Annotated in this window: 98 protein-coding genes, 4 tRNA genes and 1 riboswitch (2 of these 103 cut by a window edge); of the genes, 44 read left to right on the forward strand and 58 right to left on the reverse strand. The window is 57.9% G+C overall.

Annotated features, from left to right (window positions below; translation table 11 throughout):
- The 3 genes in view from AC13DD_RS17880 to AC13DD_RS17890 are tightly spaced (at most 26 nt apart) and all read left to right on the forward strand, a layout consistent with a single transcriptional unit that may run on beyond the window.
- Positions 1-1,257 carry the 3' portion of an FAD-binding oxidoreductase gene (locus AC13DD_RS17880; RefSeq protein ID WP_092032677.1) on the forward strand. The gene continues 348 nt to the left of window position 1, outside the view, so only the last 1,257 of its 1,605 coding nucleotides appear in the window; the start codon falls outside the window, past its left edge; the stop codon is at positions 1,255-1,257.
- 26 nt (positions 1,258-1,283) lie between these two features.
- Complete coding sequence (locus AC13DD_RS17885; protein WP_008171201.1) at positions 1,284-2,882, forward strand: glycerol-3-phosphate dehydrogenase/oxidase; 1,599 nt, start codon at positions 1,284-1,286, stop codon at positions 2,880-2,882.
- Positions 2,872-4,431, forward strand: a complete 1,560-nt coding sequence (locus AC13DD_RS17890; RefSeq protein ID WP_008171202.1) for an FGGY-family carbohydrate kinase — start codon at positions 2,872-2,874, stop codon at positions 4,429-4,431. Before AC13DD_RS17885 ends, AC13DD_RS17890 begins: the two co-directional genes overlap by 11 nt.
- Here AC13DD_RS17890 and AC13DD_RS17895 read toward each other — a convergent pair.
- Positions 4,412-5,632: a D-amino acid dehydrogenase gene (locus AC13DD_RS17895; protein ID WP_008171203.1), complete on the reverse strand. Its 1,221-nt coding sequence runs from the start codon at positions 5,630-5,632 to the stop codon at positions 4,412-4,414. The genes AC13DD_RS17890 and AC13DD_RS17895 overlap by 20 nt on opposite strands.
- Before the next feature lie 163 nt (positions 5,633-5,795).
- Positions 5,796-5,888: riboswitch (glycine riboswitch) on the reverse strand.
- Positions 5,889-5,993: 105 nt separating this feature from the next.
- Here AC13DD_RS17895 and AC13DD_RS17900 point away from each other — a divergent pair.
- Together AC13DD_RS17900 and AC13DD_RS17905 are read left to right on the forward strand one after the other, a co-directional pair.
- Complete coding sequence (locus tag AC13DD_RS17900; protein ID WP_482931546.1) at positions 5,994-7,091, forward strand: DUF3336 domain-containing protein; 1,098 nt, start codon at positions 5,994-5,996, stop codon at positions 7,089-7,091.
- 124 nt (positions 7,092-7,215) lie between these two features.
- Positions 7,216-8,922, forward strand: coding sequence for a putative bifunctional diguanylate cyclase/phosphodiesterase (locus tag AC13DD_RS17905; RefSeq protein WP_482931547.1), 1,707 nt, complete (start codon positions 7,216-7,218; stop codon positions 8,920-8,922).
- 11 nt (positions 8,923-8,933) lie between these two features.
- On the opposite strand, the gene AC13DD_RS17910 is transcribed toward AC13DD_RS17905, so the two are convergent.
- The 4 genes from AC13DD_RS17910 to AC13DD_RS17925 are packed head-to-tail and all read right to left on the reverse strand — an operon-like array spanning position 8,934 to position 14,603.
- Positions 8,934-9,503, reverse strand: a complete 570-nt coding sequence (locus AC13DD_RS17910; protein ID WP_273082263.1) for a condensin complex protein MksE — start codon at positions 9,501-9,503, stop codon at positions 8,934-8,936.
- On the reverse strand, positions 9,496-10,896 hold the full coding sequence (locus AC13DD_RS17915) for a hypothetical protein (protein ID WP_273082260.1): 1,401 nt from the start codon (positions 10,894-10,896) through the stop codon (positions 9,496-9,498). Before AC13DD_RS17915 ends, AC13DD_RS17910 begins: the two co-directional genes overlap by 8 nt.
- Positions 10,889-13,828 (reverse strand): hypothetical protein, encoded by a 2,940-nt coding sequence (locus tag AC13DD_RS17920; RefSeq protein ID WP_273082258.1) that lies wholly within the window; start codon positions 13,826-13,828, stop codon positions 10,889-10,891. Before AC13DD_RS17920 ends, AC13DD_RS17915 begins: the two co-directional genes overlap by 8 nt.
- Positions 13,821-14,603: a hypothetical protein gene (locus tag AC13DD_RS17925; RefSeq protein ID WP_104271080.1), complete on the reverse strand. Its 783-nt coding sequence runs from the start codon at positions 14,601-14,603 to the stop codon at positions 13,821-13,823. Before AC13DD_RS17925 ends, AC13DD_RS17920 begins: the two co-directional genes overlap by 8 nt.
- Positions 14,604-14,715: 112 nt before the next feature.
- Between AC13DD_RS17925 and AC13DD_RS17930 the strand changes: the two genes are divergently transcribed.
- The 5 genes from AC13DD_RS17930 (at position 14,716) to AC13DD_RS17950 (ending at position 17,007) form a co-directional block, all read left to right on the forward strand.
- Positions 14,716-14,940, forward strand: coding sequence for an addiction module protein (locus AC13DD_RS17930; RefSeq protein WP_008171217.1), 225 nt, complete (start codon positions 14,716-14,718; stop codon positions 14,938-14,940).
- Positions 14,940-15,230 (forward strand): type II toxin-antitoxin system RelE/ParE family toxin, encoded by a 291-nt coding sequence (locus AC13DD_RS17935; RefSeq protein ID WP_008171220.1) that lies wholly within the window; start codon positions 14,940-14,942, stop codon positions 15,228-15,230. The genes AC13DD_RS17930 and AC13DD_RS17935 overlap by 1 nt, the downstream gene beginning before the upstream one ends.
- 85 nt (positions 15,231-15,315) lie before the next feature.
- Positions 15,316-15,576 carry a ZIP family metal transporter gene (locus tag AC13DD_RS17940; RefSeq protein ID WP_199185513.1) on the forward strand — a complete coding sequence of 87 codons (261 nt, stop codon included), beginning with the start codon at positions 15,316-15,318 and terminating at the stop codon, positions 15,574-15,576.
- 79 nt (positions 15,577-15,655) lie between these two features.
- Positions 15,656-16,192, forward strand: a complete 537-nt coding sequence (locus AC13DD_RS17945) for a CIA30 family protein (RefSeq protein ID WP_008171223.1) — start codon at positions 15,656-15,658, stop codon at positions 16,190-16,192.
- On the forward strand, positions 16,189-17,007 hold the full coding sequence (locus tag AC13DD_RS17950) for an SDR family NAD(P)-dependent oxidoreductase (RefSeq protein WP_008171225.1): 819 nt from the start codon (positions 16,189-16,191) through the stop codon (positions 17,005-17,007). Before AC13DD_RS17945 ends, AC13DD_RS17950 begins: the two co-directional genes overlap by 4 nt.
- Here AC13DD_RS17950 and AC13DD_RS17955 read toward each other — a convergent pair.
- The 7 genes from AC13DD_RS17955 to AC13DD_RS17985 all read right to left on the reverse strand — a co-directional run bounded on the left by AC13DD_RS17955 (position 17,000) and on the right by AC13DD_RS17985 (position 31,950).
- Positions 17,000-18,322: an NADH:flavin oxidoreductase/NADH oxidase family protein gene (locus AC13DD_RS17955; protein WP_482931548.1), complete on the reverse strand. Its 1,323-nt coding sequence runs from the start codon at positions 18,320-18,322 to the stop codon at positions 17,000-17,002. The genes AC13DD_RS17950 and AC13DD_RS17955 overlap by 8 nt on opposite strands.
- 28 nt (positions 18,323-18,350) lie before the next feature.
- Complete coding sequence (locus AC13DD_RS17960) at positions 18,351-20,033, reverse strand: class I SAM-dependent methyltransferase (RefSeq protein WP_482931549.1); 1,683 nt, start codon at positions 20,031-20,033, stop codon at positions 18,351-18,353.
- Positions 20,030-23,158 carry a DEAD/DEAH box helicase gene (locus tag AC13DD_RS17965; RefSeq protein ID WP_482931550.1) on the reverse strand — a complete coding sequence of 1,043 codons (3,129 nt, stop codon included), beginning with the start codon at positions 23,156-23,158 and terminating at the stop codon, positions 20,030-20,032. Before AC13DD_RS17965 ends, AC13DD_RS17960 begins: the two co-directional genes overlap by 4 nt.
- 312 nt (positions 23,159-23,470) lie before the next feature.
- Positions 23,471-26,119, reverse strand: coding sequence for an AAA family ATPase (locus AC13DD_RS17970; protein ID WP_482931551.1), 2,649 nt, complete (start codon positions 26,117-26,119; stop codon positions 23,471-23,473).
- The gene (locus tag AC13DD_RS17975) at positions 26,116-27,237 is read right to left on the reverse strand and encodes a metallophosphoesterase family protein (RefSeq protein ID WP_482931552.1); all 1,122 of its coding nucleotides are present in this window, start codon (positions 27,235-27,237) and stop codon (positions 26,116-26,118) included. The genes AC13DD_RS17970 and AC13DD_RS17975 overlap by 4 nt, the downstream gene beginning before the upstream one ends.
- 115 nt (positions 27,238-27,352) lie before the next feature.
- Positions 27,353-30,223, reverse strand: coding sequence for a formate dehydrogenase subunit alpha (gene fdhF, locus AC13DD_RS17980; RefSeq protein ID WP_482931553.1), 2,871 nt, complete (start codon positions 30,221-30,223; stop codon positions 27,353-27,355).
- Positions 30,224-30,234: 11 nt separating this feature from the next.
- On the reverse strand, positions 30,235-31,950 hold the full coding sequence (locus AC13DD_RS17985; protein WP_273069361.1) for an NADH-ubiquinone oxidoreductase-F iron-sulfur binding region domain-containing protein: 1,716 nt from the start codon (positions 31,948-31,950) through the stop codon (positions 30,235-30,237).
- Between the two features lie 212 nt (positions 31,951-32,162).
- Between AC13DD_RS17985 and AC13DD_RS17990 the strand changes: the two genes are divergently transcribed.
- Complete coding sequence (locus AC13DD_RS17990) at positions 32,163-33,146, forward strand: ribose-phosphate diphosphokinase (protein WP_008174496.1); 984 nt, start codon at positions 32,163-32,165, stop codon at positions 33,144-33,146.
- Between the two features lie 64 nt (positions 33,147-33,210).
- On the opposite strand, the gene AC13DD_RS17995 is transcribed toward AC13DD_RS17990, so the two are convergent.
- Positions 33,211-33,717: a hypothetical protein gene (locus tag AC13DD_RS17995; protein WP_008174494.1), complete on the reverse strand. Its 507-nt coding sequence runs from the start codon at positions 33,715-33,717 to the stop codon at positions 33,211-33,213.
- Positions 33,718-33,962: 245 nt separating this feature from the next.
- Between AC13DD_RS17995 and AC13DD_RS18000 the strand changes: the two genes are divergently transcribed.
- The 6 genes from AC13DD_RS18000 (at position 33,963) to AC13DD_RS18025 (ending at position 41,477) form a co-directional block, all read left to right on the forward strand.
- Positions 33,963-35,459: a DUF3375 domain-containing protein gene (locus tag AC13DD_RS18000; RefSeq protein ID WP_482931554.1), complete on the forward strand. Its 1,497-nt coding sequence runs from the start codon at positions 33,963-33,965 to the stop codon at positions 35,457-35,459.
- 6 nt (positions 35,460-35,465) lie between these two features.
- Complete coding sequence (locus AC13DD_RS18005) at positions 35,466-36,209, forward strand: DUF4194 domain-containing protein (protein ID WP_008174489.1); 744 nt, start codon at positions 35,466-35,468, stop codon at positions 36,207-36,209.
- Entirely contained in the window at positions 36,206-39,529 is a 3,324-nt protein-coding gene (locus AC13DD_RS18010; protein WP_273082230.1) for an SbcC/MukB-like Walker B domain-containing protein, read from the forward strand. The genes AC13DD_RS18005 and AC13DD_RS18010 overlap by 4 nt, the downstream gene beginning before the upstream one ends.
- Positions 39,513-40,667: a Wadjet anti-phage system protein JetD domain-containing protein gene (locus AC13DD_RS18015; RefSeq protein WP_053115273.1), complete on the forward strand. Its 1,155-nt coding sequence runs from the start codon at positions 39,513-39,515 to the stop codon at positions 40,665-40,667. The genes AC13DD_RS18010 and AC13DD_RS18015 overlap by 17 nt, the downstream gene beginning before the upstream one ends.
- Before the next feature lie 139 nt (positions 40,668-40,806).
- Positions 40,807-41,043 carry a type II toxin-antitoxin system Phd/YefM family antitoxin gene (locus tag AC13DD_RS18020; RefSeq protein ID WP_008174483.1) on the forward strand — a complete coding sequence of 79 codons (237 nt, stop codon included), beginning with the start codon at positions 40,807-40,809 and terminating at the stop codon, positions 41,041-41,043.
- Positions 41,043-41,477 carry a type II toxin-antitoxin system VapC family toxin gene (locus AC13DD_RS18025; RefSeq protein WP_092032612.1) on the forward strand — a complete coding sequence of 145 codons (435 nt, stop codon included), beginning with the start codon at positions 41,043-41,045 and terminating at the stop codon, positions 41,475-41,477. Before AC13DD_RS18020 ends, AC13DD_RS18025 begins: the two co-directional genes overlap by 1 nt.
- Before the next feature lie 57 nt (positions 41,478-41,534).
- Here the strand turns inward: AC13DD_RS18025 and AC13DD_RS18030 are convergent.
- A tRNA-Cys gene (locus AC13DD_RS18030) sits at positions 41,535-41,608 on the reverse strand.
- A gap of 60 nt (positions 41,609-41,668) precedes the next feature.
- Positions 41,669-41,744, reverse strand: a tRNA-Gly gene (locus AC13DD_RS18035).
- A gap of 224 nt (positions 41,745-41,968) precedes the next feature.
- Between AC13DD_RS18035 and AC13DD_RS18040 the strand changes: the two genes are divergently transcribed.
- The 4 genes from AC13DD_RS18040 to AC13DD_RS18055 are packed head-to-tail and all read left to right on the forward strand — an operon-like array spanning position 41,969 to position 45,562.
- Positions 41,969-43,135, forward strand: a complete 1,167-nt coding sequence (locus AC13DD_RS18040; protein WP_175497400.1) for an MlaE family ABC transporter permease — start codon at positions 41,969-41,971, stop codon at positions 43,133-43,135.
- 2 nt (positions 43,136-43,137) lie between these two features.
- On the forward strand, positions 43,138-43,971 hold the full coding sequence (locus AC13DD_RS18045) for an ABC transporter ATP-binding protein (protein WP_441295079.1): 834 nt from the start codon (positions 43,138-43,140) through the stop codon (positions 43,969-43,971).
- 2 nt (positions 43,972-43,973) lie between these two features.
- Entirely contained in the window at positions 43,974-44,912 is a 939-nt protein-coding gene (locus AC13DD_RS18050; protein WP_092032603.1) for an MlaD family protein, read from the forward strand.
- Positions 44,909-45,562, forward strand: a complete 654-nt coding sequence (locus AC13DD_RS18055; protein WP_139216048.1) for an ABC-type transport auxiliary lipoprotein family protein — start codon at positions 44,909-44,911, stop codon at positions 45,560-45,562. Before AC13DD_RS18050 ends, AC13DD_RS18055 begins: the two co-directional genes overlap by 4 nt.
- On the opposite strand, the gene pgsA is transcribed toward AC13DD_RS18055, so the two are convergent.
- From pgsA to AC13DD_RS18080, 5 genes are all read right to left on the reverse strand, one after another.
- Entirely contained in the window at positions 45,495-46,073 is a 579-nt protein-coding gene (gene pgsA / locus AC13DD_RS18060) for a CDP-diacylglycerol--glycerol-3-phosphate 3-phosphatidyltransferase (protein ID WP_482931555.1), read from the reverse strand. The genes AC13DD_RS18055 and pgsA overlap by 68 nt on opposite strands.
- A gap of 7 nt (positions 46,074-46,080) precedes the next feature.
- Complete coding sequence (gene uvrC / locus AC13DD_RS18065; RefSeq protein ID WP_273018064.1) at positions 46,081-47,943, reverse strand: excinuclease ABC subunit UvrC; 1,863 nt, start codon at positions 47,941-47,943, stop codon at positions 46,081-46,083.
- The gene (uvrY, locus tag AC13DD_RS18070) at positions 47,927-48,589 is read right to left on the reverse strand and encodes a UvrY/SirA/GacA family response regulator transcription factor (RefSeq protein ID WP_008174467.1); all 663 of its coding nucleotides are present in this window, start codon (positions 48,587-48,589) and stop codon (positions 47,927-47,929) included. The genes uvrC and uvrY overlap by 17 nt, the downstream gene beginning before the upstream one ends.
- Before the next feature lie 99 nt (positions 48,590-48,688).
- Positions 48,689-48,940 carry a hypothetical protein gene (locus AC13DD_RS18075; RefSeq protein ID WP_008174466.1) on the reverse strand — a complete coding sequence of 84 codons (252 nt, stop codon included), beginning with the start codon at positions 48,938-48,940 and terminating at the stop codon, positions 48,689-48,691.
- Positions 48,941-49,024: 84 nt separating this feature from the next.
- The gene (locus tag AC13DD_RS18080; RefSeq protein WP_273018065.1) at positions 49,025-50,644 is read right to left on the reverse strand and encodes a methyl-accepting chemotaxis protein; all 1,620 of its coding nucleotides are present in this window, start codon (positions 50,642-50,644) and stop codon (positions 49,025-49,027) included.
- 168 nt (positions 50,645-50,812) lie between these two features.
- Here AC13DD_RS18080 and AC13DD_RS18085 point away from each other — a divergent pair, with 168 nt between their 5' ends.
- Together AC13DD_RS18085 and AC13DD_RS18090 are read left to right on the forward strand one after the other, a co-directional pair.
- Positions 50,813-51,517 (forward strand): AzlC family ABC transporter permease, encoded by a 705-nt coding sequence (locus tag AC13DD_RS18085; protein WP_273018066.1) that lies wholly within the window; start codon positions 50,813-50,815, stop codon positions 51,515-51,517.
- Entirely contained in the window at positions 51,510-51,839 is a 330-nt protein-coding gene (locus tag AC13DD_RS18090; RefSeq protein WP_008174462.1) for a branched-chain amino acid transporter permease, read from the forward strand. Before AC13DD_RS18085 ends, AC13DD_RS18090 begins: the two co-directional genes overlap by 8 nt.
- Positions 51,840-51,850: 11 nt before the next feature.
- Here the strand turns inward: AC13DD_RS18090 and AC13DD_RS18095 are convergent, their stop codons facing one another.
- Entirely contained in the window at positions 51,851-52,255 is a 405-nt protein-coding gene (locus AC13DD_RS18095; RefSeq protein WP_014576954.1) for a DUF1330 domain-containing protein, read from the reverse strand.
- 161 nt (positions 52,256-52,416) lie between these two features.
- Between AC13DD_RS18095 and AC13DD_RS18100 the strand changes: the two genes are divergently transcribed.
- The 3 genes from AC13DD_RS18100 (at position 52,417) to AC13DD_RS18110 (ending at position 56,308) form a co-directional block, all read left to right on the forward strand.
- Positions 52,417-52,878, forward strand: coding sequence for a (2Fe-2S)-binding protein (locus AC13DD_RS18100; protein ID WP_273157321.1), 462 nt, complete (start codon positions 52,417-52,419; stop codon positions 52,876-52,878).
- Entirely contained in the window at positions 52,875-55,208 is a 2,334-nt protein-coding gene (locus AC13DD_RS18105; RefSeq protein ID WP_482931556.1) for a xanthine dehydrogenase family protein molybdopterin-binding subunit, read from the forward strand. Before AC13DD_RS18100 ends, AC13DD_RS18105 begins: the two co-directional genes overlap by 4 nt.
- Positions 55,209-55,360: 152 nt before the next feature.
- Positions 55,361-56,308: an AEC family transporter gene (locus AC13DD_RS18110; RefSeq protein WP_482931557.1), complete on the forward strand. Its 948-nt coding sequence runs from the start codon at positions 55,361-55,363 to the stop codon at positions 56,306-56,308.
- Here the strand turns inward: AC13DD_RS18110 and AC13DD_RS18115 are convergent.
- Entirely contained in the window at positions 56,305-57,078 is a 774-nt protein-coding gene (locus AC13DD_RS18115) for a fructosamine kinase family protein (RefSeq protein ID WP_273082215.1), read from the reverse strand. The two genes, AC13DD_RS18110 and AC13DD_RS18115, sit on opposite strands and share 4 nt — an antisense overlap.
- A gap of 85 nt (positions 57,079-57,163) precedes the next feature.
- Here AC13DD_RS18115 and AC13DD_RS18120 point away from each other — a divergent pair, with 85 nt between their 5' ends.
- A complete protein-coding gene (locus AC13DD_RS18120) occupies positions 57,164-57,439 on the forward strand; it encodes an acylphosphatase (RefSeq protein ID WP_421863158.1) in 276 nt (91 codons plus the stop codon).
- Here AC13DD_RS18120 and AC13DD_RS18125 read toward each other — a convergent pair.
- Entirely contained in the window at positions 57,436-58,029 is a 594-nt protein-coding gene (locus AC13DD_RS18125; protein WP_482931558.1) for a GNAT family N-acetyltransferase, read from the reverse strand. The two genes, AC13DD_RS18120 and AC13DD_RS18125, sit on opposite strands and share 4 nt — an antisense overlap.
- Positions 58,030-58,057: 28 nt before the next feature.
- On the opposite strand from AC13DD_RS18125, the gene AC13DD_RS18130 reads away from it, so the two are divergent.
- A complete protein-coding gene (locus tag AC13DD_RS18130; RefSeq protein ID WP_014576950.1) occupies positions 58,058-58,660 on the forward strand; it encodes a DUF938 domain-containing protein in 603 nt (200 codons plus the stop codon).
- Between the two features lie 77 nt (positions 58,661-58,737).
- Here AC13DD_RS18130 and AC13DD_RS18135 read toward each other — a convergent pair.
- Positions 58,738-58,828, reverse strand: a tRNA-Ser gene (locus AC13DD_RS18135).
- A gap of 205 nt (positions 58,829-59,033) precedes the next feature.
- Between AC13DD_RS18135 and AC13DD_RS18140 the strand changes: the two genes are divergently transcribed.
- Both AC13DD_RS18140 and AC13DD_RS18145 read left to right on the forward strand, forming a co-directional pair.
- Positions 59,034-59,564, forward strand: a complete 531-nt coding sequence (locus tag AC13DD_RS18140; protein WP_273069332.1) for an isochorismatase family protein — start codon at positions 59,034-59,036, stop codon at positions 59,562-59,564.
- 66 nt (positions 59,565-59,630) lie between these two features.
- The gene (locus AC13DD_RS18145; protein WP_482931559.1) at positions 59,631-60,290 is read left to right on the forward strand and encodes a cupin domain-containing protein; all 660 of its coding nucleotides are present in this window, start codon (positions 59,631-59,633) and stop codon (positions 60,288-60,290) included.
- Between the two features lie 28 nt (positions 60,291-60,318).
- Here the strand turns inward: AC13DD_RS18145 and AC13DD_RS18150 are convergent, their stop codons facing one another.
- From AC13DD_RS18150 to AC13DD_RS18175, 6 genes are all read right to left on the reverse strand, one after another.
- Positions 60,319-60,684, reverse strand: coding sequence for a DUF7352 domain-containing protein (locus AC13DD_RS18150; protein WP_014576948.1), 366 nt, complete (start codon positions 60,682-60,684; stop codon positions 60,319-60,321).
- 110 nt (positions 60,685-60,794) lie between these two features.
- Entirely contained in the window at positions 60,795-61,694 is a 900-nt protein-coding gene (locus AC13DD_RS18155) for a LysR family transcriptional regulator (protein WP_014576947.1), read from the reverse strand.
- 20 nt (positions 61,695-61,714) lie between these two features.
- Positions 61,715-62,332 (reverse strand): flavin reductase family protein, encoded by a 618-nt coding sequence (locus AC13DD_RS18160; RefSeq protein ID WP_273069330.1) that lies wholly within the window; start codon positions 62,330-62,332, stop codon positions 61,715-61,717.
- The gene (locus AC13DD_RS18165; RefSeq protein WP_482931560.1) at positions 62,332-63,528 is read right to left on the reverse strand and encodes an MFS transporter; all 1,197 of its coding nucleotides are present in this window, start codon (positions 63,526-63,528) and stop codon (positions 62,332-62,334) included. The genes AC13DD_RS18160 and AC13DD_RS18165 overlap by 1 nt, the downstream gene beginning before the upstream one ends.
- A 3-nt stretch (positions 63,529-63,531) precedes the next feature.
- The gene (locus tag AC13DD_RS18170) at positions 63,532-64,359 is read right to left on the reverse strand and encodes a CheR family methyltransferase (protein WP_482931561.1); all 828 of its coding nucleotides are present in this window, start codon (positions 64,357-64,359) and stop codon (positions 63,532-63,534) included.
- A 37-nt stretch (positions 64,360-64,396) separates the two neighbouring features.
- Positions 64,397-65,326 (reverse strand): chemotaxis protein CheV, encoded by a 930-nt coding sequence (locus AC13DD_RS18175; RefSeq protein ID WP_008174434.1) that lies wholly within the window; start codon positions 65,324-65,326, stop codon positions 64,397-64,399.
- Positions 65,327-65,514: 188 nt separating this feature from the next.
- Between AC13DD_RS18175 and flgA the strand changes: the two genes are divergently transcribed.
- The 3 genes from flgA (at position 65,515) to AC13DD_RS18190 (ending at position 67,194) form a co-directional block, all read left to right on the forward strand.
- Positions 65,515-66,216: a flagellar basal body P-ring formation chaperone FlgA gene (gene flgA, locus AC13DD_RS18180; RefSeq protein WP_008174432.1), complete on the forward strand. Its 702-nt coding sequence runs from the start codon at positions 65,515-65,517 to the stop codon at positions 66,214-66,216.
- A 173-nt stretch (positions 66,217-66,389) separates the two neighbouring features.
- Entirely contained in the window at positions 66,390-66,716 is a 327-nt protein-coding gene (gene flgM, locus AC13DD_RS18185; RefSeq protein WP_008174429.1) for a flagellar biosynthesis anti-sigma factor FlgM, read from the forward strand.
- 7 nt (positions 66,717-66,723) lie between these two features.
- Entirely contained in the window at positions 66,724-67,194 is a 471-nt protein-coding gene (locus AC13DD_RS18190) for a flagella synthesis protein FlgN (protein ID WP_008174427.1), read from the forward strand.
- A 38-nt stretch (positions 67,195-67,232) separates the two neighbouring features.
- Here the strand turns inward: AC13DD_RS18190 and AC13DD_RS18195 are convergent, their stop codons facing one another.
- A complete protein-coding gene (locus AC13DD_RS18195) occupies positions 67,233-67,982 on the reverse strand; it encodes a cyclic di-GMP-binding domain-containing protein, MshE-related (protein ID WP_053115040.1) in 750 nt (249 codons plus the stop codon).
- Between the two features lie 227 nt (positions 67,983-68,209).
- Here AC13DD_RS18195 and AC13DD_RS18200 point away from each other — a divergent pair, with 227 nt between their 5' ends.
- From AC13DD_RS18200 to AC13DD_RS18210, 3 genes are all read left to right on the forward strand, one after another.
- Positions 68,210-68,821: a peptidylprolyl isomerase gene (locus tag AC13DD_RS18200; protein WP_413540230.1), complete on the forward strand. Its 612-nt coding sequence runs from the start codon at positions 68,210-68,212 to the stop codon at positions 68,819-68,821.
- 4 nt (positions 68,822-68,825) lie between these two features.
- A complete protein-coding gene (gene mnmC / locus AC13DD_RS18205; protein ID WP_008174420.1) occupies positions 68,826-70,724 on the forward strand; it encodes a bifunctional tRNA (5-methylaminomethyl-2-thiouridine)(34)-methyltransferase MnmC2/FAD-dependent 5-carboxymethylaminomethyl-2-thiouridine(34) oxidoreductase MnmC1 in 1,899 nt (632 codons plus the stop codon).
- A 73-nt stretch (positions 70,725-70,797) separates the two neighbouring features.
- Entirely contained in the window at positions 70,798-71,430 is a 633-nt protein-coding gene (locus AC13DD_RS18210; protein ID WP_008174418.1) for a CBS domain-containing protein, read from the forward strand.
- A gap of 12 nt (positions 71,431-71,442) precedes the next feature.
- Here the strand turns inward: AC13DD_RS18210 and AC13DD_RS18215 are convergent, their stop codons facing one another.
- From AC13DD_RS18215 to AC13DD_RS18235, 5 genes are all read right to left on the reverse strand, one after another.
- Positions 71,443-74,193: a hypothetical protein gene (locus AC13DD_RS18215; protein WP_273069323.1), complete on the reverse strand. Its 2,751-nt coding sequence runs from the start codon at positions 74,191-74,193 to the stop codon at positions 71,443-71,445.
- A gap of 144 nt (positions 74,194-74,337) precedes the next feature.
- Complete coding sequence (gene ligA, locus AC13DD_RS18220) at positions 74,338-76,374, reverse strand: NAD-dependent DNA ligase LigA (protein ID WP_273069321.1); 2,037 nt, start codon at positions 76,372-76,374, stop codon at positions 74,338-74,340.
- Between the two features lie 73 nt (positions 76,375-76,447).
- Positions 76,448-77,461 carry a cell division protein ZipA gene (gene zipA, locus AC13DD_RS18225; RefSeq protein ID WP_092032889.1) on the reverse strand — a complete coding sequence of 338 codons (1,014 nt, stop codon included), beginning with the start codon at positions 77,459-77,461 and terminating at the stop codon, positions 76,448-76,450.
- A gap of 122 nt (positions 77,462-77,583) precedes the next feature.
- A complete protein-coding gene (gene smc, locus AC13DD_RS18230; RefSeq protein ID WP_482931562.1) occupies positions 77,584-81,078 on the reverse strand; it encodes a chromosome segregation protein SMC in 3,495 nt (1,164 codons plus the stop codon).
- Position 81,079: 1 nt separating this feature from the next.
- A complete protein-coding gene (locus AC13DD_RS18235) occupies positions 81,080-81,763 on the reverse strand; it encodes a GntR family transcriptional regulator (protein WP_092032883.1) in 684 nt (227 codons plus the stop codon).
- Positions 81,764-82,047: 284 nt separating this feature from the next.
- Between AC13DD_RS18235 and AC13DD_RS18240 the strand changes: the two genes are divergently transcribed.
- Positions 82,048-82,974: a GGDEF domain-containing protein gene (locus tag AC13DD_RS18240; protein WP_092032880.1), complete on the forward strand. Its 927-nt coding sequence runs from the start codon at positions 82,048-82,050 to the stop codon at positions 82,972-82,974.
- Between the two features lie 3 nt (positions 82,975-82,977).
- On the opposite strand, the gene rluB is transcribed toward AC13DD_RS18240, so the two are convergent.
- The 13 genes from rluB to sdhC form a co-directional block, all read right to left on the reverse strand.
- On the reverse strand, positions 82,978-83,961 hold the full coding sequence (rluB, locus tag AC13DD_RS18245; RefSeq protein WP_008174404.1) for a 23S rRNA pseudouridine(2605) synthase RluB: 984 nt from the start codon (positions 83,959-83,961) through the stop codon (positions 82,978-82,980).
- Between the two features lie 39 nt (positions 83,962-84,000).
- Positions 84,001-84,639, reverse strand: a complete 639-nt coding sequence (scpB, locus tag AC13DD_RS18250) for an SMC-Scp complex subunit ScpB (protein ID WP_008174401.1) — start codon at positions 84,637-84,639, stop codon at positions 84,001-84,003.
- 42 nt (positions 84,640-84,681) lie between these two features.
- Positions 84,682-85,515: a segregation and condensation protein A gene (locus AC13DD_RS18255; protein ID WP_092032874.1), complete on the reverse strand. Its 834-nt coding sequence runs from the start codon at positions 85,513-85,515 to the stop codon at positions 84,682-84,684.
- A 59-nt stretch (positions 85,516-85,574) separates the two neighbouring features.
- Positions 85,575-86,789, reverse strand: coding sequence for a tryptophan--tRNA ligase (locus tag AC13DD_RS18260; protein WP_075267709.1), 1,215 nt, complete (start codon positions 86,787-86,789; stop codon positions 85,575-85,577).
- Between the two features lie 120 nt (positions 86,790-86,909).
- The gene (gene sucD, locus AC13DD_RS18265; RefSeq protein WP_008174394.1) at positions 86,910-87,782 is read right to left on the reverse strand and encodes a succinate--CoA ligase subunit alpha; all 873 of its coding nucleotides are present in this window, start codon (positions 87,780-87,782) and stop codon (positions 86,910-86,912) included.
- Positions 87,782-88,948, reverse strand: a complete 1,167-nt coding sequence (gene sucC, locus AC13DD_RS18270; RefSeq protein ID WP_008174392.1) for an ADP-forming succinate--CoA ligase subunit beta — start codon at positions 88,946-88,948, stop codon at positions 87,782-87,784. Before sucC ends, sucD begins: the two co-directional genes overlap by 1 nt.
- Positions 88,949-88,984: 36 nt before the next feature.
- Positions 88,985-90,427, reverse strand: a complete 1,443-nt coding sequence (gene lpdA / locus AC13DD_RS18275) for a dihydrolipoyl dehydrogenase (protein WP_008174390.1) — start codon at positions 90,425-90,427, stop codon at positions 88,985-88,987.
- Between the two features lie 35 nt (positions 90,428-90,462).
- Complete coding sequence (gene odhB / locus AC13DD_RS18280; protein ID WP_014576927.1) at positions 90,463-91,692, reverse strand: 2-oxoglutarate dehydrogenase complex dihydrolipoyllysine-residue succinyltransferase; 1,230 nt, start codon at positions 91,690-91,692, stop codon at positions 90,463-90,465.
- 25 nt (positions 91,693-91,717) lie between these two features.
- Positions 91,718-94,555, reverse strand: a complete 2,838-nt coding sequence (locus AC13DD_RS18285; protein ID WP_008174385.1) for a 2-oxoglutarate dehydrogenase E1 component — start codon at positions 94,553-94,555, stop codon at positions 91,718-91,720.
- A 312-nt stretch (positions 94,556-94,867) separates the two neighbouring features.
- The gene (locus AC13DD_RS18290) at positions 94,868-95,572 is read right to left on the reverse strand and encodes a succinate dehydrogenase iron-sulfur subunit (RefSeq protein ID WP_008174383.1); all 705 of its coding nucleotides are present in this window, start codon (positions 95,570-95,572) and stop codon (positions 94,868-94,870) included.
- A gap of 14 nt (positions 95,573-95,586) precedes the next feature.
- A complete protein-coding gene (gene sdhA, locus AC13DD_RS18295) occupies positions 95,587-97,359 on the reverse strand; it encodes a succinate dehydrogenase flavoprotein subunit (protein ID WP_008174382.1) in 1,773 nt (590 codons plus the stop codon).
- Positions 97,360-97,362: 3 nt separating this feature from the next.
- Entirely contained in the window at positions 97,363-97,707 is a 345-nt protein-coding gene (sdhD, locus tag AC13DD_RS18300) for a succinate dehydrogenase, hydrophobic membrane anchor protein (protein WP_008174380.1), read from the reverse strand.
- Positions 97,701-98,075 carry a succinate dehydrogenase, cytochrome b556 subunit gene (gene sdhC / locus AC13DD_RS18305; RefSeq protein ID WP_008174377.1) on the reverse strand — a complete coding sequence of 125 codons (375 nt, stop codon included), beginning with the start codon at positions 98,073-98,075 and terminating at the stop codon, positions 97,701-97,703. The genes sdhD and sdhC overlap by 7 nt, the downstream gene beginning before the upstream one ends.
- 477 nt (positions 98,076-98,552) lie before the next feature.
- On the opposite strand from sdhC, the gene gltA reads away from it, so the two are divergent.
- Both gltA and AC13DD_RS18315 read left to right on the forward strand, forming a co-directional pair.
- Positions 98,553-99,827: a citrate synthase gene (gene gltA / locus AC13DD_RS18310; RefSeq protein WP_008174375.1), complete on the forward strand. Its 1,275-nt coding sequence runs from the start codon at positions 98,553-98,555 to the stop codon at positions 99,825-99,827.
- A gap of 116 nt (positions 99,828-99,943) precedes the next feature.
- Entirely contained in the window at positions 99,944-100,816 is an 873-nt protein-coding gene (locus AC13DD_RS18315) for an NAD(P)-dependent oxidoreductase (protein ID WP_008174372.1), read from the forward strand.
- 60 nt (positions 100,817-100,876) lie between these two features.
- Here AC13DD_RS18315 and topA read toward each other — a convergent pair whose 3' ends face one another.
- From topA to fadB, 3 genes are all read right to left on the reverse strand, one after another.
- Positions 100,877-103,519, reverse strand: a complete 2,643-nt coding sequence (gene topA, locus AC13DD_RS18320) for a type I DNA topoisomerase (RefSeq protein WP_008174370.1) — start codon at positions 103,517-103,519, stop codon at positions 100,877-100,879.
- A 272-nt stretch (positions 103,520-103,791) separates the two neighbouring features.
- A complete protein-coding gene (fadA, locus tag AC13DD_RS18325; protein WP_062784509.1) occupies positions 103,792-104,967 on the reverse strand; it encodes an acetyl-CoA C-acyltransferase FadA in 1,176 nt (391 codons plus the stop codon).
- A 33-nt stretch (positions 104,968-105,000) separates the two neighbouring features.
- Positions 105,001-107,148, reverse strand: a complete 2,148-nt coding sequence (fadB, locus tag AC13DD_RS18330; protein WP_482931563.1) for a fatty acid oxidation complex subunit alpha FadB — start codon at positions 107,146-107,148, stop codon at positions 105,001-105,003.
- A 150-nt stretch (positions 107,149-107,298) separates the two neighbouring features.
- Here fadB and AC13DD_RS18335 point away from each other — a divergent pair, with 150 nt between their 5' ends.
- From AC13DD_RS18335 to AC13DD_RS18345, 3 genes are all read left to right on the forward strand, one after another.
- A complete protein-coding gene (locus AC13DD_RS18335) occupies positions 107,299-107,514 on the forward strand; it encodes a hypothetical protein (RefSeq protein ID WP_008174365.1) in 216 nt (71 codons plus the stop codon).
- Positions 107,515-107,584: 70 nt separating this feature from the next.
- Positions 107,585-108,403 carry a hypothetical protein gene (locus AC13DD_RS18340; RefSeq protein WP_092032843.1) on the forward strand — a complete coding sequence of 273 codons (819 nt, stop codon included), beginning with the start codon at positions 107,585-107,587 and terminating at the stop codon, positions 108,401-108,403.
- 152 nt (positions 108,404-108,555) lie between these two features.
- Positions 108,556-108,987 carry a universal stress protein gene (locus AC13DD_RS18345; RefSeq protein WP_008174363.1) on the forward strand — a complete coding sequence of 144 codons (432 nt, stop codon included), beginning with the start codon at positions 108,556-108,558 and terminating at the stop codon, positions 108,985-108,987.
- A gap of 61 nt (positions 108,988-109,048) precedes the next feature.
- Here AC13DD_RS18345 and AC13DD_RS18350 read toward each other — a convergent pair whose 3' ends face one another.
- The 6 genes from AC13DD_RS18350 to AC13DD_RS18375 all read right to left on the reverse strand — a co-directional run bounded on the left by AC13DD_RS18350 (position 109,049) and on the right by AC13DD_RS18375 (position 114,212).
- Positions 109,049-109,717 carry a DUF6901 family protein gene (locus AC13DD_RS18350; RefSeq protein WP_092032840.1) on the reverse strand — a complete coding sequence of 223 codons (669 nt, stop codon included), beginning with the start codon at positions 109,715-109,717 and terminating at the stop codon, positions 109,049-109,051.
- Positions 109,714-111,666: an ATP-binding cassette domain-containing protein gene (locus AC13DD_RS18355; RefSeq protein ID WP_104271064.1), complete on the reverse strand. Its 1,953-nt coding sequence runs from the start codon at positions 111,664-111,666 to the stop codon at positions 109,714-109,716. The genes AC13DD_RS18350 and AC13DD_RS18355 overlap by 4 nt, the downstream gene beginning before the upstream one ends.
- Positions 111,667-111,674: 8 nt before the next feature.
- Complete coding sequence (locus AC13DD_RS18360) at positions 111,675-112,469, reverse strand: MOSC domain-containing protein (RefSeq protein WP_053115027.1); 795 nt, start codon at positions 112,467-112,469, stop codon at positions 111,675-111,677.
- A gap of 134 nt (positions 112,470-112,603) precedes the next feature.
- A tRNA-Gly gene (locus AC13DD_RS18365) sits at positions 112,604-112,679 on the reverse strand.
- Between the two features lie 58 nt (positions 112,680-112,737).
- On the reverse strand, positions 112,738-113,454 hold the full coding sequence (locus tag AC13DD_RS18370; protein WP_053115026.1) for a murein L,D-transpeptidase catalytic domain family protein: 717 nt from the start codon (positions 113,452-113,454) through the stop codon (positions 112,738-112,740).
- Between the two features lie 155 nt (positions 113,455-113,609).
- Positions 113,610-114,212, reverse strand: coding sequence for a DUF924 family protein (locus tag AC13DD_RS18375; RefSeq protein WP_053115025.1), 603 nt, complete (start codon positions 114,210-114,212; stop codon positions 113,610-113,612).
- A 100-nt stretch (positions 114,213-114,312) separates the two neighbouring features.
- Here AC13DD_RS18375 and AC13DD_RS18380 point away from each other — a divergent pair, with 100 nt between their 5' ends.
- Positions 114,313-114,687, forward strand: a complete 375-nt coding sequence (locus tag AC13DD_RS18380; protein ID WP_053115024.1) for a sirohydrochlorin chelatase — start codon at positions 114,313-114,315, stop codon at positions 114,685-114,687.
- Between the two features lie 54 nt (positions 114,688-114,741).
- A protein-coding gene (locus AC13DD_RS18385; RefSeq protein WP_053115023.1) for a TIGR01777 family oxidoreductase crosses the window boundary here: on the forward strand, positions 114,742-115,343 show its 5' portion. It continues 316 nt past the right edge of the window; 602 of the gene's 918 nt are visible here — the first part of the coding sequence; it begins with the start codon at positions 114,742-114,744; the stop codon falls past the right edge of the window.

Raw genomic sequence — 115,343 nt, forward strand, 5'->3', positions numbered from 1 at the left:
CACCTGATTCCCTACGGTGGCGGCACCAGTGTGGCCGGGCACATAAATCCGGTGGATAAAGGCCAGCCAGTACTGACTGTGGACATGAGCCGGATGAATCGCCTGATCGACCTGGACACGGACAGCCAGATCGCGACGTTTGGTGCGGGAACACCCGGGCCACTCGTTGAGTCCCAACTCCGGGCCCATGGCTACACACTGGGGCATTTCCCTCAGTCTTTCGAGCTTTCCACCGTCGGCGGCTGGGTGGCCTCCCGATCCAGTGGCCAGCAATCCCTGCGCTATGGCCGCATTGAACAACTCTTTGCCGGGGGCCGGGTCGAAACCCTGAAAGGCACCCTTAACCTGCCCACCATACCGGCCTCCAGCGCCGGTCCGGATATCCGGGAAATGATTCTGGGTTCGGAAGGCCATATCGGGCTGATTACCGAGGTGAAGGTGCGGGTTACTCCGCTGCCCGAACACGAGAGCTTTCATGTGGTCTTTTTTCCGGATTGGGAGAGCGCCCGCACGGCCAGCCGCCTGCTGGTGCAGAACCGAACCCAGTTATCCATGCTCAGGCTCAGCAATGCCGTAGAGACCGAGACCCAGCTCGCGCTGGCCGGCCACCCCCGGCTTATCGGCATGCTCGAGCGTTTCCTTTCGCTGAGGGGCGCTGGTGAGGGCAAATGCATGATGACCTTCGGGATCACCGGCTCCCGACTGCAGACCCGAAACGCCCTGAAAGAGGCCCGAAGCATCTGCAAGGCCCAAAATGGCGTCTATACCGGCACGCGGCTCGGCGACAAATGGGCGGCCAAGCGTTTTACCATGCCCTATCTGAGAGAGGCCCTCTGGCAGATGGGCTATGCGGTCGACACTCTGGAAACGGCCACTGACTGGGACAACGTCCACAATCTGCTGGGTCTGATCGAGACCAGCCTGCGTGACGGGCTGAAAGACCAGAACGAGAACACCCATGTGTTCACCCACCTCTCCCATTTCTATAGCCAGGGCTGCAGCATTTACACCACCTATGTGTTCCGGGTGGGCGACAGCTACGAGGAAACACTCGCGCGCTGGCAAACGCTCAAAACCAGCACCTCCGAACTGATCGTGAACAACCGCGGCACCATCAGCCATCAACACGGTGTCGGTAAGGATCACGCCCCTTACCTGCCGGTGGAAAAAGGCGAACTGGGCATGTTGGCGATACGCTCCCTGTGCAGCACCTTTGACCCGGACGCGATCCTGAACCCGGAAACACTGGTCAAATGAGCGCAACGCCCAAAGGGAGCCCCAATATGAACCGGACTGACATTCTCAATGCGCTGCGCTCAGGGACCAACAAATTTGATGTGGTGGTGGTCGGCGGCGGAATTACCGGCGCCGGCGTGGCCCGGGAAGCAGCAGGCAGCGGGCTGCGCACGCTTCTGGTGGAACAGAAGGACTTTTCCTGGGGTACCTCCAGCCGGTCCTCAAAGATGGTGCATGGTGGCCTTCGGTACCTGGGCAGCGGGCATTACGGTCTTACCCGGGACGCCGTGCGCGAGCGGGAACGGTTAATGGCGGAAGCACCGGGGTTAATTGAGCCCCTGCGCTTCATCATGCCGCACTTTAAAGGCCAGTTCCCCGGACCGCGCCTGTTCCAGACACTGCTTCGGGTTTACGACTTTATTGCCCGCAACCGAAGCCGCCACTTTCTGACCCCGGCCGAATCCATGCTCTGGGTGCCGGGCCTGACGGGCGAAAAACTCGCCGGCGCCAGCGGTTTTACCGATGCAGTCACCGACGACTCGCGCCTGGTCCTGCGCCTGATTGCCGAAGCCCGGCGGGACGGAGCCATGTGCCTGAATTACACAAGAGCCGGTGAAATAAAGCGCAGCAACGGCGATGTATCCGGCTTGCTGATTCAAGCAGAGGAAAACGATACGCCCATTGAGGTCTTCGCGCCCCTGGTCATCAACGCCACCGGTGCCTGGGCAGATCGGCTGCAGTCCAGCGAGACCTCTGAAGACACCATGCACATCCGGCCCCTGCGTGGCAGCCACCTGGTGCTGCCCTGGTCCAGTCTGCCGGTGTCCTGTTCGGTTTCCCTGTTTCATCCGGAAGATGGCCGCCCGGTGTTTGCCTTCCCATGGCTGGGCACCACCGTTCTCGGCACCACCGATATCGACCATGAGGGAAACCTGGATCAGGAGCCGGTGATTTCTGAATCCGAGACCGCCTACCTGCTTGAAATCGCCTCACGATTGTTTCCGGGCAGCCCCATTACCCGAAGCGACATCCTTTCAACCTGGGCCGGTGTAAGGCCGGTGGTAACCGATGGTACGGGTAAGGCGCCGTCCAAGGAAAACCGGGAACACGCACTTCGGGTGAATCGGGGGCTGGTCAGCATTGCCGGCGGCAAGCTCACCACCTTCCGGGTCATCGCCCGCGAGGCACTCGTCCAGGGGCTTGGAGAAGACGCCAGCAAGGTTCTGCGGCCCGCATCCAAACCGGTGTTTCAGGGCACAGATCACCCCTCAAGGCCAGCCACCATTAGCCACCAGTGCTGGCAGCGACTGCAGGGGTTCTATGGCCCCGAGCTTGATCAACTGCTTGCTTCGGGCCCACTGGAGCCTGTCACTCCAAATCGGGCTTCCAACCTGCTCTGGGCGGAGCTTTGCTGGGCGTGCCGGAGAGAAGATGTGCAGCATCTGGATGACCTGCTTCTGCGACGAACGCGGTTAGGCATGGTACTACCGAATGCCGGCGAAGCCCTTCTCCCGCAGATTCGTAACCACTGCCAGCCGCTGCTTGGTTGGGCTGACCAGCGTTGGGAGGAGGAACAGGCCCGCTATCTGTCGATCTATCACAACGCCTATTCGCTGCCACCGCAGGAGGCCTCCGATGCCAGCTGAGCCGCTCATCCTGGCCATCGACAATGGCACCCAGAGCGTTCGGGCGCTGCTCTTCGATACCAGTGGCAATCTGGTGGGCAAAGGCAAGCAGGAAATAGAGCCCTATTTTTCGAGAGAGCCCGGCTGGGCCGAGCAGCACCCGGACTACTTCTGGGAGCAGCTCGCGGAAGCCTGCCAATTGCTCTGGAGCTCCACAGACGCGACACCGGATCAGGTTGCCGGCGTTACCGTGACCACCCAGCGCGGCACCGTCATAAATCTGGATGAAAATGGACAGCCTCTACGTCCGGCAATCATCTGGCTCGACCAGCGCCATGCAAGGGTAGAAGGCCCCGTCAAAGGGCCCTGGGGATGGCTGTTCAAAGTTGCACGTCTGGCAGACACTATCAACCGGTTCCGGGAAAAAACCCAGGCCAACTGGATCGCTCAGAATGAACCCGAGATCTGGGCCAAAACCCGGCATTTCCTGTTGCTGTCCGGCTATCTCAACTACCGACTCACTGGAGAATTCCGGGACTCGACCGGCAGCCAGGTGGGATACCTGCCATTCGACTATAAAAAGCATCGCTGGGCCGGCCGGCGGGATTTCAAATGGCAGACGATGCCAGTCGAGCCTTCCATGCTGCCTGAGCTGGTTGCACCCGGCGAAACACTGGGCCATTTGACCGACGAAGCCTGCAAGCACCTGGGCCTGGCAAAAAGCCTCCCAGTAATCGCCGCAGCTTCCGACAAGGCCTGCGAAATTCTCGGCTCCGGCGGGCTGACACCCGATATCGGCTGTATGAGCTATGGCACCACTGCCACCATCAACACCACCAGCCAGCGTTACGTCGAACCGATCCGGCTGATGCCGCCCTATCCGTCTGCGTTGCCCGGCCATTACTCGACGGAGGTCATGATCTACCGGGGTTTCTGGATGGTGAGCTGGTTCAAGCGGGAGTTCGGGCTGAGAGAACAGAAACTGGCCGAGGAACGAGGTATCGAGCCGGAAGCGCTGTTCGATGAACTGGTCAAGGCAGTGCCACCAGGATCCATGGGCCTGATGCTTCAGCCCTACTGGTCACCCGGCGTGCGCCAGCCGGGGCCGGAAGCGAAAGGCTCGATCATCGGGTTCGGGGACGTTCACACCCGTTCCCACATTTATCGCGCCATCCTCGAAGGTCTGGCCTACGCGCTCAGGGAAGGAAAGGAAAAAATCGAGAAGCGAAGCGGCGTGAAGATCAGGAAATTGCGAGTGGCCGGCGGTGGCTCACAGAGCGATGCGGCGATGCAACTCACCGCCGATGTGCTCGGGCTGCCGGCCGAGAGGCCTCACACCTATGAGACCTCCGGGCTCGGCGCCGCCATTGATGCCGCTGTCGGGCTAGGGCTGCATCCGGATTTCGACACCGCCGTGGCGAAGATGACCCGGGTTGGCGACGTTTTTCATCCCAACGAAGAAACCCGGGCTCTTTACCAGCGGCTGTATTCCGAGGTTTATCTGAAGATGTACCCTCAGCTTCAACCCCTGTACCGGAAAATCCGCGAGATTACCGGCTATCCCCGGTAACGCTCTCAGCGACCAACTCAGCGGTAATCGCAGAGAGCGTCCAGCCCAGGTGACCGTGACCGGTGTTGTAGAACACGGTCGGCAGGCGACCTGGCCCAACCCTTGGCATCATGTTCGGCAGCATTGGCCGCAAGCCTGCCCAGGGCACTACCTTGCGAGTACAGACACCTGGGAAGCACTGCTCAACCCAACGGGTGAGCGGGCGGATGCGGTCGTCCTTGATATCGCGGTTGTAACCGCTGAACTCGGCGGTACCGGCAACCCGGAAACGACCATCGCCCAGGCGACTGGTGACGATCTTGGTAGCATCGTCCAGCAAGCTGACGGTTGGTGCCGCCTTTTGCGAGGCTTCGTCGTCCAGCTCCACGGTAATTGAGTACCCCTTAACCGGATAGATATTCACCCGGTCACCCAGCTTTTTCGCGAGCCCGCGGCTGCCGACGCCGGCACAGATCACCACGCCGTCAAATGTGTCCCGGGACTGTTCGGTGCCATCGTGGGCGGTCACCCAGGCATTACGCTCATCGGCGCTCAGCTCGGTCACCGTGTGGCCATAACAGGTTTTAACGCCCAGCCGCTTGATGGCATCCGCCAGTCCATTGGTGAACTTGTGAATATCACCGGTGGAGTCACTCTCTGTGAAAAACCCGCCGTAATAGTTGCCGGCCAGGGTCGGCTCGATGGATTTCATTTCCTCCGGGGTCACCGAACGGCGCTCAAGGCCACCAGCCGCCAGCAGGCGCGATACCTTTTCAGCGTGGTCAAACCCGGCCTTGTCCCGGTAGATGTGCAGGATACCCTGCTTCTTCAGATCGAAATCGATGCCTTCTTCCTGCGCCCAGGCAAACAGGTGATCGCGGGCGGCAATAGCCAGGCGAGCGGTTTCCGTGGTGTTTTTCTCGTACTGGGGAATAGCGGCAATGAACTCGGCGAACCAGCTCAGCTTGTGCCAGGACGGCTTGGGATTGACCAGCAGTGGCGCATCCCGGCGGGACATCCACTTTATGCCCTTCATCACGGTCTGCCAGTTGTTCCAGACCTCTGCGTTGGAAGCAGAGAGCTGTCCACCGTTGGCGAAGGAGGTTTCCATCGCCGCATAGCGATGCTTCTCGTAAACCGTAACGTCAAGCCCGCGCTTGGCAAGGGTGTAGGCCGTGGTAATACCAGTGATACCACCGCCAATTACTGCGATTCGCTTCATTCCAATCTCCGTGAGCGCCAAGGGTTTCCTCCCTGCTCGAAATGGCAGAAAGCACCCCTTCCGTCACGGGACCTGAGAGATTCACGAGCCGTTTTAACGAAAACGGTCGTTTGCTCCTTCGGTGTGCCGACTGACGCGATTGTCGACAGCTCTTCGGAAAGTATTCATGCCAGCGGTCCTTTTGCCTGAGAGTTTCCGGGGCAGTTGCTCCTTCGGCGCTGATCGCAAGGGATTCAGTCTCTCCCGCAGACATGTCTGATTGGTAATAAAACCCAACCCACGGGCCTAAACATAGCAAATAACCCGGAGCCAGGAAACCAGCCTCTGCACAGCTTGGGCCGTATGGGTTAAGGTAAAAAGCATGAAACACGCCTTGAAGACCCGAAAACAGCTCCAGCAGCAACTGGAACAGGCCCACGACTACGAGCACTGGTGCGAGGCCGCTACCGCGCTCGATGACATGGACGGGCTGCTGGACTGGCGCGAGCAGGAAGAGACCGGGATGCTGAATGAAAGCCTGATGCGCAAGCACATGGGCCTCATGGACCATTGCCGGCAGAATGGCGACACGCGGCGACTGATCCGGATCCTTCAGGAGAGCCTCTACCGTCACCTGGGCGAATTATCCTATCCCGATCTTTACACCGTGGCGCGCAGCGGCACCAATCGGTTGGTGGGTGAATTCCTGGATGCCGTCGAGACGTCCATGGAATTCATTTGCGACCACCCTATTCCGGAAGTGACAACCGCCCGAAAACTGAAAATGTTTCAGGACGCCGAGCGGGTCTATGGCCGGCCAGCCCTGATGCTCAGCGGGGGTGCGGCCTTTGGTATTTACCACATCGGTGTCACCCGGGCGCTCTGGCGACAGGATCTGCTGCCGGATGTCATGGCCGGTTCCAGCATGGGTGCCATCGTGGCGGGTGCCATCTGCACACGGAACGACAAGGAACTGGCAGAGTTCTTTAACCATCCGGAACGGATTCACCTGAATGCCTTCCGCTGGCTCGGCGTCACGGAAGGCTTGAGGGCCGGCCATGCCATGGATCCACGCCAACTTCAGGAGCATCTCCAGCACAATCTGGGCAGCGTCAGTTTCAAGGAAGCCTATGAGCACAGTGGCCGAACACTGAATATCTCCGTCTCCCCCACCCGCACCCAGCAGAAACCACGGCCACTCATCGAGCAGGCCTACGCCATGACCAGTCAGCAATACCTCGGGGACATCAACATCCATTTCCCGCCCAAGGCGTCCCTTTACCGAAAGGTCCTCTCCAACCCGAGCCCTGAAGATCTCGAGATGTATATCAATCTCGGTGAACAGGCCACATGGCCACGGCTGGACATGATCAAGGACCAGACCAGGATCAGCCGGGCATTCGATCGCTGTATCGCCAGGCTGGAGCAAGAGCTGGAGCAGGAGCAGGAAACCGCAGAGCAGACTGCAACGCCGCTCTAGAGACAGCACCGCCCTACCAATCAGTAAACCAACTAGATAACCCTGGGATCCCGAACTATTCTCATTCTATTGCATCATCGCTTCGCGAAACGTTTATCGCTAATCATGAGGATGCTGACCCGCAATGGATATTGGACAAGGAAGTCGCTCGGCTACCGAGGACAGTGAAAACAGGTTTTACGAGCTGATCGAGAGTCTGCCCATGGTGGCTGTTCAGGGATACGACAGACACCGCCGGGTAATTTATTGGAACGAAGCAAGCGCGCGCATTTATGGCTATTCCCGGGATGAAGCGCTGGGAGAGCTATTGGAAGACCTGATCATTCCCGATCACATGCGCACCGGTGTGATCGAAGCGCACCGCAATTGGCTTGAGAAAAACATCAGCATTCCCTCCGACGAACTCGAATTGAAGCACAAAGAAGGGCACCTGGTCCCCGTCTACTCCAGCCATGTAATGATCAAACAGGACAGCGGCGAATGTGAGATGTTCTGCATCGACATCAGCCTGGAGGAGCAGAAACAAGCCAGAGACGAGCTTTACCGGCGCGCGAGTTTTGACGACCTGACCGGATTACCCAACCGGCATTTCATGGAAGCCGAGTTGTCGAGCCGACTGGATGAGGCTGATCGCCTGCAACAGGAATTAGCGGTCGTTTTTATCGATCTGGACAATTTCAAAATCATCAACGATACCCGTGGCCACCATCATGGTGACAGTCTCCTGAAAGCGGTGGCCGAAACCTTGAGGGCCGAACTTCGAGGCGGAGACCTGTTGAGCCGCTTTGGCGGGGACGAGTTTGTCTTGCTGATCTTCGATTTCGAAGGCCCTGAAGGTATTCATGAACTTGTTTGTCGGTTGATAGACGCTCTGGAACACAGAGTTCATCTGGAAGGCGACTGCTACCAGGTTACCGCCAGCTTTGGCGTGAGCCTTTTTCCGCACAACGGAACCACCGTGGCTGAGCTGATGGGCAATGCAGACGCCGCCATGTATCAGGCCAAAGAAACCGGCAAGAACGGCGTGTGCTTCTACACCCCGGATATCAATGACAGGCTGGTCAGTTATCAGGAAATCACCAACCTGCTCAGAGACGCCTTGAATAACGATGGCCTCGAATTGTTTTTCCAGCCCCAGATCAGCCTCGCGGATCGCACATGCGACTCCTGCGAGGCGCTTCTTCGTTGTTTTCACGGTCAATCCCGGGCAGTTTCACCAGCCATTTTCATTCCCGTGGCTGAAAAGTCTGGCCTCATCAACCGGATAGGCGAATGGGTAATCGAAGCAGCCTGCAAACAGCTCAGCGCATGGAAGAAAACCCCTTTGGAAAACCTGCGGGTTGATATCAATCTCTCGGGACGACAGCTCACCAATCCACACCTTGCGAGCCATATTCTCGAAACGGTGGAACGTTACAATCTTCAGCCTCACCAGCTTGGGGTGGAGCTGACTGAAAACGAGGTTTTCGGCAGCGATGAAAGCCAAACCAAACAGTTGGAAAAACTGAAACAGGCAGGCGTGCACATTTCGATCGATGACTTCGGTACCGGACACTCCTCGCTCGTCTATCTCAGAAAGCTCCCGGTTTGCGGAATAAAAATCGACAGGAGCTTTCTTCAACATGCCATGCAGAACAGCGCCGACATGGCCATCATGGAGGCAATGGTTACCGTCGGCCACAGTCTGGGCCTCAGCGTGCTGGTCGAGGGTGTTGAAACGGATGAACAGGCCCAGATGGTAACGGACCTTGGTTGCGACCTCGCTCAGGGTTTCCTCTATGCCAAGCCCATGCCGGCAAACAAAGTTGAAGAATTCCTGGCCAGCTTCTGACCAGGAAAGCACTACCCCTGTTCAAACTCCCGAACCAACTCCTGCAGGAAATACAGCCCGGCGGAACTCAGGAAACAGCGGCCTGCACCGGCTCGAAACAGGAGGTGGCGTTTATCGAGGTAGTCCAGGGCTTCCGGCAGGCCTTTCTCAAACCGTGCGGCCCTCAGGATTTCCTGGTATTCCTCATCGCTCGCCAGGGCCAATAGGTCTTGCTCGTTCAGCCCGGCGTCGGGCCGGCCAAGGTATTCAAGATCCCGACCGCTGCGTGCGAAATAACGCCCTATCAGCAGCAGGATCACCTGCACGCGGAAGGCGTTCTCGTCGTGCTCTTCATTCTCGTCGTCACTGCTTTCCTTGAGGAAGAAAAACGCGCCGGTTTCGTTGAACACCAGCTCGCTGCCCAGGTGCTCGTATAAGGTCCGGAAGTGGGACAGATGGTTATACAGCAGATTGTAGAGCGGATTGGCACGCAACTCCGAGCGGTTGCTGTCCCACACATCACGCACAATCACCCGGCCGGCCTGGAATTCCCGGTAGATCGCGGCGCTGTGGGCCGGGAGGATTTCTTCAAATTCAGACATTCTGTTGCTCCAGGCGACGCTTTCGGTAGACAAACTGTTCACTGTCGGATGACTGATCGAGGATTCGGAAGCGATTGGTAGTCACCACCTGCAAGCCCTCGGGGGGCGAGTTTACCAGCCGGTTCAACGCCGCCAGCAGGTCCGGGAAGCGATAGCCGGGGATAAACCCGTCCAGGCGCCCGTGAAGCTCACGTACCAGATCGGTTGTTGGCCGCAGCTCCAGAGTCTCCAGCCATTGATACAGCTGGTTGATGCGCTGGACATCAATCCGGGTGTGCCGGCCGCTGCCATCCACTTGCTGCAGAACCGGCACTTCAGCCTTGCGTCGGAGGTCGTTCAGGCGCAGCTCCAGTTCGCTGAACAACAGCTGGTAGTAGCTGGACGATTCACCGAAGGCGTAGTGTTTCGGGCGTTGCTGGGCCCGCAGGCCGATCAGGAAGCCGGTGCTGCGGGCAAAGTCTCCACCTTCCAGCCATTTTCGTTTCAGGCTGAGGGTCTCGGTTTCCCCCTTGAGTTCCTGCAGCTTGCCGTAGAAATGCTCCATGGCGTTGTACTGGACCATGCCCTGGCGCGTCTTGCGCAGGAAGTGCTCCACCTCCTGGGCCACCGCCTGAATGGGTTTGTACAGGGCGTTCAAACTAATGGAGGAACGGAACAACTGATCTGCCAGGCTGTGATCGCCGTGATTTTCCAGCAACCGCACCATCGCTTCCAGGGTTTCGAACAGGTTGCTGCCATCCGGCAGCCGCGTATCCGGGTTCAAAAACACCAGGGTCGGCTTGATGTGGCGCTCGTACAGGGTAACGATCTGCTCAAACAGGTTCTGGCGGAACTCAAGGAATTTCTGGGGCGCCCGGCTGGCGTCGCCGGAGAGATCCGCAAGCTGCGCACTGATGGTCTGCATGCGCAGGACATTCTGGCGCAGCAAACCGATGAGCTGGCTCACCCGCTCGTTCAGATCATCCCTCAGTTCGGTGTAGTCCGGATCGGCGTCGCTGAAAGAGCTGGTCTCGAGCCGATTGCGCACGTCCCGAAGGGTTACAAGATGGCCGCGAAGCCGAGCATCCGTCAGTTCCTGGTACAGCGACGCGTTGCAGGCACGCATCAGGTTGATCAGGGCATCCTGAAACACCAGCCGCCGCTCACCTTCGGCCTTGATGATGTCGATCACCAGGCCGCTGCGGAACATGTTGTCGGTATTCAAAGCCAGCCGCACCCGATCCCGGTCGGCATTGCCAAGGCTGCGGGTATAGTCCATCACCTCGGCCACCAGATCGCTTTCGCGGATATACCGGGCTTCGTTACGGTCCATCCGCTCAATCGTCCGGAACAGGATCTTCGGGTGCTCGAACAGCAGCCGGGTGGTATCCAGGGTGCTGAAGCGTTTACTCATCCGCCGGCTCCAGCAGGCTGTTCTGGGTCTGATCGGCCCATTGGCTCAGGGATTCGCCGTTGGTAAAGCCCTCGGCCCCGCCCCAGAACACCAGGGTGCGCTGCGGGCTGTAGGGGCGTGCGGTGCGCATCTGCCCCACTTCCAGGTGCCGGCCGATCAGGTAGATCACTTCAGCACTGGCACTGTGAGTGGCGGCAGAGAACAGGTTGAAGCCCTGCTTGCGTAACCGCTCCAGCAGCGAGGGCATCTGGCTGATGTCCACGCTGGCCAGCTCATCCAGCACCATGGGGAACGACAATTGAACGCCCGGGTACAACACCCGTTTCAGCAGCCGGTACACCAGTTCCAGATTGATCAGGGCCGTGGTGGAGGTGGACTGGCCCTTCTTGTCGAGGCTTGTGGCGTTTTCCTTCCGGGTTCTGTAGGAAATGCCGGTGATCACCTTGTCCATGGTCAGGCGCTTGCTGCCGCCCTCCCCGAAAAAGTCCGCCACGAACACCCGCAAACGGTCATAAAACGCGTCCGACTGCAGCTGGTTGCCATAGGGGTCGATGTTGTTCGCTTCTTCCACCAGATTGCGGAATTTCGGATCGGTATGAATATCCACGCGGATTTCCACCAGATCGTTGATGCGCACCCCTTCGAGCTCACGGTTCAGTTGCGCCTCGAAACGGGCAATGTGCTCGTGGTTGGATTTCAGGGCCTGCCGGTAGCTGGCCACGGTTTCATTGTGGATGCCCACCTGCTGCTCAAGCACATTCCAGCGCTCTGCCATGCCGGCAAACAGATCTGAGAGACCTTTGAACGTTTCCCGGATAGCCGATGACGCGGGGCTGTCTTTCTGCAATTCGCCTTCGGTGTCGTCGTGGATGCCCAGATACACGAACTGACGAAGGTGGTCGAGGATACTGCGACGGCGCTCCTCCAGGTCGTCCAGCTGGGTTTGAAGGTCATCAAACGCCGCCACAGACACCTGCTCAATGTCCAAAGGCTGTTCCGCTTCCACCGCTTTCAGATGCGGGAACCGGTGCTCTACCGTGCCAACACTCCGGCTGAGGCCCGCCAGTTCCCGTTCCCGCTCCTCGATCCGCTCTTTTTCAGCCCTGGCTTTGGCCGCCTTCTGCTGCACCGCATCCTGCTTTTCCTGCTCCAGCCGGGCCTGCTCTTCCAGTTTGGCCAGCTGTTCCTCTGCTGCCTGCTTTTCGTCGGTGGCGTCCCGAAGAGTGGTCGCGGCGGCCGGGAAACGCTGCAGCGTTTCCAGATCTTTCTCAATGGCACGGATTTCTTTCTCGGTGCGCTCGATCAACCGTGGCCGGTCATGTTCCTGGTTGGCAGTGTCCGCCAGCTCGGCCCGCTCCTTCTCCAGCCCATGAAGCTCACCTTCAATATGCCGGCGCTGCTCTGCAAAGTCGGTCTGCCGCGCTGGCTGGGCCTGATATTCGGTATCGAACCAGTCAAAGCCTTTATCGGTGGGTACAAACAGCCGGGCGAATGCCTCGATGGCCGCCTTACTGTCGGCGTCCAGGTCCTGGCCGGGGCTCGCCATCACCAACCGGGGGTCCACCGCCCGCAGCGGCGCGGCAGTGGCCTCGTCCAGCTGGTTCTGAAGCTGCCAATGTTGCTTGCTTTCCCGTTCCTTCAGGGATTCCAGCTTGCGCTCAAGCTCCTGCTTCTTTTTCTGGATCTGTTCCAGACGGATCTCGGCCTGGGCGGCACTCTTGAGAGCAGCCAGGTGCCCTTTCTTGCTATCGAGTTCCTCTTTCTGGATGTCCTCGATTTCCTGAAGGGTCATCTCCCCGTACTGGGATACCAGCAGATCGCCATCTTTCTGGTTCTGCTCGGCCTGCTTGATGCGACGGTCGGCGGAACGGATCTCGCCCTTCAGGCCACTGGCGTCCTGCTCCAGTTTTTTCAGAGCCTGGAGCACATGGCGCAGGGTCTCGTTCTGTTCATTGAACGCCTCTACTGCGGCTTTACGCCTGGCGCCAATATCCTGCAAGGCATGGGTGACGCCATCCCGGAAAGCCGCAAAATCGTGCTGGCTGCGAAGCAGGGTTTGGTAGGCCTGATAATCCCTTTGCAGCTTCTCGAACCGTGAACGCTCTTTTTCAATCTGATTAAGCTGGATTTGCTGTTGCTTCAGTTGATCGTGCCGGTTGAGAAACTCATCGATATTGAAATCGAAGGCATCGTCGGCAAACTTCTTGTCCGCCTCGATAATGCTGGCCACCGCGTTGGACATGGCCTGATCGTCTGCCTTCATTTCAAACAGCAACAGGATCAGCGTGCGCAGCGACTGCACCCGGCGCTCGTCGGACTCACCCAGGGGCAGCACCGAATAGCGTACGGCATCGGCGTTCATTAGCTCGCTGCTGTACAACATCTGTTTAAGCTTGGCCGGTTCATTGACCAGTCGGGTATCTTTGGAGAACTTTTTCAGCGCCTCGGACAAACGGCTGAACGACAGCTCCGGCACCGCCTGGCCGATTCCGTCCTCACCATCGCCATTCCAGAACAGCGGCCGCAGCTGGTCGTAACCAACCGGCACGAAAGCGCGGGCATAACTGAGCTGGCTGGCGCTGTCCCGGTACAAAATCTGGCAATGCACCCCCGCCGGGTTCTCCGCTTCCATGATCAGGAAGCTGAACTGACTGGGGAAATAATGCTGGTAGCTTTCCTCGTTAGAGTAGAAGCTGCCGGCACTGGCATTGCGGAACGCGAATTTCTTGCGACTGTTCTTGAAGTTGTTTTCCGGCAGCAGAAACAGACGCAGGGAATTCAGCAGACTGGACTTGCCCAGATTGCCCGGGCCCAGGATCAGGCCGTGGTTATCCACCGGAATTTCCACGTAACAGAAGCCGGCGGAATCCACCAACACCAGACGGCGAATACCAAAATTGAAATTGCCTGGGCTCCCCTGGGAGTCACTCATCCAGAATCATCTCCTGTTCCATAAATTTGCCGGTAGCTCGAAACGCCTCTGCCAGGGGTACAAAACCAAGCCCCTCTGCCAACGAAATCGCCCTTGTGAATCGTTCGGTGGTGTCCGGTAGTTTGCGGAACCGGCCCAGCCATGGCTGCCAGTCGGGCGGCTGAACAAAGGTGGCTTTGTCACCGAGCGAGGCTGCGATCGTCGAGAACATTTGCAGACCACCCGCATCATAATCGAATGCGCAGAATACTTCTTCATAGCCCTGCAACCAGTCGAGAATCGCGCGCCGGGTCACCCGGTTACCACTGCCCAATACCACATCGCAGTCCGCCAGATGCAAGGCCCAGCCAAGAGCCTCACCGGTAAACTTCAGCATCTGCTGATATTGGTAGAAGTTACGCTCGTTTTCTATTACCAGCACGGAGCCGGCGCGCTGAAAACCGATGTCAACAGAATCGCTCTTGATAACAACCACATCCGGACGGCTGGATGCCAATACCCCATGGTAAACCAGAAGAAAACTTACCTCAGTACCATGGCGATGAGAGTCACCTTTTCTAGCGGCGTCTACTCTGTTTAAGGGAGCCTCCGCGACGTTCTGCAGCTCCGCGAAAGCGGTTTCATCCCGGACCGTGACCAGCCATCGGTTGGACTGGACCTTTTCTGTGGCAAACATGTCCCGATGGCGCCGGCGAAACTGCTCCGGAAGCTTTTTCAGGAAGGCTTCATAATTAATCGGTTGGCCACGCAGGATTTTGTCGAGATAGTCGTTCAAGGGCGTACCACGGTTATTCTTGGATTTGCGTATGGGCTGGGAAGCAAAATAACTCATAAAGCGTTAATATGGATACCGTACTTGGCCCCTCACCACTCTTGGAGCAAAAAATATGCGCCTTCAGGATTTAATTGACGAGGCTAGCGCTCTTCCCGTCGACGAACGAGCGCTGGTTATAGAGTCATTATTGAAAAGCCTAAACCCAAACGAAGCCAGTATTGACGAAAAATGGGTAGAAGTTGCCAAGTGCCGCCTGGACGACCTGGATTCCGGCAGGGTGAATCCTGTGCCCGGCGATGAGGTTTTCAGAAAGATTCGGAGCAGGCTGCAGAAATAATGGATTATTCCTTTCACCCCGCAGCGGAAGCGGAATTGAATGATGCAATCGATTACTACGAATCAATTCAAACTGGCCTCGGAGTAGATCTCGCCGAGCAAGTCGAGCAAGCAGTAGCCAGAGCTGTCAAATTCCCCCAGGCCTGGAGCTTCATTCGAAAGCCTGTTCGTCGCTCACTCGTCAAACGATTTCCCTATGGCGTTCTTTACGTTGAAAAGAAGAACAGCATTTTCATTCTTGCTGTTATGAATCTTCATCGCGAGCCAGATTATTGGGAAAACAGGCAATAACCGAGGATTCCTCGGTAGTTACCGATAATTCCCGGAACACAGAAACAGCTGCACACCCATTGCACTTATCCTGGTGCCAAGAGGCATGTCCGTCACCAAGGCCGCCGGCTGGAGTATTTTCAGCAGCTTGCCGCAACCATTGATGGCCATTCCCGCTTACCTGTTCGTAAGTACCTTCAAACCCATGCTTCCCTTCGGCCTTGGTTTGGCTGCGGGTGCTATGATCTGGATGGTGTTTGCCGAGCTTCTGCCGGATGCTAATAAAAAGCTGGAGCCGGCTTCAGTTGGTGTTGTGATTGTACTGGCCTTTCTGGGCATGATGGTTTTCCAGCTCGCCATCCACTGACCGCGGAAGTACTGGATAGCCAGTAAGCTATTGCGGCGAACGACACTTAATACGTTTTTGAACTATCGAAGGTAACTCTATGCAGAACCGGGATATTTCCGGGAACGCCACGCAAAACCCGATACTTGTCTCGTTCCATTCAGAGGCAAGCCAGTTAACCTGGCAGCCCCTCGGTGACCGCGTGATGGGCGGGCAGTCTAACGGCACCGTTGATCTTGCAGAGGGCGGCGTTGGCGTCTTTCACGGCACTGTGCGACTGGACAACGGCGGCGGATTTTCGTCTGTGAAAGCTGACCTGCCGGAACCTTTCGATGCAGCTGACTACACCGGTATCGAGCTTCTTGCTCGGGGCGACGGAAAAACCTACAAGATCGGCCTTCGCAACAGCACCAACCGGCGCAGCATTGTGTACCAACATGCATTCACACCAGGTACAGAAGAATGGAGCCGCATCCGACTCCCCTTCAGTGATTTCATCCCTACCTGGCGCGGCAAAACATTGACCGATGAGGCAGCACTGAATCTTTCGCACCTGGCTTCGGTCAGCCTTTTTGTTTCCGGACGACAGGCTGGTGAATTTCAGCTGCGGATGCAGGATTGGAGGTTGATCCGATGACCAAACTCGCTCTGATAACCGGTGCCAGCGCCGGCATTGGCCGTGAAGCCTGCGCCCTCTTTGCCCGGAAAGGCTACAGGGTGATCGCCCTGTCCCGACAGCCAGCTGGTGTCGAGTCTGCCGATCTGGAGCTGGCGCTGGATCTAGAGTCCTTTGACCAGATCGAAGGGCTTGCGGGCGCTCTGGACACGGAAATTGCAGCAGCCGAGCGGGTGATTCTGGTCAACAACTCCGGTTACGGGCAATTCGGCGCGCTTCGCGATCTCTCCGAACCCATGTGGCAAAAGCAGTTCAGTACCCACGTATTCGGCCCCATCAAGCTGGCTGCTGTCTGCCTGGGGCTCTGCGAACAGCACGGTAAACCCTTGCGGGTCATCGCGGTTAGCTCCGTTCTCTCCATCGCGCCCCAGAAAATGAAAGGCGCCTACTGTGCCGCCAAATCCGCGATGAACACGGCCCATGAGAGTTTCTGGTTTGATGAACAGGGCAGCAACAGCCTGGAAAGTATCTCGCTGGTGCTCCCGGGCCCCGTGGTGACCCGGTTCAGAGAGCATGCCCTGGCCGCGTTGCAGCCCGTGCTTGGCCAGGCCAGCGCCGTGCACCGGGAAAAGTACAAGGCAATGGAAGCAGCGCTCGCGCCAGGCGCCAGAATCAAGCCCTTTACAGCCAGTGCGTCGGACGTCGCGAAAAAGATTGTCAGGGCAGCAGAGGCGACACGACCCAAGCCTCGATACCTGGTTACACCCCAGACCTACGCTGCCGAATTTATCACCCGGTTTATTCCCCGGTCGATCCAGAGAATCATCTTTAGGTAAGGCGGGCCTTCTTCACCCGCCGGGACCGGCTCAATTCATCCTTAACAAAAGCCCCGACGGCCTTGAGGATACCCAGGTCCGGATCAGCCTCTTCGCCATCCGCCAGCCGGAAAATCTGCTGGTAGTACCACGCCTGGCCGCCCAACACGTTAATGACTTTGATTGGCATCAGCGGACTCGCTGGTGAGAAAAACCCTCGTTGAGCAAGTTTGACGTAATCTTCGTAGCAAACCGTCTTATCGATGCGGCCATCAAGCAGATCTTTGGGCGTATCGGGATCAGTGCAGAGCGGCCGGCCAAGGCCAATCACGTCGGTTTCGCCATTGGCGACTGCCTCTTCCATAAACGCGCGCGTTCGGAATCCACCGGTGACCATCAGCGGGCAATCGCACACCTCGCGAATCGTCTGGGCGTAATCCAGGAAGTAAGCCTCCCGCTTGCGCGTGCTCTCTCGCATGGCCGGCCCGTCGCTCGCCGTGTCGGCATCACCACTGTACCCGAGCAGCCGTGGCTGCTCATATGTGCCGCCAGACACCTCCAGCAAATCAATACCCTCCTCATTGAGCCAGCGCACCACCTTCACGGACTCATCGAGCGTAAAACCGCCCTTGCGGAAATCGTCGGAATTCAGCTTTACCGCCACCGGAAACTCCGGCCCCACAGCGGCGCGAGTCGCCCGCACCACCTCCAGCAGGAAACGGGCGCGATTCTCCAGTGAGCCACCCCAGCGATCGGTACGCTGATTGGTGACCGGCGACAGAAAAGACGACAGCAGATACCCATGGGCCCCGTGCACCTGAACGCCGGTGAAGCCCGCCTCCTTGGCGATCCGGGCCACGTTGGCGAAGCGCTGGATAAAATCGAGGATCTCCGGCTCCGTGAGTGCTCGTGGGCGGGCATAGTTGCCCATCAGCGATAGCTGGACTTCCGACGGCCCCATTGGGCGCGTGGTCACATAACGCGGCGACTGGCGACCGGCATGGGAGATCTGCATCCACAAATGGTTGCCGTTGCGCGTGCCCGCTTCGGCCCAGGCGCGCAGCTGGGCCATACCCTCCGGCTCGCCTTCAGCCGGCGCAGGATCAATCGCCACGTTACCCGGCCGCTCCAGCACCCGGTGATCAATCATCACGTTGCCGGTAATCAGCAGCCCTGCTCCGCCATCGGACCAGCAACCGTAAAGGGTTTCATGGCGGTGGGTGGCGTGGAGCTGATCGTCTGCCAGTCCTTCGGTCATGGCGGCCTTGGCAAGTCGGTTAGGCAGTACGGCTCCGCAGGGGAGTTTCAGAGGTTGGGCAAGCGGTGATTCGGTCATGGATAATTCCTGCTGTTCAAGCATAAGTTTACAGCCCCAACCACTCTGCCAGCTGAAGATTGGTTTTCAGCCTCAGTCGCTGCTGAAGCATCCCCTCAAAGACGCCTTCCACGGTTCGTTCCTGCCCCAGCAATGGCAGTGAGGCCTCAGCCTCTGAGAAAAACTGCTCCTCACGAGACGTGCCCACAATCGCTTGCTCCCACCAGTTCACTACTCGAGGGTGCGCCTCTTTGAGCAGCAAGTCCCCGGGAAGCTTTTCGGACTTCGAAGCATTAGCCGTGTGGCTTGATGGCATCAGATTCCAGAGATCGTTGTTGTTCCATCGCGACCACGGAAAACAGTGGTCAACGTCAAACCGCTTCGCTTTGAGATTTTGGGCTGTCCATACGCACTCGACCCGACCAGTCTCGAGCTGCTGGTTAATCATGTGACGGACAGCTGACGTATCGCGCCGACCTTCCACCCACTGTAAACCACGATGATAGTCATCCATGCGGTAACGCAGATCCCAGCTACCCATCAGATCAATCCATTCATTAACAATCGCAGGCTCAATCCAGCACGCATAGCGACTGAACGCATCCCAGAGAAATGAAGGAACACGGAAGGTACCGAACCGGGAAAGCGTTGCTTTGTCCAAACGCACCGACTCCTTCCTGATGGTAATCCTGGCCGAACCACCCTCGAAGATGGGACGGTTACTCCCGGGCCAGGTCGTGAAATGGGCGGGGTTCTTGAGAATGGTCGAGCAAGCATCCCGGATAGCGCGCAGGACTACTGGAGCAACATCCGCCGACAGCGACATACCCACTCTGAAATCAAGCGGCGTGAAACTCTGCAGTTTGAAGAAATCCTCCGTGGCAAAAGCATAGCCACGGCTACCTGGCGCTTGCCGCAGCTGATGCCGGAGCACCAGAGGGTGATAAAGCATAATCCAGAACAGCCCGACCGCTCCGAGCGGAATATCCACCCAGTCATCAGTCCGCTTAAGCGCCAGACCGGGCGCACCGTCGGCGATCCGGACAAGGGTTCGCAGCAAACCCAACTTGTAAGTCGAGGACTTGTTATCGTTAACGATGATGTGGCGGACTGTCGGCAATGCGCCGGTGCCGTCGTCCGCCAACCGGAAAGCCAGTGTCTCCCAGGATACTTCGTCCCTCTGGAGCTCATCCTTCTTGCGCCCGACCGGCACCGGAAGCGGGATCAGTGCCCGGCGCTTGGCGAAGCCCTCCAGCTCTTCCCTGCTAACATTATAGAAAACGCGTTCGCCGTCACCAGGCCCATGCCGAAGCGTGATCACCAACATGCCACCGGGTGCCAAAAGCTCAGTCAGGATTCGAAAAGCACGTTCACGATCGGATGGCGTGATATGCATCCAGACAGCGGATACAAGAATAAGATCGAAGCGATAGCTCAGCTTCCGGATCTTACCTAGATCGGGCAATTGATCGTCTAACCAGTGAATGCTCTGATTGTGAGTGGCGGCCTGCCCCAACTCTCGCAACCCAGCTGCAGGCTCTACTGCGACAACATCCCAGCCCTGCGCTGCAAGGGCACTGGAATCGCGACCGCTGCCTGCGCCGACATCGAGAGCAAGGCCTGCTTTATCGCCCAGGAAGGAGAGCCAGTCTTGGTGAACCTGTTCGAAGGTCAGGGACTGGTATTGGGTGAAGAAGTTTTGGGCGTTTTTGTTGTAGGGACGGTAACTCATGCCGCCGCCAGCTTCGCTGCCTGCTGCCACATAAAGTTTGGCATCGGCGTTCGGAGTTTCCAGGTCATACTCATCGGCTGGGAACCGGTGTGAGACACGTAATCCACCTCACCATAATTCACAAACCCCATCGTGCGACCATATTCGTCTTTCGCCTGCTCTCTTACAAACAAGAACAACCGCTTGTTGATGGCTTGGTGTTGAATATAGTCCTTCCCTTTACCACGGTCAGGCCGGGAACTGTTTTGCGACTGCCAGTGGAATAACTGCTCATTGATGGCGTAGTCATGGTACATGGTGGTTGGGGAGAACTGCTTTTCGTTTTTGTCCAAGGTGACAAACATCAGCTCAATATTTTGATCCTGAATGACATATACACCTTCCCTCGATGGTGGGTTATGCTCGAACGTCATCGCACCAAAGCCAACCAGAATCTGCTCTCGGGAATAGCGGGCGTGCAATCGTAGCGGGACTTCCCGCAACTCCGGCATCGCCGGCTGCTCGTGTTTGGTTTTCGCCAATTTCCAGTCGAGCACGTCCACCAGCTCCTGTTCCAGCCCCAGCTTGCTGAGTCCTGCCAAGCTTTGTGTCAGCGAATCAAATTCCAGCTCTGGCCCTGCTTTCTGCCAGAAGTCGTAATGGCACATGAGTGCCTGGCGACCTTTCGGGTCGTCACAGCTAAACCCTGCTTGGCATAGCTTCTTAAGAAACAGCAGGTACTGGTGATCGTCGCAGATCAAAATCCGATTGTGGATGGCCTTCTTCGCCAGTTTAAACGAGTCATCGGCTCTGTCTTCGTCTTTTGCCTTGCTCACCAACTCGGCCCAACTGCCCCGTTTGTAGAGTTCGTTCAGGTCGATGTGGGGATGATGGGTTATGAAGTTCTTCAGCGTGAGTGGCTGAGTGGAATGCTGTGGGAACTGCCGAACAAGAGACACCAGCCGCTTCATGGTCAGCGTGGCTTGCCGGATGTTGCTCAGCACCATTTCCTGGGTTTTCTTGGTGAGCTCAATTCGGCAACCCAGTGGTGCATGGGGAAAGCCCTGCTTCAGTTCTTCCGAAATTGAGCGTTCTGACTTTCCCACCAGTGCCCGGAATTTATTGGCGAAATCATATTCAGGCCGAGAATTACCAACAAAGTCCAAGACTGTGCAGCAATCTTTGTCGTCAGCAAGGCGCAAACCCCGACCCAGTTGCTGAAGGAAGATGGTCAGGCTTTCGGTTGGGCGCAGGAATAACAGGGTGTCGACTTCCGGAATATCGACGCCTTCGTTGAATATGTCGACCACACACAGCACGTTGATTTGCCCGGAGCGAATGGCTTGCTGCTTTTGTTGGCGTTCGTGGCTGTTGTCACTAGTGAGCACATCGGCCTTGATGCCGTGCAACAGGAGCTGCTCCACCATGAAGGTCGCGTGTTCACGGCTCACACAGAAAGCGAGAGCTTTCATGCTGGCTATATCGGTGACGATTTCCCGCAAGCTTCGCAAAATCTTTTTTACGCGATTCTGGTTGTGCGTATACAAGTTCGTCAACTGAGCAATATCGTAACGCCCACGACTCCAAGGAATAGTGCGCAGGTCGGTGTCATCATCTATTCCAAAGTATTGAAAGGGGCAAAGGTGGCGGCGGTTGATGGCCTCCGGTAACCGGAGTTCGGCGGCAATCACGCCACCAAAGTCGCTGAGAATATCGCCGCCATCGTGTCGCTCCGGAGTCGCTGTCAGTCCCAGCAGTATTTCGGGCGAGAAGTGTTCCAATACCGCCCGATAACTCGATGCGGCGATGTGGTGCACTTCGTCGATTACGATGTAGTCGTAATAGCCTTCAGTGAGCTTTAGCTGATCCAGCTGGTTATTCAGAGTCTGAATCGAAACGAACAATTGCCGGTAGTGTTCCGGCAACTGGCCGCCTACCCAGAGTTCACCGAAAGCATTATTACGCAGCACGCCACGGTAAGCTTCCCGGGCTTGGCGCAGAATTTCTTCCCGGTGCGCCACAAACAGAAAGTGGGCGTTTGGTTTTGCTTTCAGGAAGCGCCGAAAATCAAACGCCGAGATCAGGGTCTTGCCGGTGCCAGTGGCGGCCACCACGAGGTTTCGCAAACGCTGGTGCACGTCCCGCTCAACAGAGAGTTGCTCTAGAATGTCTTTCTGATGCGGAAACGGCGTAATTTCGAAATAGTGGGAGGAGCCGGGAGCGTCCAACCCTTTTTGTTGTTTTAGTGCGCGGTTGAGCTTTTCGGTACTCTCAGCCCGGCCATCGAACCATTCAAAGTCTTCCGAAGCCCAATAGGTTTCAAAGGTGCTGAGCGATTTGTTGATGATGTGAGGGATTTCCTGAGCGGTGATCTTAAGATTCCACTCAAGGCCATTGGTCAGCGCCGATCGAGATAGGTTTGATGAACCGATGTAACCGGTGTGAAAACCCGTGTTCCGGAGGAACAAATAGCTCTTGGCGTGCAGCCTTTCACGCTCGGTGTTGTAGCTCAGCTTCACTTCGGTGTTCGGCAGGCTAGCCAGATACTCAACGGCTTTGGCATCCGTTGCCCCCATGTAGGAGGTGGTGATGATTTTCAGCTCTCGGCCACTCGCGGTGAAGGCTTCCAGTTCTTTCCGGAATATCCGAATTCCGGCCCATTTGATGAACGAGACCAACCAGTAAATCCGGTCCGCTGACAAAATCTCGCGCTTTAGCTCTGACTCCAGTGACAAGCCAGCATTACTGCCTGAAAATAACTCACTCTGTGTGAGTCCTGTGAGCGGGAAAACGTCTTCAACATACTGCTTCAGGTTCGCAGCAACCGGGTTTTCCAGCTCATAAAGCGCGGTGAGGATCTTTCCTTGGCTATCGAGGAGGTTCTCATCCAGGAACCCATCATCCTGCACCTTCCCCTTGAGCCACATCAGCAACTGATTCGATAACTCGATTTGCTCCTGAAGTCGGTTATCGCCCGAAGGCACCGACCCAATAGCGAACTCCAGAATGTTAGTAAGGAATCGTGACAACCATACAGATGCTTCCACACTGCTAAGCTGGCGCTCACCGACGTAAAATTGTTTCCTGTCCAATCTGTTTTCTACGAGCCGGGTAATAAGCTGCTCGTAGATTCCGGTCTGCTGCATCGTGTACGTCCCACATTGATGACTTCCAGAAGAACGGCGCGGTGGCCACCGGCATTCCTTATATCTCGCAATCTAACTAAATCCGGTGGAATGACGTTAACCCCTAAAATGTCGGATTTCCACGAAATCCGCGATCCTCCCGACAGGCTTTTTTTGGCAATCGAGCGATTGCTATCGATTACAGTGTAGCCTCACATGACACCAGTTAGATCCAGCGCTTCCACATCGTGGACGCACCGGACAGCCACAACCGAATATCCAGCTTGCCGGTCAGCCGGCCGTAACTTGCAAAGCACTGCTTGGCGTCGCTAGTTATGCCTGTGCAACTGCATGAACCTTCAAGCTCTGGAGGTCAATAGGTGGTACACCAAGGTCGCTCCAGTTCCCTGGATGACAGCTAAACAGCAGTATCTGATGCCGACTGGCCGCATCAAACAGGATGCGTTTCATGTCTTCCAGGCGCTCGCTGTCACTGTGCACCAGGGTGTCGTCCAGAATGACCAGCGTTGGCCTTCCGGCTTCCCTTAGCAGATCGGCGTAGGCCAGGCGGCTGATCAGTCCCATCTGTTCCCTAGCGCCAAAACTCAGTTCGGTGATCTGTCCCAGTTCGCTGCCCCGGCTGAAGGTGCCGGGCCGGAGCTGTTCGTCGACTTCCAGTGAGGCTTCCGGGAAAAGCACCGACAGGTAATGGTTGAGGTGCTTTTGCAGCGGTGCCTGCAGGCGGCGTGTGAGGGCCTGGCGTTTTTCTGTGAGCAGGTTCAGCAGCAGATCCAGGGCCTGGGCGCGGCGGTGCAATTCCTGATAGCGGCGATTGCACTGGTCGTACTCCGCCTCTTTCTCATTGAGCTGTTCTTCCAGCCCTTCGGCACCCCAGGCTTCAAGCCTGACTTTGATATCCCTGAGCTCACGCCCGCGGTTTTCCTGGGTCTGGCGTAGTTGATTGACCGCATTCTGGTAGCGTTCGATGTCTTGCTTGAGAAAGTCCGGTCGGGCTTCGCGGATTTCCCGTTCGCGGCGTTCGAGGCTGGCTTGCAGCTCGGCCTGTTGTTTTTCGAGGTTCGCCAGGTCGGTGGTGATTTGCTGAAGCTGCTGTTGCCGTTCCGGGCTCTTTTCTTCATCCGCCAGCCGCTGCCATTCGGTTTTAGCGTTGTCCCGCGCCTGCTTCAGTGCCGACCGCTTTGCCTGGTGCTCACGCTCATCGGATTCGGCCTTGTCCAGCGCGGTGCCGGCCTGAACGAAAGCGGCTTCTGCCTCCTCCAGGGCGGGTACGTTCTCTTTCTGGTCCGGTTCTGGCGTGGCCTGCAACTGGCTTTTGGCTTTCGCCAGTTCGCTTTCCGCCTCGCTCTGTTCGGAGACAAGTTGCTCAATGCCGGCCGGTGCCACGGATTTCAGCAAATCTTCGGCGTGCTTCTGGGCTCTTCCGGCACTTTCGAAGGCTGAAAGCCGGTCTTCGGCCTGTTCCACGGATGTCACGCCGAGGGTCTTCAGCTGTTCGGCGAAGCTGTCCTCAAGGGTTTTAAGCTTCCGGCGGGTGCTGGCAAGCTCTTCGCCGCCGGGGGTTATGCCCAGGGTACCCACGCCCGGGATAACCAGGGTGGATTCTTCCAGAAGCTGCTGCTCGCCCTGCCCGGTGAGTTGCTCGTTGTTCAGTGTTAATGATGCATTGGGCTCCAACTGCCAGCTCAATCGGGTGGCGATGGTTCGTGAACGGATGGTCTCTTCGTTCAGCTGGTTCCTGGTGGCTCTCAGCTTTTTGACCAACTCTGCATCAATGCGGTTTTCCCTGGCCTGTTGCCTGGCTTGCTCCAGCTGCTGGTGGTATTCCTTTGCTTTGGCAAGGTTCTGGGTCAGCACTTGTTTTTGCTGTTCAAGCCGGCGGACATCCTGCTCCAGCCGCTCCAGGGTTTGCAGAAGACCCGCCAGTTTGCGTTGCTTCTCCGCTTGCTCATAGGCGCTTCTGGCTTCGCTCAAACGGCCTGCAATCATCGGAGTTTGGGCTTCTGCGGTGGAGAGGTCTCGCTCCGCTCGGTCCAGTTCGGCTTTTCGGCCTTCAAGCTGGCGGCTGAGTCCTTCCAGGTGTTCCTTGTTCTGCTGCAACAAGCGGTGGTTTTGCTGCAACTGGCTGAGCGTGGCTTTCTCCTGGTTCTGTTGCTGCTCCAGGCGCTCAACCTGCTGATAGCGCAGGCGGGCTTCCTCCAGCTGTCGCTGGGCGTCTTCCCATGGGCGCTCGGCCTCGGCCTGATCAAAATCCTGGGCCAGCTTGCCAAGCCGGTCGACCTGCTCCTGGTATTTATGCACCCGCTCCTTCAGCTCTTCAATTTCAAGTTCATATTGAGCGCGGTCTTTTTCCAGTTTCAGGTAATCGCCCCGGGGCTTGCCGGTGCCGGTCAGCAGGGTGTCCCGCTGGCTGCGGACCGTCTCGATCAGGTCGTCGCCCCCGGAGCTGGCCACCTCTCCCACCATGGAATTCAGTGCAGACTTCAGATGATCACCGGCATGCTCTATGGCCTGTTCGATGTCCTGCCCGGTGCCCTGCTCCACCCACAGCAGTCCCGGTATGCCCCAGTGTTCGGCTTTGCTGGCGCCACGTTTCGGGTACTGGTAGCCCAGCAATTCGGCCAGTTTTTCTTCGGCGTCGTCTTCACTGTAGGCCTCGGTGCCGACTACCAGGTCGCACCGTTTGCGCTGGAGAAAGCTTTTGGTGAGACGCCACGTGCGGTTGTCGTGCTCGAAATCCAGCTCAATGGTGGGCGCCGCGGCGGAGTCGCCCCACGGGCGCAGATCGTCCACGGCCGTTGAACGATAGCGTTCGAAAAACGCGGCACGGATGGCACGTACCAGGGTGCTTTTGCCGGACTCGTTGGGGCCGTGAATCAGGTTGAGGCCGGGTTGCAGGTTGTCCAGAACAAAGGGTTTGCGGAACTGGCGCAGCTGTTCAATGCGCATTCGCTGCAGCTTCATTGCCCCACCTCCTGTTCCCGCTCCCTGAGCAGCCCTGCCAGGATCGCCAGGGCATCCCGGGCGACATCATCCTGGGCCCCTTCCTGCCGCTCCCGCAGGCTTTCAACCACCTCGCCCACGTAGCCATCCGCTTTCAGGGCCGCGATGTCTTCATCGGTGGGCGTAAGCTGAAGCCCGCTCCGCTCACAGCGAAGGCTGCGGAATCGCGCTTCGGCCACCGACAAGGCCTTCAACAGGGTTTCTTCGCCGGCCAGGGTCACTGAGCCTTCAAGGCGCAGATCGACAACGGCGGATTCGGGCAAGGTGTTCAAACGCTCCAGCAGCTGTTCGAGATCGGAATGAACCGCCAGGGTTTCCCGCCACTGGTGCCATTGATACCGCCCGGTTGGGAGTGAGGTTACTGTCGGGGTTGCCCCGGGTTCGGACACTTCAACGATCAGGGCATTCCCCGCTTCGTTGTTCCGGAACCGTTCCGGCTCGGGGGTTCCACTGTACCAGGTGCGTTCATCGATCTGTTTGGTGCCGTGCCAGTCGCCCATGGCGAGGTAATCGAGCCTGCTGGCTTTCGCACGGTCTGGCGCAATGGGGTTGGTGGAATCAATCTCGTCTGGCAACAGGCCCTGGACACTGCCGTGGGCCAGGCCGACTCTGAGAAAACCTTCCGGTGATTCATAGCCGCTGAATGGCTCGGTCAGATCGCCGTAGGTATGGCGCTGAGTCAGCGGCGCGCAGAGGATGCTGACGAGCTGGGGTTCCAGATCAATCACGCCGGGCTGAAGCGCGAGATGGACGTTCTCCGGCACCGCACCGACGCGTTGGGCTCGTGTCCATACGCTCTCTGCCAGGGCGGCGTCGTGGTTGCCTGGCAGCATGACCCAGGGGCCGGTAAACCCCTTTGTGGCGTTGAATACTCGCCGGATCGTGCGATCGGAGACCGTTTGGGCATCAAAGACGTCGCCTGCCACCAATACCGCATCGCACTGATGTTCGTTGGCCAGTTGAGCAAGTGTTTCAATGGCCTCGAACCGGGCCTCGACCAGGGCGGCACCGTCTTCAGTCTCGAAACGGGTAAAGGCTCGGCCCATCTGCCAGTCTGCCGTATGCAAAAACTTTGGCATTTTATCTACCTGAAAGATCTGGAAATTTTGGCGTTATTCTAGACTACCCGCGCAAACTTTACAGACGCGATGCGACAATGAACGTCGTTCGGGAGGAGTCTGTTTGCTTGGGACGCTACGCCGGGCTCAACCTGCAGGCTGCATACTTGAACTCCGGGATCTTGCCGAACGGGTCCAGCGCCGGGTTGGTGAGCACGTTCGCTGCCGCCTCCACAAAGGCGAAGGGGACGAACACCATGCCCTCGGGCATGGTTTGATCTGCCCGCGCCGTCAGGGTGATGGTGCCGCGCCGGGTGGCAATTAGAATGTCATTACCCGGAGCTACGCCAATACGATCCAGCTCCGTTGGTGCCAGGTAGGCTGCCGCTTCCGGCTCCCGCTCATCCAGCACCCGGCTGCGACGGGTCATGGCGCCGGTGTGCCAGTGCTCGAGCAAACGCCCGGTGGTTAGCACAATGGGATAGGCCTCATCCACCGGCTCATCCGGTGGCAGTGGGCTGGCCGGTGAGAATCTCGCACGGCCTCCTGCGCGCGGGAAGGCATCGGAGAAGACAACGTCCTGGCCCGGGGCGTCATCCGCGGGGCATGGATAGGTGACGGACCCTTCGCGCTCCAGGCGAGACCAGGAGATATGATCCAGTGAATGCATGCCCTGCTTCATTTCTTCAAACACTTGCTCGGGGCCGGCGTAGTTCCAGGCCAGCCCGAAACGCCGGGCGATTTCCTGAACAACCCACCAGTCGGGCTTTGCCTCCCCCGGGGGCGCCAGCGCGGCACGGCCCATTTGCACCTGGCGGTTGGTGTTGGTGACGGTGCCTGATTTTTCCGACCAGGCGGCGGCAGGCAGAATCACATCGGCAAACTGGGCGGTCTCTGTGGCGAACAGGTCCTGCACCACCAGGTGCTCAAGGGCAGCGAGCGCGGCCCGGGCGTGAGTAAGGTCCGGGTCGGACATCGCGGGGTTTTCGCCGAGGATGTACATGCCCTTGATAGTGCCCGCCTTGATGGCGTCCATGATCTCCACCACGGTGAGCCCCGGCTTCGGGTCCAGTTCGGTGTTCCAGAGCTCTTCGAAGGCGGCGCGCAACTGGGCATCCCCGACCGGTTGGTAATCGGGCAGTACCATGGGGATCAAACCGGCATCCGAGGCTCCCTGCACGTTGTTCTGCCCCCGCAACGGGTGCAGGCCGGTACCGGGCCGGCCAGTGTGGCCGCAGGTGAGCGCCAGGGAAATCAGGCATCGAGCGTTGTCTGTGCCGTGCACGTGTTGGGAGATACCCATGCCCCAGAAAATCATCGCTCTATCAGCCTCGGCGTAAGCTCGGGCCACTTCACGAATGGTGTCGGGCGCCACGCCGCAAACCGGGCTCATCACCTCCGGGGTCATGCCCTCAACGCTGGCCGCCAGCGCCTCGAAGCCTTCGGTGTGGGCATCAATGTAGGCCTGGTCGAAGAGTCCTTCGCTGATAATCACATTGAGCATGGCGTTGAACAGTGACACGTCGCCACCCGGCGAGAAACGCAGGCTGCGCCAGGCATAGGCGTCCAGCGCCTGGCCCCGGGGGTCGATGATAATCAGCCTGGTGCCGTTTCGGGCCGCCTGCTTGAAGTAGGTAGCGGCCACAGGATGGTTCACCGCCGGGTTGCAGCCGGTGAGGATGACCACATCCGCCTCCAGCGCCTGCATGAAGGAAGCGGTCACGGCGCCGGAGCCCAAACATTCCATCAACGCCGCCACGGAGCTAGCGTGGCAAAGCCGGGTGCAGTGATCAACGTGGTTTGAACCGAAACCGGTGCGCACCAGCTTCTGGAACAGCCAGGCTTCTTCGTTGGAGCACTTGGCGCTGCCAAAGCCGGCGAGTGCATCCGGTCCGTGCTGGGTTTTAAGTTGGGTTAATCCACCTGCCGCCAGATCCAGGGCCTCTTCCCAACTTGCCTCTCGAAAGTGCGTTAACGGATTGACCGGATTAAAGTCCGGGTCGAGCCCCTTGGGGACGCCCTCCCGGCGAATCAGTGGCCGGGTGAGACGTGCCGGGTGCGAGGGGTAATCGAAGCCGAAACGGCCTTTCACGCAGAGCCGGCCCTGGTTTGAGGGGCCGTCTTTGCCTTCAACAAACAAGATGCGTCCTTGCTGCTCGCCTGCTTTTCCTTCGGCATGAGCAGGCTCGTCTTTCACGTGATAGGTCAGCTGGCAGCCCACGCCGCAATAGGGGCAAACGGAGTCGACAGTGCGGTCGGCCGTGGCGGAATCTCCGCGGCCCTGGGCATCGATCAGGGTGGCGGGCATGAGCGCGCCCGTCGGGCAGGCCTGCACGCATTCGCCACAGGCAACGCAGGTGCTGTCGCCCATGGGGTCATCAAAATCAAACACTACCTTGGACGCGGCACCGCGATGCGCCAGGCCGATCACGTCGTTGCCCTGCACTTCGCGGCAGGCGCGCTCGCACAAGCCGCAGGTGATGCAGGCATCCAGATTCACGTTCATGGCAGAGTGAGTGGCGTCATGGCCCCGGGCGTGGGGCAGCGAATCCGATCGCGGCGCGACATGGTGAACCGTTGGCTCGTTGCGCTCTGAACGGGCCGGGAGGCGCTGGCGCACATCCCCGACATCAATCGCCAGTTGATCCGCCGTTTCCCATAAGTGGCTTGAACGATCGGGGCTGCTATCTTGCGCAGGTTGATCGGCCAGTAACAATTCCAGCACCGCTCTTCTGGCTTCCTGGGCACGGGCGGAGCCAGCGCTTCGCACCACCATGCCGGGCACTGCCTCGCGAATACAGCTTGCGGCGAGCACCCGCTCACCCTCCACTTCCACCATGCAGGCGCGGCAATTGCCGTCCGCTCGGTAACCCGGGGCGTCTTTGAAGCACAAGTGCGGGATAGTCTCGCCGGCGCGCTTGGCCACTTGCCACAGGGTTTCGCCGGGGTAAGCCTGCACTTCTACGTCGTCCAGTGTCAGGGTGAAGCTTGTGGTCGCATCACTCATGGCTGCCTCCCCTAACCTTTCGCGATCAGGTTGCTGCTGGCGAGTTCGCTGCGGAAGTCCCGCAGCAGGCTCAGCACCGGATTGGGTGCGGCCTGGCCGAGACCGCAGATGGACGCATCCGCCATCACTCCGGCCAGCTGCTGGAGCGTCTGTTCATCCCAGGTATCCCGCTCCAGCAAGGTGAGCATTTTCTCGGTGCCCACACGGCAGGGCGTGCATTGGCCGCAGGACTCATCCGCAAAGAATCCCAACAGGTTGGCAGCCGCAGCCTGCAAATCATCCTGATCCGACAGAACGATCACGGCAGCGGAGCCGATAAAGCAGCCGTGCTCCTGCAGGGTGTCGAAATCCAGCGGAATATCGGCTTTGCTGGCCGGCAGTATGCCGCCGGAGGCCCCGCCGGGCAGATAGGCCAGGAGCCCATGCCCTTCGGCCATGCCACCGCAGTATTCCTCGATCAATTCATTGAGGGTGATGCCAGCGGGTGCGACGTGCACACCGGGCCGAGCAACCCGTCCTGACACCGAAAAGCTGCGAAGCCCCTTGCGACCATGCCGGCCCTGGCTCGCGAACCAGTCGGCGCCCTGGGCGTGGATGCGGGGAATCCAGTAAACGGTCTCGACGTTGTTAACGAGTGTGGGCTGGTTAAACAATCCCTTCTGGGCTACGAACGGCGGGCGATGGCGTGGCTTGCCGGGTTTGCCTTCCAGGGACTCGATCAGGGCAGATTCCTCGCCGCAAATGTACGCGCCCGCGCCCCGGCGTAGGATTACAAAGCCGGGTTCTACGATGCCGGCAGCTTCCAGTTCGGCAACGGCGTCTTTCAGCACACCGAGGAGGCCTGGATACTCATCGCGCAGGTAGATGTAGAGGGCCTTCGCCTCAACCGCCCAGGCGCTAACCAGTGCACCTTCCAGGAAGACGTGGGGTTCTCGTTCCAGGTAATAACGATCTTTGAAGGTACCCGGCTCTCCTTCATCCGCGTTAATCACCGCATAACGGGGCCCCGGTTCGGCCCGCACGGCCTGCCATTTACGGAATGTTGGAAATCCGGCGCCGCCCAGGCCGCGCAGGCCTGCCTGTTGAAGTTCTTCCGCGAGGGACTCGACAGTAACCTGACCGTCTCGGCAATCCTTCAGCAACTGGTAACCACCTACCGAGCGGTAATCCGCCAGCTTCTGCCAATGGATGTCGTCGGGTTGAATCTGCTTTTGTTCGACTGCCGCGCCGACCGTCTCAACAGTGGCGTTGCCTACATGATGTTGTCCCACGGCCACCACGGGTGCTGTCTCGCAGCGCCCCATGCAGGGCGCGAGGACCACGCGCACCTGGCTCGGGTCAGCCCCATCAGCCAGCGCCTCGTGCAGTGCGCCTGCGCCCGCCAGTTGGCACGAAAGCGAGTCACACACCCGCAGAGTTATCTCAGGCGGTGGGGCTTGTTCATCATGAATGACGTCGAAATGGGCGTAGAAAGTCGCCGTTTCATAGACGGCGGCCATGGGCAGGTTCATGAAAGCGGCAAGGGCCCGAAGGCGGGGCATGGAGAGGTAACCGTCTGCGTCCTGCAGTACATGCAGGTGCTCGATAAGGCGATCGCGGTCTCGCAATGACGAATCGACACGTTCGTCACCGATCAGGTCCCGCAGCTCCGACAGTACCGCCGGTTCCAGTTGACGGCCACGTAGAGCAGAGCGCCGGCGTTTGACCATCTTATCGTCTGTGCTCATTGTTGTTGACCAGGCGCCGAGGTATCAAAGACAGCCTTGTTAGCTGACTTGACTAGTTACTGATCATTGAAGCATATGAGACTGGGATTACGCCAGACGATGGCAAGCGGGATGAAGAGATCGAAAACTCGGCCTCGTATATCTTTATCCGCATTTTGACTAGAGTTAAAAGAGCAGTTGATACCCTCAGCCAAAGCGAACGGACTTGCCCCATGAAACCGGATGACCGAATAGCACTCTTCAGTCTTGATTGCGGCAGCGACTTTGCCTCGCAAGTGGCCGCCCACCTGGGCGTACCCCTGGGCAAACATGAGGAACGGGATTTCGAAGACGGCGAGCACAAGATCCGCACGCTGGAGACGGTTCGCAACCGGGATGTATTCGTGGTCCAGTCCCTCAACAGCAGCGATGGCCTCAGCACCAACGACAAGCTCGTGCGTCTGCTGTTTTTACTGGCCAGTCTTCGGGACGCTGGCGCCGGCCGAATCAATGTCGTGGCGCCCTACCTTTGTTACTCCCGCAAGGACAGGAGAACCAAGCCCCATGATCCTGTCACCACCCGCTATGTCGCCCAGCTCTTCGAGGCTGTGACGATCGACACCATGGTGACCGTGGACGTTCACAACCGCGCCGCTTTCGAAAATGCCTTTCGCTGCCCGACAGTGCATCTGAGCGCCAGAGAAGCGTTCATCGACTACCTCCTGCCGGAACTCGGGGACAGGGAAATCACCGTAGCGTCCCCGGATATAGGGGGCGTAAAGCGTGCGGAACTGTTCCGCGAGTCATTGGCGAATCGGCTGGAGCGCCCCGTCGGCAGCGCATTTATGGAGAAGCATCGCAGCCAGGGCGAAATGAGCGGTTCTGCCGTGGTTGGCGATATCCGCAACCGCACCGTGCTGATCCTGGACGACCTGATCGCAGGAGGAGGCACCATGCAGCGGGCTGCGGAAGCGTTCAAAGACCAGGGCGCGGAGGACGTGATCGCCATCGCCACGCACGCTGTGTTCACTCAGGATACCGGGGAAAAACTGTCTTCGCCGGCATTGTCCCGGGTGATTCTCGGCAATACGGTCACTCCGTCACTGCCGTCCAAATCACTGAAGACCAAGGTTGAGCTGGTGGATATTACTGCCGGCATAGCCGATACCATCGCTGCCTTGCATGAAGGCAGGGATGTGACAGATCTGGAGTCCTGAATCCGGGTTTCTTGGGCGCCATCGCTTCAGCCGCCAGCACCTTTGTCGAAATCGGAGGCTATGTTCAGGTAATCCAGCGCTTTTTGCCGCCATGGCCCGCGCCTCTCGCGGAAATCGTCGTCCAGGTGCCAGATCGCCAGCTTGGCCCGTTCTGTGGCTCGGTCAGGCAGACATGCTCCGGCCGCAAATCACCATGGGCCTCAACGAGGATGCCGGCCTTTGCGCGATCCGCAAAGACCGCCGAGTGTTTTTCAATCAGTGTCATTTGCTGGTCACGGACCCGTTTGACCCTGTCCTCCGGAAGGGAGTAATCAATCAACTGTTGGTAGTGATCGTCGATGCCCTCCCGCAAGCGCTCCAGGTACTGGTTCCCCGAGAGCCGGACGCTTGCGGCATCCAGATAAAAACGGGCAAGCAAGTCGGCCGCCGCCGTGACGCGCTGGTATTCCACGGCTGAGGACTTGATCTGTTTTTCCAGCATCGCAGTCTCTGGCAGGCGATGCATGACCACCAGCCAGTCGACGGGAATGCCCTCCGTGCCCAACCTCAGCTCACCACCTGCCTCAATCACAGACTCTAGCAGAGTATGTGACCCGGGTGGATAATGACAAGGGCGGCCTGGTGTCGGCCTGGAGAATAAAGGTGGCACCGGATAACAAAGCGCTCTGGTGAAACCGCCCCTGTGGTGGTCTGATGGGTATTAAGTTGTTACGGTCGCTATCACACCGGTACTATTATGAACGCCATATAAATGCCATTATCAGGCCCTGTTTGCTGCCACCCGTTATCCAGATACCAGATAAAAGCACACTGCCGATGGACGAACAAACCCACCTGAGAACCCGCTCCTACCTGGTGGCCCGTCACCAGCATCCGGCCTGGAAGCTTCTGTCTGCCACCCGCGGGCCCCTGGTACTTAGTTGCCTGCAGGCACTGATGGAAACAAACCGGGAAGAAATCCTGTTCGAGGATGCCCAGCAAATGCTGACGGATATCCTGCGTGAACACGCCAACAGCGACGACCTGAAGCTGTCCCCCGACGACCCGGCAGCCGATGCCAGGAAAGAACTACGTTCCTGGATTCGCAAAGGGCTGATAGTGGAACGGGACGGCCGGCTGATGGCCACCGATGCCCTGCAAAAAGCCCTGGCCTTTGTTGAGGGCCTCGATGAAAAGATCATGACGTCCACCGCCTCTCGCCTCGCCACGGTACAGCGGGAAATTGAAAACCTGGAAACCCGTCTGAACCCGAATGCCCAAAGCCGTGCGGACCATATACGCCGCAAAATAAGAGACCTGGAGCACGAACTGGCCGACGTGGAAGCCGGTCGATTCAAGGTGCTGGAGGGGGCCGAAGCCGCAGAAGGCATCCGCGAAGTCTACAATCTTGCCACCAGTCTGCGAGCGGACTTTCGCCGGGTGGAGGACTCCTATCGGGACGCAGACCGTCAGTTACGCCAATCCATCGTCAGCGAACAGCATCACCGTGGCGAAATCGTTGACCGCTTGCTGGACGGCCACGACACCCTGCTGGAAACCGCCGAGGGCAAGGTATTCCACAACTTCAGTGAGCAACTTAGCCGTTCCATCGAGCTGGACAACATGAAACACCGGTTGCGTACCATCCTGAAGAATCCGGCAACCCGCCACGCCCTGTCCCGACAGCAACAGGATGAGTTGCGCTGGCTCGTGATCCGGCTGATACAGGAGTCCGCTGCTGTCATCCGCGCCCGGGCCCGCAGCGAAAAAGACGTCAAAGGGTTCCTGAAAACCGGGCTGGCCGCCGAGAACCACAGAGTCGGCGAACTGCTCAATGGTATACTGAACACCGCACTTAACATCGACTGGTCCAGCCACAAGGTCCGCAAAGGCGACACGCCTCTGCCGCCAATTGCCGTGGCGGTTTCCAGCCTGCCGCTGGTTGAGCGGCTCAGATTCAAGTCCGCCACTGAAGAGCAGGCACAAGGCCTCGAGTTGACCGATCAGGGCGTCAACCTCGACGACGTCGACGAAGAGTTCTGGCGGGCATTTGACGGTCTTGACCGGAAAGCCCTGTACCAGGAAACCGTGGAACTGCTGAAAGTCACCGACCGCCCCATGAGCATCGGCGACCTGGCGGCTCACCTGCCGCCCACTCACGACCTGGAAACCATTGCCCTGTGGCTGGCCATGTCCCGTGAGGCGGAGGTGGAAATCACCGACGACCGGGAAGCCGTGGATATTACCGACAGCAACGGACACCGGCTGCGCTTCCACGTGCCGCAACTGGCGCTAACCCGACAAGACGCAGAAGCCATCGACTGGGAGCTGTAAACCCGCATGTCTGACTATTTTGACCGCCTGACAAGCCAGGCAGACGACCAACAAGGCCGGGACGAGCCGCAACAGACATCAGAGGCACTGGCCCATGTCGATCAGCAAACGCCTCTGACGGAGGCCAGCCACTACACGCCCGGCAATGTGAAAGCCACCGCCCAGGAGCTGCTGAAATACGGGTTGCTGGAAGCAGACCGTAAGCCCAACCTCTACCAGGTTGCCACCACCCAGACCGCTGCGATCAACCAGATCCTGGAACCGTTCGACCTGCGCCTGAAAGTGGACGACGTACGTGGACTGGCTTTCCTTGTCGTGTCAGACCGGCTCTTCAGCGAAGGCCAAGAAAACGACGACGAGTGGTCCCACCCCCTGGTGCGCCGCCAGCGTCTGACCATGGAACAGTCCCTGCTGGTGGCCATACTACGCCAGCACTTTATCGCCCACGAACAGGAAACCGGTCTCGGTGCCGGCGAAGCCACTGTGGAACTGGATGAGCTACTGCCCCAACTGCAGCTGTACCTGGGCGACACCGGCAGCGACACCCGCGACCAGAAACGCCTGCGCAGCCTGCTGGACAACCTCAAGAGCCACGGCATTGTCTCGGACATCGACGCCAACGACCAGGTGGTCGTTCGCCCTATCATCACCCACCTGGCGAACCCGGAAAATCTGCAGAACCTGCTCCACCATTTCCGACAAATGGCCGGCCAGTCCGCCCCGCAAGACGCTGACGGAGAGGATGTATGAGCCTGCCCCAGACCGACCTCTTTGCCGCTGACATCCTGCCGCCCACGGCCTATATCCTGACCCACCTGGACCTGTATAACTGGGGGCCCTTCGGTGGACGGCACTGCGCGGAGATCGACCCGAAAGGCACCGCCATTATCGGCCCCACCGGCAGCGGCAAGACCACGCTGGTGGACGCGTTGATGACCCTGTTGACTCACCAGCCCCGGTACAACCTGGCCTCCACTGGCGGCCATGAAAGCGACCGTGACCTGATTTCCTATATTCGGGGCGTATCCGGTGCCGGTAACAATACCGGCGACAACAGCCATATCGCACGCGCTGGTAAAACCGTAACAGCCGTGAGCGCCCGCTTCTCCAACGGTAACAACGCTATTCGCATCGGGGCGCTGTTCTGGATCGACGGCAGCAGCTCTGCCGCCAGCGACCTGAAACGCCTATGGCTGTTTTCAGAAAGGGATGACCAGAGTCTGGACAACTGGCTGGCCATTCACCACGAGGGTGGCGCCCGGGAGCTCAAGCAACACGCCGGGGATAACCCAGGCTTACAGGCCAACGACAGTAAGAAAGCCTACCTGGCCCAAGTACGGCGATTTTTTGAAGTGGGGGAAAATGCCTTCACTCTGCTCAACCGCGCCGCGGGCCTGAAGCAGCTCAACAGCATCGACGAAATCTTCCGGGAACTGGTGCTGGATGACCACTCGGCGTTCGACCGGGCGGCAGAGGTGGCCAGTGAGTTTGACGACCTGGCCGCGATCCACAGCGAACTGGAAACCGCCCGAAAACAACACCAGTCGCTGCTACCCATAGCGGAAACCTACGAAAAGCACCAGAGTGCCACCAGAGAGCTTGACCAGCAGCTGTTATTGAAAGACATCCTGCCGATCTGGTTCGCACAAACCGGCTACGAGCTGTGGAGCACCCGCAAACAGGACCTGGAACGCCAGCTTGATAAGGGCAGAGAAACCCTCGAGTCATTGAGCAGCAATGTTAAGCAACTCAACAGCAAAGCCGATACCCTGAAAGACATATACCTGCAGGCCGGTGGTGCCAGCATAGAGCAGCTAAAGGAGCAGATCTCCCAACAGAAGCGCTGGGTAGGAGAACGGGGCCGACACGCCAGGGACTACCAGACCCTGACCGGCAAGCTTGACCTGGACAGCACACTGAGCTCCGAAGCACTGGCCCGGAACCGCCAGCTCGGTGAGTCAAAGCTGGCCGAACTGTCCGAACTTGCGGACACTCAGGACGAATTCCTGCTCGACCTGCGTTTTCGTCACGGTAAGCTCAATGAAACCCTGACGGAAATCACCGAAGAAATCGACCGCATCAAGGCCCGGCCCGGGTCCAACATCGACGGACGTTACCAGGAATTCCGCAGCGAACTGGCCCAGGACCTGAACCTGGACGAAAGCATTCTGCCGTTCGTGGCAGAACTGGTGGAAGTCAAAGCCGAAGAACGTGACTGGCGTGGCGCCATTGAACGGGCTATCGGCGGGCACCGCCTGCGCCTGCTCGTGCCACCGGCCGCCATGCAATCGGCCCTGGACAGGGTCAACAGCCGTGACAACCGCCTTCATGTGCGACTGCTGGAAGCCCAGGCACCCCAGGCCACGGCACAGTTCATGAAGGATGGCTTCACCCGCAAGCTGAACTTCAAGGACCATCCTCACCGGGAAGCCCTGAAACAATTGTTGGCCGAAATCGACCGACACTGCGTGGACTCTCCCGAAACCCTGCGCCAGACACCCCATGGCATGACCCAACAGGGCCTGATGTCCGGCAAGAAGGGCTATTTTGAAAAACGGGACAACCAGCGGCTCGACAAGGGCTGGATGACCGGCTTCAACAACCGTGACCGTCTCTCCGCGCTCAACAACGAACTGAGCGAAACCCGTAAGAAAGCGGACGCTCTGGGGCGGCAACTCGAATCAGCCCGCCGTAATCTCAGGGACACAAAGGATCAGATAAGGCTTTACGAACTCCTGGGCGAAACCGAGTTCAGCACCATCAACCTGCCCAGCGCACAACGTGAACTCGATGCCCTGCAAAGCCGGCTGGAAGCACTGACCGCTCCGGACTCGGATGTGGAAAAAGCACGGGGGGAATTTGAAGCGGTTCGCCAGCAACTAGAAGAAGGCCGACAACAGCTGTCGAACCAGGAAACCGCCCTCGCCCTGCTGAAAGAAAAGCGCAACCAGGCCACGGACCGCTGCACAGAACTGCTGGACCGGCTTGGCGATGGCCTCACAGACGACCAGCAAAGCCTGGCAACCAGACACTTCCGCACCCCGAAAGCGGACCAGTACGAACAACTGGAAGCCCTGGAGCGGGACCAGCGAGAGCAACTGGACAAAGTCATTGGGAAGCTGGGCAAACAGATCCAGAGTTATGAACTCAGCCTGACCCAACTGATGGAAAAGGCGCTCACCATTGATACCGGGGCGCTGATTGAAACCGGCAGTAATATCCAGGACATTCCGGAATACCTGGAACGCCTGCGGGTACTGGAGGAAGAAGCCCTTCCCCAGAAGCTGGAGCGATTCCTCAGCTATCTGAACCAGTCGTCGGATCAGGGCGTGACCCAACTGCTGGCTCAAATACAGAACCAGGTGGCCATCATTGAAGAACGTATCGCCGATCTGAACGCCACACTGCGGCGGGTCGACTTCCACCCTGGCCGCTACCTGCGCCTGGAGCCCCGCCGGGTTACCCATGAATCCCTCCGCAGGTTGGAACGCGCACAACGGCAGCTGCGGGCGGATGCCCTGAAAGGCGACCAGGGCGAAAGCCATTTCAAGGCTCTGCAAAACATGGTGGCCTTGCTGCGGGACGCGGCAGACAACAAGCGCACCGTGGGTGCCCGGGCTCTGCTGGACCCGCGCTACCGGCTGCAGTTCGAAGTTTCGGTGCTGGAACGCGAGTCCGGCTCGGTGATCGAGACTCGCACCGGCTCCCAGGGGGGCAGCGGCGGCGAAAAGGAAATCATCGCCAGCTACATTCTTACCGCCTCCCTGAGCTATGCGCTTTGTCCGGACGGCGCCACCCAGCCACTGTTCGGAACCATCGTGCTGGACGAGGCCTTCTCCAAGAGCTCCCACGCCGTAGCCGGCCGCATCATCTCGGCTCTCAACGAGTTTGGCCTGCACCCACTGTTCGTCACGCCCAACAAAGAGATGCGACTGCTACGGGCCCACACCCGCTCTGCCATCCTGGTTCACCGCAAGGACCTGCGGGCCACCCTTACCTCACTGAGCTGGGAAGAACTGGAGGCCCACGCGGAGAAAATGACCCGGAAAGCCCATGAAATCCCCGGCTGAACTGGCAAGCCGCCTGGCCCGCCAATGGCAGAACGCGGACCTGCGCGAACAGCGCCTGCTCCGGCCTCAGAGCTGGCCATTAACCCTCCCCATCGGCAAGCCCACGGGCGCGACGGTACGGGAGAAGGTCACACAGGTACGAGAACACCTGCGGCAATGGCGGGAGGTCACCACCGGGCAGGTCCAGTGGCAGCTGGTCCGCTTCAAGAGCACCAGCGAAGCCATCGACATTCCCACCCACTGGACACTGGACACTCCCAGCCAGTGGGTGCAGGCCGCGGGCAGCAGTGAAGTCAGGCGGGAATACGACACACTCAGCCGTCTCGCCTCTGTTCTGGACCCGCGATTTCACTCACTGGTCATACGCCGGCGCAGCCTGGTCATGGATAAGCCGGAAAGCGACGTTATTCGCAGCGGCAAGGTTGCCCTTCAGCTCCAGCCAGGCTGCGCCGAAGGAAAACCCCTCAGGGCACTGTCTATTGCCGGCACCGACAGCAAGTTCTTCGAGCGCAACCGCCAGCTTGTAACGCTGATGCTGGACATTCTGTTCGACGGCCAGGCCAGCGAAACCGGGCTGGAAGCCTTTCTGGGCGCTGAAGACGACGGCCACCACTGGTTACTGGTCGCCGACCTTGATGGCTCGTTGTTGCCCTTCACGCAAATGCGGGTCCGGGCCCACGAACTCCAAAGCACGCCTTTACCTGGCGAACGGTTGATACTGGTTGAAAACGAACGCTGCCTTCACCAGTTGCCCAGGGTCTCCGGTACGGTCTCGGTACTTGGGTCGGGCCTGAACCTGTCCTGGCTCAACGCAACATGGCTGAAAGATCGGGCGACCGCCTATTGGGGCGACATAGATACCTGGGGACTGACCATGCTGGCCAGCGCCCGGAAACACCTCCCGCTTCTCACACCACTGCTGATGGACAGGATTACCTTCGACACGTTCGCCGACGCAAGTGGTGTTGAAGAACCACAGCCTGCCCCCTCGATCACTCCGCCAGGATTGACCGGAAGCGAGGCTAAGCTTTACCAACGTCTGAGACAGGCAGACCGGGGCCGGCTGGAGCAAGAGTTTCTGCCGGTCTGTGTTGTTCATAGGGCCATTGGAGACTGGGTCGATCGCTCCGCAGAATAACATCAACAAAATAGTCCAACGCGCTCAAGATCTTGCGCAGTGCTCACATGTATCAGGTTTTAACGATTCTTCGGCGTTGAATTGCAAGCCAAAACTCTACCGGTGTACACTGCACGTGTACACAAAAGAAGGAGAAAGCATGCAGACCATTAATGTCCGGGAAACGCGGGAAAAGCTTTCCAATCTATTAGACGCGGTAGCCGCTGGAGAAGAGATTGTTATCCTTCGCCATGGTAAACCAGCAGCGCGCCTGACGGCAGCCTATCCGGAAACTATTCAGTTTCTGGATCGTTCAGGGCTAAGAGCTTCGCTACCGCCTTCTCGAGAAAGTTCTGCAAAGACGGTGCGAGAGCTCAGAGACGAAGAGCGCTATTGATGTACTACTTCGACACCAGTGCCGTTCTACCCTACTACCGCCAAGAGCATGCTAGCGATAGCATTCAAGCCTTGCTTGAATTGCAGACCAAGCCAGTTCTGATCAGTCATTTAACAGAAGTGGAAGTTGCAAGTGCTTTGGCCCGTTGGGTTCGCATGGGGGAGCTTAGTGAGCCCCAGGCAAATCGCATCGAAAGTGCCCTCCATGATGATGTCAGCCACGGCCGCTTCACCCTCTGCTCTATTGAATCAGACCATTACCGTCGAGCCGGGCATTGGATCGGGACACGAAAGACAAGTCTGAGGACATTGGATGCACTCCACCTGGCCTGCGCGGAGTCTAATCAGGCTTGTTTGATCAGTGAGGACGAAGCGTTGCTGAACGCGGCCGTTTTTTTTGGCATAGACGCGCGCCTTGCCTCAAATCGCAGCTGAGCACTATAGGCAGGAAGCTGAGTCTACTTAACCTGCTGTAACAACACGGAAATAAATTGGAGGCGCGGGTCGGAATCGAACCGGCGTACACGGAGTTGCAGTCCGCTGCATAACCACTCTGCCACCGCGCCGGAAAAGATCGAAGGGATCGGATCTTTGTGCTCTCAGGTGGGCAATGAGAGACTTGAAATTGGAGCGGGAAACGAGATTCGAACTCGCGACCCCAACCTTGGCAAGGTTGTGCTCTACCAACTGAGCTATTCCCGCTCTTTGTTTCCGGGGCATTGCCTCGTCAACGGCTGCGTATTCTACGGATTACCGTTCGGGCGTCAATAGTTTTTTATCAAGTTTTTGTTTTATTGGAGATTGTGGGCAAAGTTTGGCCAATTGCGCGGCAGCATGCAAACATGCACCTTCGTCACTGGCAGAGATCCCCCGCACTCTTTAAGCTAGGGATTGGCAGGCAACATCACTCAGGGATTCGACAGAACGTGCCCAGTCCTGATTCATCCGAGCAGACCGATCCACAACAACCGACGTCCAGCCCCGGATCCGTCACCGTTGAAGCCGGCACTCTGAGTGTTAACGGCGACTGGCTGTTGAGCCATTACCGGTCTCTGGCGTCCCTGGCGTCGTCAATGTCACCCAGGGATATGAGTAAACTGTCGATCGACCTCTCGGGGCTGACGCGGATTGATACCGCCGGAGCCTCACAACTGGCCACCCTGATCGGCCCAGAGCGTTTGCTCGAAGCCGCCTCGGCCGATAGCGAATTGCCCCGGGAAACATCCGCCCTGATCGCTGCTGTCTGCGAGGCCATGAAAAATCAGCCCGAGACGGATCGGCGCGCGCCTTCCCTCGTTTGGAGCTTTGTGACCGGAACCGGCCAGAAGGTGGAGAGCATCTTCCGGCTTTTGTGGATCCTTGTGGGCTTTATTGGCCAGACGCTCGGCACCCTGGCCTGGAACCTTCCCCGGCCCTGGCGGTGGCGGATGACGCCCTTTGTGGCTGCGGTTCATGACACCGGCCTGAATGCCCTGCCCATCGTGGCACTGCTGACGTTTCTGGTGGGCGCTGTGGTGGCTTTTCTGGGTGCAACCGTGCTGGACGATTTCGGCGCCACCATTTACACGGTGAACCTGGTGGCGTTCTCCTTCCTGCGGGAATTCGGGGTGCTTCTGGCCGCGATCCTTCTGGCGGGCCGAACCGCCAGCGCGTTCACCGCCCACATTGGCGCCATGAAGGTTAACGAGGAGCTGGATGCCATCCGTACCCTGGGCCTGAACCCCATTGAACTGCTCGTGCTGCCCCGGGTAATGGCCATGATGGTGAGCCTGCCCATTCTAACCTTCGTGGGCATGATCTCGGGTATGGTGGGCGGCGCCATGGTCTGCGCGCTGGTGCTGGATATAACGCCGACGCAGTTCATGGCCATCGTTGAGCGGGACATCGCCCTTCAGCATTTCGTTGTGGGCATTGTTAAGGCGCCGATCTTTGCCTTCCTGATTGCCGTGATTGGCTGCCTGGAAGGCTTCAAGGTGGCGGGCAGTGCCCAATCGGTGGGTGAGCACACCACCTCCAGCGTGGTTCAGTCGATCTTCATGGTGATTCTGCTGGATTCCATTGCTGCACTATTCTTTATGGAAATGGGCTGGTGATCATGGCGGATATGGCGGCGTCTCCGAATGGTCAAACAAGACATGAGCCGGTCATCGAGGTGCGGGACCTGTGCAACCGCTTTGGCGATCACATTGTGCACGAGGACCTGGACCTGGATCTGCTGCGTGGTGAAATTCTGGGCGTGGTCGGCGGTTCGGGCACTGGCAAGACGGTACTTTTGCGCAGCATCGTCGGCCTGAATACACCAGCCTCTGGCCACATCCGGGTGTTTGGCGAGGATCTTATCCAGCTTTCGGCAAGGGCGCGTTCGCGCATAGAGCAACGCTTCGGTGTGCTGTTCCAGGGTGGCGCCCTGTTTACGTCCCTGAACCTGCAGGAGAATATCGCCGTTCCGCTGATCGAACACGCGGGCCTGAAACGGCCCGAAGCGGAAAAACTGGCGCGCATGAAGCTGGCGCTGACCGGATTACCGCCTGACGCAGCGGTTCGGTATCCGTCCGAACTTTCTGGCGGTATGGTAAAACGCGCAAGCCTGGCACGGGCCCTGGCCCTTGATCCTGAGATACTGTTCCTGGATGAGCCCACCGCTGGGCTGGATCCGATTGGCGCCGCCGCCTTCGACAGACTCATCGTCACGCTGCGGGACGCGCTGGGTCTGACGGTATTTCTGGTCACCCATGATCTGGACACCCTCTACTCAACCTGTGACCGGGTTGCGGTACTGTCACAGCGCAAGGTGCTGGTAGCTGATACGCTGGAGAAGGTTGCGGCCACGAAGGACGATTGGGTCCAGGACTACTTTAACGGGCCCCGTGGCCGGGCAGCGAGTTACGCATTCAGGGATCATCTGGAAAAACGGAATCAGGAGCAGTAACCATGGAGCCGAGGGCCCACCACCTGATCATTGGCCTGTTTACCATCCTGGCCTTTGCCGCCGCCTTGATCTTTTCTCTGTGGCTGGCGAAATCCTCCGCCGATCGGGAATGGGGCTACTACGAGATCGTGTTCGACCACGCCGTCGGCGGCCTGTCCGAAGGCAACCCTGTGCTCTACAGCGGCGTTCAGATCGGCGATGTGGTGGAGCTGAGGTTGGACCCGGACAATCCTGGGCATGTGCGGGTTCTGGTTCGGGTGGATCAGTCGGTTCCCATTCGGGAGAACACGAAAGCCGGCCTGGTGCTCGCCAATATCACCGGCAGCATGAGCGTCCAGTTCAGCGGTGGAAGCCCCGACAACCCCGCGTTGAAAGGTGACGAGGACAACCCGCCGGTGATCATTGCCGAGCCCTCGGCGTTCACCAGCCTGCTTTCCAACGGCGAGCAACTCCTGGCCAAAGCCGACCAGCTGCTTACCAGCGCGACGGCGCTGTTATCGGCTGACAACATCGACAATGCATCGGCCATCCTGGAAAACACACGGGAAGCCACAGACGCCCTGCTCGACCGTCGCGACCAGCTGATCGCCCTGCTCGAACAATTCGATGCCGCTGCCATTCGCGCCGAGGAAGCGGCCATCAAGGTGTCCAATGTCTCGGATAACGCCAACGAACTGCTGCAAAACGATGGCCAGCGGGTTCTGGAATCCATGGACCAGGCCCTTGCGGTTATCACCAGCACCATGGCGCGGATTGATGAGCTGACCCGTAACAACCAGGGGGCAATGGATGCCGGGCTCCAGGGCATGGGAGAGCTCGCACCCGCGCTGCGGGAGCTGAGGGCAACCCTGCGGAGCCTGAACCAGTTTACTCATCGCCTGGAGCAGGATCCCACCGGCACCCTGTTCGGCAATGAAACCATGAAGGAGATGGCACAGTGACATTGGGGTCAATCAGAAACCTGACACTTCTTCTCGGTGCTGTCGTTGCCAGTGGCTGTACGGTGTTTCCGAACCCGGAGCCACCGAGGGTTATGGACCTGGCCGCGGTCCAGACGGTGCCAGCGGCAGAGCAACGGATTCAGGCCTCCCTTCGTGTTGATACACCCTACGCCTCAGAGCCTTTTAACGGGTCGCTGATCCTGGCGAAACCCACGCCTCAGGAGTTCCGGGCCTACGAGGGGACCCGCTGGCGGGACACGGCACCGGTGGTGGTCCGGGATACGCTGGTCAACAGCCTTCGTCAGAGTGGCGCCTACACGAACGTGATTACTGATACCAACCCGGCGCAGGCTGAATTGACCCTGGTCACCGAACTCTCGGCGTTTCATTCGGAAACCCCGGAATCCGGTCCGCAGGTGGTTATCGAGCTGCACCTGCAGATGGTTCACAACCGTTCGAGGGCCAGCCTGTGCACTCGCACTGAACGGGTTGTGGAGCCGGCATCAGGCACATCGGTTGACCAGATTGTTGAGGCCTTCGGAACCGCTGGCAGCGACCTGGCCGCCAGGGTGATTGAATGGGCTACGAGGTGTGAGTATCCGTCTCGCCTGAGGCCTTCTCCGGAAACAGATCCGCCCAGGCAGCCTTGAGGTAGAGGCCCATGGACCAGAGGGTGAGAATCGCGGCGATATAGAGCAACGCCAGGGCGACATTGGCCCAGAGTACACCGGGAGGAAACGCCAGAAGGCCGACAATAGCGGCCATTTGCGCGGTGGTCTTGATCTTGCCGATGTACGAAACCGCCACGCTGGCGCGGCTGCCGATTTCCGCCATCCACTCCCGCAAGGCGGAAATGACTATCTCACGGCCGATGATAACGGTGGCCGGAATCGTCAGCAGAATCGCCGAGTGCTCCTCGATCAGCACAGCCAGTGCAACGGCTACCATGAGTTTGTCCGCGACCGGGTCCAGGAACGCGCCGAACGGGGTGCTCTGGTCGAGTTTGCGGGCCAGATAACCGTCCAGCCAGTCGGTGGCCGCCGCCAATCCGAAAATGGCCGCGCTCACGAGGTAGCTCCACCCCACCGGAAGGTAAAAAATCACCACGAACACCGGAATCATGATGATGCGGGAAAGGGTGAGGATGTTTGGTAAATTCATGCTGTCCTTACTCGTCGTGCAATGCTGCGTATATGGTTTCGGCCAGTGATTTGCTGATGCCCTGCACTTTGGTCATCTCATCAACCCCGGCCTTGCGGAGTTCCTGTATTCCGCCAAAATATCGAATCAGGTCGCGACGCTTCTTCGGCCCCACGCCCTCAATGCCTTCCAGTGTAGACTGCCGGCGCTTTTTGTCCCTCCGGGCCCTGTGCCCGGTAATAGCAAAACGGTGGGACTCATCCCGGATATGCTGGATCAGGTGCAGCGCTGGCGAATCTGCCGGCACCCGGAACACATCCCCGGTCATCGCATCAATAAGCTGCTCCATGCCTGCACGACGGGTCACGCCCTTGGCGACACCGATCAGCGGGATATCGGAAATCTCTAGTTCATCAAAAACTTCCCGGGCAATATTCAACTGCCCCTTACCACCGTCTATGAAGACCAGATCCGGGCGTTTGCCCTCGCCGGCCACCATCCGCTTGTAGCGACGGGAAAGCACCTGGCGCATGGCGGCGTAATCATCGCCGGCCGTAACCCCCTCGATATTGTACAGGCGGTAATCACTCTTCACGGGGCCATTCTCATCGAAAACCACGCAGGATGCGACGGTATTTTCCCCGTGGCTGTGGCTGATATCGAAACACTCCATGCGTGACGGCGTCTCCGACAGCTCCAGAAGATCCCTCAGGGCCAGCAGGCGCCGGTATACGGTCTCCTTGCTCGCCAGGTGAGTGAGCAGGGTCTGGCGGGCGTTGGTCATGGCCAGTTCCAGCCACCGGCGGCGTTCACCGCGAACATTGCCCCGAATCCGGGTTTCCCGGTTTGCAGACTCGCTGAGGGCCTGGGCCAACAATTCCTGGCCTTCCACCTCAACCGGCACCAGGATATCCCGCGGAATCTCCCGCCGGGTGTTGCCGCCGAAATAGTACTGCCCGAGGAAGGCACTGAGCAGTTCGCCCTCGGTCTGCTCGATGGAGTAGCGAGGGAAATAGTCCTTGGTGCCGAGCACACGGCCTCCGCGCACGATGATCACCACGATGCAGACGATACCCGCGTCCTGGGCAATTGCGATGACATCCGCATCGCCGCCCTCACCGTCTACCGACTGCTGTTCCTGGACATGGCGCAGATGATTGATCTGGTCGCGATAGGCCGCCGCTTTCTCGAACTCCAGGTTCTTGGAAGCGGCCTCCATGGCATTCATCAGATCGTGGAGGATCGCAGGGTTTTTCCCCTCCAGAAACATGGTCGCGTGGCGGATGTCCTGCTGGTACTCCTCGGGCGTAATGTATTCAACACACGGTGCCGTGCAACGGTTAATCTGGTACTGCAGGCAAGGCCTCGTGCGATTCCTGAAAAAGCTTTCACTACAGTTTCTTATGCGGAAAATCTTCTGTAACACATTAAGACTTTCCTTGACCGCACCCGAGCTCGGAAACGGCCCGAACCAGGTGCCGCCACCCTTTTTAGTGCGCCCACGACGGAACGTCAGCGAGGGGTAATCGCTATGCGACGACAAATAGATATAGGGATAGGACTTATCGTCACGGAGCAGGATGTTATAGGGCGGCCGTAACGATTTGATCAGGTTCTGTTCGAGCAGCAGCGCCTCGGTTTCACTGCCGGTAATCGTCACTTCGATAGAGGCAATCTTGCCCACCAGGGCTTCGGTCTTGGGCGCAAGGCCGGTCTTGCGGAAGTAGCTGCCAACCCGTTTTTTCAGGTTGCGGGCCTTGCCCACGTAAAGAACCGAGCCACCCTCGTCGTACATTCGGTAGACGCCGGGCCGCTCGGTCAACTGTTTCAGGAAGCTCTTGCTGTCAAACTCCCCGATGTGGGTGCTCTCAGGGTCAGACCTTGTCGGCATCAAGCAACCCGAGCCGCACTGCCATCAGGGCCAATTCGACATCACTGGAAATTTCCAGTTTCTCGAAGATCCGGTAGCGGTAGCTGTTCACGGTCTTCGGACTCAGGCACAGCTTGTCCGAAATGTCCTGCACCTTCTGGCAATCCACCACCATCATCGCGATCTGCATTTCCCGCTCGGAAAGCCGGTCGAACAGCGAGAGCTCGCCATCCTCGTCCCGATCGCCGCCGCCCAGTTGCTTCAGGGCCATCTTCTGGGCAATTTCCGGGCTGATATAGCGCTGGCCGGTGTGAGCCATACGAATGGCGCGGACCATCTCTTTGATATCCGCGCCCTTGGTGATGTAGGCGGTGGCACCGCTTTGCATGACGCGCGTCGGATAGGGGTCGTCCGCGCAGGCGGTTACCACGATCACGCGAATGGAATCATCAATGCGGAGTATGCGACGGGTCGCCTCAAGGCCCCCGATGCCTGGCATGCGGATATCCATGAGCACGATGTCCGGCCGCTCCTGGCGGACGAAATCGATGGCATCCTCTCCGGATGGCGCCTGCCCGATGACTTCAATGTCCGGGTTGTCAGCCAGCATCCGGGTTATACCGGACCTCACCAGCTCATGGTCATCTACAACCAGTACCCTGATCAAAATTCACCTCGCACACGGCTTTCGGAAAACAGCGCGATTGTAACGTTTAGTTCCTGCCCCGGGTAGGTGCAAACACAAATACCGTGACACACCTGACGCCTAAGCCGGCACACCCAGTCCGGCGGTGTTTTCCACGGGATCAAACCAGACCACCAGATCGCCCCGGCGCACCGCAGACATGACCCTGCTCTGCTCGCCCATCGGGTTCTCGGTGTCGTTCAGTCCGTGGTATCGGGTGCAGTACTCTTCCACCAGGCCCTGGAGCTGGTCTTCGGTCAGCAACTCGGTGTCGACAACGAATTTTTCCTGTCTGGGGTCTTGCTCGGGCTGGTTTTCGGCGCTGTCGGTCATACTACCTCCTTTGACGCCACCATGTTACGAGTTATGGTGGCGAGGTAGAAGCCCGGAGGGGGGATCCGGGCAAACAATCCTTGATCAGGCTGGTTCTGCGGCCGTTCGGAAACGTGCGATCAATTGTCGCATTGAGACCGACTCCTGCCTGAGCGCTTCGCTGATGGTCCGGGTTTGCTCGACGGTTTCAATGAGGAAATCGGCGCTTTCGTCCAGCGCTGTTGAACGGCGGCCTACCCGCCCGATCTCGTCCCGTTGAAACGCAACCGCAGAGCTGATCTCGGCGCTGTGGTTCTCAAGATCCACGAACTGGCCCTGCAGGGATTGAAGGTGTCCCTTGAGGGCAGCCAAATGCTCGCGGTTGCTGCTGCCGGCATCGCGCATTTCCTCCAAAAGCGCATCGACGCTGCTTACGCCGGATACGAGGTCCTGCACCCACTGGGAGATATCCCGGGTAGAGTCGGAGGTGCGACGGGACAGGGTCCGAACCTCATCGGCTACAACGGCAAATCCACGACCGTGCTCCCCTGCTCGAGCCGCTTCGATCGCTGCGTTCAGTGCCAGCAAGTTGGTCTGCTCGGCAATATCGGCAATCACTCCGATGACCTGCTCAATCTTGCCCGTGGATTCGTTAAGGGCATGAATGGATCCTGAAACGCGCGAAATGACATCCACCGTATGTTCCGCGGCGCCCTCGCTGGTGGTGAGTCGATGCTGGACTTCTTCGTTGGCCGCCACCGCCGATTTCACAGTACTGGCAGACTCATCTGTGGCTCGCTCGATGGCCGAGGCCTGGTCCGCAATGGCGGCCATGGATTGGCTGACGTCGTGGATCTGCTTTCGGGTTTGCTCGGAGGCGGCCTGGAGGGATTCCGCACCGTTATCCAGGGCGCCGGAACGCTCATCCAGACCACCGGCAGCCGACCGGATGTCTGCGATGAAATGCTCGAACCGGGAAACCAACCCACCCAGTGCATTGGCAACACCAGCCACTTCGTCGCGCCCTTTCAGGACTGGCACCCGTGTAAGATCGGCGTTCTTTTCCATGGCAACCAGATCGTTTTGCATACCCTGCAAGCGCAGAATAACCGACTGCCTCAACCACCAGGTCATGGCGATAACAATAAGCAGAAAGGATACGGAACCGGCAATCACAAAGGTCTGCTGGCCAGCCAGAAACGACAGCAACTCGTCGGCGCCGTCAGATACAGACTTCCTGCTTTGAAACTGGCGACCAGCAATCGCTTCGAGCATCGGCTCCATGGCCGGGAACAGATCGAAATCCACGACCTGGCCGACACGGTAATAGCTTTTCTCTGCAATGCCCTCTTTCATCCGGGCGATAAGCGCCAGTACCCGCTCGAAATCCTCACGATGTGCCTCTGCCCACTCGCTCAACCCCGGATCCGTTTCCAGACTCTGCCAATGTGCCGGCAAAGCGGTCTCCAAACGGCTGAACTCGGTCTCGATTTCATCCCACAGCAGAAGCTGGGCCTTGATCTTGTACGCAAGATCCTGGAGGTGCCTGTGGTCCTGTTCGAGATCCGCCAGTAGCCAGGCTTCGTTGAGGTTGGTCTGGATCAGGGTTTTGGAGGCGTCTTCCGCTTTCAGGATGATGCTCCAGGACAGAGCGGAAAGTCCTGCGACGGCAAAGACCGAGAGAAAAGCGAAAAAAAGGATGCGGGTTCTTACTGTGCCGAACATGACAACTCCAACAGCGGGCTATGCCACGGATGGTATGCCGATTTTGTGACACTTTTATTGCACCCTTAGCGTCAGCTTTTCATCGCTCGCCCTCGTTAATGGTGTTAACCACTTCAAAAAATTCCACCGATTCTCTATCATCGCCGCTTTCTGACCGTTTGGATGCTAATGAACCAGTCCGTCTTCAGACTCACGCTGCCCATCTTGTTCGGCTATCTTCCGCTGGGCATGGCCTTTGGTGTGCTGTTCTCAACACAGCTCGAGTATGCCTGGTGGGCTGCGCCGTTGATGGGAATCGTGATTTACGCCGGAGCCGGCCAGATACTGGCCGTCAGCCTTCTGGCCGTTAACGCGGGCCTGCTGGAAGTCTTCATTGCGATGTTTGTTCTGAACGCCCGCCATCTGTTCTACGGGCTTTCATTGCTGGGCCAGTTCAAGGGCGCGGGCTGGCGAAAACTCTATCTGATTTTCGGTTTGACCGATGAAACCTATTCCCTGCTCACCAGCCGCCCACGAGGAAGCGACCGGGCCCACGAACAGGAGGTCGATTTCCGAATTACCGGCTTTAACCAGTGTTACTGGGTGGCGGGTTGCGCAATCGGTGCATTGCTTGGCGACAATGTCGCCTTTGACAGCACCGGTATTGAGTTCGCGTTGGTGGCTCTGTTCATTGTTCTGACTCTGGAGCAATTCAAAGCCCTGGGAGAAGGCTTCCCGATCTGGCTCGGAGCAGCGGCCGCGGGCGTCGCAATGCTGATTTTGCCACCGGCACATCAGTTGATCGGTGCCATTGCGCTGGTCACTGCCGTCCTGCTGTTCGAATACCGGAAGCATCGCGGGCAGGTACCGGGCGAGGAGAGCAGCCATGGGTGAATCCGGCTATCTGGCGGCATTCATTGCGGTGGCGGCAGTCGCGACTTTTGCCACGCGGGTGATTCCCTTTCTGTTTTTCGAGAGGCACACGGAGCATCCGCTGGTGCGCCATCTGGGGCGCTACCTTCCTGCGGCCGTGATGGCGTTGCTGGCCACGGTATTTCTGCAGCGCTCGGCGGACTGGTCCGGCTCATGGATGGGGTTCGATGCTCTGCTTCCCGGCGTCCTCGTGGTGATTATTCACCTCTGGCGCCGCAATGCCCTGCTCTCTATCGCCGCAGGAACCATCAGCTACATGGCTATCCAGCAAGCCGGGCTTTGATCCGGTTTTATTTACATCCTGGTTTCAAGATTGGCGACGAGCCGTGAATCCTGAAGGGCAGCGGTGCGGTGTTTGACCACGCCTTTGTATTCCCGGCTTTCGATCATGGCCATGAAGGCATCGATTGAGGGATACCTGACCAGAAGCACCTGATCCCAGGATTCATCCGGGGGCGCAATGAGCGATCCAACACTGCGGCCAGACCAGATGACTTCTGCTCCGACCGATTTTACGCAGGCGGCCGCCTCCTCCATATAGAGCTTGTAGGCTTCGCGGCCGCTTCGCTCCGGCGCCTCTTCCTTGTAATTGGCCCGATCACGGAAGCGCAGCAGATTCAGCATGACAACGGGCTGGTCTTTCGGGGTATCCGCCAGGACTTTTTGCAGCTGTTCGGGGGTGGGATTAACGGCGTCCATCCTTATCCTCTTCTTCTCTTGTTTCCGGGGCCTACTATAGCCCAGGCCCGAGGCGAGCGTGCAAGCGATTTTATTACCTTTCATCCAGATTGCTCTTTTTACTCTGTCAGTTCGTAGGGCTACAGTGAAGGAGACGCAAAACTCACAAACGAGAGGACGTTATGGCTACCCTCACGATCAACGGCGAGCGCTACGAGCTCGACGTCCCCGACGACATGCCCCTGCTCTGGGTAATCCGCGACGTTGTCGGCCTCAAAGGAACCAAGTTCGGATGCGGGATGTCCCAGTGCGGCGCCTGCACAGTTCATCTCAACGGAACGGCAATCCGCTCCTGCGTCACACCGGTCTCTGCGGCCAGTGGCGAGATCACCACCATTGAAGCCATGGCCGACGACCCGGTTGGTAGCAAAGTTCAGCAGGCCTGGCTCGATCTTGGGGTGGCCCAGTGCGGATACTGCCAGGGTGGCCAGATCATGAACGCCACAGCGCTGCTAAAAAGAACACCGAACCCCGAGACCGGGGAGATTGTGGATGCCATGGCAGGGAATCTCTGTCGCTGCGGCACCTACAACCGCATTCTGGCGGCGATTGAACGAGCTTCCGGCAAGGAGGGTGAAGCATGAGCGCCGATGACAACTTGATGATAGCCAACGTGAGCCGCAGGCGCTTCCTGATGGGCCTGGCGGGTGGCTCTGCCCTAGTACTAGCAGCCCGTTGGGATGTGGCCCTGGCTGGCAATGAAAAGGCTCAATTCGGTGCCGGAGCCATGCCCGGCGGATGGGTGGACGACCCGAACGTGTTCATCCATATCGATGCTGATGGCCTGGTTACCATTGTGAACAACCGCTCCGAAATGGGTCAGGGCATCCGGACCAGCCTGGTGATGGTCGGTGCCGACGAGCTTGGCGCAGACTGGGATCAGGTAAGGGTCGAGCAGGCGGAAGGCGATCACGACAAATACGGCAACCAGAACACCGACGGTTCCCGCAGCATGCGCCACTGGTACCAGCCCATGCGCCGAGCCGCAGCGGCGGCCAGACAGATGCTGGAGCAGGCGGCCGCCAATGAGTGGGGCGTGCCGGTTAGTGAGGTGCAGGCTGGCGTACACAGCATCGTTCACACGCCTTCCGGCAAGGAACTCGGCTTTGGGGAACTCGCAGCCAAGGCTCGGGAGCTCGACGTTCCCGGGCGCAATGCACTGGTACTCAAGCGCGACGATGAGCTGCGATTTGTCGGCAAGGAAACCGGCCTCATTAACGGCGAGCTGAAGTCCGCATACCCTAAAGCCATCGACGGTGAGGACATTGTCACCGGTAAGGCGGTGTATGGCGCTGATGTTCCCTTCGAGGACCTGCTCTATGCGGTGATCGCCCGTCCACCGGTTTACGGGGCTACTGTTGGCGATTTCGACGACACCGAGGCCCTCAAGGTGCCCGGTGTTGAGAAGGTACTCAAGGTTGAGGGCACCGGCCAACCGGCGGGCTTCAGCCCGCTCGGCGGTATTGCCGTGGTGGCATCGAATACCTGGGCCGCCATGGAGGGTCGCAAGGCTCTGAAGATCGACTGGAATCTGGAGCCTGCCGGCGACAACGCAAGCTATACGTCGGCCACTTACAGGGAATCCCTTGAGAAAGCGGCGCAGCAACCTGGCAAGGTCGTCCGTCAGCATGGCGATCTGGACACAGCTCTGGAAAACGCTAGCGAGCGGGTCTCCGCCACCTACTACATGCCCCACATGGCCCAGGCTCCCATGGAGCCCCCGGTGGCGACCGTGCGGATCAAGGACGGCAAGGCAGAGGTATGGGCGCCCGTTCAGAATCCGCAGGCGACCCGCGATACCGTGGCCGGGCGACTGGGCCTGGATGCGAAGAACGTGACCGTTCACGTTACCCTGCTTGGCGGTGGCTTTGGTCGCAAGTCCAAACCGGATTTTGCCATTGAAGCGGCCAGTATCGCCGAGGCCTTCAAAGGTCGGCCGGTCCGGCTGCAGTGGTCACGGGAAGATGATATTCACCACGCCTACTATCACGCCGTGTCTGTGGATTATCTCGAAGCGGGACTGGACAACAACGGGCAGGCCACCGGCTGGCTGCACCGGACCCTCTCTCCCAGTATTGGCTCGCTGTTTGCGCCCGACCCGAAACACAAGGGCGAATTCGAACTGGGCATGGGTTTCAACCTCATGCCGTTCTCGGTGCCGGCCCTGAGGCTGGAGAATCCACCTGCGCCCGCCCATGTGCGAATCGGCTGGTTCCGCTCGGTCTACAACCTGCCCCATGCCTGGGCGATCCAGAGCTTTGCCCATGAGATGGCTGTAGCCGCCGGCAAGGACCATCGCGACTACGTGCTGGACCTGCTCGGCCCGGACCGGGAGATCCACAATCTCACCGTGGGCGATGGCTGGAATTATGGCGAAGACCCGGATCTCTACCCTATCGACATCGGGCGCATGCGTAACGTAATCGAGCGGGTAACCAGGGAGGCAGACTGGGGTAAATCCACCGGCAAGAATCGAGGGTTGGGCCTCGCCTTCCACCACAGCTTCGTATCGTACACCGCGATTGTCTTTGATGTGGAAGTCGATGATCAGGGCGAGCTCACCATCCATCGGGCAGACATTGCCTTCGATTGCGGCCCGCAGGCCAACCCGGAGCGGATTCGCTCCCAGCTGGAAGGCGCCATAGTGATGGGCATTGGCATCGCGCTGCAAAGCGAGGTGACATTCGAAGACGGTGTGGCGCAGCAGGGTAACTTCGACAAGTACCTGATCCCGCGCATGCCGGATGCACCCAAAACCCTGCGGGTTCACCTGGTCGACAACCCGGATGAGGCCATGGGTGGTGTTGGTGAGCCAGGCCTGCCTCCGGTAGCGCCGGCATTGTGCAATGCGATCTATGCCGCAACCGGCAAACGCATCCGGCGCCTGCCCGTTGGCGACCAACTGAAAGCCTGAAAGTGATCAGGGCCCCTCGGGGCCCTGTTTTTTTTACGGCACTCCCCCTCTCCGCCCCATACCTTCGTGGTATTCCCATAGCATCCTAGCTTTCTCCCCGCTTATAATTCAGGTGAACCCAGTCACTCTCCTCGACCCGACGGCCACTCTTGATGAACCTGATCGATCTGTTCCTGCAAACCATGGAAACGACACTGCCCGTGTTTGCCATGGTCTTTATCGGCCTGGGACTTCGCCGGATCGGCTGGATCGATAACGCGTTTGTGAATACTGCTTCGGCGCTGGTGTTCAAGGCCACCCTACCGACCCTGGTATTCTTGAGCATCATCCGGGCCGATCTGGATACCGCGTTCAATCCCGGCCTTTTGGTCTTCTACCTGGTCGCGACTCTGGGGAGTTTCGCCATCACCTGGCTCTGGGCCCGCTGGCGTGTGGTTCGGGAGAATCGTGGCGTTTACGTGCAGGGCGCGTTTCGGGGTAACTGCGGAATCGTCGGCCTGGCGCTTGCCGCCAATCTCTACGGAGACTTCGGCCTGTCGGCAGGTGGCATCCTGCTTGGCCTGGTGATCATCTCCTACAACATCCTTTCGGTGATCGTGCTGGTGGCCTACCAACCGGGGCAAACAACGGACTGGACGAAGATCTTCCATGACATCATCCGCAACCCGCTCATCCTGGCAGTCTTCGTGGCGATTCCCTTCGCTGCCCTGGATATCTCACTGCCGGGCTGGGTCATGACCAGCGGCGATTACTTTGCCTCACTCACCCTGCCCCTGGCGCTGCTTTGCATCGGCGCCACCGTATCCCTGAGCGCCATCCGGAGTGACAGCAAAACGGCCTTGGGTTCCAGCCTGTTCAAGATGGTAATACTGCCGGCGCTTTGCACCGCCGCAGCGTGGCTGGCCGGTTTTCGGGGTTCGGAGCTGGGCCTGATGTTCCTGTTCTTCGCCAGCCCGACGGCGGCCGCCAGTTTCGTAATGGTGAAGGCGCTGGGCGGCAATGACCGGTTGGCTGCCAATATCATCGCCCTGACGACCCTTCTGGCAAGCATCACTGTCACTCTGGGAGTCTTCGTGCTTCGCAGTACCGGCCTGATCTAGGCCCTGCCACGGCCTATTGCTTCAATCGCGGCAAAACCCACCTGGCAACCCTCCAGGTAACCACCTCCAAACAGGTTGTAGTGGTTCAGGTAATGGTAGAGGTTGTAGATCTCACGTTTGATGCCATAAACCGATGTTCTTGGGTAACACGCGTCGTAGGCCCGGTAGAATGCTTCGCCGAAACCACCAAACATCTGTGTCATGGCGATATCCGCTTCACGATCACCGCAGTAGACGGCCGGGTCAATCAGCCAGGGGCGGTCAGAGCCATAGAGCACGTTACCATTCCAGAGATCACCATGGAGCAGGCTCGGGTGCTCACAGTGGGCGTTCAGCCAGTCCATCAGGAAGCCCCCGTGCTGGTCCAATACCTGTTCGAAGCGAGTCCTCTGGCTGGCGTCACGAATACGTGAGACCTGGTAGCCAAGGCGGTCGTGGACAAAAAACTCACCCCAGTTGTCGCACCAGCGATTGGGTTGCGGTGCCAGGCCAATGTAATTGTCCCTGCCCCAGCCGTACGCCTCCTGCCGCAGGGCATGCATTCTGCCCAGCCCTTCACCCAGCACCTCCCGCGCCCGATCTGAGCCACCTGAAGACCGGATGGCGGTGATTTCGAGTTCGGTTTCGTTCACCCGATAAACGTGCGGCACACCGACGTCGGTCACCCCGGCCTCATCAAGCGCGCCTGCAAGGCGCTCCAATCCCTCCGCCTCGCAGGCCAGGGCATCGGCATAACCAGTTGCATTGTGTTTCAGGTGGGTGGAGGCCATCGGCGTTCTCTCTCCTTGAAGTGGTCGTGCCCGAACCGGTAGATTGAAATAAAGCCTGACACGACAGAACGAGCGGGAGCAAACCATGGATACCAAACGCTGGCAACTTCTGATATCCGGCCGCGTACAGGGGGTCTACTATCGCGCCTCCACGGAACAGAAGGCCTCTTCCCTGGGTTTGACGGGGTTCGCTCGCAATCTGCCCGATGGACGAGTTGAGATTGTGGCCGAAGGCCCGGAGGAACGCCTGGACGAACTCAGAACCTGGTGCGCCGAAGGCCCACCGGATGCGCGTGTGGATGCGGTGGATATTGCGCCGGAATCGCCAACCGGGGAATTCAGGGATTTCAGCGTGCGCTAAGCGATGCGCCTTAGCCAAAAGGTCATAGGCTTGGCGGTTTCTTCCGACTGGTCCACGTCTTTCCAGGTGTAGGTGGTAGCCAGCTCAGGTACCTTACGGTAGCCCCGGTTGTGCCAGAACTGGTCCAATGGCTGGTAGTCGGCCGGTCTGAGCGGATGATCTGCGGGCCGCTCTACTGCGCAGAAACAGCAGTGCGTGAAACGGCCCTGTTCCCGGGCATGGCCTTCCCGGTGGTCGAAGAAGGCCACTCCGATGCCCTGCCCCCGGTAATTCGGCAGCAGCACCGACTCACCGAAATAGAAGATCTTGTCTGGCTCATAACCCTGCTCGATGAACGGCCCTTTGAACTCGTCCGTTTCGTGGTCCATCGGGATGCCCGTGGCGGCGCCAATAACCGATTCGCCATCCAGGGCCAGCACGAAGAGACTCTCTGGCGAGCGGGCGTAGGTATCGAGGTACTTGCGCTCGTAGTCCATATCACCGTCGTACAGGTAGGGAAAATGGCGAAACACCTCGATCCTCAGGCGCGCGAGATCATCCAGGTATGTTTTTATTTGGTCACCGCTGAGCCGGCGTATTGAAACCGCCATAAACTACCCCCTGTCGAAAGGTCGGAGCATGCAAAAAGACAAGCCGTTTTCTCAAGCCTGCGAGAATAACAAAGCGCCGATTCTGGAAAAACTTGTCGAGCTTTTCAAACAGCCGGGCACCATTCTGGAAATCGGCACGGGCACTGGCCAGCACGCCGTTCACTTTGCCGCTCACCTACCCCACGTGGTTTGGCAGCCCACCGATCACCCTCAGAACGCCCAGCTTTCCCGGGCGTGGATCGACGATGCCCACCTTACAAATATCAACCCGCCCATTGCCCTGGAGGTATTGAACGGAGATTGGTCCAGCCTGCCCGCCATCGACGGCGCGTTCTCCGCCAATACGGCGCATATCATGGCCTGGGAAGAAGTGCAGGCAATGTTTCGCGGCCTCGCGGAGGCCCTACCCAGGGGCGCCATCTTCTGCCTCTATGGGCCTTTCAGCTATGGCGGTCGGCACACCAGTGAAAACAATGTACGGTTCGACCTGTCGCTTAGAACACAGGCGCCTCATATGGGAATACGGGATATGGAGGATCTTGAAGCTCTTGGTGAAGAAACCGGGCTGAAGCTTGAAAAGGATTTCGGGATGCCGGCTAATAATCGGTTGTTGGTTTGGAGAAAATCCTAGCTCGAACCCGGGAGGGTTCTTTCTACCCTGCCAATCGGCCAATAAAAAACCCCAGCATTTCTGCTGGGGTTTTGTATTGGCGGAGAGGGAGGGATTCGAACCCTCGAAACGCTATTAACGTTTACACACTTTCCAGGCGTGCGCCTTCAGCCACTCGGCCACCTCTCCAATAAACTGTTTCAAATCAGCAACGTCGTCGCTCATTTGAGGGCGCAAACTTTAATGGTTTTACGGGCGCTTGGCAACTCCCCCGGGGAAAATCGTCAAAAAAATTCGGGCGAGACGGGTTTTCTCTTTACCGGTTGAGCAGATTCAGGACTATCGTTAGTACAACGCCGAGTATAATCATTCAGTTTGTGGGGAGAGACTATCCATGCTGATGAAAGCCGAGCAATCGACGCTGTTGCTCATCGATGTTCAGGAAAAACTGATGCCCGCCATTAGCCATGGCGACGAGGTGGTGGACCGCTGCATCGTGCTGGCCACCATTGCCGGGCTCATGGAGGTTCCTGTGCTGGGCACCGAGCAGCTACCTGACAAGCTGGGGCATAACGTTGAAGCGGTCCGGGAGCTCTGCAACCAGACCCTGGCCAAGCACCATTTTGATGCCTGCCCCGATGGGCTCGTTGACCAGTTGCCGGAGGGCCGGCAGCACATTGTAATCGGTGGCTGCGAGACCCATGTGTGTATGATGCAGACCGCCCTTAGCCTGCTGGATGCAGGTTACAAGGTATGGGTGGTGGCCGATGCTATCGGCTCACGCAATGAGTTTGACCGGGACGTCGCTCTGGACCGCCTGAACGAGAGCGGCGCCAGGATTGTAACGCTTGAGATGGTGGCGTTTGAATGGATGCGTCATTGCAAACATCCGCAGTTCCGGAACATTCAGGCCCTGATCAAATAGAGGCATCCGGAAGGCTGGCGCCCACGTAACTAGTCACTTCAATTTCAGGTGGTTTTGAGGTTCGCAATGCTCAACATGGACTTTTCCAAGAAAGTCATCATCCGCACCGAAGAGCAGGATTGGGTGCCCAGCCCTGCCGGTGGTGTTTTGAGAAAGCCTCTTGCCCGCGAGGAAGCAGAGCGTGGTCATGCAACCAGTGTGGTCCGGTACGAGCCTGGTGCCTCCTTCAACCGGCATGAGCACCCCCTGGGCGAAGAGATCCTCGTTCTCGATGGGGTGTTTTCCGACGAGACCGGCGACTACCCGGCCGGCACTTATCTACGGAACCCGCCAGGCAGTGGACACGCCCCTTTCAGCAAGGAAGGCTGCACGCTGCTGGTCAAGCTGCATCAGTTCGACGAACGCGATGGATCAACTGTACGCATCGATACGCGCACTACGCCGTGGCTGCCCGGTATGGGAGGGCTTGAAGTGATGCCGCTGCACGAATTCGAGCACGAGCATGTGGCCCTGGTGAAGTGGCCGGCCAATGAGGTTTTCCAACCCCATCGGCACTTTGGCGGCGAGGAGATATTCGTGCTGTCCGGAGAGTTCTGCGATGAACATGGTCGATACCCGGCGGGCACCTGGATTCGGAGCCCCCACATGAGCCAGCATCACCCGTTCGTGGACAAGGAAACAATCATCTGGGTAAAAACCGGCCACCTGCCGATCGAGACGCCATAAAAAAGGGCCCCGAAGGGCCCTGAAGTGGTCAAGAGATCGCTGTGTGTTGCCAGTTCTGCCTGCTGAACGCGTCGTTGCTTGCACCGTCAGATGCCGTATTGAAGAGCTCTTCTTCACCGGCAGGTATTGCAAACACGTGGTACGCCTCAGGGCCAAATGGATCCAGTGCGGTATCGAGGTATTCGAAGCTGTCTGGCACTGGTTCGCCCGAATAAGCGACTCGGAACTGCCGCTCAAGGGTTGGTGTGGTTACGTTCAGGGGCTGCTCCACCCAGAGGTAGACGGCCTTATGGGGCACGATGTATTCGCTGCGCACCACCCTGTAACCCTCTTTGAGCGTGAGCGTGGTCGGCTCTTTGCCCGGTTCCAGACGGAATTTGTGGATGGTCTTCATAGCTACTGCTCCTCTTCGGGTTGCTGCCTTTCACAGCTCCATAATGGACAGGAACAGAGTTCGATAAAATAAGCTTTTGTGAGCTTTTAAGATCGATATTTTCGATGCAATCAGGCGTCACGATCACCCGTGTGAGCATCGACAATGGCACGGACGCCCTCATGGGCGGTTTTTCGGCCACGGGTGATGGCGAACAATTCATCCATGACGTCTTCAATTGAGGCAATCTGCTCTACCTCATACTGGCGGCAGACCTCCTCGCGGATTGAGGTTGGAGCAGCGAACACGCCATAGCCCTGGCTGCCAAATACCTTGATCAGGGCGCTGTCATCTACCCGGGCGACAAGTTTCATGCGAACCCCATTCAGGGAAAACCAGTTCATCAGTCGCTCGAAATAGGGTGCATCCGTGGCGTTGGCCAGCAACGGTTGGCCATTCAGGGATTCGGGAAACCCCTTTTTGAGCTTTCTTGCCAACTCTGGTGCGGCGAACAGGCTCATGCTGGATCCCGCCAGAGGGTGTACCGTGAGATTGCCGTCCTCCTGCAACCGTGGCACCCGGTCGGTCAGAACCAGATCCAGCTCCTTGCGTTTCAGGCTGAGCACGAGATCTTCGGTGCGCCCGGTCTGGCATTCAAGCTGGATGGACCGCTCGCCCGCCATCGCCGGCTGAAGCAGGTAGTAGGCAATCAGTTTGTGAATCGACGCGGAGACGCCGGCTCGCAGGGTCAGCGGGCGCTCGGAAGGATCAAGCCGCAGGGTTTCGGCAAGCTCACCGGTGAGGGCGAATATGTCGTCGGCGTAGCCGAGGATCAGCCGGCCGTAGTCTGTGAGGATCAGCTTGCGCCTTTCCCGGGAGAACAGGCGCCCACCCACTGAGGCTTCAAACGTCGCAAGCTGGCCACTGAGGGTCTGCGGCGCCAGTTCCAGGACTTCACTGGCTCGGGCGATCGAACCTTCCCGGCTGATCACCCAGAAATAGTAGAGATGGCGGAGGTTAAGCTGTTCCATTCCTTTGCCCTGCCCCCGATTCAGGATGGCCGCGGAATTTTGAGGATTTCACCGAAGGTGACGTATTCGCTTCCCCCGAGACGGCCGATCGGATCAATCGCAGCGCCATTGAAGGTCAGGCGATTCTTGTCATCGTAACGAGCTGCATCATCAGATACCCATACCCGGGTGACTTTTCCAAATACCAGTGACTGGGGCCCGGCACCGATTTCCTTGATGTCGTAGAGCTCGCAGGCAAAAGCCACGTGGCAGTCCTTGAGCCGAGGCAGGCTCGAGCCTTCAAAATCCACCAGCTCCAGATCAAGATTTTTCAGTTCGGATTCGCCATGGGGCAAGGTTCGCGAGGATTCTGTGACCGCCGCGGCGAGATCCCGGTGGGCGATGTGAATGACAAAATTCTTTCTCGCTTCAATGTTTACCCGGGTGTCTTTCGAAACGCCCTCCGCCGGTTTTTTACCAACGGAAATCATCAGCAACGGGGGATTGCTGGTGATCGGCGTAAAGAACGAGAACGGCGCCAGATTGTAGTCCCCATCCGGATTTTCACTCAGCACCCAGGCAACTGGCCTCGGAATCACTGTCTGGGTAAGGATGTGGTAGGCATCTTTCGGATCCATACCCTCGAAATCTATAAGCATCACTCTCTCCCGTTAACTGCAGCTTCGGGCGTTCGTTCGCGCAACAGCCACAAAGTCATCAATAACCCGTGAAGTATCAGGAAGGGTACGGCAACCATGACCAGACCGCCCCAGCCCAGCCAGCTCAGAATTGCGCCGGCAGACAGCGCCGCGGTCGCCTGGGAGCCAAAAACCATTATGTCGTTCAGGCCCTGGACGCGGAAGCGTTCGGCATCCCGATACCCCCGGGGCAGCAGCGTTGTGCCACCAACGAACAGGAAATTCCAGCCAACGCCGAGCAACAACAGCGCTGACATATAGTGGTGGAAGCTGACACCACTCGCGGCAAGGGCAATACAGCCCAGGTAGGCCAGCAGGCCCGCTGCCATCATCAGGGGAATGCCTACCACGCGTGTCAGCCAACCGCTGATCAGCGACGGAAGATACATGGCCATTATGTGGAGCTGGATCACCCGCTTGGCATCGTCGAGGTCGTGGCCGGCCATTTCGGTCATGCTCAGCGGCGTCGCCGTCATGATGAAACTCATCACCGCATAGCCAATGGCCGCGGCACTCATGGCAGCCCATATTAAAGGGTTCGCCATAATCTCCCGTAGGGGGCGCCCTCCTCCCGGCCTGGATTCCTGGACGCGCTCGGCCCCTGCCCGGTAACCGATAGCAAGAATCAACAAAGCCGCACCCTGGACGGCCGCCAGCGCGATCCAGCTGACCAGAAACGGGTATTGCTCCGCCGCGCCGCTGCCCAGACCCGCAACTTCCGGGCCGAGCCAGGCTGCCACCAGCCCACCCAGCAACACGCGAGCGGCAGCAGAACCCGCCATACCCGGCGCCACGGATTCCATGGCCGCAAACCGATATTGGTGAACCACCGCAAGCCCCGTACCACCGACCACGGCCGCAAGACAAAGAAGGGAAAACAGACCAGTCCAGGACGCAAGTCCTCCAATAAGACCTGCAACAATGCCCATGATGGCACCCAGCAGCATCACGCGTTTGCGCCCAATGCGCTCCATTAACCAGGTTGCCGGTTTGATAGCCAGAACGGTGCCTACGACCACCAGCCCGACGGGAAGTGTTGCGTACTCGGGCGCCGGGGCAAGCATTCTGCCCTGAATGCTGCCTATAAAAACGATAAAAGGCGCTGTGCACATGGCCAGCGCCTGAGCGGCAACCAGGACCCAGACATTGAGGGGCATGGATTATTTTTTCCTGTAGATGATTCCGGGGTGGCACTGCACCATCTCGTAGAGATGGGGCAAGCCGTTGAGCGATTCCGAGGCACCAAGAACCAGGTAGCCGCCCGGGTTCAGGGTGGCGTGCATCCGGGTGAGAATGTCTTTTTTCAGGTCCGCCGAAAAATAGATCAGAACGTTCCGGCACATCACAATATCGAACTTGCCCAGCATATAACGCTCAAGCAGGTTCAACTCCTTGAACTCCACCATGCTCTTGATCTGGGGTTTGATCTGCCAGCCACCGTTCAGGGACGGCGTGAAAAACTGCTTCTGGCGCTCTGGCGAGAGCCCCCGACCAATGGCAAGCATTTCATACTCGCCCTTGCGAGCCACATCAAGAACGCTTTTGGAGATATCCGTCGCGGTGATCTTTACATCCCGGAGCTTCCCGGGCCTCGACCGCCGAAACTCCTCGACGATCATGGCAATCGAATACGGCTCCTGGCCGGTTGAGCAGGCCGCAGACCAGATACGCAAAGGCTGCATCGAGTTGCGCTCTGCGAATTCGGGAAGCAGTTTCTCCTGAAGAATCCGGAAAGGGTGATTGTCACGGAACCACAGGGTTTCATTGGTTGTCATCGCATCGATGACAGTCTCTTTCAGACCGCCCCGCCCGGGGCGCTTAAGGCGCTCGAGCAGTTCACCCAGGGTATTCAGGCTGTTCTCTTCAAGAATCCTGCGCAACCGGCTTTTGACCAGGTACTGTTTATTATCGCCCAGTAAAATCCCACAGGCATCCTGCAGGAACGATTTGAAGGCTTCATATTCCTGTGGCGTTATTTCCGCTTTCATTGGGTCTCTGTTCTGAGTGAATCTTTGAGCGGCTCCATCAACCCTGGTCGATGATTTCCATCACCCGCTCTGCCAGCTCGTCCGGACTGAACTTTGCCATAAAGTCGTCGGCCCCGACCTTCTTTACCATGGCCTGGTTGAACACACCGCTGAGTGAGGTGTGAAGCATAACAAACATATCCGAAAGCGCCGGGTCCTCTTTCACCTTGGTGACGAGGGTGTAGCCATCCATTTCAGGCATCTCCACGTCCGAGATGATCAGGGAGAAGTGATCCTTGGCCCGGGAACCATCCGCAGTGATTTCCTTCAGATGTTCAATAGCCTGCTTGCCGTCGTTTTTCAGCACCACTTCCATGCCAATTGCGGTGAGACACCGCTGTATCTGGCGCCGGGCCACGGATGAATCATCGACCACCAGCACGGGCAGATGCCCCGGTACCCTATCCGCGCTCTTACTCAGAACGGCTTCGGTTACGTCCTCCCCAAGCGGAGAAACTTCTGAAAGAATCTTCTCTACATCAATGATTTCGATAAGCTTATCATCAATTTTCGTGACAGCGGTAAGATAGACATCCTTGCCGGCCCCTTTGGGTGGAGGCAGGATTTCTTCCCAGTTCATGTTCATGATTCGCTCGACACCGCTCACCAGGAAACCCTGCGTTTTGCGATTGTATTCAGTGATGATGACGAAGCTGGTGGAGAGCTCTTCTTGCGGGATACCGGGCAGACCGATTGCCATGCTCAGATCGATAATGGGGATAGTCTCACCCCGGCTATGGGCTACGCCTCGAACAACCGGCCGGCTGTTGGGCAGGGAGAACAGCTTCGGACACTGCAGAACCTCTTTCACCTTGAACACGTTGATCCCGTAGATCTGACGCCCCCTGAGACGGAAAAGAAGCAGCTCTAGGCGGTTCTTTCCGACCATCTGAGTGCGCTGGTTGACACTGTCCAAAACCCCTGCCATTTCGATTCTCCTGGCTTGCCGGAATTACAACGGCATATATCTTGCTGTTCACTGAATAATAGCCTGATCGACGGAAACCCGTCATATCAGGGGTGGGTCAGCCCATTTAACGGCCACTTTTACCGAATCCTTAGCCTGATTCGGGCTTTTCTGCCCTGTTGTTGACAGCATAGGACAAACTGATACGTATGCGCATCACGAATTTCGCCCTACTACTGCTAATGTCTGGCCTGAGCACGCCGCTCCTTGCTGGAACGACAGCTGAACAGATTCAGAAAGCAACCCTGGCGTTTCTGGACAGCTTTGCGTCTGAACAGGCCGAGCATGGCTACACCGTTTCCTTCGAACCCGGTTCCATCGACAGCCGCCTCGCTCTCGCCGAGTGCGAAAAGCCTTTGAGTGTAGAGTTCAGCGGGGATCCATGGAAAAGCACCAGCCCGTCGTTGCAGGTAGCCTGCGAAGGAACCCGCCCATGGCGAATGTTTGTTACCGCTTCAGTTTCTATCCATGGGCCAGCCCTGGTGGCAGCGAGGCCACTCACACGTGGAGAGCGAATAACCGAAGGGCTGCTTGCGAAGCAGTCTGTTGAAATCAATTCATCCAGACGTGGCGTGATTACCGACTCGAAGCAGGCGATTGGCATGGAAGTGCGGCGCGCAGTGAATGCCGGATCGCTCGTTACACCAGACATGCTTTCGGCCCCGAATGCGGTCGAACGAGGCGATCATGTTATCATCACCGCCAAAACCGGCGGATTTTCAGTACGTTCCCGGGGCAAAGCCCTGGCAAGCGCCAGCGTTGGCGAACAGGTTCTGGTTGAGAATCTGCGCTCATCGCGCACGATAAGAGCCAGCGTTGTCGCGCCGGGCCACGTGGAGATTCCGATGTGAGCCGCGTGCGGCAGAGGCTTGCCGGAGCGGCAAGTGAATGCCGCAAAACCGGTCGTAAAAGCAGATGAAAAAAAGTGCTAAAAGTACTAAAGGTTTTCGCGGCGCCGCCGTTAAGAAGACATAAACTCGAGTAAGCGCCGCATTCGTGGCGCGACAGGCAAGCAGGTACAGATATGTCAGTTGACTTAAATGGAATTGGCCCCGGCCAGGTCAACACCCAGAGAACCACGGCCGACAAAAGCTCCGGCGCACAGAATACCCAGCCGGCATCCAACGAACAGGCGAAGACACAGGCCCAGGGGGCCCGTGGTGAGAACGTCAGCCTGAGCAATCAGGCAAAGAATCTGAAGCAGCTCGAACAAAAGCTGGGCGATTATCCGGAAATGGATGACGACCGCATCGAGCAGATCCGTTCCGCCCTCGAAAATGGCACGTACAAGATTGACGCCGAGAAGCTGGCCCAGAAAATGCTTGAGATGGATGAAAGCATTTTCGGGTGAGTAGACCATGGCCGCAATTGATGATTTGAAGACCCTTCTTTCCCAGGATATCAGCCAGCTTGAAACACTGGCTGACGTTCTCGGCAAGGAAAAGACCTGCCTTGCGAATTCCGACCTCCGCCAGCTGGACGCCCTGACCAGAGAGAAGAACGATCTCCTCGGTGCAGTCCGCGAACGCGCCAAACAGAAAATCCGAACGCTCGTACAAATGGGATATCGCCCCGAAAGTGGCGAGCCTTCCCGCTTTATTCGCAGCGCCGGATTCTCGGATCTCTTCGAACTCTGGCAGGAAGCGGACCAGAAGCTGCGAACCTGTCAGACGCTGAACCAGACCAACGGTCGCGTAATCAGCCACTTGCAAAAGCGTTTGTCGAGGCTCACAGATATTTTCCGCGGCGCCACCGGCCAGCAAAAGCTGTACGGTGCACAGGGTCAGCAGACCACGGTATCAAGCAGCACGGTGCTCGCCAGCGCCTGAGCCCGGACGCATGGCTCTGCCGAGCCATGCTTTCCACTTCATCGGGTGTAGATGGTCATCTGGGAGTCGGGATGAAACCGGATGTCGTGAATGCTCACGTTGCCCATTGAAGCTCCCTGGCCTCCCGTAACCCGTATATTGTCCATCCGAATTTCCTCGATGCGCTCAGGGAACGCCAGCATCAGGGCGCCATCTTCTCTTACCCGATAACGTGGCTCCCCTTCACGATAATGCACACCGGAAATGCTGAGATCTGAATCCAGGAAGTTCAGAACCGGCACGAAGATATTGGCGGAAAGCTTGAGACCTTCAATAACATCTGCGGATGCCTCGGAGCCCTGCTCCCCATTTCCTGCGGGGTTCTCCGCCATCTTGCTGACAATACCAATGCGCTGCAGCAAGGTCGGATCGCCCTGACCGGAAATCGCCGCCAGCTCGGCTTCGCTCATGGGGGCAAGATTGCCTCTGTCATAAAGTTCGCCGGCTTCCAGTATTGCCTGTGACGCCTCGGCCGAATTGCTGGCCGCAAAGGTTACCAGGGGCTGGAATGGCAGCGTGACCGCTGTTACCAGGGCGGCAGCGTTGCGATAGCGGGACTGGTGCTTGAGGACACGGTGCAGCTCCTTCTCGCTGATCCAGCCCGCCTGGATAAATACCTCACCCAGGCGCTGTCCCGATTCGCGCTGAAGCCTGAGGCCTTCGTTAACCTGCCCCTCAGACAGATACCCACGATTGATAAGCAATCGCCCGAGGCGTGATTTCTCTTCAAATCCCTGACGGATTCTCACCCAGTGTCTCCTTTTAAACAGTGAAAACCGTACAACCCGGCCCGGCCAGTGTGATCCATGACTTCCGATATCGGGAAGGTTAGCCGATCACACAACAATGTGCGTGGATGCAGTGCCCGTTTTACCATCACCATCTGGTAAGATCTGGCACCTGATAACAGAATTCGCCGAATTGTCGCAGGAAACACACCTGCTAATAACACGGAGAACGGCTGCAAATGACAAACATGGTAAAGCCCCTGAAAACTGTGACACCCGTATTGCTTATGGCACTCGCCCTGCTCATGCCGACTGCCGCGGTGCAGGCGCAAACCAATGAGCAACTGGCCAGTGATCCTCTTCCGAAGGTCCGCATGGTGACCAGTGAAGGCGCTATCGAGCTTCAGCTTCGCCCGGATGTTGCGCCCGAAACGGTCGACAATTTCCTGCAGTACGCCGAAGACGGTTTTTTCGACGGCACCATCTTCCATCGGGTTATACCCGGGTTCATGATCCAGGGCGGCGGTTTCACCCGGGATCTCTCCCGCAAGTCCACTCGGGCCCCTATCCGCAATGAAGCGAAAGAGACACTGCCGAACCTTCGTGGAACCATTGCGATGGCTCGCACCAGTGCGCCTGATTCCGCCACGTCCCAGTTCTTTATCAACCTTTCCGACAACGGGTTCCTGAACGCCGGAGTTCGCGGCCCGGGTTATGCGGTTTTTGGCAAGGTGACCGAGGGCATGGGCGTTGTCGATGCCATTGCCCGCAAACAGACCACCCGGAAACAGGGGATGGCCGATGTGCCGGTTGAACCTGTGATCATCGAAACCGTCACCGTGGTCGACCCCGAAGGCTGACACCGTGGACCGTGCTCCCCTGCCGCCCGGAATAGAGCCCGCTGAACTGGCTTGGCACGACGGCGTCCCGGAGTCCATCCGGTTCGGCGATGTCTATTTCAGCCGCGACAATGGTCTCGAGGAAACACGCTACGTTTTCCTGCAACACAACCAGTTGCCCGAACGTTTCGCACAGATTCCCGAAGGCGGCAATTTCGTTATTGCCGAAAACGGCTTTGGAACCGGCCTGAACTTTCTCGCCGCCTGGCAAGCCTGGCAGCGACACGCTCCGGCCCATGCGGCGACGCTGCACTTCGTTTCCGTTGAACGTTTCCCCCTCACCCACGAGGACCTGGCCCGGGCCCTGGCACAGTGGCCCGAACTGGCTGCGCTGGCCGACGAACTGCTTCTGCATTACCCACCCCTGGTGCGTGGGGTACACAGGCTGGTCCTGGCCGGGGGGCAGGTTCGACTGACGCTATTTTTCGGCGACATTAACGACGCCTGGCAATCCCTGGATTTTCAAGCCGACGCCTGGTTTCTGGACGGGTTCGCTCCGTCCCGCAACCCGGATATGTGGCTGGAAAACATCATCAACAAGATCCGTGCACACAGCAGGCCGGGTACAACTCTGGCGACCTTTACCTCCGTTGGCCGGATTCGTCGGGCCTTGATGGGGGCCGGATTCCGGATGGAAAAAACCGCCGGATACGGTCGCAAACGGGATATGCTGAAAGGCGTTCTTGTCGCGGAGAACCCGGCACCCATCAAAACGGCTCCCACGGAACAACAGGAATCGATCGCAATAATCGGCGCAGGTGTTGCCGGCTGCGCACTGGCAAGAAACCTGGCAGACCGGGGCTACCCGGTAACACTGATCGACGCCCATGGCCCGGGTGCAGCGGCGTCCGGCAACGCCCAGGGCGCCCTGTATGTGAAGCTGGGCGTAGAGTTCAACGACCAGACCGAGCTGGCGCTCACAGCACTCTCGTTCGCGCAGCGTTTCTACCACAACTGGCGCGACCAGCACTGGCATCCGACCGGCCTGCTACAGCTGGCCCACAACTCCCAGGAAGCGGACCGGCAGCGGAGGTTTCTCCAAAGGAACGACTACCCCCGGAGTATCTTTTACCCGGTGACCCGGGAACAGGCCAGCGCCCTGACAGGCGTGCCAACGGAATCGGGCGGGCTCTGGTTCCCCGGCAGTGGCTGGCTCGAACCCGCAAACCTTTGCAAGGAACTGGCGAACCACCCGCTGATATCCACGGTGTTCCATAGCGAGGTCAACAATCTTCGGCGTTCGGACGGCACATGGAGCATTTCGACGGAAAACAACAGATCGATCACCGCTGACCGGGTGGTCATCTGCTCGGGCCATCTCAGCCCGGAGCTTATCCCGACAAAGGGTCGTTTCCGGTTGAAAGCCATTCGTGGCCAGGTTAGCCACCTGCCAGCGACAGCTCTCAGAGGCCCAACGGCCGTTATCTGTGGTAACCGGTATTTGAACCCTGCACTGGGCGAGTTTGCCGTAACCGGCGCAACCTTCGATCTACGTGATAACAACCCATTGCCCACCGTGGAAAGTCATAACGAGAACATCGACGAACTCGGCTCGATGCTGCCTGCGGTGTTTTCCGATGAAAGCGATGCGCTTCGCGGGGAGGAACTCAGTGGCCGGGTTGCCTTCCGATGCACCACCCATGACTACCAGCCGGTGGCCGGACCCGTTTTCGACGGCGAGAGCGGCGATCTCGATAGCCTTTACCTCCTTACTGGCCTTGGCAGCAAAGGACTGACCTACGCACCGCTCCTGGCCGAATATCTGGCTGACTTGCTCACCGGACAACCTCCCTGCCTTCCCGCGAACCTGGCCAAACGCCTTGAAACCCGACGCCTCTATCAGACGAATGTGGTGGTTTCGTAATAAACTCCAGCTGAAGTTTCCGGTCAGACTGCCGATAACCATCGAAATGGTGGCATAGTCACGGAGAGAACCCATGTCCATTTTTGTCAGCGAACCCGGCCGCCCGGTCGGAACCCGGCTACCGGAAACATTCCGGGCAAGGCCCGTGGGTGATGTTACAGAGCTGGCAGAAACCCAGAGCATCAATCCTGGCCGAAGTGAGGCAACGGACGCCGAGTTCCAGCAGGCCGCCAATGCCGGTCGCTACAAAGCACTGGAGGAATACGGCGCGGCGGCCGCTGGCGAGCGCCGTGAAGACCGCCCGTATCTGCCGGTATCCAGCATCTCGTCTCAAACCCTGTATTCCGTTCCGGCGTCTGCAACGATTTCTGAGGCTTTAACCGTCATGGACGAGCACCAGGTGCACCACCTTGTGATCATGGCGGACAACAACGTTGCCGGCCTTGTCGACCTGCGTTGGCTCCTGGGCTGGCTTCACGAGAATGAAGCCGATGCCATGAGCCAGAGCCTGGTTCACATCGAGTTGCCCGCCTTCCTGACAGCCTCACCCGAGACCGATGCCCACCAGCTTGCCAGACTTATGCTGGCCCACCAGCTCAATGCCGCCCTGGTGGTAGATGCGAAAGGCGCCGCCTCCGGAATTGTTACCAGCACGGACTACCTGCGACTCTACGCCAGCTCAGGCCGCCATCAGGGAACGGTGTAGCCCCCACGTTCCCTAATTCAGAGGCGTCAACAGTTCTCCCTCTGGACTGAAGAGAAGCACATACCAGTTGTTGCCTATTCGGGTTAATGCCGGTATTTCGTCATCCCGGTAGTTTTCCAGATCCAAGATCGCAGAGTCATCCGCTGCAAGCTGGTATCGCCAGTTGTTTCTGAATTCCGACTCTTCCTCTTCCGTCTCGGGTTCTGGAACCAGCGATACCCGGGCAGCGATGCCCTGCTCCATTCCGGACACCACACCGCCGCTGGCGAAGTCGCCGTTCGTGGTACCAGCCACAACCATGTCGCCATCGAAATCAGCCAACCCAAGAAATGCCTCGCTGGACTGATCGCCTTCGTCATTCAGGGTGAAGGCCCGACTGACATTCCCGGCGGCTGAATATCCCAGCAGGAACCCGGCAGCACTGGAAAGCGCCTCCCTCTCCAGAACGGGGTCTTCCTCGTCCTGCTCCAGCACAGAATAGGATCCATCACTGGCACCAATCAGCCAGAGCGTGCTACCGGTATACAGTCCGTTGGAAACCGGTTCATCGCCAGTGGTGCCAACCTGTTTGACATCAAGTTCGCTGGTGGCACTGGAGGCGTTAAAGAAGAAGGCATCAATGCCGCCGATGACTGAAGCGCCTTCCACAGATCCCGCGGCCGAACCAAACAACCCGGGGTTCACAGATTCTGTGCTGCCGCCGGCAACACGGTCATCGGCTGCTGAGCCGGCCTGGCGGGTCCAGGCAACCGCAGGCTGCTGCGTGTTGCCGTCCAGTTCAGTATCAATTCGCTGCAGGAAGCTGTCCCTGCCGCCCGATCCCTGCTGCTGATCAAACACACCTTCCGTTTCCCCGGCCAGGATGACATAGCCGGTGTCACGGTTGATTCCGGCCCAGCGAACCTGATCATCAGCATCCGTTCCGGTCCCGATGGTCCAGGTGGGAACGTATTCGCCACCGTTGGTGGCGGAATCAAACCAGTAAAGCGATGTCACTGAATCCAGGCGGCCCAGACCGGACGTTCCCGCCACCGACTGATCGGTGCTGTAGGCCACGACAAATTCGAACCGGTCTACCTTGGTCCCACCCTCGGTCACCTTCCGCTGCACCACGTTTATGACCGGATCCGGAGCGCTCAGGCTGTCGCTCGCAGAGGATATGTCAACCTGCTGCAACTGAGTGCCTCGTTGGTCAAAAATCCGCACCAGCACCCGGTCGTTATCCTGGGTGTCGTAGCCGGCAACGAACAGCCTGCCGTCATGGCCCATCGAGATGTCTGTGGCCACAAAGCCGTCGCCAGGGTTCAGAGCAAGCGGAGACGTCAGCTCGTTGAGGCTGACCCGGATCAGGTTTTCAGCCTCCGCCCGGGCATAATCCTCTCGACCGGCCTGGAAGTTCTCGTTGAGGCCCAGCAGGATAAACCGGTCACTGAAGGCCGGGTTGGCATAGCCAGCCTCCGGTACCCGAATCCGGAAAGGCACTTCATCGGTCCCTTCTGGAAAAATCAGTTCGTCATTCTCAACCCAGTTTCCGTCTTCCAGTCGCTCGATAACGAACTCGGATTCGAGACGTGCGGTGGAGTCTTCGGTGTGGCTCAGCTTCGCAAAAATATCCCGGTCTCTGTCTCCAGAGAGTCTCGCGACGTATTCGCGCACAGCACCCACGTTCAGCGTATCCCTGCCGCCACCGTTTACAGTTTCCAGCGACAGAACCGGCTCGTTGTCCTGAATGGACAAATTGGTAACGACACCACCGTTACCGCTGCCAAGACCGGCCAGACCGGATCGCACTTCTGTCAGTGCCAGGCGAAGGGACTCGACGGGCTCGGCAAAGCTGTCCTCGACCACCTCCAATGGCAGATAACACTCGGTAATACCCGGCTCAAGTGTGATCACGCCGCGCGTATAGAAGCCCTGTTCGTCAAGCTCATAGTCGATATAGCCCAGCTCGCTTTCCCCCGTCTCATCGCGAGGCAATGAACTGTTGCTGCCCAACCCGACAATGTCCGTGCCGAGGATCGCATCTCCCGCATTGGAGGCACTGTGATCGCAGTTCTGGTGTGGAGGCGAGAATCCGACGTCGCAACTGGATGCGTCATAGTCAGACAAAAGCTCAAAAGCTACCGCTACCTGGGTTACCGACGGTTGATCCAGGGTAACCTTGACGAAGACGCGGCGCGTCGGAAGTGTCAGCTCCCTGGTACCGGATACGGAGCCGTCATCGTTGTAGAGATTAATGGTAACGCTGTGCTCACCCTCGGTTTCAAGATCGGGCAAGGTGCATTGTTCGCGGTTACTGGCAGGGATTTCCGGGCTTTCACCTTCCGTAAACGGCTCTGCATCCAGAGACATTACATTGTATTTCACGTCAATATCGAACGGCTGGGCGCCGGCCATGCGGCCGTCGGTTGTTACCAGATTGATGCCTTCGGTCTTGCCCAGGTCCGCCTCTCCTCGACTACCGCCGGTGAGACCGGGGACACCGCGCATAATGATGCCCTGGCGAGCCTTGTTACTGGTGTCCTCGAGCGCCAGCCAGGACGGCGCATTGGTCAGGGAATAATCAAGGATATCTTCGCCACCGTAGGCCCCGAAGTTGTAGGAGTATTCAACACCGAGATAGGCGAACACTGGGGGTACGCCAAGGATTGTGGGCTGGTCGGGATCCTTTTCCGTCTTGCACGCAGCAAGCCCCAGTGAAAGCAGGGCCAGAACGGCAAGTTGGCGAACAGGATGAATGCGGGAGTGAAAATCGGCGCCCATGAAAAAATCCGTTTCTATCGTTGTTGTTATGGTAGCGACCGCCCGGATGAAACATGAACACCGGGCGGTTTACACACCGTTACAGAACAACGCCATGGTAGCCAATTTGATACGCAGGGGATCTGCGCGAGTTCTCAGATTCGGTTAGCCCGCGCCCTGGCCGTGCTCTTCCAGCAACGCCACCAGCCCGGCTTCATCAAGAACAGGTACCTCTAACTGTTCAGCCTTGGCCAGTTTGGAACCGGCGGCCTCGCCAGCCACCACGCAGGCCGTCTTTTTAGAAACGCTTCCGGCCACCTTGGCTCCAAGGGATTCCAGCTTCTCTTTGGCTTCGTCCCGTGTCATTCCGGAAAGCGTACCGGTCAGCACCCAGGTCTGGCCTTTCAGAGGCTTCTCTCCCTCCCGGACTTCCTCTTCCTGCCACCTCACACCGGCTTCACGCAGGGCATCCAGGGTTTCGCGATTGTGGGTCTGCTCGAAAAAGCTACAGATATGACCCGCAACGATCGGCCCGACATCCGGAACCGTTTGAAGGCTCTCTTCATCCGCTGCAGCAATGGCCTCCAGAGTTCCGAAGTGGCCCGCCAGGGCTTTAGCGGTGGCCTCCCCCACCTCCCGGATGCCAAGGGCATAAAGGAACCGCCAGAGCACGGGGTTTCTGGCCCGATCAATGGCAGCCACCAGATTGGCCGCCGACTTTTCTCCCATTCGCTCAAGTTTCACCAGGTCGTCGGTGGTCAGGCGATACAGATCGGCAACGGTTTCCACCATGCCCTGATCCACCATGATATCTATCCACTTGTCTCCAAGGCCCTCAATATCGAGGGCTTTGCGGGAGGCATAGTGGCGAATGGCTTCCTTTCGCTGCGCGGGGCAGAACAGGCCCCCAGAGCAGCGGGCAACGGCTTCACCTTCGATCTGGATAACATCCGAGTCGCACACCGGGCACTGTCGGGGCAATTCTACTTCCCGGGCGCCTGAGGGGCGTTTTTCGGCCACCACTTTGACTACCTGCGGAATCACATCTCCGGCGCGGCGAATGAACACGGTATCGCCGATATGAACATCCAGTCGGCGAATTTCGTCCATGTTATGGAGGGTGGCGTTGCTCACCGTTACACCGCCCACGAACACGGGTTTTAACCTCGCAACCGGGGTAACCGCGCCAGTACGACCGACCTGGAATTCCACGTCCTCGATAACCGTGAGTTCCTCCTGAGCCGGAAACTTCTGGGCAATCGCCCAACGAGGGGCCCGGGATACAAAACCCAGGGCCTTTTGCTGGTCAAGCCGGTTCACCTTGAAGACGATACCGTCGATTTCGTAGGGGAGTCCGTCCCGTTTGTCCATCAGCGCGCTGTAGGCTTCGAGGCATTCCTCCGCGCCCTTGGCCTTGCGCATCTCGGGATTAATACGGAAACCCCAGCTCTGGACTCTCTTGAGCCCCTCCCACTGGGTATCCGGCAAGAGGCTTTCGTCGGTTACCGCAACGCTGTAGGCGCACATTTCGAGAGGGCGTCTGGCGGTTACTGTCGATTTTTTCTGCCGGAGGCTGCCGGCCGCCGCATTACGGGGATTAACGAAGGTCTTCTCGCCACGCTCCGCCAGGCGGCGATTAAGCTGCTCGAAACCGTCCTTCGGCATGTAGACTTCGCCGCGGACCTCCACCAGATCGGGCACGTCGTCGCCACGGAGCTTCAGCGGCACCGAGGGAATGGTTCGGATATTGGCGGTTATGTCCTCCCCGGAATAGCCATCCCCCCGGGTGGCGGCGGTCGTCAGGGCGCCATTCTCGTAGTGCAGGCTCACCGCCAGCCCGTCCAGCTTCGGTTCACAGACATACTCCACGTCCTCAGTGATACCGAGCCGATCTTTTACCCGCCGGTCAAAGTCACGAAGTTCGTCCTCGCTGAACGCATTATCCAGCGACAGCATGGGCAGCCTGTGCACTACCTCCTCAAAGCTGGTTTCCGCGGCGCTGCCAACCCGCCGCGTGGGCGACGTGTCCGAAGCCAACTCCGGATAATCGGTTTCCAGGCCCTGCAATTCCCGGAACAACCGGTCGTATTCCGCATCGGGAACACGCGGGTCATCCAGCACGTAATAGCGGTAGTTATGGTCATCAATCGCCGAACGGAGTTCTTCAACACGCTGAATGATGTCGGGCGTGGCTTTGCTCATGGACTGGCACTCTCGTCTCTCAAAAAAATGCCCGGAACAAACCGGGCATCTGGCCTTCTTTTACCGCCTGGTTTCAGACTCGCTGGGAACGTTGCTTGCGCTCGAACTCCCGAATCCTCTGGCGGCAGTGCTCGATTGTCTGAGGGGTCATCACGCTCCGGCGCTCATCCTTAAGCTCGCCGCCAAGGTTACGAACCACGGCCTGGGCTGTCTCAAGCATGAAGTCAAACGCCTGCAGCGCATTGGTGGGCCCGGGCATACTCATGAAGAAACTGATACCGGGCGTGGCCAGGGTCGGCATATCGCCCGGCTTGAACGTGCCGGGTTCCACGGCATTGGCAACACTGAACTGGACCGGGCTGGTGGTATCGGACTCCTCGTGCCGGTGATAAATGTCCATATCACCATGCTCCAGACCACAGGCTTCGAACAACTTCTTCAGGGCCACCCCCTTGAAGTCTTCACCGCTCTTGGCCAGGACATTGATCACAATCACTTCCCGGGCCTCAGGGCGATTCGCACCTGCCAGCGGCTGACCACTGACCGCTCGGGAAGGTTCACGCCGTGCCGTATCTTCCTCTACTTCGGTTGTTACCGTAGGCGGGACTGCTTCCGCCTCATCTTCGATGGCCCCCCAACCTGATTCGAGCTCGGTTTCTTCGGGCTCATGACTGGACAACCTGAAATCGGGATCCGACTCAACGGGTTCATCGTGATACCCGGCAGCCGGCTCGCTTTCCGGCTCCGGATGCAGATCCGGTTCTGGCGACTCCCGATGTTCTTCCCTGGCAGCAGCTGTTACCGGGCGGGTCGGTTTGGGTTTCGGAGAACCAAATCGGCTGGGCTTTTCACGCTTTACATAGCCACGTTCTTCGAGTGTGTCGCGGGAGATGGTTCGTGCGCCGCCGTTGGGCAACTCCGGGTTGTACTCGTCATCGAGTGGCGAATCCTCGAGCTCATCGGCGCCCATGCCCGATGAGATTGCCATGGATTCCTTCCGGGCACGCCGCATGCGGCGCACGCCATCAATGACAATGCCGATAATAACCAGGGTACCGATGGCAATTAACCATTCCCTAAGTGACATAGTGCTGCTGTCCTGTTTGCAGATCCCGTAACGTTGCTACTCTAAGAAAAGCCCGTAATGAATACAACGCACACCCGGGCCAGATGGCGTTTTTGTCATGGTTGCCCGATTTCTGACCAGCCTCAAGCCTCCGCCAGCGCCGCAGCCTCGTCCACGTCCACCGACACCAGGCGCGAGCAACCCGGTTCATGCATGGTTACCCCCATCAACTGATCCGCCATCTCCATGGCAATCTTGTTGTGGGTAATGTAGATGAACTGAACCTGTTTCGACATTTCCTTGACCATGTTGGCATAGCGACCCACGTTGGCATCATCCAGCGGCGCATCTACCTCATCCAGCATACAGAAGGGTGCCGGGTTCAGCTGGAAAATCGAAAAAACCAGGGCGATAGCCGTGAGGGCCTTTTCACCACCTGACAACAGGTGGATGGTGCTGTTCTTCTTGCCGGGCGGCCTGGCCATGATCGCAACGCCGGTTTCAAGAAGATCCTCGCCGGTTAGCTCCAGATAGGCGTTACCGCCTCCGAAAACCTTCGGGAACAGCGCCTGCAGACCGCCGTTCACCTGGTCAAAGGTTTCCTTGAAGCGTTGCCGGGTTTCCCGGTCAATCTTCCGTATGGCGTTGTCCAGTGTTTCCAGGGCTTCCATCAGGTCTTCATGCTGGGAATCCAGGTAGGTCTTGCGCTCACTCTGAACCTGATATTCCTCGATGGCCGCCAGGTTAATCGCGCCCAGGCGCTGAATTCGGTTGCCGATTCGCTCCAGTTCGTCTGCCCAGTCTTTTTCATTCGCACCCTCGGGCAACTGGGCGAGGATATCCTGAAGTTTTACGTCCAGCTCCTTGAGCTGATCGACATGGTTCCCGGAACGGATTTCCAGGGCCTGGGACTCCATTTTCAGTTTTTCGAGTCGGGACCGGACTTCCTGAATGCGATGATCGGTTCCGCTTCTGCCCTGTTCCTTTTCCCGCACTTCCCGATCAATCTCTTCCAGCGCGTCGCGAGCAGCGCCCAGCTTTTCCTCTTCCGCCAATCGCCGGTCCAGCAGCCCTTCGAGCTGCATCTGCAGGTCTTCGATGGGCTCTTCGGCGCTTTCCCGGGACTCCCTCAGAATCTCCAGGCGCTCGTCGATACGCTCCTTCTGCAACTGCATCCGATCAATCGTCTGCCTGAGGCCGTCACGTTGACTGTGCAGGGTCTGCAGCTGGAGCTGCAGCTGATGCGCGTGGTCGCGGTCGTGCCGGGCCTCCTGGCGAAGCCGATCCAGGCTTTCGCGCAAGGTATCGCGCTGCTCAAGCAACCGCTCTTTCTCTTCATCGCTGTCTTCGGTGGAAGCCAGCGCCAGTTGCCAGTCTTCCCGGGCATCCTGAAGACTCTCTTTCTGGCCCTCGAGGTTTTCGGACACGTCCTGGATATCGTCCCGGATTCGCTGCAGACGGGCATCAATCTGCTCGGCACGTGCTCGTAGGCCGCTGACCCTGGACGCCAGGGTGCTCAGTTCACGATCTGCCTCGCTCAGACGGGTCTGGGCCTCATCCCGGGCTGCTTCCGAACGCTCTGCCCGTTCCTGGAGCTCTTCCAGCCGTTCGGTAGCCGCCTCCAGCGACTCCTCCGCCTCGGCCAGTTGCGCGGTCAGTTCGGTCACCTTCTTCTGCCGCTCAATCACCCCGACCTGGCCGGCGTCAGAGTCCGGCATCAGGACCCACTCCCGGGATATCCAGACGCCCTGGGGTGTCATCAGGCTTTGACCGTCCCGAAGCCCCGATCGCATACCCATGGCGTCAGAGACGGTTTCCACGGTATCAATGCCGCGAAGCAGCGAGGCGATTCCCGGCACGCCGGATACCTTGGCCGCCAACCCGGAACGCTCACTGCCATCTGTGGCTTCTGCCTCCACCAGCGCCAAGCCCTTTGGCGCTTCTTTCATGGCGGATGAGAGCTGATCAATATCGGGAAGGCAGAGACCCTGGGTAAAACGCCCGATAACCTGTTCGACAGCAAACTCCCAGCCATCGGTAATCTGAAGCTGGCTGGCCACCCGGGGCATATCGCTGAGGGCGTTCTGTGACAGCCAGGATTGCAGAACATCATCCCCGGCCCCCATCTGCTCATCCAGAAGGGATTGCTGGGACTCCAGGGACGCACGAAGGCTCTGCACCCGTTGGCGTTCTTCAGAGAGCGCCTGCTCGGCATCACGCTGTTGCTGCCGGGCTTCGTAGAGCTCGTCCTGAACTGAAGCAATCCGTTCGGCCGCCTCTTCGCGCTTCAGCTCCAGCGTTTCCTGCTGTTCCAGCAGCTCTTCGAGCTCGGCGCGGTCCATCTGACCTTCCAGCAATTCCTGTTCGTCCTGAAGCTTGCGTTGGCGGGCCAGCAGTTGCTCAATGGCATCCTCAAGCGAGCGGATTCTGGACTGGGCCAGCTCTGCCTGGCGCCGCGCGTCCGATGAACGGGCACTGAAGTCTTCCCACTGGTGCTGCCAGTCACTCATTGCGTCTTCGGCCTGCTGCAACTTCTCACCAGACTCCTCGGAGCGAATTGCCAGCGCTTCCTGCTCCGGCTCCATCATGTCGAGTTCTTCCTGGATTCCCGCAAGCTTGTCCTCATCCTGCTCCAGCTCGCGGGCCAGTTCTCTCTGGTTCGCCATGGCCTGGTCCAGCTCCGCCGCCATTTGCCGGCTGCGTTCACGCTGGTGTTCGAGGCTCTGCTCAATACGGGCGATATCGGCCCCGGCTTCGTAATAGCGTGCCTGTGCCCGGTTGAAATGCTCGGTCCGTTCCTGGTGATTGTCGCGCAGGGATTCCAGGGAGGTCTCCAGGCTGACCCGCTCGGTGAGGTATTTCTCAAGCTCGAGCTCGGTATCCCGGATCTTGCCTCGCCAGGCTTGCAAGTCATTGTCGAGGGATTGCCAGCGCAGCACCGTCAGTTCGGCTTTTTTCTGGCGCTCTTCCTGCTTGTAGGCCTTGTACTTCTCGGCTGCGGCTGCCTGACGCTCCAGGTGTTGCAGTTGGCGGCCCAGCTCTTCCCTCAAATCGGTCAGACGCTCCAGGTTTTCCTGGGTCCGGCGGATACGGTTCTCCGTTTCCCGGCGCCGCTCCTTGTATTTTGAAATGCCGGCCGCTTCTTCAATATAGATCCGAAGCTCTTCCGGTTTGGCCTCAATCAGCCGGGAAATCATGCCCTGTTCAATGATGGCATAGCTCCGCGGGCCGAGACCGGTGCCGAGGAACAGGTCTGTAATGTCGCGACGCCGGCACTTGGAGCCATTCAGGAAATATTCGGACTGCCCTTCCCGGGAAACGCGGCGGCGAACGGAGATTTCGTTGAATTTCACGAATTCACCGGGCGCGGAACCATCGCTGTTATCAAACACCAGTTCGATAGAGGCCTGTCCCACAGGCTTTCTTGCACTGGAACCATTGAAAATAACGTCTGTCATGGATTCGCCGCGCAGGTACTTGGCGGAGCTCTCGCCCATGACCCAACGCACCGCATCGATGATGTTTGACTTGCCGCACCCATTGGGGCCGACCACGGCCGTCATGTTGGAGGGGAACGGAACCGTGGTGGGATCTACGAACGATTTGAAGCCGGACAGTTTGATGGACTTCAGACGCATATCAGGCGCTCGCTTCCTGCCGGAGGATCGTCAACACCTGCTGCCGCTGGTGCTCCCCAAAGGCCTGGATAACGGCTTGCAGCCGATCAGTGTCGTCGTTGACGGCGGCATCCGCCAGTTGCCGAAAGAAGGTAGCAGTTTCACCGATTTCTTCCCGGAAGTGTTCCAGCGCCACAAAATAGGTGCGGCTGATGGCCGGTCTGAAATTCTCGAGGGTTTCTTCCAGAAACGGGTTTTCGACCAGGCCGTAGGCGTAACGCATAACCCCGAAACCCGCATCAATAACCTGCTCGGCGGCGTCGGCACTGGTGGCGTTAAGGGCATCAATGACTGCCTGTAATTCACGGACCTGGCCCATGACACCGCCGAGCTCCCTGCCAGACCATCGCTCAAGTACCTTGCGCCCAAGCATGCAGAGGAGGTCGATATAGATGTCGTAGAGGCTGTTGACGCTTTCTGGCGTCAGGCTGGACACCACCGCACCCCGCCGGGGGAAAATCTCGATCAGATGACGGCGTTCCAGAATGAGCAGTGCTTCCCGAACGGAGCCACGGCTGACATTCAGTTCTCCCGACACCTTCAATTCCTGAATGCGTTCGCCGGGCTTGAGATCTCGCGTGATGATTCGTTGACCCAGATGCTGGGCAATTTGTTCAGACAGACTTTCCGGGGCCTGAAACCTCATAAAGTTGGTCACTCATTCCTGAAGACGGCACGATTTCAAACGCAGAAGTTTACCACAGGGAATCTATAGCCCCACCCCTTGTCTGACATTTTGCACAGCCCGGGAACATCGCGGCAAATCACTGCCGGTTTTTTGACGGCAAATCAGGAACGACAGCCGAAAAATCAGAAACCAAGTGATTTTAGCCTCGTTACTCGCTGTTTTTGTTCAATTTTAATGACTGGGCACGGTTTCTGCTTTGCATACGCAAAGCACTGTAAACTTCTGCGACAGAGTGAACCGTAGTGAAAAACATACCGTCGATCCATCAGTCTCCTTCCCAGCCCCAGAAACTGGCCGCGCTGCGTCAGGCACACCAGGACTGGAACAATACGCCGGATGTACTCACCAGGCTGACGCGCCGGCTGTCCACCACCCTGTCGCTGGAACAGCAGCTGGCGATCCTGGCCGAAGAGCTGGTCGCTATTGTTCCATTCAGTGCGCTCAACTACCGGCACCGGATCGGGAAACAGGATTTCGTCTATGCCACAGGCATGGGGGGCCCACACCGCTGCGAGTACCGGCTGAGTCTCGAAGGTGTCAATTATGGGACCCTGGTACTGCAACGTCGGCAGAGGTTCTCGGAACAGGAGCTGGAAGGCGTCGAAATGGTTCTGAGTGCGGCGATCTGCCCGATTCGCAACGCCTGCCAGTACGTGGCCATTGAGCAGGCATCTCTGACAGATTCCCTGACCGGCATACCCAACAAACGCGCCCTGGACGACGCTCTGCAACGCTCCAGCCTGTTATCAGAGCGCCATGGCGAGCCCTACTCGCTCGTCCTCTGCGATCTGGACCACTTCAAGACGGTGAACGACACTCACGGCCATGTGGTTGGAGACCATCTTCTGCAATTGGCCGCATGCGAGATCGAAAAGTCGATCCGAACCTCGGATTCAGTCTACCGCTTTGGCGGCGAGGAGTTTGCTATCCTGCTCCCGCATACCTCGGAGCAGGATGCCAGGGATGTTGCAGAGCGCGTTCGCGAGGCGATCGCCGCTATCCGGGTTGATGGCGGAGAGAAGGAACTGAGGGTCACAACGAGTTGTGGCGTTGCCACTTTCCTGCCCAAGGAGGCGCCCCAGGCCTGGCTGGCAAGGGCGGACGAGGCACTCTATCGTGCCAAACACCAGGGCCGTAACTGCACCCGGGTGTTTGCCACCATTTCGTAACGATCAGCCCCGGGGCGTCTTGCTTCGGGCTCTCTCTGGCCGGGGAGCACGCCCGGCTGGTTTGGCAGGTTTGGTGTCGCTGACAGCCCATTTGTTGCCGGGGGTTTTCTTACCGGACCGGCCAGGGCTTTTCCGCCTCTGGCGGTCGTGGGCCGCTTTCTCATTTGGTGTTTTCTGCGGAATTTCAACCGCTTCGAGACCAACCGTGCGACTCAGGGTGTCTACTGCCCGCTGATCCAGCTCTTCCCATTTTCCTACGGTCAGCCTGCTCGGCAGGAAGATCGGCCCGTAGCGCACGCGCTTCAGCCGACTGACGCGAACACCCTGGGATTCCCAAAGACGACGCACTTCCCGATTGCGCCCTTCCAGCAAGGTCACGTGGAACCAGCGATTTATACCGCTACCGCCGGCCGGAGAGATATCGGTGAACTTGGCCATGCCATCTTCAAGGAGAACGCCCTGAAGCAGGCGCTCGATCATCGCATCGTCCACTTCCCCGAAGATCCGTACCGCGTATTCCCGATCAATCTGGTTGGACGGGTGCATCAGGCGATTCGCCAACTCGCCGTCTGTGGTGAAGAGCACCAGTCCCGTGGTATTGATATCCAGCCGTCCGATGGAAATCCACCGGTGCTCCTTGAGACGTGGCAAACGATCAAACACCGTCGGCCGCCCCTCAGGATCCTTTCGAGTGGTAACCTCACCCTCGGGCTTGTTGTAGATCAGTACCCGGCGCATCACTTCCGCCGCACCGGACACTTCAAGTCGCTTGCCGTCGAGTTCGAAGCGATCCTCAACAGTCGCTTTTTGCCCGGGCGCCACAGGTTGCCCGTTGACCAGCAGGCGGCCGGCTTCCATCCAGCCTTCAATTTCCCGGCGCGAACCGATGCCCGCGCGGGCAAGCAATTTCTGAATACGCTCTGGCCCACCCTGGCTCGCGTTGTCCTTGGCTGGTCTGGCTGGTTTGTTGGGGCGTTCTGCCGCCATGAAATCAATCCTTAGTATCTGACTGACACCCGAATGGCGTCAGTGAAGTGTCTGGCTCGAAGATTCGTCGTCGTTCTCGGCAGTCGTTGATTCGAACTCGATCTCCGCCTGCATGTTCTTTTCAATTTCCCGGCCGATCTCTTCAAGATCGCGGACTTCATTCAGGGGCGGCATCTGATCCAGGCCCGTGAGGTTAAAGTAGTCCAGAAACTGTTTCGTAGTCGCATACATGGCCGGACGGCCGGGAACATCCCGATGCCCAACGACGCGAACCCACTCTCGCTCAAGCAGGGTGCGAATGATATTGCTGCTTACCGTAACACCCCGAATATCCTCGATTTCACCCCGGGTGATGGGCTGCCGGTAGGCGATCAAGGCCAGGGTTTCAAGCAACGCCCGGGAATAGCGCTGGGGCTTTTCCTCAAACAAACGCCCGACCCAGGGCGCGAATTCCTCGCGCACCTGAATACGGTAGCCGCTGGCAACCTTCTTCAATTCAAAACCGCGCCCTTCGCAGGCCGCTTCCAGAAGTACCATGACATGTTCCATTACCTGGCGTGCGGGGCGCTCCTCTTCACTGAACAGGTCCCGGAGCTGGTCGAGAGACAAGGGTTTGCCCGCAGCCAGCAGGGCAGCTTCGGCGATCGCCTGTATTCTCAGCAGGTGTTCTTCGTTCATGGTGTCTGATCCGTATTTCCGTGCTTTGAACGTTGGGAGGCCCTAGCTGGCTGCCCTGGCTCGAACATGAATCGGGCCCAGAACCTCGGCCTGAACAACCTCGATCAGCTGCTCTTTGACCAGCTCAAGCGTGGCCAGGAAGGTCACCACGACGCCGAGCCGGCCCTCTTCAATCGTAAACAGGCTTTCGAATGTCACAAAATGATCGTCCTGAAGCACCGACAGGATTGCGGACATGCGCTCCCGGGTCGAAAGCCTTTCCCGTTCAACATGGTGACTGGTAAACAGGTCTGCCCGCTGAAGCACGCCTTGCAGAGCCAGCAGCATTTCCCGCAAGTCTACATCCGGATGGGGCTGACTGGAGGGCATCTTCGGCAGCGCGGCGGAGGCGGCAAAGGTATCGCGTTCCAGGCGCGGTAATTCATCAATGTCCTCGGCAGCCTGCTTGAACCGTTCGTATTGCTGAAGCCGGCGAATCAGTTCGGCCCGGGGATCAACCTCTTCCTCATCGTCGCTTTCCTGTCGAGGCAACAGCATCCTCGATTTGATCTCCGCCAATGTGGCGGCCATCACCAGGTATTCCGCAGCCAGCTCGAACCGCATGGCCTCCACGGCACCGATGTAATCCATGTATTGCCGGGTAATTTCGCTAACGTCGATGTCCAGAATGTTCATGTTCTGGCGACGGATGAGATACAGCAGAAGATCCAGCGGCCCTTCGAACGCCTCAAGGAAGACCGCAAGGGCGTCCGGCGGAATGTACAAATCCTTGGGAAGATCCACCACCGGCTTGCCGGACACCCGCGCCAGGGGCGACTGCTCCGGTGCAGCGTCCTCGGCTTCGGGCGTGGCCTGATCGGTGGATTCTTCAGTCATAACCTTTCACTCCGGGTCGGCGCACTGGCTGTATGCTCGTGGCACCGACTCCTGCGGATTCAGCGGTAATGAAGCCCCATGGCGGCCCGGACTTCCTCCAGGGTGTCGCGGGCGGCGTCACGGGCGTGTTCGCGACCTTCCTGGAGAATGGAATGAACCAGATCCGGATTGCCCTCATACTCCCGCGCGCGTTCGTGGAGCGGACGCTGCTCCTCGACAATCGCGTCAATCAACGGCTTCTTGCAATCCAGGCAACCGATGCCGGCACTGCGACAACCGGTCTGCACCCACTCCTGAGTGTCAGCATCGGAATAGATCTTGTGCATTCCCCACACCGGGCACTTTTCGGGCTCACCCGCATCGGTGCGCCGGACCCGTTGGGGGTCGGTCTGCATGGTGCGAACCTTCTGGGCTACGCTGTCCGGCTCTTCCCGCAGACCGATATAGTTGTTGTAGGACTTGGACATTTTCTGCCCATCCAGCCCCGGCAACTTGGATTCCGGCGTCAGCAGCGGTTGGGGCTCCGGCAAAATCACCTTACCGCCACCTTCAATGTAACCGTAAAGACGCTCACGATCGCCCAGGGAGATATTCTGTTGTTCTTTCAACAGAGCACGGGCCGTTTCCAGAGCGTCCATGTCGCCCTCTTCCTGGTAACGCCTCTTGAGATTGCGATAGAGCTTGGCGTTTTTCTTGCCCATCTTCACGATGGCACCTTCCGCCTGCTCTTCAAAGCCTGGCTCACGACCATAGATGTGGTTGAACCGGCGCGCGATTTCCCGGGTGATTTCAACGTGGGAAACCTGATCTGCACCAACGGGCACTTTTCCTGCCCGGTAAACCAGAATATCTGCACTCTGAAGCAGCGGGTAACCCAGGAACCCGTAAGTCGCCAGATCCTTCTCCCGCAGCTTCTCCTGCTGATCCTTGAACGTCGGCACGCGTTCCAGCCACCCGAGTGGCGTGATCATCGAGAGCAGCAGATGCAGTTCGGCGTGCTCGGGCACCTGAGACTGGATAAACATCGTGGACGAGCCCGGGTTCACGCCGGCCGCCAGCCAATCGATGACCATATCCCAGACGCTTTGTTCAATGCCGGAGGGGTCATCGTAGTTGGTGGTGAGTGCGTGCCAGTCCGCCACAAAGAAAAAACATTCGAATTCATGCTGGAGTTTAACCCAGTTTTTCAGCACACCGTGGTAGTGGCCAAGGTGAAGCTTGCCGGTCGGACGCATGCCGGACAAAACCCTTTGCTGGGAATCTACAGAACTCAAAGCACGAACTCCTTATTTGGTATTGGAACCGCCATCATAGTTCAGGCGACCCGCCATTATAAATAAAAAACCCCCGCTCTGCAGGGCAGAAACGGGGGTTTTTACTGAAAGAAGGCCAGCTTACCAGCCAGTGACTTCCTTCAGGGCCTGACCGATCTCGGCCAGACTGCGTACGGTGCGAACACCAGCGTCTTCCAGGGCGGCAAACTTATCGTCTGCTGTACCCTTGCCACCGGAGATGATGGCGCCCGCATGGCCCATGCGCTTGCCCGGAGGCGCAGTAACACCAGCGATGTAGGAAACCACCGGCTTGGAGACGTTCTGCTTGATGTAGGCCGCAGCTTCTTCCTCGGCGGTACCGCCGATCTCGCCAATCATCACAATGGCTTCTGTCTCGGGATCTTTCTCGAGCAGGGCCAGAATGTCGATGAAGTTGGAGCCCGGGATCGGGTCACCACCGATACCGATACAGGTGGACTGACCGTAGCCGAAGTCAGTGGTCTGCTTGACCGCTTCGTAAGTCAGGGTGCCTGAACGGGAGACGATGCCAACCTTGCCCTTCTTGTGGATGTGGCCAGGCATAATGCCGATCTTGCACTCGTCCGGAGTGATAACACCCGGGCAGTTCGGACCAATCATGCGAACGCCTTTGCGATCCACGTATTCTTTGGCGTACAGCATATCGATAGTCGGGATACCTTCAGTGATACATACGATCAGCTGAATGCCGGCATCCGCCGCTTCGATGATGGCGTCCTTACAGAACGGCGCAGGTACGTAGATAACGGTCGCTTCAGCGCCGGTTGCTTCAACGGCGTCACGCACGGTGTTGAACACCGGCAGACCCAGATGCTCGGTACCGCCCTTGCCGGGGCTGACGCCACCAACCATCTTGGTGCCGTAGGCGATCGCCTGCTCTGAGTGGAAGGTGCCCTGTGCGCCGGTAAAGCCCTGACAGATAACCTTGGTGTCTTTGTTAATCAGGATGCTCATTATTTACCCCCTGCGGCTTTAACAACTTGCTCTGCCGCATTCGACAGACTGGTAGCGGCAATGATGTTCAGACCGCTCTCGGCGAGTACCTGAGTACCCTTCTCCGCGTTGTTGCCTTCAAGGCGAACCACAACAGGAACCTTGACGCCGACTTCCTTCACGGCACCGATGATGCCCTCTGCAATCATGTCGCAGCGAACGATACCACCGAAGATGTTGACCAGAACCGCCTTCACATTCGAGTCAGACAGGATGATCTTGAATGCCTCGGAAACACGCTCCTTGGTTGCACCGCCGCCAACGTCCAGGAAGTTGGCAGGCTGGCCGCCGGACAGCTTGATGATGTCCATGGTACCCATGGCCAGGCCGGCACCGTTGACCATGCAGCCGATGTTGCCTTCCAGGGCCACGTAGTTGAGCTCCCACTTGGCCGCTTCCGCTTCCCGGGAATCTTCCTGGGAGGGATCGTGCATCTCGTGGATCTTTTTCTGGCGGTACAGTGCGTTGCCGTCGACGCCGACTTTGGCGTCCAGGCAGTGCAGATCACCAGCCGGGGTAATAACCAGCGGGTTGATTTCTACCAGTGCCAGATCGCACTCTTCGAACAGCTTGGCCAGACCAACGAAGATCTTGGTGAACTGACCGATCTGCTTGCCTTCCAGGCCCAGTTTGAACGCGAGCTCGCGGCCCTGGTACGGCTGAGCGCCAACCAGCGGGTCGATTTCGGCTTTCAGGATCTTCTCGGGCGTTTCTTCGGCAACCTTCTCGATCTCAACACCACCTTCGGTGGAGGCCATGAACACGATGCGGCGAGTGCCACGGTCAACAACCGCGCCCAGGTAAAGCTCCTGGTCGATGTCGGTGAGGGATTCAACCAGGATCTTGCTCACCGGCTGGCCGTTTTCATCTGTCTGGTAGGTTACCAGGTTCTGGCCCAGCCACTTCTCGGCAAACTCACGGATCTCTTCTTTGCTCTTGACCAGCTTTACACCGCCAGCCTTACCACGGCCACCTGCGTGAACCTGGGCTTTCACAACCCATGCATCACCGCCGATTTCACCAGCTGCGTCTACAGCTTCCTTCGGAGTATCACAGGCAATGCCCTTGGATACTGGCAGGCCATATTCAGCGAAAAGCTGTTTGCCCTGATATTCATGCAAATTCATAGTTAATGTCCCGAATTAAAAAATTCCTGGTTTGCGTTACTTCTTCTTGCGGCGGTTGGCGATGTGGATCGCGCCACCACCGACGGCCAGAGCTGCTTCATGCACGGACTCGGACAGAGTCGGATGTGCAAAACAGGTCAGGGCCAGATCTTCGGCGCTGGAACCGAATTCCATGGCGATTACGCCCTGGGCAACGATTTCAGAGGCCTGGGGACCAACTACATGGAAACCGACAATGCGGTCAGTTTTTGCGTCAGCAATGATCTTGACCAGACCGGACGCCGAGTTTGCAGCCATTGCACGACCGTTGGCCGCAAACGGGAAGGTACCTACGTTGTACTCTTCACCTTCTGCCTTCATCTGCTCTTCGGTTTTGCCAACCCAGGCAACTTCCGGGAAGGTGTAGACAACGTTCGGGATGCAGTCGTAGTTCACCTGAGGCTTGTGCCCGGCAATACGCTCCGCAACCATGATGCCTTCTTCAGACGCCTTGTGGGCCAGCATGGGTCCACGAACCACGTCACCGATCGCCCAGACACCCGGGGCTTCGGTTTTACAGTTGTCATCAACAAAGATGAAGCCGCGCTCATCCATCTGGACGCCGGAATCTTCCGACAACAGGTTGTCGGTGTAGGGTCGACGACCAACAGCCACGATCAGCTTGTCGAACTTGGCTTCGTGCTTGCCCTTGGAATCCTCGTAGTTCACGTTCACCAGCTTGCGCTTTACTTCCGCGCCAGTCATACGCGCACCCATGACGATGTTCAGTCCCTGCTTCTGGAACTGTTTCAGGGCATCTTTTGCTACCTGCTGGTCAACGGCCGGCAGGAAGGTGTCCTGGGCTTCCAGAACGGTGACTTCCGCGCCCAGGCGGGCCCAGACACTGCCGAGTTCCAGGCCGATAACGCCGGCACCAATCACACCCAGGCGCTTCGGCACCTCGGTGAACTCGAGGGCACCCTCGGAATCCACGATGTATTCGCCGTCGAAGGGTGCGGGCGGAATCTGGATCGGCTTGGAACCGGTGGCCAGAATGATGTTTTCGGCTTCGTAGGTCTTCGACTTGCCGTCCTTGTCGGTTACTTCCACCTTACGGTTGGCCAGCAATTTGCCGTGGCCATGGATGGAAGTCACGCCGTTGGACTTGAACAAGCCTGCGATACCGCCGGTCAGCTGCTTAACGATGCCGCTCTTGCGCTCCATCATCTTGCCGATGTCCATTTTGACATCCTTGGCGATGATGCCCTGCATCTCGAAATCGTGGCTGGATTCCTCAAACTTGTGGGAAATCTCCAGCAGCGCCTTGGAGGGGATGCAACCAACGTTCAGGCAGGTGCCACCGAGCACCTGTGCCTTACCGTCTTCTGAAGTCCAGGACTCGACACACGCGGTCTTGAGACCCAGCTGTGCCGCTTTGATGGCAGCTACGTAGCCCCCGGGGCCTGCACCAATGACAATGACGTCGTACTTATCAGACATACTTTTATCCCGTTTCCGATTCGTTAAATGTCGGCTCAGACGTCCAGCAGAATACGTGCCGGGTCTTCAAGCATTTCCTTGATGGCAACGAGGAACTGCACCGCTTCCTTACCATCAATCATTCTGTGGTCGTAAGAAAGCGCCAGGTACATCATCGGCTGAATTTCCACCTTGCCGTTCACGGCCATCGGACGCTCCTGGATCTTGTGCATGCCCAGGATGGCTGTCTGCGGCGGGTTCAGGATCGGTGTGGAAATCAGCGAACCGAAGATACCGCCGTTGGTAATTGTGAAGGTACCGCCGGTCATGTCTTCAATGGCCAGTTTGCCTTCTTTCGCCTTGGTGCCGTACTCGACGATCTTCTTCTCGATGTCGGCCAGACCCATGGCGTCGGAATCACGCAGAACAGGAACCACCAGGCCGCGATCGGTGGAAACCGCCACGCCGATGTCCTGGTAACCGTGATACACCATGTCGTTACCATCGATGGACGCGTTCACCGCCGGGAAGCGCTTCAGGGCTTCGGTGGCAGCCTTGGTAAAGAACGACATGAAGCCAAGCTTGATACCGTGACGCTTCACAAAGCTGTCCTGGTACTGCTTGCGCATCTCCATGATCGGGCCCATGTTCACCTCGTTAAAGGTGGTCAGCATGGCTGCGCTCTGCTGGGCATTAACCAGACGCTTGGCGATGCTCGCACGCAGGCGGGTCATCGGTACGCGCTTCTCGGGACGTTCGCCCTGGCTGACGTTGACTTCCGGCATACCAGCCGCAGGCTGGGGTGCGGCAGCACCGCCGGAGGACTTGGCGCTGTCTACGTGGTTCTGAACGTCTTCCTTGGTTACGCGGCCATCTTTACCGGTACCCTTGATGCTGTTCGGATCGACGTTATTTTCCTCAGCCAGCTTTCGGGCCGCCGGGCTCAGGATGGCTTCGCCGGAAGATGCCTCACTCTTGGCTTCTTCCTTCGGAGCCTCTTCCTTGCTTTCTTCTTTCTTACCCTCGGCAGGCTTGGATTCGCCCTTGGCGCCTTCCTTGAACTTGCCGACTACCTCACCACTTTCAACGGTATCGCCTTCGTTCTTGATGATTTCCTCAATCACGCCGTCAGCAGGCGCAACGACCTCAAGAACAACCTTGTCGGTCTCGATATCGACAATCAGCTCGTCACGGGAGCAGGCTTCACCCGGCTGTTTGTGCCAGGTCGCGACAGTACCTTCCGCGACCGACTCCGGGAAAACGGGGGCTTTAATCTCAGTTGACATTACAGATCCTTAGTTCGGTAGCTCGTCAAATTTCAAACGCGTCGTTAACCAGTTTCTTCTGCTCTTCAATGTGGACCGACATATGGCCACAGGCAGGAGCAGCCGAAGCGTCACGACCGGCATACTGAAGGTACAGCTTGGGGTTCAGGCGGTGCAGCGCATTACGCATGTGATGCTGGCTGCAGTACCAGGCACCCTGGTTCATCGGCTCTTCCTGACACCAGACGACGTGCTTGAGCTTGGAGTACTCGCTCAAGAGCTCGTCAAGATCGTCTCCGGGGAAAGGATACAGCTGTTCGATCCGGACAATGGCCACGTCATCACGCTCGTCCGACTTCTTCTTTTCAAGCAGATCGAAATACACCTTGCCTGAGCACAGGATCAGACGGGTGACCTTCTTCGGATCGGACGGTTCTTTCTCGGGCAGCACCGTCTTGAAAGTACCGCTGGTCAGATCATCAAGATCAGACGTCGCTTCCTTGTGCCGCAGCAGGCTCTTGGGCGTAATGGCTACCAACGGCTTGCGCAACGGGCGTTTTACCTGGCGCCGCAGCATATGGAATACCTGGGAAGGCGTGGTGGGCACGCAAACCTGGATATTATGCTCTGCACTCAGTTGCAGGAAACGCTCAAGGCGCGCCGAACTGTGCTCCGGCCCCTGCCCTTCGTAACCATGGGGCAGCAAAAGGGTCAGACCACAAAGGCGTCCCCACTTGTGCTCACCGCTGGTCAGGAACTGATCGATTACAACCTGAGCACCATTGGCAAAATCGCCGAACTGCGCTTCCCAGACCACAAGGCCATCAGGCGCGGTAGTGGCGTAGCCGTACTCGAAAGCCATTACGGCTTCTTCCGACAGCAGCGAGTCGTAGATTTCGAACTTGGGCTGATCTTCCGACAATTCCGCCAGAGCAATATGGGTCGAGCCATCTTTCTGGTTGTGAAGGACGGCATGGCGGTGAGAGAACGTGCCACGGCCAATATCCTGCCCCGTAAGGCGGATTGGGTGACCCTCGTCCAACAGCGTCGCATACGCCATGACTTCACCGTAGCCCCAGTTGATAGGCAGGGCGCCGGCGGTCATTTTTTCGCGGTCGGAAACAATCTTGGAGACCTGACGCTGGATACTGAAACCTTCAGGGACCGAGGTCAGTTTCTTGCCCAGCTTCTGGATCGTCTTCAGCGCAACGCTGGACTTGCACTTGGCTGTCCACTCGTGGCCGAGGTAAGGAGTCCAGTCAACGTAGAGCTCTTTGTTGGGCTCTTTGACCAGGGATTTGACCACGTGCTCGCCATTATCCAGGGCGTCACGGTAGTCGTTCTCCATCTGCTTGGCTTCTTCCTCGGTGATAACACCGGCTTCCACCAATTGATCCACGTACAGGTTGCGGGTGGTCTTCAGCTTGCGGATTTTCTCGTACATGACCGGCTGGGTTGCTGCCGGCTCGTCCGCTTCGTTGTGACCACGACGACGATAGCAGACCAGATCGATCACCACGTCGTTCTTGAATTCGTTGCGATAATCCATCGCCATCTGTGTCACGAACATGACCGCTTCAGGGTCATCCGCATTCACATGCAGAATCGGCGCCTGGATCATCTTGGCAACGTCGGTACAGTATTCCGTGGATCGCGCATCTTCCTGCTTGCTGGTGGTAAAACCAACCTGGTTGTTGATCACGATATGAATGGTGCCACCAACGCCGAAGCCGCGGGTCTGGGACATCTGGAAGGTTTCCATCACCACGCCCTGGCCGGCAAATGCTGCGTCGCCGTGCATGATAATCGGAACGACCTTGGTGCCCTCATTGTCGTTACGGCGGGTTTGACGAGCCCGGACAGAGCCCTCAACAACCGGAGAAACGATTTCAAGGTGTGACGGGTTAAACGCCATTGCCAGGTGAACTTCGCCACCCGGCGTCATCACGTTGGATGAGAAGCCCTGATGGTACTTCACATCACCGGAGCCAGAATCTGCGAGCTTCTTGCCCTCGAATTCGTCGAAAAGCTCACGCGGATTTTTGCCCAGGGTGTTTACCAGAACGTTGAGGCGGCCACGGTGAGCCATACCCAGGACGATTTCCTTGGCACCATAGGAGCCGGCACGCTGAATCAGCTCGTCAAGACATGGGATCAGACTCTCGCCACCCTCAAGGCCGAACCGCTTTACGCCGGGGTAGCGGGACCCCAGGTACTTCTCGAGGCCTTCGGCGGCCGTCAGGCGCTCAAGGATATGCTTACGGGTGTTATCTTCGTATGCCGGGCGTGAACGAACCGGCTCCATGCGCTGCTGGAACCAACGCTTGATGCGAGTATCCACCACGTGCATGTATTCGGCACCGATGCTTTCGCAATAGGTCTGGCGCAGGCCATCGACAATGTCTCCGAGCTTCATGGTCTCGGAGCCAAGGTTCAGGGAGCCGGTCTGGAATTCGAGATCCCTGTCAGAGTCGGATAGCTCATGAAATTCGGGATCGAGGTCTTCGACCCGGGGACGCTGCCATACACCGAGCGGGTCCAGCTTCGCTTCCTGATGACCGCGGAAGCGATAGGCGTTAATCAGCTGGAGAACACGAATCTGCTTTTTGTCCGCATCAGACGTGGCGCTTGCGGGAACGCCGCCGCTGGCAAGAAAGCGCTGATTGCGGGAAATGTGTTCAAACTGTTCGCGGATGGAAGAGTGGACAATGTCACGGCCCTTGTAGCCATCGACACTGGGAAGCTTGTCGAAATAGCTGCGCCACTCTTCGGGAACGGCGTTGGGGTCTGTCAGGTAGGTTTCAAAAAGCTGTTCAACATAGGCGAGATTTCCACCCTGGAGGTGGGAAGTCTGCCATAACTGCTCCATTATGCTTTCGTGCATCTTGAATAGCTCACCTTGGGCTGGTGCGGGGAGCCCGATATGGTCGGCCAGGGGTATTTCTCAGTCAATACGGGTTTTTACGGGATCGACTTTGGCCACCACACCCGACATGGATGTTTTCCATTCCCCGGTGGTTTTTATACTCAGCAAAACAGGGAGAAAACTTTATAAGTTCCCGCCACGGCTTGCGTAGTGTGCACCCGGGTAAGACCTTTGACTATAAGCCTTTGGTTGAAGGCCCCGCAAACTTGCGAGGCCTTCCGGGTACTAACCTGATCAGAACAGTATAGCGTCTGTCGCAAATCCTGCTGCTTAAGTAGCCCTTTGCAGCAGAAGATTCCGAATGTGGCCGATAGCCCTTGTGGGGTTCAGGCCTTTCGGGCAGACACTTACACAGTTCATGATGCCCCTGCAACGGAATACGCTGAACGGGTCATCAAGGTTGGCAAGTCGCTCTTCCTGGGCTGTATCCCGGCTGTCAGCCAGGAAACGGTAGGCCTGAAGCAGGCCGGCAGGACCGATAAACTTGTCAGGGTTCCACCAGAACGACGGGCAGGACGTGGAGCAGCAGGCACAGAGAATACACTCGTACAGGCCGTCCAGCTTCTGGCGGTCTTCCGGAGACTGCAGCCGCTCGATCGCAGGCGCAGGCTTGTCGTTAATCAGGTACGGCATGACCTTTTCGTACTGCTTATAGAAAAGACTCATATCTACAACCAGATCACGAATGACCGGCAGGCCCGGCAGCGGGCGCAGAACCAGCTTATCGCCCTTCACCACCTGGGAAACAGGCGTGATACAGGCCAGCCCGTTCTTGCCGTTCATGTTCATGCCGTCGGAGCCACAAACGCCCTCCCGACAGGAACGGCGATAGGCCATTGAAGGATCCCGCTCCTTGACCAGGTTCAGCACGTCAAGAACCATAAGATCCTTGCCTTCCGGAATTTCGACATCCACGTCCTGCATATAAGGCGCGTTGTCGGTCTCCGGGTTATAACGATAAAGGCTTACTAACATTTTCGGAATCCCCCTTAGTAAGTCCGGACCTTCGGCTCGAACTTGTCCACCGTCTTCGGTGCAAAGTTCACATCACGCTTGCCCACACGCTTTTCCAGCGGGAAGTACATGGAGTGCTTGAGCCAGTTCTCGTCATCACGCTCGGTGAAATCGTTCCTGGCGTGGGCACCACGGCTTTCCTTACGCTCGAACGCGGAAATCGCTGTGGACAGGGCAACCTCATAAAGGTTGTCCAGTTCGAGCGCCTCGATACGAGCAGTGTTAAAGGCGTTGCTGGTATCAGCCAGCTTGGTGTTGCGAACGCGCTCACCAATGGCTTCCAACTTCTTGAGCCCCTCTTCCATGCTCTTGCCGTCACGGAATACACCGAAGTACAGCTGCATACAGTTCTGGAGATCTTTCCGAACTTCCGCAACACTCTCGCCTTCGGAGGCGTTGTTCAGGCGGTCAAGCCGCGCCATCGCGCGTTTGATGTCGTCTTCGCTGGCACCGTCCACTTCAAAGCCGCCACGAAGCTGCTCCTCGATGTGCAGACCCGCTGCGCGACCGAAGACCACCAGATCCAGCAGAGAGTTACCACCCAGACGGTTGGCACCGTGTACCGATACACAGGCTGCTTCACCACAGGCGAACAGCCCGGGGATCGGCTTGTCCTTGCCATTTTCGTCCTGGGTCAGCGCCTGGCCACCAACGTTGGTCGGAATACCGCCCATCATGTAGTGACAGGTCGGAACAACCGGGATCGGCTCTTTCACGGGATCAACGTGCGCAAAGGTGCGGGACAGCTCACAGATGCCCGGCAAACGCAGGTTCAGGGTTTCTTCGCCCAGATGATCAAGCTTCAGCAGCACGTGATCCTTGTCGGGACCACAGCCACGACCTTCCAGGATCTCGATAACCATGGCGCGGGCAACAACGTCCCGGCCTGCCAGGTCTTTCGCGTTCGGCGCATAGCGCTCCATGAAACGCTCGCCCTCGGCGTTGATCAGATAGCCACCCTCGCCCCGGCAACCTTCGGTTACCAGCGTGCCAGCACCGTAGATGCCGGTCGGATGGAACTGCCACATTTCCATGTCCTGCATCGGGAAACCGGCGCGCAGCGCCATGCCGATACCATCGCCCGTATTGATCAGGGCGTTTGTTGTGGAGGCGTAGATACGACCCGCGCCACCGGTAGCCAGAACGGTTGCCTTGGACTTGATGTAAGCAACTTCGCCGGTCTCGACTTCGATGGCGACCACACCAACGACTTCGTCCTTGCTGTTCTTGACGAGATCAACCGCGTACCACTCGTTCAGGAACGTTGTGCCGCCCTTGATGTTGGCCTGATACAGGGTATGCAGAAGCGCGTGACCGGTACGGTCGGCAGCTGCACAGGTACGAGCTGCCTGAGTCGGGTTATCCGGGCCCTTGGACTGGCCACCGAAAGGACGCTGATAGATACGACCCTGCTCGGTACGGGAGAAAGGAAGACCCATGTGCTCAAGCTCGAACACCGCCTGAGGGCCTACAGAACACATGTACTCGACGGCATCCTGGTCGGCAATGTAGTCCGAGCCTTTTACCGTGTCATACATGTGCCAGCGCCAGTCGTCGTTCGGATCAGCACTGGCAATAGCACAGGTAATACCGCCCTGCGCAGAGACCGTATGAGACCGCGTGGGGAAAACCTTGGTGATACACGCGGTATTGACGCCGGATTCGGTCAGCTGAAGCGCGGCACGCATGCCGGACCCGCCACCACCGATAACAATCGCGTCAAAAGACATGGTCTTGATATTAGCCATCGATTAAAGCCCCCAAAGAATCTGAATGCCCCAAACCACATATACGAACATGGTCAGCCCACAAGCTGCCTGCACGATAAACCTGGGACCCATGGCCTTGATGTAGTCCGTGGTCACTGTCCAGAGCCCTACCCAGGCGTGAGCGCCAATTGACAGCAATGCCATCAGGGTAAAGATGCGAAACCAGGTCTGGTCAAACAACGCGTTCCAGGTGTCGTAGTTAACATCGGTCGTCAACATATAACCGAGCAGGAAAATTGTATACAAAGCAAGTACGTAGGCAGTTACCCTCTGGATCAGCCAGTCGAAGACACCACTGCGACCCAGGTTCGTGACGCTATTTACCATACCCAGACTCCTGCCAGAACGATGAGAATGACGGAAACCACAACCGTGATCTTCGAGGCGAGGCGGCCGCTCTCGAGCTCTTCACCAATGCCCACATCCATGAACAGGTGCTTGATACCCGCAACCAGGTGGTACAACAGAGCAGACAAGATGCCCCAGATAATCAGCTTGGCAAGGAAGCTGTCCAGCAGTTCATTGACGCGACTGAAGCCCTCTTCCCCGGACAGGGAAAGCTGAAGTCCGTAAAGCATGAACGCAACACCAACAAAAATGATGATGCCGCTGATACGGTGCAATATGGACGTAATGGCTGGCAGCGGAAAATGAAACTTGCCGAGATCGAGATTTACTGGTCGTTTGCTATTCACAGCGCTCTCACACTCTCTCTTGGTTCCGCGGGACCGGAAAACCGGATGCGGATGGTTGGTATGTAAGGATCGGCGTGCAGATACGAAACCGGCACACGATTGGCTCAGAAGGGAGGAAACCTCACCGGCAACCCGCTATTTACAGGCAGCGGGAAAAGGTTTATCCCCGATTCCGGGCTAGGGATTATAAGGAGTACCCTAACCAATTACAAACGTGCAACGTCGCTCAGGCCGCGTATTTCAGGGGGTTAAGCCAGCTATAAGGAGGATTGACAAATCCTTTTCCTGCCCGAATCCGTTGTCATTCGGGATATCCCTGATTTACAGCCAATGTCAAATTATGGGTTTTCCCGACTCTTCCATTGACAAAAAAAGCCAACGCCCTATATTTTGCCGCCAGTTTTGCGATAATACGCGCCTTCTAGCGCATCTATAACTGTAGATAAAGCTGTCAAAGCTGATAAATAGGAGAGCACCATGACCGACAGGAAAGCCACGCTCTCGGTGGGGGACAAGTCCATTGAGCTACCGGTTTATTCAGGCACCGTCGGCCCTGACGTTATCGACGTACGAGGCCTAGTCCAGGAAGGCGTTTTCACATACGATCCCGGATTCGTATCCACAGCAGCCTGCGAATCGGCCATTACCTACATCGACGGAGCAAACGGCGTTCTCCTGCACCGCGGCTACCCGATTGAGCAACTGGCCGAACATTCTGACTACCTTGAAGTCTGCTACCTCCTCCTTCACGGCGAACTCCCGAGCGCCGAGGAAAACCAGAAGTTCCACGACACCATCAAAAACCACACCATGCTCCACGACCAGATGCGGAACTTCTTCCAGGGTTTCCGTCGTGATGCACACCCGATGGCGATCATGTGTGGTGTAGTCGGCGCTCTGTCCGCCTTCTACCACGGCGAGATGGACGTTGCCAGCCAGGAGCAGCGGGAAATTACCGCGCATCGCCTGATTGCAAAGATGCCGACCATTGCCGCCTGGTGTTACAAGTACGCCATTGGCCAACCTTTCATTTATCCGCGTAACGACCTCTCGTACTCCGAGAACTTCCTGCAGATGATGTTTGGCGTTCCTTGCGAGGAGTACAAGCCGAACCCGATCCTGGCCAAGGCCATGGACAAGATTTTCATCCTGCACGCGGATCATGAACAGAACGCCTCAACGTCTACGGTGCGCCTGGCCGGCTCTACCGGCGCCAACCCCTACGCCTGCATTGCCTCCGGCATCGCGGCTCTGTGGGGACCCGCTCACGGCGGCGCCAACGAAGCGGTTCTGGACATGCTGGCCGAGATCGGCGATGAATCCAACATCGAGAAATTCATTGCCAAGGCCAAGGACAAAGACGATCCGTTCCGCCTGATGGGCTTCGGCCACCGGGTATACAAGAACTTCGACCCGCGCGCCAAAGTAATGGCTGAAACTGCCCACGAAGTGCTGACCGAGCTGGGCCTGGAAAACGACCCGCTGCTGAAGATCGCCCAGCGTCTCGAGAAGATCGCGCTGGAAGACGAATACTTCGTCAAGCGCAAGCTCTACCCCAACGTGGATTTCTATTCCGGCCTGATCCTCAAGGCAATCGGAATCCCGACGTCGATGTTCACCGTTATCTTCGCTCTGTCGCGTACCATTGGCTGGTTCTCGCACTGGAACGAAATGGTAAGCGGCGACTATCGCATCGGCCGTCCGCGTCAGCTCTACACCGGCTCGGATTCCCGGGATTATCCGGCCAAATAAGTCTGACTTGCCGGGTAAAACACGTAAAGGCCGCTGATTCAGCGGCCTTTTTTATTGCGTGCTGCCCTGCCCTTATGTGCTAAGTTAACCCGATAAAAACATAAGAGGAGAAAGCGATGACTAAAGCAGCATTTATCGGCCTGGGCGTCATGGGTTACCCGATGGCCGGCCACCTGGCGAAGGCGGGGCTCGACGTCAGGGTCTGGAACCGGACCAATGCCAAAGCCGAGCAGTGGGCAAGCGAATACTCGGGAACCAGCTGCACCACCATTGCTGAGGCCGTGAGGGGCGCGGATATTGTTTTGACCTGTGTTGGGGCCGATACCGATCTTATGGCCGTTTACGAGGGTGATGAAGGTATTCTCGCCAATGCCTCTGAAGGCGCTGTGCTGGTCGATCACACTACGGCTTCTGCCGGCATTGCCGAGTATCTCGCTGAAGCTGCCAGCAAAAACAACATGGGATTTGTAGACGCGCCTGTATCCGGCGGCCAGCAAGGCGCTGAAAACGGCAAACTGACCATCATGTGCGGCGGCTCGGAACAGGACTATGCGAAAGCCGAGCCGGTTATGGAGCACTATGCGCGGGCACTCAATCGAATGGGCCCGGCTGGCAGTGGCCAGAAAACCAAGATGGTGAACCAGATCGCGATTGCCGGTCTCGTCCAGGGGCTTTCAGAGGCCCTGCACTTTGCCGAGCAGGCTGAACTGGATGTGGCGAAAGTGGTGGACGTGATTTCAAAAGGCGCAGCCCAATCCTGGCAAATGGAAAACCGCTCGGGAACCATGATTGCAGGAGAGTTCGAACACGGTTTCGCCGTTGACTGGATGCGCAAGGACCTCGGGATTTGCCTTGAGGAGGCGAGAAAAGTGAATGCGTCTCTGCCGGTGACCGCACTGGTCGATCAATTCTATGCGGATGTCCAGTCGATGGGCGGTAAACGATGGGACACCTCATCTCTCATACAGAGACTGAGGAAATTCCGCTAAGGTATTGAATCCGGGGTCGTTTGACGGCAATCAGCCCACGACCCCGGAAACCAGCAGACGTTACTTTTTCTTGTCCTGTGGTTGCCACTTACCGTTCACATACCACGCGGACCAGCCCGTCGCCTTGCCATCCTTTTCAGACATGACGTACTGCTCCTTGCTCTTACGGCTGTAGCGAATCACCGTCGGATTACCCTCGGGGTCACGCTCGGGCGCATCCATCAGGTAATCGTACTTCGGATCAATCTCCTTGCGGTGCGGTTTAATCTCCATCACCAGCGGTGGCCGCGTTTCCCGGTTTTTCGGGAATTTGCTGGCAGCCAGGAATAAACCGGACGCACCGTCCCTGAGAACGTAAGTATCATCGACTTTCTGACATTGGAGCTCGGGCATTGGCACCGGGTCCATTTTGGGCGGAGCGGGCTCGCCATTTTTCAGCAACTTGCGGGTATTCTTGCACTCGGCATTGGTGCATCCGAAATACTTGCCAAAACGCCCGGTTTTAAGCTGCATCTCGGAGCCACACTTATCGCACTCAAGAGTCGGCCCATCGTAGCCCTTGATGCGGAAGGTGCCCTTTTCCACCTCGTAGCCAGAGCAATCCGGATTGTTACCGCAAACATGCAGCTTGCGGGTTTCGTCCACCAGGTAGCTGTCCATGGCGGTGCCACACTTGGGGCAGCGACGTTTCTTGCGCAGCAGACGGGTTTCGCCCTCACCCTCGACGTCATCGTCGGCGCTGACAACCTCATCACCGGATACGAGGTTAATGGTAGTCTTGCAACGCTCTTTCGGTGGCAAGGAATAGCCAGAGCAACCCAGGAAAACACCAGTGCTGGCAACCCGGATCTGCATGTTCCGGCCACAGCTCGGGCATGGAATGTCCGTTTCAGTCGGCGTGTTGGCCCTCATGCCGCCGTCTTCACCACTCTCGGCTTTTTCCAGCTGCTGCCGGAACCGACCGTAAAAGTCATTCAGGACTTTCTTCCACTCGACATCGCCCTCGGCAATCTCGTCGAGCTCATCTTCCATCCTCGCGGTGAAATCGAAGTCCATCAGGTTCGGAAAAGATTCCGACAGGCGCTCGGTAACGATCTCGCCCATCTTCTCGGCGTAGAACCGACGGTTCTGCAGCCTCACATATCCGCGATCCTGAATCGTGGAAATAATCGATGCGTAGGTCGACGGACGGCCAATGCCCTGCTTTTCGAGCTCTTTGACCAGGCTGGCCTCGGTGTACCTGGGCGCCGGCTTGGTAAAGTGCTGCGTAGGATCCAGTTTCTTGAGATCCAGCACTTCATCCACCTTAATGTCAGGCAGAGCAATGTCTTCATCTTTCTTCGCGGCCTGGGGCGCCGCCTTCAGGAAGCCATCGAATTTGATGATCCGACCCCGGGTACGGAGTTCATAATCGCCGTTGGCCACCACGATGGACGTACTCAGGAATTCGGCGTCGGACATCTGACAGGCAATAAACTGACGCCATATGAGGTCGTAGAGCTTCTCGGCATCCTTCTCAAGGCCACTGATATCCGCCGGACGACGGCTGACTTCGGTTGGGCGAATGGCCTCGTGCGCCTCCTGGGCGCCCTCTTTGCTGCCGTAGACACGGGGCTTTTCGGGCCGGTATTTGTCGCCGAACTGCTTTTCGATGTACGCACGGCAACTGTTGATCGCATCCTGACTCAGATTGGTCGAGTCCGTACGCATGTAGGTAATGAAACCGGCCTCATAAAGACGCTGGGCCAGCATCATCGTCTTCTTGACGCTGAACCCCATCCGGTTACTGGCAGCCTGCTGCAGCGTAGACGTAATAAACGGCGCAGACGGCCGCGAACGGGTCGGCTTGTCTTCCCGCTTGGCAACCTTGAACGTACCGGCCTTCAGCCGGCTGACGTGGTCACTGCTCTGCTGCTCATTGACCGGACGATACGGCTTGTCCTCGTGGCGAGTCACCTCGAAACGGACCGGTTGATCGGCCTTGGCAGACGCCAGATCGGCGTGTAACTGCCAGAACTCCTCCGGAACGAACTTCCGGATTTCACGCTCACGCTCGACTATCAGCCGCACCGCAACGGATTGAACACGGCCGGCGGAGAGGCCGCGGGCAAGTTTGGCCCAAAGCAGGGGCGACACCATATAGCCAACAACCCGGTCGAGGAAGCGACGGGCCTGCTGTGCGTTAACCCGGTTATTGTCGAGAGTGCCTGGATCCTTGAACGCTTCCTGAATCGCACGCTTGGTGATTTCGTTGAACACCACGCGCCGGTACTTCTCGGGTTCGCCACCAATGGTCTGCTGAAGATGCCAGGCGATGGCCTCTCCTTCACGGTCCAAATCCGTTGCCAGATAGATATGGTCTGCTGATTTGGCCAAACGCTTGAGTTCGCTGACCACCTTCTCTTTGCCGGGAAGGATCTCGTAACGGGCACTCCAGTCCTGGTCCGGGTCGACACCCATCCGGGCAACCAGCTGTTCGCGGGACTTGCGCTTTTTATGAACCGCCTTTTCTTCAGGGCTCATCTTCCGGGTGATAGCAGCCTGCTTGGCACGCTCTTTGGGATCGGACTGGGATCCGCTGCCACTGACGGGAAGATCACGAATGTGCCCGACGCTCGATTTGACGATGAAGTCAGAGCCCAGGTACTTGTTGATGGTCTTCGCTTTCGCTGGTGACTCGACAATTACGAGACTTTTACCCATATCGGAGTTCTGTATCCTTGGCGATAAATCGGTCAATAAATCAGCAAACCGTAAACTCGCTGTAAAATCAGTCGGCTAGAAAACACAAATACGCCGCTATTTTGTATAGGCTCACTGTTTTACAGGGTCAAGAATAGCAAGACAACCCATTCTTTGGTTTCAATCCTGCTTTTTTTCACATTCGGGAACCCTGTTGGTCCCGCCCGCTGAAACAGAAAGGCCCGGCATTTGCCGGGCCTTTTGAAACCGCGAAATGCAATCCGCTTAATGGATTACAGACGCTCCCAGACCGTTGCAATGCCCTGGCCCAGACCGATACACATGGTGGAAACACCAAGCTTACCGCCTTTGGCCTGCATTACATTCAGCAGGGTTGTAGAGATACGTGCACCAGAGCAGCCCAGCGGATGGCCCAGGGCAATCGCGCCGCCGTTCAGGTTCACTTTTTCTTCCATAACGCCCAGAAGTTTCAGGTCCTTCAGGACAGGCAGGGACTGGCCGGCGAAAGCCTCGTTCAATTCCCAGAAGTCGATATCCTCGACTTTCAGGCCTGCACGCTTCAGGGCTTTCTTGGTGGCCGGCACCGGGCCGTAACCCATGATCGCGGGATCACAGCCGGCAACGGCCATGCTGCGGATCTTGGCAATCGGCTTGAGACCAAGTGCCTCTGCACGCTCTGCAGACATCAACACCATCGCTGCCGCACCGTCGGTCAGCTGGGAAGACGTACCGGCTGTTACGGTACCGTTCTTCGGATCGAACGCCGGCTTGAGCTGGCTCAGGGACTCGGCCGTGGTCTCGGGACGAATGGTCTCGTCTTCCTCGATCAGCACCTTGAAGCCGTTCTCGTCGTGACCTTCAATGGGCACGATTTCGTTCTTGAAACGGCCTTCTACGGTCGCTTCATGGGCCAGACGGTGGGACCGAGCACCGAACTCGTCCTGCTGCTCACGGGTAATCCCGTGCATTTTGGCCAGCATTTCCGCGGTCAGGCCCATCATGTTGGACGCTTTTGCGGAGTACTTGGACGCAGCCGGGTTGTGGTCGAAGCCTTCGGTCATGGGTACGTGCCCCATGTGCTCAACACCACCCACGAAGAACACATCACCGTTGCCGGTCATGATGGCCTGGGCTGCAGTGTGAATCGCGCTCATGGCAGAGCCACACAGGCGGTTCACGGTCTGAGCGGCAGACTCGTGGGGAATGCGGGTCAGCAGGGAAATCTGACGCGCCACGTTGAAGCCCTGCTCCTTGGTCTGGTTTACACAGCCCCAGATAACATCTTCAACTTCTTTCGGGTCGAGCTTCGGGTTGCGCTCAAACAGTGCTTCGATCAGATTGGCGGACAGGGTCTCTGCACGCACGTTCCGGAAACAACCGTTTTTGGCACGACCCATCGGAGTCCGCACGCAATCGACGACGACAACGTCTCTCGGATTAAGGCTCATAGATCTTTCTCCGTTCGGAAATCTCGTTCAGGGTTAGCCAAAGAACTTTTTGCCAGTCTTGGCCATTTCACGCAGCTTCTCGGTCGGGTGATAAAGAGGACCAAGGTCTGCAAACTTGTCTGCCAGTTCGACGAACTTGTCTACACCCATATCGTCGATATAGCGCAGGGCACCACCACGGAATGGCGGGAAGCCGATACCGAAAATCAGGCCCATATCAGCATCTGCCGGATCTTCGACAATGCCGTCTTCCAGGCAGCGAACGGTTTCCAGGCACAAAGGCAGCATCATACGGGCGATAATGTCTTCGTCACTGAAATCGTTCTTACCCTGAACAACCGGCTCGAGCAGCTTGTAGGTCTCTTCATCGACAACCTTCTTCTGCTTGCCCTTGCGGTCCAGTTCATACTTGTAGAAGCCCTTGTCGTTCTTCTGTCCGTAACGGTTGTTATCGAACATCACGTCAATGGCTGTTGTACCTTCGTGCTTCATGCGATCCGGGAAGCCGTCTGCCATCACTTCACCGGCGTGCTTGCCGGTATCCATGCCGACCACGTCTAGCAGGTACGCAGGACCCATGGGCCAGCCGAACTTTTCCATAACCTTGTCAACGTGCTGGAAGTCAGCACCGTCACGTACCAGGCCGATAAAGCCGCCGAAGTACGGGAACAGAACACGGTTGACCAGAAAGCCAGGGCAATCGTTTACAACGATCGGGGTCTTGCCCATGGCCTTGGCGTAGGCAACCGTGGTTGCAATGGCGCGATCACTGGTCTTCTCGCCACGGATTACCTCAACCAGCGGCATCATGTGCACCGGGTTGAAGAAGTGCATGCCGCAGAAGTTTTCCGGACGCTTCAGGTTCTTGGCCAGCAGGTCGATGGAAATAGTCGAGGTGTTGGAGGTCAGGATGGTGTCCTCGCGAACCGCATCTTCAGTTTCACGCAGAACGGCATCTTTCACCTTCGGGTTTTCAACAACCGCTTCAACCACCAGGTCAACATTCTTGAAGTCGCCATAGTTCAGGGTCGGCGTGATGCTGTTGAGCACGTCGGCCATCTGATCCGGCTTCATCTTTCCTTTTTCAACACGCTTGGACAGAAGCTTCTTGGCTTCTTTCAGACCCAGGGCGATGCCGTCCTGGTTGATGTCCTTCATGATGATCGGCGTGCCTTTCAGGGCAGACTGGAATGCAACACCACCACCCATGATACCGGCACCCAGAACGGCAGCCAGGTTCACGTCGTTAGCTTCTTTTTCCCAGGCCTTGGCCTTCTTCTTCAATTCCTGATCGTTCAGGAACAGGCCAACCAGGCAAGCCGCCACATTGGTCTTGGCCATCTTGGCGAAGCCTTTGGCTTCGACTTCGATTGCCTTGTCGCGGGTCATGCCGGCATGCTTCTGCATGACCTTGATGGCCTCGACAGGAGCCGGGTAGTTCTTGCCAGCCTTGCCGGCAACAAACGCCTTGGAAATCTCGAATGCCATCATGCTTTCCATGGCATTGAGCTTGATCTTGCCCTTCTTCTCTTCACGACGGGCTTCGTGGTCCAGCTTGCCTTCGTTGCACTGATTAATAATGGCAACAGCAGCATCAACCAGCTTGTCGGACTCGAGCACGGCATCGACAGCGCCGACTTTCAGAGCGACATCAGCACGGTTCTCGGTACCACCGCTGATCCACTCGACGGCATTGTCCACGCCGACCAGACGGGACAGACGCACGGTACCGCCAAAGCCCGGGAAGATGCCAAGCTTCACTTCCGGAAGACCAACCTTGGCCTTCTTGTCCATCACGCGGTAGTCGGTTGCAAGACACATTTCAAAACCGCCACCCAGCGCCATACCGTTGATCGCGGTAACGGTGGGGAACGGCAGATCTTCAACAGCGTTGAAGACTTCGTTGGCCTTGAGGTTGTTGGCTACCAGATCCTCTTCCGAGCCTGCAAAAAGCTCGGTGAATTCGGTAATGTCGGCACCAACAATAAAGCTGTCCTTGGAGCTGGTGACTACCAGACCCTTCAGGTTCTTCTGCGCTTTCAGTGCGTCAGTCGCGGCGCGGAGCTCTTCAATAGTAAGACGGTTGAACTTGTTTACTGACTCGCCCTGCAAGTCGAAGTTCAACTGAGCGATCCCGCCTTCGATCTCTTTAACCGTGATGGCTTTACCTTCGTAAATCATCAACTGATCTCCAGTCTGTGTTTGGAACTGCTTCCAACCGGGCGGTACTTTTGATTTACCGGCGCGGCTGTTTGTGCAGCGAGATTTCGGTCACTGCCCGATCATCCGATCCAAAAATTCATACAGTCGTTTGAATCGTGAGGGCACACGATGAAAAAAAACGGCGCATTTGTCAATTTGTTTCTTTCTGGAGGGCTGCAAAAGTCCCCGAAATACCGGGGGCAACCGAAGAAAATTGGAGCGGAATTGTTATGTTTCAGTGAACTGGAAGCCACTGCTCAGAAAAAACCGGAACTTCGTCACGCAAATTTCAAAGTTATTTACATTTACGGGCTACACCGCCGCCAAAACTGCTTGATTGGCTGACGGAGTTACTTTACCTTCGATCTACGACTTTGGTCCACAATAATAAAACCGCATTACGGAGACCCATCCGATGAAAGACGCAAACCTGCGGATACGTTCCCTTGTAGCCGCACTGATTCTCCTTGCACTCACGTCCATGGGTGCCCGCGCTCAGGACAGTGCCGACGGATTTCTCTCCGATCTTCACAATTTCCGGGTCAGCAACTACATGGCTCTGGACGCCTACTACCGTTTCAGCGGAACCGGTGATACCGGCACTTTGAACGAGATTGTGCAGGGCATCAACTCGGCCAACGATTCCATGAACTCCATCGCGGGCAGCGATTCAGGCGTACTGTCAGCCGAGGAAGTTGAGGGGCTGAACCAGGAATTCGACAAGTTCAAGAACCTGATGCGGGACAACATCAACGATGTGCGCAACCAGGGCTACCCCGATTTGCGGCTGGTCTCAGACATGGCCAACCAGGCACTCACGATGAACGAGAAGGCCACCGAGCTATACAAGGTGGCCCAGGAAAGCTCACAGACCGAGACCAACCCAAGGGTAGAAGCCGCCCGTTCGGCGGCCGTAAAAATGGCCCAGATGATGGCGAAATACTCGGTCAGGACAAACTCTTCTGTCGCCCAGACCTTCCAGGGCTCCTCAACCGAGACCCCGCTGGATGAACAGGCCCGGGAGCTGGACCAGTTGCTGGCATCCGTAATACAGGGCGAGGGAACACCGGAGCTCAAGGACGCGCTTAACGACATTTCCGCCAAATGGCAGTTTATCCGTGGCTCCTACATTAACTACAACGAAAACAACGTGGGCTTTGTAATCGATCGCTATTCCAAGGGTATCCTCAAAGGACTTGCGACAACCATTGAGCTGCTCAAGGGCAACGCCTGACCGCCCTGCTCTTTCTGGCAGGCCTAATTGCCTGCCAGAAAAGCACTTTTCCGCCTCTGTTTTTGATACCCGTCAGTTTCCCGCTACACTTTCCCGACCCGATTTAAGGTACTATCCTCAGAATAATATCCCGTGTGCGAAGGAGCGATACGATGTCTGCCTATAAAAAGATGCTTGTTGCGATTGACCTGACAGAAGAAGCCCCACAGGTACTGGACAAGGCAAAGGCCATAAGCGAAGCCCATGGTGCGGAGCTGATGCTGGTTCATGTGGTTGAGCCTGTCGGCTATGCCTATGGTGGCGATATTCCGATGGATCTGACCGAGCTACAGGACCAACTCGACAAAGCAGCTCGCGAGCAATTGGGAACCTACGGCGACAAATACGGTGTGGCCAAAAACAACCAGGTGGTGACAGTCGGGCGCCCCGAGTCCGAAATCCACAGGCTTGCGAAGGAACAGGAAGTAGACCTTGTGATCGTTGGCAGTCATGGCCGGAAGGGTTTTCAGCTTTTGCTGGGCTCCACCGCAAACGGGGTTCTGCATGGAACCGAATGCGATGTTCTGGCCGTTCGCATTCACTAAGGCTTGACCAACAAAAAGGCCCGGGGTGTGGACCCGGGCCTGCTGAGAACGAAAGCCGCGATCAGCCCCCTTCCCCCTCCATTTTCGCCTCAAGTTTGCGAAGCTGACTTTCCAGCGAGAAACTGACACTCGAGGCCATCGAGAAGAAGTTCAGTAGTGCCTTCAGATTGCTGTCACCCTTGCAGACTGAGTGTATTCTCTGCCACAGGGCCTGATTCACCAGTTGTAGCCTCTGATTCCTCTCCACCAGCCCCTTCAATTCCCAGTCTGGGGTCTGATGATTCCGTTTCGCGAAGTATTGCTGCAACAGGTAATGGGAAACGCTGCGCATAATGAATTCATCGGTGTTTGCAAACGGCAGGTGATGAACCGCCATGGGCTTGAGCTCTGACAGAACCGGGCACCCGCTGGTCGCCATTTTCAGCCCGAGCAACGATCGAAGTGCCTCCTCAAGCGCCGTCTGCTTCTCATAGCTTCGACGATCATCGGTTACCTTCACTTCCACCTTCTGGTAGGCATCCTCATCCCGAAAGGCCTCCACAACCGGCAATATCTCGGTTGCCGCGGGACAGTGGGAGGATTCGGAAACCTTCAAAGGACAGTTGCTACACTGGCAATGTTCCAGCTGTGTCCAGGACGGAAGTTTTCCGGAAGGCCGGGACGGCTTGTCCGTTACTTTAAACTCAACCCTACGGCCGTCCTGAAATCTGAAATCGTAATGTACATTCATTGATTTGCCTGTTCTTCCAGCTCCATCCACCGCTCAATGACCTGCTCCAAACGGTTTTCCTTTTCCGTCAATGCTTCCAGAGTGGCCGAGACTTCATCCGGTGGGCCTGAATAAAAATCAGCCTGGGAAATTTTTTCCTGCAGGCCGGCGACTTCCTGCTCAAGCTCCTCGATCTGCCCTGGTAACTGCTCCAGCTCGAGCTTGAGCTTGTAACTCAGTTTCACGGGCTTGCCCTTTTCAGGTTCTGCCCGCGGTTTTGCGTTCTCTGCCGGTTTCTTTGATACGACCTTTTCGGTGCTACCGGATGTCTTGCCGTTTTTATCCTGCTTGTCCGGCCGGTTACCCGTGGCTTCTGAGGGGAAGCAGCCGCCCTGCCGACGCCAGTCCGTGTAACCGCCAACGTACTCACGCACTTTGCCCGAACCGTCCAGGAAAACCGTTTCGGTGATCACATTATCGAGAAACTCACGGTCGTGACTGATCACGATCACTGTGCCGGCAAATTCCGCCAGCTGTTCTTCCAGCAATTCCAGTGTTTCAACGTCCAGATCATTCGTCGGTTCGTCGAGCACCAGGATATTCGCGGGCTTGCTGAAGAGCTTGGCCAGAAGCAACCGGGCCCGTTCGCCACCAGAAAAAACACTGACCGGAGATCTGGCTCGCTCCGGGGTAAACAGGAACTCCTGCAAATAGCCGAGAACGTGTTTGCTCTGGCCATTGATGTCGATGAACTCCCGACCCTCGGACAGGTTATCCAGTGCGTTCCGTGTCAGATCCAGCTCGCCTCGCAGCTGGTCGAAGTAAGCAACCTGCAGATTGGTTCCCAGACGAACAGAACCCTCGGTTGGTTCCAGGTCTCCCAATAAAAGCCGAACAAGGGTGGTCTTGCCCGTGCCGTTCTCGCCAACGAGCCCGATCTTGTCCCCGCGAAGGATGGTAAGATTCATATCTCTTATTACCGGGGTGCCATCCGGATAGGCAAAGCCCGCGTCCCTGGTTTCAACCACCAGCTTGCCAGACCGCGCCGCGTCCTCCACTGCAAAGCTGGCGGTTCCGCCCCGCACACGACGCTGCCTGTGCTCCTCACGCATGGCCTTCAGGGCACGAACACGCCCCATATTACGAGTCCTGCGAGCCTTGATGCCCTGCCGAATCCAGGCCTCTTCCTGCTTGAGGCGCTTGTCAAACAGCGCGTTCTGCCGTTCTTCTTCCTCCAGCGCTTTTTCCTTAAGGTCCAGGTAGCGGTCGTAGGTGGCAGCGAAGCTCACCAGCTTCCCGCGGTCCAGCTCTACAATCCTGGTCGCCATCCGCCGGATAAACGCCCGATCATGGCTGACAAACAACATGGCGCCGCGAAATTGGCCAAGGGCCTCCTCCAGCCAGGCGATTGCCGGAACATCCAGGTGGTTCGTGGGCTCGTCCAGCAACAGTATGTCCGGATCGGCAACCAGCGCCTTGGCCAGCAAAACCCGGCGCTGCCAACCGCCGGACAGAGTATTCAGCGTCTGGTCCGGATCAACGCCGTACTGACCGAGAATGGTGGTGACTTTCTGGTCAAGGCGCCATCCGTCCAGAGCCTCCAGGCGCTCCTGAACCTTCATCAGCCGGTCGAGACTCGCCTCATCGGCCTGCTGGGACAGCTGATGAAATTCAGCGAGCAACTGGCCCGTTTCCGGAAAGGCACCGGCGACAACTTCATAGGCGGTACGGGTATCTTCCGAGGGCAGGTTCTGCGGAAGCACCGCCAGCACGGCCCCGTCATCGAGACGAACAACGCCACCGTCGGGTATCACTTCCCCACTGACAATCTTGAGCAGGGTCGATTTTCCCTCGCCGTTTCGTCCCAGCAAACACACGCGCTCGCCGGCATCGATAACCAATGAGGCCTGATCCAGCAGCGGGTGCATTCCATAAGCCAGGGAAACTGAGTCCAGCGTTAACAGTGGCACGTTTGGTTCTACTCCGATTGGTTGGCAGTAACGGGATCACCCACCCGAATAATGCCCGGTGATTCATGAATGGCGTTCTGGCCGAAGATGACGCCCTCCTGGGTTCTGCGATAGCCGGAGAGCGTCCTCAGGGGCTGCAGGGCAGCATCCTTCTGGCCCGTGGAAGGATCCACGGTGGTCATTACACAGCGCGAACAGGGCTTTACGATGCTGAGATGGTTGTCGCCAACGCTCAGGCTCTGCCACATATCTTCATCCCAGGCCCCTGCCCCCTCAACCACAATGTTGGGGCGGAATCTGCGCATCTCCACGGGCGCCTCAAGCCGGGTATTCAGCTCTGCCAGGGAGGCGGTATTGGTCACCAGAAAGGGGAACCCGTCGGCGAAACCCACCCGGCGGTAGTCGTTGACCCGGCCTGCATCAACGCGGCGAAAAGAGCTGTCCGGCATAAAAACCAGGCGAACAGGCTTACCGCAGAAACGGCTCAGGGCAGCATTCGCCTCGGGCAACCCCGCCAGGGCCTTGACCCAGTCTCTCCAGACCAGAACCCGAACCTCTTCATCTGAGACACTCAGGACAAACTCGCCCTCATCGGGAATGCTGATCGCGACCCGGTCACCTTCCAGACGGGTTCCGACACGGGCAAGTTCCGGGTGCTCCCTCTGGGTAACAAACCGGCGGTCGTCATCCACGATCATCCATCGACGATCCCCAACCGGCCCGAAATCATCGGTATTAAAACTGGTCACTTCAATTCCAGACAGGGATTTGACGGGGTACACGAACAGCGAATGGACCTTCATGGCGGGCAGCCTCCCAAAGAATCAGGATACGCAACAGGCTGCTGAGTATACCTGACCACACACCCTGGCGCCGAGTTTGGAGATGCCCGAAAACGAAAAAACCCGGACCTTTTCAGGACCGGGTTTTCTGAATCTGGAGCGGGAAACGAGATTCGAACTCGCGACCCCAACCTTGGCAAGGTTGTGCTCTACCAACTGAGCTATTCCCGCAATGCTGATCGGCTGTTACCGACAACGGAGGCGTATTCTACGGATCCCGACGAAGCCGTCAACCACTTTTTTGCAGGTTTTTTCCAGCCAGTGTCTTGTTGTCACATTTCAGGAAACCGGAACTGTGCAGCCACTCCTGGTCTGGGTAGTACTTGAACACCAACTGCCCGCCTTTCAGGTTGTCCACCACACGCTTGACGATCTGGTTATCCACCGCCGGGCAACCATGACTGCGGCCTATACGTCCGTACTTGCTGACCCAGTCCTCATTCACATAATCGGCGCCATGAATAACGATGGCCCGCTGTCTGGCGAGATCGTTGATGCCCGGTTCCAGACCATCCAGTCTGAGTGAATATCCATGCCGACCGTAATAGGATTCCCGGGCCTGAAAAAGCCCGATACTGGACTGGTGGCTGCCCTCAGTATTGGAGAAGGCGGTGGATTCGAAATTCCCCGAATTCTTGCCGTGCGCAACCAGGTCCCGAAGCAGCAACTCCCCCTTTTCAAGGTCAAAGATCCACAGCCGTTCCTGGCTGGACGGCAGGGAGAAATCGATAACCGCGAGCCGCTCGGGCATCTCTACACCATTCGAGACAGCGCAGCGAGACGCACTGATGGCTGTCTTGAGAACTTCGGCATCAAGCTTTGGAGCGACTGTGCGCAGGCGGTCGACAAGCTGATCATCCAGCGAATCGCCAAGTGATGAGAGAGGAAGCGCTGCGCATACAGCCAGAAGTAAGCCGGCGGGCAAAAAACGCCGCATCTTTTGCATTATACGTCCCCGATAAAATGATTGCGGGTGGTAACCAAACGCCGCCACCCGGTCGAAAGTAAGTGTTGCGCATTTTATCAGGGAATTTTGCTAACCCCGTCAGAATGTACGTTTTTCATACAAAACTTTAAGAAACCACCGCGTACCTTTCTACCTTACTGGCCAAATCGGCGGCCGCCCTCAAGGTAAGCCTCTTCGTCTGCGGTCGATATCCTTCCCAGTGCCTTGTTTCGATGGGGAAAGCGACCGAACTGCTGAATAATGGCCCGGTGATCGCGGGCAGACTGAAGAAAGCTGCCCATAAAATCGGCGAGAATTCCCTGGGTCGAGCGCGCAAGCTGTTCGTAACATTCCACAGAGACGTCCTGATCGTCCCTGAGCTCGGAATGCTGCAGTGGCATGTAGAGGAAAGCCCTGTGGACCGGCGCAAGCATCATATCCTGCCCCTTCTGCATGGCTTCCCGACAGAGTTTCCGGGCCTGACGGTCCTGATCAAACGCCATGGCACTGCCGCGGAAGATGTTCCGGGAAAACTGATCCAGCAGGATGATTTCGGCGAGTGTCCCACCGGCCTCACGGCGCCAGTGGTCCAGACCCTGCTCAGACGCGAAAAGCACCATGGACAGGAAACGCCGGCGAATCTCCTGATCGAACTTGCGGTCTGACCGGAACCATTTGTTCCGATGGTCGCTGTCTGGCAACCCATTTTCGTCAAGTTCACCAAACCAGAAATCCAGAATCTCTTTCCAATCGAACATTCAGCGTCACCCTGTTACTTTAGAGACTGCCGGCCCTGACAATGGGCGGCACCCCGGATTTACGACAGGCCCTATCAAATTGACTACTCCAGGAGCGACAATGACGAGTCCCCGCATTATTCTGTTGGCACATGGAAGCAGTGACAAGCGCTGGTGTGAAACCTTTGAAAAGCTCGCCGAGCCAACCCTCAAGTCCGTGGACAACGCCCGGGTTGCCTACATGGAACTGGCGGAACCATCCATGGACACCGTCATCAGTGAAGCTGTTGCGGAAGGCGCCAGTGATTTTACGATCATCCCCCTGTTCCTGGCAGCCGGACGTCACTTGCGCAAGGACGTTCCCGCGATGATCGAAGAACTCGAAAAGGCACATGGCGCAACCATCAGCCTTGCGCCACCGATTGGAGAAAACCCTTTGCTGGGGCAGGCGATCCGGGATGTTGTTATGCTTCAACTGGAACAGACGCCAGCCTGAGCCGGGTATTTTGGAAACCGATCCGGCGGGTAGCGCGCAACAGGAGCAACAATTATGTCGAAAAGGATTCTGATTACCGGTGGTACCGGATTTATCGGCCATGTTCTGTGCCGTGAATTGCTGGCACGAAACTATGAACTCACAGTGTTCAGCCGGCAACCGGCAGAAGCGGTCAAGTCCAGTTGCGGTCGGGTCGAAGCAATTCGCGACCTGCAGCAGCTTCGCTCCCACCCTGGATACGATGCTGTAATCAACCTCGCAGGTGAAGGCATCGCCGACAAACGGTGGTCTGAAGCCCGCAAGCAGGAACTGCGGGACAGCCGGATAGGTGTAACCGAAACGCTGGTGGAGGTTATTCGCAGTTGGGAACGGGCACCGGAGGTGCTGGTCTCAGGGTCAGCTGTTGGCTTTTATGGGGATCAGGGGGCTACAACCGTAACCGAAGATACCAGCCCCAACGATGAATTTACCCATCGCCTTTGCCGCGACTGGGAAAACGCCGCCAAACCCCTCGCCGACGATGGCGTGAGGGTGTGCTTCTCCCGAACCGGTGTGGTGGCAGGCCCTGACGGAGGGTTCCTTGAACGGATGATTCTACCCTTCAAGCTGGGACTTGGCGGGCGTCTGGGAAGCGGCAAGCAGTTCATGCCCTGGGT

Source organism: Marinobacter sp. L-13 (assembly GCF_056857715.1).

Bases quoted from the DNA above. Each gene is read 5' to 3' on its own strand.
- AC13DD_RS17885 (WP_008171201.1), top strand. From the start codon at position 1,284: ATGAACCGGACTGACATTCTCAATGCGCTGCGCTCAGGGACCAACAAA.
- AC13DD_RS17890 (WP_008171202.1), top strand. From the start codon at position 2,872: ATGCCAGCTGAGCCGCTCATCCTGGCCATCGACAATGGCACCCAGAGC.
- AC13DD_RS17895 (WP_008171203.1), bottom strand. From the start codon at position 5,632: ATGAAGCGAATCGCAGTAATTGGCGGTGGTATCACTGGTATTACCACG.
- AC13DD_RS17900 (WP_482931546.1), top strand. From the start codon at position 5,994: ATGAAACACGCCTTGAAGACCCGAAAACAGCTCCAGCAGCAACTGGAA.
- AC13DD_RS17905 (WP_482931547.1), top strand. From the start codon at position 7,216: ATGGATATTGGACAAGGAAGTCGCTCGGCTACCGAGGACAGTGAAAAC.
- AC13DD_RS17910 (WP_273082263.1), bottom strand. From the start codon at position 9,503: ATGTCTGAATTTGAAGAAATCCTCCCGGCCCACAGCGCCGCGATCTAC.
- AC13DD_RS17915 (WP_273082260.1), bottom strand. From the start codon at position 10,896: ATGAGTAAACGCTTCAGCACCCTGGATACCACCCGGCTGCTGTTCGAG.
- AC13DD_RS17920 (WP_273082258.1), bottom strand. From the start codon at position 13,828: ATGAGTGACTCCCAGGGGAGCCCAGGCAATTTCAATTTTGGTATTCGC.
- AC13DD_RS17930 (WP_008171217.1), top strand. From the start codon at position 14,716: ATGCGCCTTCAGGATTTAATTGACGAGGCTAGCGCTCTTCCCGTCGAC.
- AC13DD_RS17935 (WP_008171220.1), top strand. From the start codon at position 14,940: ATGGATTATTCCTTTCACCCCGCAGCGGAAGCGGAATTGAATGATGCA.
- AC13DD_RS17940 (WP_199185513.1), top strand. From the start codon at position 15,316: ATGTCCGTCACCAAGGCCGCCGGCTGGAGTATTTTCAGCAGCTTGCCG.
- AC13DD_RS17945 (WP_008171223.1), top strand. From the start codon at position 15,656: ATGCAGAACCGGGATATTTCCGGGAACGCCACGCAAAACCCGATACTT.
- AC13DD_RS17950 (WP_008171225.1), top strand. From the start codon at position 16,189: ATGACCAAACTCGCTCTGATAACCGGTGCCAGCGCCGGCATTGGCCGT.
- AC13DD_RS17955 (WP_482931548.1), bottom strand. From the start codon at position 18,322: ATGACCGAATCACCGCTTGCCCAACCTCTGAAACTCCCCTGCGGAGCC.
- AC13DD_RS17960 (WP_482931549.1), bottom strand. From the start codon at position 20,033: ATGAGTTACCGTCCCTACAACAAAAACGCCCAAAACTTCTTCACCCAA.
- AC13DD_RS17965 (WP_482931550.1), bottom strand. From the start codon at position 23,158: ATGCAGCAGACCGGAATCTACGAGCAGCTTATTACCCGGCTCGTAGAA.
- AC13DD_RS17970 (WP_482931551.1), bottom strand. From the start codon at position 26,119: ATGAAGCTGCAGCGAATGCGCATTGAACAGCTGCGCCAGTTCCGCAAA.
- AC13DD_RS17975 (WP_482931552.1), bottom strand. From the start codon at position 27,237: ATGCCAAAGTTTTTGCATACGGCAGACTGGCAGATGGGCCGAGCCTTT.
- fdhF (WP_482931553.1), bottom strand. From the start codon at position 30,223: ATGAGTGATGCGACCACAAGCTTCACCCTGACACTGGACGACGTAGAA.
- AC13DD_RS17985 (WP_273069361.1), bottom strand. From the start codon at position 31,950: ATGAGCACAGACGATAAGATGGTCAAACGCCGGCGCTCTGCTCTACGT.
- AC13DD_RS17990 (WP_008174496.1), top strand. From the start codon at position 32,163: ATGAAACCGGATGACCGAATAGCACTCTTCAGTCTTGATTGCGGCAGC.
- AC13DD_RS18000 (WP_482931554.1), top strand. From the start codon at position 33,963: ATGGACGAACAAACCCACCTGAGAACCCGCTCCTACCTGGTGGCCCGT.
- AC13DD_RS18005 (WP_008174489.1), top strand. From the start codon at position 35,466: ATGTCTGACTATTTTGACCGCCTGACAAGCCAGGCAGACGACCAACAA.
- AC13DD_RS18010 (WP_273082230.1), top strand. From the start codon at position 36,206: ATGAGCCTGCCCCAGACCGACCTCTTTGCCGCTGACATCCTGCCGCCC.
- AC13DD_RS18015 (WP_053115273.1), top strand. From the start codon at position 39,513: ATGAAATCCCCGGCTGAACTGGCAAGCCGCCTGGCCCGCCAATGGCAG.
- AC13DD_RS18020 (WP_008174483.1), top strand. From the start codon at position 40,807: ATGCAGACCATTAATGTCCGGGAAACGCGGGAAAAGCTTTCCAATCTA.
- AC13DD_RS18025 (WP_092032612.1), top strand. From the start codon at position 41,043: ATGTACTACTTCGACACCAGTGCCGTTCTACCCTACTACCGCCAAGAG.
- AC13DD_RS18045 (WP_441295079.1), top strand. From the start codon at position 43,138: ATGGCGGATATGGCGGCGTCTCCGAATGGTCAAACAAGACATGAGCCG.
- AC13DD_RS18050 (WP_092032603.1), top strand. From the start codon at position 43,974: ATGGAGCCGAGGGCCCACCACCTGATCATTGGCCTGTTTACCATCCTG.
- pgsA (WP_482931555.1), bottom strand. From the start codon at position 46,073: ATGAATTTACCAAACATCCTCACCCTTTCCCGCATCATCATGATTCCG.
- uvrC (WP_273018064.1), bottom strand. From the start codon at position 47,943: ATGCCGACAAGGTCTGACCCTGAGAGCACCCACATCGGGGAGTTTGAC.
- AC13DD_RS18075 (WP_008174466.1), bottom strand. From the start codon at position 48,940: ATGACCGACAGCGCCGAAAACCAGCCCGAGCAAGACCCCAGACAGGAA.
- AC13DD_RS18080 (WP_273018065.1), bottom strand. From the start codon at position 50,644: ATGTTCGGCACAGTAAGAACCCGCATCCTTTTTTTCGCTTTTCTCTCG.
- AC13DD_RS18085 (WP_273018066.1), top strand. From the start codon at position 50,813: ATGAACCAGTCCGTCTTCAGACTCACGCTGCCCATCTTGTTCGGCTAT.
- AC13DD_RS18090 (WP_008174462.1), top strand. From the start codon at position 51,510: ATGGGTGAATCCGGCTATCTGGCGGCATTCATTGCGGTGGCGGCAGTC.
- AC13DD_RS18095 (WP_014576954.1), bottom strand. From the start codon at position 52,255: ATGGACGCCGTTAATCCCACCCCCGAACAGCTGCAAAAAGTCCTGGCG.
- AC13DD_RS18100 (WP_273157321.1), top strand. From the start codon at position 52,417: ATGGCTACCCTCACGATCAACGGCGAGCGCTACGAGCTCGACGTCCCC.
- AC13DD_RS18105 (WP_482931556.1), top strand. From the start codon at position 52,875: ATGAGCGCCGATGACAACTTGATGATAGCCAACGTGAGCCGCAGGCGC.
- AC13DD_RS18110 (WP_482931557.1), top strand. From the start codon at position 55,361: ATGAACCTGATCGATCTGTTCCTGCAAACCATGGAAACGACACTGCCC.
- AC13DD_RS18115 (WP_273082215.1), bottom strand. From the start codon at position 57,078: ATGGCCTCCACCCACCTGAAACACAATGCAACTGGTTATGCCGATGCC.
- AC13DD_RS18120 (WP_421863158.1), top strand. From the start codon at position 57,164: ATGGATACCAAACGCTGGCAACTTCTGATATCCGGCCGCGTACAGGGG.
- AC13DD_RS18125 (WP_482931558.1), bottom strand. From the start codon at position 58,029: ATGGCGGTTTCAATACGCCGGCTCAGCGGTGACCAAATAAAAACATAC.
- AC13DD_RS18130 (WP_014576950.1), top strand. From the start codon at position 58,058: ATGCAAAAAGACAAGCCGTTTTCTCAAGCCTGCGAGAATAACAAAGCG.
- AC13DD_RS18140 (WP_273069332.1), top strand. From the start codon at position 59,034: ATGCTGATGAAAGCCGAGCAATCGACGCTGTTGCTCATCGATGTTCAG.
- AC13DD_RS18145 (WP_482931559.1), top strand. From the start codon at position 59,631: ATGCTCAACATGGACTTTTCCAAGAAAGTCATCATCCGCACCGAAGAG.
- AC13DD_RS18150 (WP_014576948.1), bottom strand. From the start codon at position 60,684: ATGAAGACCATCCACAAATTCCGTCTGGAACCGGGCAAAGAGCCGACC.
- AC13DD_RS18155 (WP_014576947.1), bottom strand. From the start codon at position 61,694: ATGGAACAGCTTAACCTCCGCCATCTCTACTATTTCTGGGTGATCAGC.
- AC13DD_RS18160 (WP_273069330.1), bottom strand. From the start codon at position 62,332: ATGCTTATAGATTTCGAGGGTATGGATCCGAAAGATGCCTACCACATC.
- AC13DD_RS18165 (WP_482931560.1), bottom strand. From the start codon at position 63,528: ATGCCCCTCAATGTCTGGGTCCTGGTTGCCGCTCAGGCGCTGGCCATG.
- AC13DD_RS18170 (WP_482931561.1), bottom strand. From the start codon at position 64,359: ATGAAAGCGGAAATAACGCCACAGGAATATGAAGCCTTCAAATCGTTC.
- AC13DD_RS18175 (WP_008174434.1), bottom strand. From the start codon at position 65,326: ATGGCAGGGGTTTTGGACAGTGTCAACCAGCGCACTCAGATGGTCGGA.
- flgA (WP_008174432.1), top strand. From the start codon at position 65,515: ATGCGCATCACGAATTTCGCCCTACTACTGCTAATGTCTGGCCTGAGC.
- flgM (WP_008174429.1), top strand. From the start codon at position 66,390: ATGTCAGTTGACTTAAATGGAATTGGCCCCGGCCAGGTCAACACCCAG.
- AC13DD_RS18190 (WP_008174427.1), top strand. From the start codon at position 66,724: ATGGCCGCAATTGATGATTTGAAGACCCTTCTTTCCCAGGATATCAGC.
- AC13DD_RS18200 (WP_413540230.1), top strand. From the start codon at position 68,210: ATGGTAAAGCCCCTGAAAACTGTGACACCCGTATTGCTTATGGCACTC.
- AC13DD_RS18210 (WP_008174418.1), top strand. From the start codon at position 70,798: ATGTCCATTTTTGTCAGCGAACCCGGCCGCCCGGTCGGAACCCGGCTA.
- AC13DD_RS18215 (WP_273069323.1), bottom strand. From the start codon at position 74,193: ATGGGCGCCGATTTTCACTCCCGCATTCATCCTGTTCGCCAACTTGCC.
- ligA (WP_273069321.1), bottom strand. From the start codon at position 76,374: ATGAGCAAAGCCACGCCCGACATCATTCAGCGTGTTGAAGAACTCCGT.
- zipA (WP_092032889.1), bottom strand. From the start codon at position 77,461: ATGTCACTTAGGGAATGGTTAATTGCCATCGGTACCCTGGTTATTATC.
- smc (WP_482931562.1), bottom strand. From the start codon at position 81,078: ATGCGTCTGAAGTCCATCAAACTGTCCGGCTTCAAATCGTTCGTAGAT.
- AC13DD_RS18235 (WP_092032883.1), bottom strand. From the start codon at position 81,763: ATGAGGTTTCAGGCCCCGGAAAGTCTGTCTGAACAAATTGCCCAGCAT.
- rluB (WP_008174404.1), bottom strand. From the start codon at position 83,961: ATGGCGGCAGAACGCCCCAACAAACCAGCCAGACCAGCCAAGGACAAC.
- scpB (WP_008174401.1), bottom strand. From the start codon at position 84,639: ATGAACGAAGAACACCTGCTGAGAATACAGGCGATCGCCGAAGCTGCC.
- AC13DD_RS18255 (WP_092032874.1), bottom strand. From the start codon at position 85,515: ATGACTGAAGAATCCACCGATCAGGCCACGCCCGAAGCCGAGGACGCT.
- sucD (WP_008174394.1), bottom strand. From the start codon at position 87,782: ATGAGCATCCTGATTAACAAAGACACCAAGGTTATCTGTCAGGGCTTT.
- sucC (WP_008174392.1), bottom strand. From the start codon at position 88,948: ATGAATTTGCATGAATATCAGGGCAAACAGCTTTTCGCTGAATATGGC.
- lpdA (WP_008174390.1), bottom strand. From the start codon at position 90,427: ATGTCTGATAAGTACGACGTCATTGTCATTGGTGCAGGCCCCGGGGGC.
- odhB (WP_014576927.1), bottom strand. From the start codon at position 91,692: ATGTCAACTGAGATTAAAGCCCCCGTTTTCCCGGAGTCGGTCGCGGAA.
- AC13DD_RS18285 (WP_008174385.1), bottom strand. From the start codon at position 94,555: ATGCACGAAAGCATAATGGAGCAGTTATGGCAGACTTCCCACCTCCAG.
- AC13DD_RS18290 (WP_008174383.1), bottom strand. From the start codon at position 95,572: ATGTTAGTAAGCCTTTATCGTTATAACCCGGAGACCGACAACGCGCCT.
- sdhA (WP_008174382.1), bottom strand. From the start codon at position 97,359: ATGGCTAATATCAAGACCATGTCTTTTGACGCGATTGTTATCGGTGGT.
- sdhD (WP_008174380.1), bottom strand. From the start codon at position 97,707: ATGGTAAATAGCGTCACGAACCTGGGTCGCAGTGGTGTCTTCGACTGG.
- gltA (WP_008174375.1), top strand. From the start codon at position 98,553: ATGACCGACAGGAAAGCCACGCTCTCGGTGGGGGACAAGTCCATTGAG.
- AC13DD_RS18315 (WP_008174372.1), top strand. From the start codon at position 99,944: ATGACTAAAGCAGCATTTATCGGCCTGGGCGTCATGGGTTACCCGATG.
- topA (WP_008174370.1), bottom strand. From the start codon at position 103,519: ATGGGTAAAAGTCTCGTAATTGTCGAGTCACCAGCGAAAGCGAAGACC.
- fadA (WP_062784509.1), bottom strand. From the start codon at position 104,967: ATGAGCCTTAATCCGAGAGACGTTGTCGTCGTCGATTGCGTGCGGACT.
- fadB (WP_482931563.1), bottom strand. From the start codon at position 107,148: ATGATTTACGAAGGTAAAGCCATCACGGTTAAAGAGATCGAAGGCGGG.
- AC13DD_RS18335 (WP_008174365.1), top strand. From the start codon at position 107,299: ATGAAAAAAAACGGCGCATTTGTCAATTTGTTTCTTTCTGGAGGGCTG.
- AC13DD_RS18340 (WP_092032843.1), top strand. From the start codon at position 107,585: ATGAAAGACGCAAACCTGCGGATACGTTCCCTTGTAGCCGCACTGATT.
- AC13DD_RS18345 (WP_008174363.1), top strand. From the start codon at position 108,556: ATGTCTGCCTATAAAAAGATGCTTGTTGCGATTGACCTGACAGAAGAA.
- AC13DD_RS18350 (WP_092032840.1), bottom strand. From the start codon at position 109,717: ATGAATGTACATTACGATTTCAGATTTCAGGACGGCCGTAGGGTTGAG.
- AC13DD_RS18360 (WP_053115027.1), bottom strand. From the start codon at position 112,469: ATGAAGGTCCATTCGCTGTTCGTGTACCCCGTCAAATCCCTGTCTGGA.
- AC13DD_RS18370 (WP_053115026.1), bottom strand. From the start codon at position 113,454: ATGCAAAAGATGCGGCGTTTTTTGCCCGCCGGCTTACTTCTGGCTGTA.
- AC13DD_RS18375 (WP_053115025.1), bottom strand. From the start codon at position 114,212: ATGTTCGATTGGAAAGAGATTCTGGATTTCTGGTTTGGTGAACTTGAC.
- AC13DD_RS18380 (WP_053115024.1), top strand. From the start codon at position 114,313: ATGACGAGTCCCCGCATTATTCTGTTGGCACATGGAAGCAGTGACAAG.